Source organism: Sphingobium lactosutens DS20 (genome assembly GCF_000445105.1).
Taxonomy (GTDB): domain Bacteria; phylum Pseudomonadota; class Alphaproteobacteria; order Sphingomonadales; family Sphingomonadaceae; genus Sphingobium; species Sphingobium lactosutens.
This window is the reverse complement of the sequence record NZ_ATDP01000082.1, coordinates 56,363-171,705: the sequence shown is the minus strand read 5'-3', so window position 1 is coordinate 171,705 and position 115,343 is coordinate 56,363. Positions and strand designations below refer to the sequence as shown.

The following is a 115,343-nucleotide window of genomic DNA, read 5'->3' as shown; positions in this document are numbered from 1 at the left end:
ATCTAACGTATCCCTGCGGAACACCTGCTCGCTGCTGTACAAGGATAACATGGCGCTTCGCGAGACGCGTAAGTGACCGCAACCGCCGCCCTCTGCGCCTGCGCCGAATGCCGCGCGCTCGATGCGCAATTTCCCAATGACGGTCGCCAGCTGCTGCTGGTCGCCTCCCCCGACGCTGCGTCTGCCACTTCCCCAGGCTCGCCCCGGCAGGCGCTGCGGGTGCGGACCGGGCCTACGCCCTCCCGGTCCGCACCATCCAATCCCGAAACCAACCGCACGCCAGAAAACCGCACAGAGGAGTGCATATCCAGGAGAACACCCATGTCCGTTACCACGATGACCATCGACGCGCTATGCGTCTCGCCCTTCAATGTTCGCACCAACCAGGCCGACGCCAACGCCGTCGACGGCCTTGCCCAATCCCTGCTGAAGCGCGGGCAGCTTCACCCGCTGACCGTCCACCCGATGAAGAACGGGCGCGGCAAGAAGCGCACATGGGGTGCGATCGCCGGCGGCCGCCGCCTGCGCGCCTTCCGCAAGCTGATCGACGCCGGCAGCCTGCCCGCCGACCACCCGATCGACGTCGTCATCACCGACATCAGCGACGAAGGCGAATTGCGCGAGCTCAGCCTCGCCGAAAATCTTCCGCGCCGCGACCTGCGCTCCTACGAAGTATATGCTGCCGTCGCCAATGCCCACGCCGCCGGTCGATCGTTGCAGGAAATCGCCGAGACCAACGGCCAGACCGTCGACGTTGTGCGCGGTTGGGCGCGGCTCGGCAATCTGCACCCGACGATTTTCGCGGCGCTGGAGGCCGGCGAGATCAGCCAGGATCAGGCCAAGGCCCTGGGCGCGACCGAGGATGTCGCCCTGCAACTGCACGTCTTCGAACAGATCAGCCGCCACGCGATCGGCGATTGGCGGCGCGGCGCGGCCGAAATCCGCAAGCTGATGAAGGTCGGCGATCGCGAACTGGAAAAGATGCTGCGCTTCGTCGGCGCCGATGCCTATGCCGCCGCCGGCGGCCGCTATGAGCTCGATCTCTTCGCCGACCAGGCCGACCAGCGCGGCCGCGTCGCCGACGAAGGGCTGCTGCTCCAGATGGCCGACGCAAAGCTGGAGGCGATCCGCGCCCGCGTGCGTGGGCAGGTCGCCAACGCCGGCGGCCCCGCCGTCCTGAAATTCGAAAGCGTCGCCCCGCGCCTGATGCTGGGCAGCTATGACCAGGGCGTCGATCATGCGCTGGAGATCCTCGCCGAAGCCGTCCCCGGCGACGCGGCCGACGCGCAGCTGCAGGCCTGGCTTGGCTATTGGATGGGGCGGATGGAGGATCAGGCGATCGCCGCCCTCGATGACGCGGATCTCGATGAGGCGACCGTCGCCCACATCATCGCCGCGATCGACGAGCAATATGAACCGCTCGAAGCAATGGCCGATCAGCTGCAGGACCGTCTGCATATCGCCCTGCCGACAAGCAGCGCTTATGCGACGCTGATCGTCACCGACGATGGCGATGCCGAATTGCGCTTCTGGTGGGCGGACCGCAAGGCGAAGCAGAAGGCCGAAGCCGCCGCCCGCAAACTGCCTGACGCCCCGGACGCCAGGCCGGTGTCGGCCGGCCCGATCGCCAGTGCGATCGCTGTCACTAAGGTCGCGCCCGCGCCGCTGGCCGGGTCGGGCGAAGCGATCGAAAATGGCGGCGGCTGGGACAAGCGCCGCATCGCTGACGAAGCGATCCGCGACGAACATGGCCTGACGGCCGATGGCGTGCAGATCATGCGAACGCTGCGCCGGGAAATGCTCCGCGCGATGCTGGTCGAACAGGCCGAAGGCGTGCCGGCGGGCGATACGCCGCTGGCGCTCGACTATCTTGTCTGGTCGCTGGCGCGCGATCGCCTGACCGCCGCCGGCATCATGCAGCCGGGGCGACAGGCGCATGAGCGCGGCATGGCCGGCCTGTCCGTGCGCCATGAACTGGTCGCCGGCGCGGCGGCCTTTGTCGACGCGACCCAGGCGCACTCGACATGGAAATATGCGGTCGAGCGGATCAAGGCGCATCCCAGTATGGCGGGGCCGGATCTGATCGAAGCCTTCGACGCCTACCGCGCCGAGGGTCAGGACTTCCGTGCCATGGTGGCGGCGATCGTCGTCGGCTGCGCGCTCGAACGCTCGGCCAACGCACCCGGTTATCAGGTCGCGCTGCATGATCGCCTCGCCACCCTGGCCGGCTTCACCGATGGCGATCAGCACGAACTGGTGGAACCGACCGAGGAACTGCTCGACCTGCTGCCCCGCGCCAAGCGGCTGGAACTGGTCCACCCCCATGTCACCCATGGCGAATATCTCGCCATCGAAAAGCTCAAGGCCTCCGAACTGTCCGCCCCCGTTGTCCGCGCGCTGCGCCGGGTCAAGACATGGGTCCACCCCATGCTCCGCTTCTCACGTGAAGCCCCCGGCACCTTGGCCCGGGCCTATGAGGAGCAGGCGGCATGACACAGAAAATCCGCTACGCCGCCGCCAAGGGCAGCCTGCCCGTCCTGCAATATCTGACCCCCGGTCAGCTGCAGGTCGATGCCAGCTACCAGCGCTCGATCGAAAATGGCCAGAGCCGCAACCTGATCGCCCGGATCGCCAAAGACTGGAATTGGGATCTCTACCAGGTGCTGGTCGTCTCCCGTCGCGGCGACCAGGGCCTGTTCGTCGTCGATGGGCAGCACCGCCTGCAGGCGGCGAAGCTGCGCGGCGACATTGGGCAGCTGCCCTTCGTCGTCGCCACCTATGCCTCCGCGCAGGAGGAAGCGGCGATCTTCGCTCAGCTGAACCGCCAGCGCACGCCGCTCAAGGCCCTGGACATCTTCAAGGCCGCGCTCGCCGGCCGCGATCCCGAAGCCTGCGCGGTCATGAGCCTGATCGCCAATGCCGGCCTGTCGCTGGCGACCAGCACCAACAATGTCGACCAGGCGCCCGGAGCGATCAGCAATATCGGCGGCATCCGGGAAGCGCGGCGCAGCTGGGGCGACAAGTCGACGCTGAAGGCGCTCCGCGTCATGGCCCGGGGCTTCGACGGTCAGGTCATGCGCTATGCCGGCACCATCTTCGGCGGCATCGCCGGAACGGTCGGCGCAGCCGACAAGGCGGGCCGCCCGATCAGCGAGGCGCTGCTGGTCGCCGTGCTGGGCGGTCAGGAACAGACCGATTGGTACCGGGATATCATGAGCCACAAGGCCAAGTTCCCGGAGATGCGCACACCCGACGCCGCCGCGCACATCATCACCACATCCTACGAAGAGGCCGCGGCCGACGACGAGGAGATCGCGGCATGAGCGACGATTGGAAAGTCGGCGATCTCGCTGTCTGCATCGACGACCGCTGGTGCGGCTGCGGCCGCGCCGACTGTGGAATGAAGGCGGTCGCCCCGCGAAAGGAGCAGCTGCTCCGCGTCAGCGCGGTCCACAGCGTCATCAACCGGCAGTTCCTGCGCTTCGACGAAGGCCCCGCCGATCATTTTTGGCACGCCGTCGCCTTCCGCAAGGTGAAGCCCGACACAGGCGCCGCCGACGACGCGCTATGGGTGGAGCAGCTCCAGCATCTTCGTCGCCGGGTGCCGGCATGAGCACACCATGGATAGCCGGCGTCACCACCGGCCCGGACCTGGTCGCCAGGATCCGCGCCGCCGCCGCGCGCCGATCGCTGCCGGTCGAGGAGTTCCTCCGCCCGCTCGTCGGCAACAAGGGCGGGGTCAGCTGGCTGAAGGAACTAGGCCGCGCCCACTACCCGCTAGCCCGCACCATCACACGGGTCAGCGATCTGGTGGAGGGGCGACCGATCACGCCGGCGCGTACCTACCAAAGACAGCCCTCGGCTGGATCGACCGACCGGGCCGTCCCGGTCGACGACCCCGTGTCCGCGCCCATCGACCGCGAGCCCTGCTTCAAATGCGGCGTGCGCGGCGACATCGGCTGCCGCCATCGTCCAGCAGCACCGGCCAACATCCATGGTTTGTGAGACGATCCATCTTGAGGGCGGAGGCCGCGCGATCGTCTGTTCCTCGCGTCGTCGCCCGCGCTGCGCCTGTGGCCGCCCCGCCCCATTGCTCTGTGACTGGAAGGTGCCGGATCGCAAGAGCGGCACATGCGACGCCCCGATCTGCCACGACTGCGCGACCGAAGTCGCGGCCGACAAGCATCTTTGCCCCGCGCATGACAGCGCATGGCGGGTCATTCAGGCACGCCGCGCGGCGAGGGCCAACGATCTAACAGGAGAGGAAGAATGAACGTCGCGACGCAGATCGCGCCGGACGACCGGCTGCTGACCCTCAAGCAGGTCCGCGAGATCGTGCCGAAGGACAAGGCCACGATCTACCGCTGGATCGGGAAGGGCATTTTCCCTGACCGCTACCGAATCGGCCCTGGCAGCGTGGGCTGGCTACGCTCCGAAATACTCGCCTGGGTCGCCGAAAACACCCGCCGCCCGCCTTCCTGACGGGATCATCCTCGGGGGCATCGATCAAAATCAAGGAAGGCAAAACCAATGTTTAACGTCACCAATGGGGGCAACACCGAATCCCACCCTGTCCGCCAGATTCCGCCGATTATCGTGTTTTCAGATATAATGCCCGGGCCTCACTTCCTGCAAAGTAAGGACGGTGCTCGCCTCGGGCGCATGGTTGTCGGCCTGACTTATGATCGCACGCGGATCGATCGCATGGCTCAACAACAGACCGCATCGATCCGGGCCATTCCAGATCACCGTGCCGCACACTTCCAGATGATCGGCGATCAGCGTCACCCGCTCGCCCACTACCGGCAGCCAGGCGCCACTTACCAACGCGCCATAGATCGAAATATTGCAAATGCGGACAGGCTGGCTCGTGCCTTCCCAATTGAGCGTCGCAGGCACATGCGCGGCGAACCGCTGTTCACGCCTGCGTTCTGCTCGGGCCCGACAAACACTCTGTTCCATGTTTCACTCCCGGTTCGCCCCCCGGAATGAGCACAGAGTCGCTGTCGTTTCTTGCCAGCTGCTTACTATCCATGGTTAACGGCGCGGATGACCGCGCCGTTATGGCAGGGTCAGGCTAACGCCCCGTGACAATGCTTGTATTTCTGCCCTGACCCACAGGGGCAAGGCGCGTTGCGGCTGATATCCAGATTGGAGAAGTCTCCCCCTTCGACAGTCGGGGCAGGCGCGCGCGGAATGGTCGTGGTGATGCTGCCCAGTTGCCCGGCGTCGATGTCGGCGCTGTTATCCTCACCCGAAAACGGGTCGATATGCGTCGTGATAAAGTCGGGCAGCACGGGAAGCGCATAGTCTTCCATCGCTGGCTGCTCCATCCGGAACTGCACGCGCGCAATCGACCCGGTCACATCCTCGCGGATATTTTCGAGCATCCGCTCGAACAGGGCAAAGGCTTCCTGCTTATATTCATTGATCGGCGTCTTCTGCGCATAGGCGCGCAGGTGCACGACCTGGCGCAGCGCGTCGAGCGTCGAAAGATGCTCTTTCCAGTGATGGTCGAGGCTCTGGAGCAGGATCGACTTCTCGATCATGTGCCAATCGGCGGCGTCAATCTCCTTGACCTTCTCGGCAATGGCGGCGTCGGCCATCGCCACCAGCCGCTCCTCGATCATCTCGGGGTCGACAGCGTCCTCGGCAAGCCATGCGTCGAAGTCCGGCTCCAGCCCCAATATCTCGGCCGTGCGCGCCTTCAATCCGTCCATATCCCACTGTTCGGGATAGGTGCCCGGCGGGCAGGATGCGCCGACCAGATCATTGACCGTCTCGTGCCGCATGTCTGTCACGACATCGTCCACCGTGTCGGCATCCATGATGTCGCTGCGCTGCTCATAGATAACCTTGCGCTGGTCGTTCATCACATCGTCATATTCGACGACCTGCTTGCGAATGTCGTAATTGCGCGCCTCGACCTTTTTCTGCGCCGTCTCGATCGCCTTGCTGAGCCATTTCGAGGGCGGCAGGGCCTCCCCATCCTCCAGATTGGAGCGGATCATCTTGGCGAACATGGTGTCCGGACCAAAGATGCGCATCAAGTCATCGTCGAGGCTGAGGTAAAAGCGCGACAGGCCGGGGTCTCCCTGACGGCCTGAGCGTCCCCGCAGCTGGTTGTCGATGCGGCGGCTTTCGTGCCGCTCGGTCGCCAGCACGAACAGCCCGCCGGCCGCCAGCACTTCCTGCTTCTCGACCTCAATCTCCGCTTCGATCCGGGCAATGGCTGCATCGCGGCCCGGGCCTTCGGGCATGTCGCGCAGTTCGTCCTCGACACGCATCTCCAGATTGCCGCCCAGTTTGATGTCGGTGCCACGACCGGCCATGTTGGTCGCGATTGTGACCGCGCCCTTGCGGCCCGCCTGCGCCACGATATGCGCTTCGCTTTCGTGAAAACGGGCGTTCAGCACCGCATGCTTGACGCCCTCCTGGTTGAGGAATTCCGAAAGCATTTCCGATTTTTCGATCGACACCGTGCCGACCAGAACAGGCTGCCCCTTTTCGGCATGGACCTTGATGGTCTTGGCGATCCCACGAAATTTATCTTCCAGATTCTTGTAGAATGTATCTTCCTCGTCAACGCGCTGGATCGGCCGATTGGTCGGGATCGTCACCACGTTCATCTTGTAGATTTCGTAAAATTCCGTCGCTTCGGTCGCGGCGGTGCCGGTCATGCCCGAAAGTTTGGGATACATGCGGAAATAATTCTGGAAGGTGATGGACGCGAGCGTCTGGTTTTCCGGCTCGATATTGACGCCTTCCTTGGCCTCCACCGCTTGGTGCAGGCCATCGGACCAGCGGCGTCCGTCCATCATGCGGCCGGTAAACTCGTCGATGATGACGACCTTGCCGTCCTTGACGATATAGTCGATGTCGCGGCGGAACATGACGTTCGCGCGCAGCGCCTGGTTCACATGATGGACGACCGCGGTATTTTCAAAATCGTAGAGATTTGCGCCCTGCAACAGGCCCGCCTGTTCCAGCAGCCGCTCGATCTTCTCCGTGCCATCCTCGGTCAGCGTGACGCTGCGCTGCTTTTCATCCTTTTCGTAATCGGCTTCCGTCACCTGCTTCACGATCGCGTCGACCGCGACATAGAGTTCGGACTTGTCGTCCGTCGGCCCGGAGATGATCAGCGGGGTGCGGGCTTCGTCGATCAGGATCGAATCCACCTCGTCGACGATTGCGTAGTTGAACGGGCGCTGGACCATCGACCCGCGGTCGAACTTCATATTGTCGCGCAGATAATCGAAGCCGAGTTCATTATTTGTCGCGTAGGTGATGTCGGCATTATAGGCGGCGCGCCGCTGGTCCTCCGACAGATTGGGCACGATGACGCCCGTGGTCAGCCCGAGGAAGCGGTAGACCTGCCCCATCCAGTCGCAGTCGCGGCTGGCGAGATAGTCGTTCACCGTGACAACATGGACGCCCTTGCCTTCGAGCGCGTTGAGATAGGTGGCGAGCGTCGCCACCAGGGTCTTGCCCTCTCCCGTACGCATTTCAGCGATTTCGCCGCGATGCAGGACGATGCCGCCCACCATCTGCACGTCGAAATGCCGCATGCCCAGAACGCGCTTGGACGCTTCGCGCACCGTCGCGAAGGCTTCCGGCAGCAGATCGTCCAGCGTCTCTCCCGCCGACAGCCGTTCGCGGAACCGAACCGTTTGCGCTGCCAGTTCCTCGTCACTCAGCGCCTGGATCGAAGGTTCAAAGGAAGCGATCCGATCGACGATCTTGCCCAGCGACTTGACATAGCGTTCGTTGGACGATCCGAAAATGGATTTGGCGAGTGCGCCGAACATGAGCTCTCCCTGAGCGAAAAGACAAAAAGGGCGCAACAAGCCACGCCGCAAACAATTGAGCGGCAAATAGGCATCGGCCGGGCGCGCGTCAATTCAAGCTGGGGCAGCGGAATGCTAAAAGGCTGTCAGCCCTTCACGTTTCTGCGGGCATCCGCCTCGCGCAGCACTTCGGCCCAGCGTTCGGCGATCCGCGCGCGCCCATAATGCGCATGGAGATGCGCTCTGCCTGCCGCCAATCGGTCCTGTTCCCTCTCCCAGCCGAACGCGTAGCGCTCAAGGCCCGCCTGCCAGTCATCCAGCACGATGTAAGGATGCAATTCCTCATAGGAGTCTATCGAGTCCGCGATAACGCCAAGCCCAGCCATGATGGCCGTGGCAGGGCGATTGATGGACTTGCCCACCGTATATTCATTTTGTGGCACCGGGATGATGGCGACGCGATGCCGGCGCAGGGCATTCGGAAAACTGGCGAGCGTCCAGGGGATATAATGATGTGGAATGCCCCACTCGGCTGACGCCTTGCGGTACAGCCCGGGCTTGTTGCTGATGATGGTCAGCGTAACCGGATGGCGCGCCGCGAAGCGCTCAAGCTCGACAATCCGGTCGCGCAGCTGGCACAGGCCGGCGATGCCGGGCATCGTGTTGCCAAACCAGACACAGTGCAGCGCATCCGGATGCCGGGCGAGGAACGTGTCCAATTGACCCAAGCGCCACCGGTCGATCAACGGCAACCGCGTCGCCCGGTCCGACAGATCATCGAGCATGTCGGGAACAACCCGCACACGATCGCGGATTTCCGGCGCCGATTGGACTAACAACTGCCCCATCCGCTCCGTCGGAACCGTCACTATGTCCGCGCGACAGAGCAGGTCATTGGTGCGAGCGCTGTGGCGCGCAGAGCCTTTGCAGCGATTATTGGCAAACCGGTTGTCGCAAATATCAAAGATCAGGCTGGATCGTGCGGCGGCGGCCGCTTTGGCGACCCGCATCGCACCCCGGCCAAAGGCTTTGGAAATGACCACCACATCATAGCCGATCGCTCGACGAATCCGCGGGTAGCGCACAACGCCCAGCCCTGCCTCGCTCAACGCCGCCAGTGGTTCCAGCACGCGCAGCCTGATACTCGCCTTGCGAGGCGAAAAGCGCTTGGCATAAAAGGCGAACCGACCCCCGCCGACATGCGTCATACCCAGTGCGACCCTAACATCTATCAAATCTGACAAGCATGACGCCGCCGTTGATGCAAGTCCGCAGTCGCATCGCCATTTAGCGACGGCGCGGGCTGGCTTTCGGCCAGCACGCATTCTATGGCGGCGCCATGGACAGATCGCCCCTCGCCCCCGCCGCCTTCCCGTCCCTTCCCGCCATTGCCGGGGTCACGCTGCGCACCGCGCGCGCCGGCTACAAGGCATGGGAGCGGGCTGATTTGACCTATATCGAATTGGACGCGGGAACGGCGGTCGCCGGTGTCACGACCCAGAGCAAATGCCCATCCCCCGAAGTCGAATGGTGCCGCGACGCCATTCCCCTGGGCGCCGCCCGCGCGCTGGTTGTGAACGCCGGCAACGCCAATGCCTTCACCGGCAGCCGCGGCCGCGCAGCCGTGGAGGCGATCGCCGCCAAGGTCGCCAACCATCTGGCGTGTCTGCCGTCGGACATATTCATTTCCTCGACCGGCGTCATCGGCGTGCCGCTGCCGGTCGAAAAGGCGGAGGCCGGGCTTGACGCCGCCTTTGCCGCCGCCCCGTGCGATTGGGAACAGGCCGCGATCACGATCGGCACAACCGACACCTACCCCAAGGGCGCGAAGGCCAGCGCGCTGATCGGTGAAACGCGAGTGGATCTGGTCGGCATCATCAAGGGCTCGGGCATGATCGCGCCGGATATGGCAACCATGCTGGGCTACATCTTCACCGATGCCGCTGTCGACCCGGGGCTGCTGCAACAGATGCTCGCGGCGGCGAACAAGCGCAGCTTTTCCTGCATCACCGTGGACAGCGATACCTCTACCAGCGACACGGTGCTGGCCTTTGCCACCGGAAAGGCGAACAACGCGCGGCTCCGGTTGATGGATGATCCGGGCGCGGATGCCTTCGCCGCGGCGCTGGCCGACCTCTGCCGCCAATTGGCGCATCTGGTGGTGCGCGATGGTGAAGGCGCGACCAAATTCATCGAAATCCGGGTGGAAGGCGCGACCAGCGACGACAGTGCGCATCGCATCGGCCTGTCGATCGCCAATTCGCCGCTGGTGAAAACGGCCATCGCCGGCGAGGATGCCAATTGGGGCCGCGTGGTCGCAGCCATCGGCAAGGCAGGCGAGCCAGCCGATCGCGACCGACTATCCATCCGGTTCGGCGCAACCCAGGTCGCCACCCATGGTCTGGCGGTGGAGGGCTATGACGAAGCTCCGGTCGCCGCCCACCTCAAGGGGCAGGAGATCGAAATCGGCGTCGATCTGGGGCTGGGCGAAGGCCGGGCGACTATCTGGACCTGCGACCTGACGCATGGCTATATCTCGATCAACGCGGACTATCGCAGCTGATGCCGTTTGACCTGCACGAACCCGTCGCGGCGCTGATGCGCCAGGTCGCGCGCGAGATCGTCATGCCGCGCTTTCGCAATCTGACGGCCGATGAGATCGCCGAAAAGGCGGCGAATGATTTCGTCACCATCGCCGACAAGGAAAGCGAGTTGCGCCTGTCCGAGGGATTGAGCGCAATCCTGCCGGAGGCTGGCATCATCGGCGAGGAAGCCTGCGCCGCCGATCCCGCCATACTGGAGCGCGCGGGCGATGGCCTGAACTGGATCATCGACCCGATCGACGGCACCGGCAATTTCGCCGCCGGCAACCCGCCCTTCGGGATCATGGTTGCGCTGGCCGATGCGGGCACGACGCTGGCGGGATGGATTCTCGACCCCCTGACCGGCCGGCTGTGCCACGCGCTGCGCGGTGGTGGCAGCCATATTGACGGGCAAACCGTTCGCGCCAAGGAGAGTGGCGGCGACCTGCCGATCGCGGCACTCGCGGTCTATTTCATGACGGACGAGGAGCGCGCGGACATCCAGCGCCGCGCCGATGGCGCCTTTGTCCTCGTCGACATTCCCCGCTGTGCCGCCGAACAATATCCCCGTCTGGTGCTCGGTCAGAATGACGTCTCCGTCTTCGCCCGCACCCTGCCCTGGGATCACGCCGCCGGCACCCTGTTCGTCAACGAAGCGGGTGGATGCTGCCAGCGGCTGGATGGCACGCCCTATGTCGTGGGCGATGTGCGCCGCGGCCTGCTGGGCGCGTCGTCGCCTCGTCTCTGGGATCAGGCGGCGCGGCAGCTGTTCGGTTGAACCCCGACAGCGATCGCGACAGCTGCCACGATAGGCCCGTCGAACAGACAAACCGCGTGCAGCTGTCGCAGTCGCTGTCCTGAGCTGTAAAAAAAAGCCGCGCCGTCAAAAGCTTGACGGCGCGGCTTCCCATTCACCCGGCGAGCGTCAGCACATTACAGGACGCTTTCGATCCAGCCCTTGAGCGCGCTCTTGGGCGCAGCGCCAACCTTGGTCGCGCTGACTTCGCCATTCTTGAACAAGATCATCGTCGGGATACCACGCACGCCATATTTGCCCGGCGCGTCGGGGTTTTCGTCGATGTTGATCTTGGCGATCGTGACCTTGTCGCCCAGTTCCTCGGAGATTTCCTCCAGCGCCGGACCGATCATCTTGCACGGACCGCACCATTCCGCCCAGAAATCGACGAGCACCGGCTTGTCGGCGGCGATCACGTCCTGTTGGAAGCTGACATCGGTAACTGCCTTGGTGGCCATGAGTAAATCTCCTTTGCTTGGCGCAATATCTAGGATGATCGAGCCGCCGGCTCAACGGGCGGGAGCGGCAAATTTCCCTGCGCCTCGACAAAGCCGGGCTTGTGCGCCGCCAGTAGCTCTGCTGGCAGCGCAATAAGGCGCGGGACGCTGGTATAGAGCAAGCCGGCCTCGATCCGGCGGCCGGGAAAGATGACGCCCAGCGCCGACGCATAGGCCGCCATCTGGCGCAGGTGGGAGGTCGGCACGTCGTCCAGCGTCGCCGGTGCGATCCGACCCGTCTTGAAATCGACGAACTGGACACGATCCGGTCCGATGCACAGGCGATCCACCGTGCCGGCGATCACCGCTTCGCCCACCACCGCCGCTATCGGCGCTTCTGCGAGAGCGTCCGGTCCAAACAGGTCCTTGAAATCCGGCGCGCCGATCACGCGCAACGCCTGTTCGATCAGCATCTGTCTCGCCGCTGGGTCGGCAAGCCCCTGATGCGTCAGCCAGCGGTCGGCAGCCTGGGCGCGCTGATCCGGCGCAAGGGCTGGCAGCCGTTCGAACAGGGCATGCAACCAGCGACCGCGCTCCGCCGCCGCTCGCATTGCAGGCGTGGGCGGCGGATAAGGAACATCATCCTCTACCTGAGCCGACGGCGCCAGCGGTCGCGGCGGCCGCGCTTCGGCGGGCGCGGCCTGTCGCAGCCAGGACGGCATGTCGATTGCCAGTTCGGCAGACGCATCCTCGACCATTGCCTCCTTGGGAGGCAATGGCTCCGCGCCGCGCCAGCGCCGCGAAGCGCCCCATAGCAGGTCTGCCTCCCACTCCGCGCCGAGCGATGCCATCGCACCTTCGACTGCGGCGAACCAGCTTTCCGGCTTCACTTCCCCCTTTGCCCGTGGCCCCAATGATCCGGCAACCACCAGCTTTTCTTCGGCCCGGGTCAGCGCCACATAAAGCAGGCGCCAATGCTCCTCCCGCTCGATCGCGGCCGCCTCTTCCGCCACCTCGCCGATCGGTCCCTGCCGTTCCGCCTTGCGCGGTGGGAGGATGGGCAAACCCTGCCATTCCAGCATGTCGGCGCGATTACCCGCATCCGGGTCCAGGCAGGCGTCGGCTAGGATGACGATCGGCGCTTGCAATCCCTTCGCGCCATGCACCGTCAGCAACCGCAGCATATCCCCCTGCCCTGCCGCATCGCGCACGATTTCCACCTCGCCCCGGTCGAACCAGTCGATGAAGCGTTGGAGCGAGGGATGGTCGTCCTGTTCGAAGGCGAGCGCCGCGTTCAGCAGTTCCTCGATCGGATCGGCGGCTTCCGCCCCCAGACGCGCGATCAGCTTGCGACGGCCGTCCATCGGCCCGGACAATATCGCCTCCAGATAGCGGTAGGGCGTCGAAAAATCTGCGACCCCCAGCAGATCGCGCAAGGGCTGTAGTGTCCCGTCATCCAGCGTCTGGGTCAGATGCCGCCACAGACCCGTCCGACGCCCGACCAGCCGCTGCATCAGCTCTTCCTGCGTCCAACCGATCAGCGGCGAGACGAGCAAGGACGCCAGGTTGAGTTCGTCCTCGGGCTGAACCGCGAACCGCAACGCCGCAAGCAGGTCACGCACGGCCAAGGGGGCATTGAGGCGCAGCCGGTCGATACCCGCGACCGCGACCTGTTCTTCATACAGGCGCGCAACGATAAGCCGCGCCAGTTCGCTGCGTCGGCGCACCAGGATCATGATGTCGCTCGCGCGCACTGGCCGCCCGCGGCTTTCCAGCATCACGCCATCGTCGATCCATTGCCGGATTTGGATTGCGATCTGTTTGGCCAGCTTTCGCTCCTGCTTATCTGCCCAATCCTCCTCGCCTTCCAAGTGTTCCGATATGTCCGGTGTAATTGGCTTCCATAATTTTACTTCGCCAGGAAAACGGTTTGCACTTTCATGATGAACGTCAGCATTGTCTAACCCAAGACGCTCGCTACGCAGGAACGAGATAGTCCTGTCCACCACTTCGAGCACTGCTGGCGTAGATCTAAAACTTCGATCAAGCGACAAATTGAAAAAGTCATGTCCAGCCTCTACGGCATGCTTATTAAATACCCTTTCGGCTAATCTAAATGACTGAGGGCTAGTTCCTTGGAAGCCGAAGATGGCCTGTTTATAGTCGCCGACCGTGAAGATAGTTCGAATTCGGCCTTCCTTCGCGCCATCTCCAGCAAAAAATTCTCCGGCCAAAGCGGCGACAATCGTCCATTGCCGAACGTTCGTGTCCTGTGCTTCGTCGACCAATATATGGTCGATGCGCTGGTCGAGCTTGTAGCGTATCCATTCGGCGATGCCGGGTTGCTCCAGCAGCGCGGCCGCGCGCGCGATCAGATCATCGAAATCGACCGCGCCGGCCATATGTTTGGCCCTCGCATAATCGCGCGCATAGGCCCGCCCGGCGTAGAGGGCCTGGGCGAGCAGGGCGGCATAGTCTGCGCGCAGCTTAAGGGCGATCAGTTCGCCGCAGCGACTGTGCAAACGCGACGCCATGTCGCCATAGCCGTCGATCGGTGGCACCCACCCCTTGGCATCGATGATGTCGCCATCCGCCTTGGCCCAGGCGCGATGCAAATCGGCCAGCCCCGCGGCACGGTCCGCCGGGTCGAGCGCGCGCCAGGCGGCGATGCGGTCGCATCTTTCCAGCCCACGTCCCTTGCCCCAGTCGACATTGGCGCGCACGATCCAGTCAAGCGCCGGCATGTCGAATATCTCGTCACGGCACTGATCGGCCAGCCATTGGTCCACGTCACCGTCCGGCAGGCCGAGTTCAGCGGCGATCCATGGGCCGATGTCTGCCGGCAAGGCGTCCAGCGCCTCTGCGCGCGCAGCGCAGCGCAGCAGGAAGCCTTCCGCACCCCCTTCGCCCAATCGCAGGCTGAGCGCTTGCAGCGCGGTCATCAACGCGTCGTCGCCCTCTTCCTGGGCGCGCACGACCAGGTCCGCCAGCGTTTGACGCGCCAAGGCGGATTGCTCGCGCTGGTCCAACGGGCGGAACCCCGGCACCAATTCGGCCTCCAAGGGAAAGGCCGTCAGCAATTGCTGGCAAAAACCGTGGATGGTCTGAATGCGCAGCCCGCCGGTGGACTCCAGCACCTCGGCGAACAGACGGCGGGCGTGATTCTGCATGTCCGGGCCATGATCCTCGCCCAGCGCCATCAGGTCCGTGGCGAGCGATGGCCCATCCATCTGGACCCAGGCCGCCAGCCGGTCATGGATGCGGTCGGCCATTTCGGCCGCGCCCGCTTTGGTGAAGGTCAGGCAAAGGATATTTTCCGGCCGCACCCCCTGCAGCAGCAGACGGAATACGCGCGCGGTAAGGACGTGAGTCTTGCCCGTGCCTGCCGATGCCGAAAGCCACACATGGGCGTCGGGCGCGGCAGCCCGCGCCTGATCGCCTAGCAGTTTCTGAAGCGCGCCCGCCTTAGCCATCGTCGCGGCCATACCATTCTTCCAGCCGCATCAGCTGGTCATAATCGCCATAGTTGGCGACCTCCGGATTGAGCTGCGCGACGAATGGGGCGCTACCGAGCAGATAGTCGTTCGCCAGCGTTTCAAAATGCGCATGGGCATGGGCCCTGAACTCGTCTGTGACGATCTTGTCGCGCTTGCCCATCGGATCGACCGGCCGTTCACGGTAGCCGAACTGATCCCCCTTCTTCGCGAGCGACCAATATTCGAAATCGCCGGCCTTTGGCATCGGCTCTAGCCCCTCAAAGCCGCCCATTTCCGCGATCACGCCAAGAAGGCCCAGTTGCAGGGAAAAGCCCGCCTTCACCTGCCGCGCGCTGGGCGGTTTGCCGGTCTTGTAATCGATGATGCCGATCCGACCGTCCGCCAGCCGATCTAGCCTGTCGGCTTTCCCCATCAGCGTGACTCCCGCGACCTCCGCCCGGCCTTCTTGTTCGACCGAAAGAATCACGCGGCCTTCAGCCTTGTCACGCGCAACTTCTTCCGCGATCCACCGGATGGATTCGATGAGGCGCGGTTGCCACAGGGCCTTGAGCAGCGGGTGGACTTCGGGCTGGTCGAACATGGCGCGGGCCCGTGCTTCGAGGTCGGTGGGGTCAAGCGTGCCTGCTTCCGCCCAGCGTTGTAGCACGTTATGAACCGCCGTCCCGCGCCAGGCCGGGCCGGCGTCGGCATCGACAGGATCGAGCCGCGAAAGGCGCAGGATGCGGCGTGCGTAAAAGGCGAAAGGGTCGGCCTTCAACCGGTCGACATCCGTTACGGGAATGACGCGCGGCCGGGCAGTCAAAGGGGGCGACGGCGCAGGACGTCTGGCTGGGGCATAAGCCGATGGCGCATCCATGCCTCGAGCCATTGCTGCATAGCGATCGGCGGTCTTCCATTGTGGTCCAGCCATGGCCTTGAGCCGCAGCCAGAGGCGCGACGCCACCGCTGGACCGCCACTGCCCCGTCGCGCGCGCGTGATCAGCACCCGTGGCGCCCCCAATGCGCCGGCAAAATCATGCGCGGCAAGACCGATGCGCGTCTCCAATCCTGGCAGGCCCAGGTCGCGACGGATGCGTGGTGCGAGCCAAGGGTCCGGCGCTGGCAGGCCCGGCCAGACCCCTTCATTGAGGCCGCCAAGGATCATCAGATCAGCTTGAGTGAGGCGCGCTTCGATCAGACCCAGGACGGCCAGCCGCGGATGGCCGCCCTGCGGCGGGCGAACCGACAGGCCGCTCATCATGTCATCCAGCAGCGCGGACAAGGCGCGGACATCAGCCTGCCGTGGCCCTTCCGGCGCGGCGGCCTCCATCTCCGCGAACAGATCGGCGGCGGCGTGACCATGATGCCCCGCCCAGATCGCATCCGCTGACAAGGCGCTCGCGCTCTCCCGCAGCGCGGCGAGCTGACCGGCGAGGCCAGATGGCGCGGCGAACGCGTTTTCAAGCGGCTCCAGCAAGACGCGGGCCGCTGGCCACCAGGCGCGCACCTGTTCGCGTAGCGCGCGATGCCGATCGTCATTGCGGGGCCGCAGCAGAAGGTCTATGCCCAAAAGCCCGGCCTGCGGACGCGGCCCACGGAGCAACAGGTCGAGCCCGCGCACCCCTTCCAGCCAGGCGATCCGCCCGTCACCACGCATTACCAGCGGATGCTTGAGCAATGTCAGCAGCGGCACCGGCGCAAACCGTTCGGCCACTGCCTCGGCGATCGCGATCAGCAAGGTTCCGGGAGGGAGGCGCGAGAGCGGCTGCCCGGCGCTATCGTCCGCTTCGATGCCCCAGCGGCGCAGATGCGCCGATACGCGGGTCGCCAGCGACCGGTCCGGCGTCACGAGCGCTGCGGTGCGACCCGGCGTTTCCAGAGCTTCCCGAAGGGCGATGGCGATCGCCTGCGCCTCCTCACCCGGCGTTGCCACTTCCAATGCCTCGACCCCCGCGAGAGATCGATCCGCCGTCTTGAGGTCGCGCCAGCGGCTTGTGAAGCGGGGTGGCAGCATCGCGTTGGAGATATTGCGCCCCCGCACCGCGCGCGCGTCATGCTCGCTGCCCCAGCGCCACTGCGCTACGTCGTCGCGCGTCGCGCTCATGCGGTCGAGTAACCGCTTCAGCGCATATTGCGGATGGCTTTCATGGCCGGGCGCCCGCTGTCCGGTGATCGGATCGGCCTCGAACGGGCCAATGGCGTCCCAGGCATCGGCATCCATATGCTGGTCCAGGCCGGCGAACACCACCATGCCGCGGGGCATCTGGGCGATACAGCGCAGCAGGCGCGCGACCGCGGGCGCAGTGGTGGAAATGCCGGCGGCGGTGACAAGACTGGCTGGCGGATGGAGCGTCCATCGAGCCGCGAGCCGATCAAACAGCCGGTTGCGCCGGTCAGCCAGATCGATGCACCCGATCCGTTCCAGCTCGGCGGGCCAGCGCGTGATCAGTATTTCGAACAGCGCCAGCGATGCCTGCCAGTGCCGTGACAGGTCGGCTGAAAGATCCAGATCGCGCAGCGCGTGGGGTTTCACCCGTTCAACCTGCATTTGGTCGAGTACCGAGCCGAGGGCTTGGCCAAGTTGGAGAGCCTGACCGGCATCGACGTCGGGCCGAACATCCTGCACCATGCGCGCCAGCATCATGTGCCGCCGCATCGGCGAGATAGCAGGTGGGATCGGCTCCTCTTCGCCCAGCGGGTCGAGCGCGCCCCCAACTTGTTCACCCAGATCGGGATCGCCAATCGCTATCAGGCGGGGAAGCAGCAGTCCGCCGCCCGATTGCCGCACGAAAGCGTCGCGAACGGCACGAATGGCGCGATTGTTGGGCAACAGGACCATGGCCTGTGCCAGAGCCATCACGTCGCCGCGATGCTGTGCCAGCAGCCCCGTCACCAGCGCGTCGGCAAAGGCGCGGTGCGCCGGAATGGTGAACAGGGCAGGCCGGCCGCGTTCACCCATAAGCGAGCGTGGATTCCACCACCGGGATCGCCGCCGGCGTCCCGACATCAAACCATAATCCCTGGTGAGATACGCCGTATAACCGGCCCGCCTCGATCGCCCGATTCCAGAAGATATTGGTGGAAAAAACGTCCCCCGGCGGGTCGGCCAGCAGCGTGGGCGACAATATCTGAATGCCGATATAGACGAAAGGCGCCACATGCCCTTCCCGGCGCCGGGTCAACCGGCCATCCGCGTCCATCCGAAAGTCGCCCATTCCGCTATGGCAATAGGCGCGCGCCTGCGGCACGAGCAGCAGCAGCGCATCCATGCGGACAGGGTCCCAGACCCGGCGCATCATGGCAAAGGTTTCCGCTGGCCCATCCACCCAGAAATTGTCGCTGTTGACGCAGAAGAAGGGCTGATCGCCGAGCAAGGGCTTGGCCTGCATGAGACCGCCGCCTGTTTCCAGCAGCTTGGCGCGCTCATCAGAAACGATGAATTCCATCCCGCACCGCCGCGCCTTGAGATGGGCTTCGACCGTGTCAGCGAGATAATGGACGTTGACGACCACCTTGCGCACGCCCCCGGCCTCCAGCCGATCGAGGGCATGGTCCATCAGGGGCTTGCCCGCCACTTTGACCAGGGGTTTTGGGCGTGTGGCGGTAAGCGGGCGCATCCGTTTCCCCAGCCCCGCCGCCATCAGCATCGCCGTATCGATCATAGTCGCCGCCTTATGCCAGCGCGTGGGCTTCAAGCGCGCGATGCCGCTTTTCCGCCGGGATATTCTGGGCAAACCACGACGCGACCGGCGCCAACGCGGGATGGGCCAGATCGCGCTCTAGCAGACCCCACATGCGCGGCAGATAGGACAGATAGCGCGGCTTGCCATCGCGCTTCCAAAGGCGCGTGAAGATGCCGATGATCTTGGCGTTGCGCTGAGCGCCCAATACGGCATAGGCCGCGTCGAAGTCCGCGGGCGGCGACGCGATGGCGCGATAATGATCGAGCATCGCAGCTTCCACCGCCAACGGCACGTCGCGCCGCGCATCCTGCAACAGGGATACAAGATCATAGGCCGGATGGCCGACCAGCGCGTCCTGGAAATCGAGCAGCCCCAGGCCGTGCGACGTCGGATCGTCGATCAGCATGATATTTTCGGCATGATAATCGCGCAGCACTGTGACCGGCGCGCTGACCGATTGCTCGACCAGAGGTAGCACCTGATCCCACGCGCCGACATAGGCATCGACATCGACCGAGAGGCCGACAGAGGGGCAGAAATATTCCGTCAGCAAACCGGTTTCGCGCTGGTAGACAGCGCGATCATAGGGGGGCAAATCGGCGGGCGGCAACCGATGCAGTTCCGCAAGCAGGTCGACAGCGCGCGTATAGACGGACAATTCGTCGCCTGGATGCACGTCCAGATGTTCCTTGACGCGCAGGTCGCCGAAATCCTCGATCAGCACCAATCCCCGTTCCAGATCGCGCGCCAAGATGCGCGGCGCGGCAAAGCCGTCCTGTCGCAAGCGTTCGGCGATCGCGATGAAGGGACGCGGATCTTCCTGCGGCGGCGGCGCATCCATCAACACGGCCTGCCCGTCTGACCGGACCACACGGAAATAGCGGCGGAAGGATGCGTCGCACGCCAGCGGCAGGATTGCTGCATCACCCCAGCCCGCCTGAGCGAGAAAAGCAGGGGCGGCAACGGGCGGGATCAAATCTGGGACCATCGGTCCGTCCAAGCGTCCGGCACGTCCGCTGTCAAGCGTCGCGCGCCGTCCTCCAATATCTCTATGGTAAGGCGCAGGCTGTGCGGCCAAAGCGAAGCTCCCAGCCGGTCGGGCCATTCGATCAACAGCAGCGCGTCCATCAGATAGTCGCCCAGCGCCAGTTCTTCCGTTTCCGCGACATCGTCCAGCCGATACAGATCGACATGCGCGACCGGCAGCCTGACTTCCGGCACATCATAGGGCTGGACGATGGCGAAGCTGGGGCTGGGCGCTTCGCCTTGCAGACCGAGCGCTTCCAGCAACCCGCGCGCCAGCGTGGTCTTACCCGCGCCAAGCCCGCCCTCCAGCGCGATCACGTCGCCGATCCGGACGTGCCGGGCGAGCCGCCGACCAAGATCCAGCATCTCCGACTCATGCGGCAGGTCGATGGTCCGGTCAGCCACGGGGCAGTTCGATCAGGATCATCGTCCCCTGCCCCTTTTTCGACACCAACTCCAGCGTCCCGCCATGGGCTTGCACCAGTTGGCGGGCCAGTGGCAGACCCATGCCTGCTTTCGCGCCGTTTCGCGCTTGTTCTGCCCGCACCAGCGGCTCGAAAATGGCCTGCTGCCGCTCGGTCGGAATGCCAGGCCCATTGTCCGAAATGACGATGCGCGCCCGGTCGGCCGTGCCATCGCCATGCAGCAGGATGCGCGCGCCCCGGCTGCAATAGGTCAATGCGTTTTCCAGCAGATGGTCGATACATTGGCCGATCCGCCGCTCGTCCCCGCGCACCACGCCCATAGCGGGCGTGAGGTCGAGCGCCAGGTCCATGCCCTTGGACGCAGCTTCCCCCCGCAATCGTTCGACGCGCGCACTGGCCAGCGCGCCAAGATCGACGGGAAGTCGCTCAATCGGCAAGGTGCCTGCCTCGCTCTGGGTCAGGTCCAGCACATTGTCGATCAGCATCGACAGACGGCCCGTGCTTTGAAGGATACCGGCGACATAGTCCCTGGCCGGTTCTGGCAGCTCGCCTGCATAGCCCGCGCTCATCATTTCGGCGAACCCCGCTATGGTCGTCAGCGGCGTGCGCAATTCATAGCTCATATTGGTGACGAAGGCGGTCTTGATCTTGTCCGCCTGCTCCAGCGCTTCATTGCGATCGCGCAGCACCTGCTCGACCCGGCGGCTGTCCGTCACATCCAACATGGTGAACAGCGCATTGCCGTCGGGCAGCGGAATGGCGGCAAATTCGAAAATGCGGCCATCGGCAAAGCCGACATGCCCCATGCGCTGCTTGCGCTCCACCGTGGCGGCGCGCACCAGTTCGCGGACCAGATTGCCTTGCTCGGGCTTGGCGAGGCAGGATTGCACATCGCGCATGAGGTCGTCGATGCGCGGATGGGTGGCTAGCAGTTCCTCGCTCGCGCCCCAGATCATACGGAACCGGCTGTTCCACATTTGCAGGCGACCATCCGCGGCAAAGACGCCGATCGATTCGAACAGATTATCAAATGTCGCTGTCCGAACGCGCAGCAGCGTGTCCCGCGCGCTCGACAGTTGCACCTGTTCCGTCCGGTCCTCGAAAATCAGCAGCAACCCGCCATCGGGAAGCGGCTGGGCATAGACGCGCAAATGGGTGCCGTCCTGAAGCAGCCAATTCTCTTCCAGAGGTTCAGGCGACAGGAACCAGTCGCGCCGCTCGGACCGCCAGGCCGGGAAATCACGATGCTCGGGCAGGCGGCGGGCGTCGCGCATCTGGTCCAGCACCCGCTCGAAAACCGGCGCGTCCGCAAGCGCCTCCTGCCGCAGGCCGAATAGGCTCATGAACGGCTGATTCCAGAAGCGCAGCGTGCGGTCGGGGCCGAAGCGGGCGACGCCTGCGGACAAGCGGTCGAGCAGGTCGCGTTGCGCCGCTTCGATGCGCCGGCCCTCTACCCGCGCTTGTTCCAGTTCGTGCTGATCGACCGCGTAACCAGCGATGCCAGCCTCCCCCAGCGGCACGTCGACGACGCGCATCATCCGGCGTTCGCCGTCAATCGTGGCGGGCACCATGCGTTCGACCAATTGATCGCGCGCCATCGCATCGGCTGCGGCGGCTTCCGGTGGGACGCCGCCCACCGATTCGACCAGTTCGATGCCCTGAGTGATGACATCGGCAGCATCCTCGGCATCGACGGCGCGGACATAGGCGCTGTTGACAAGGCTGAGCCGCAGGTCGGAGGTGCGATGCCACATCGGGAAGGGCGCCGCTTCCACCAAGCCCGCAAGCGCCTCCAGTGCCTCCCGCAATTGCGCGACCTGACTTCGCAACGACTGGATTTCGGCCTGACTGTCAGTAGCGTCAAAAACCCATAGCAGTGCCCCGCCGCTCTCCGCCAGTTCGGGCCCAGCAGGCGCACCGCGAACGAGCAGAAGCCGGGTGGAATTGACGCCACGAACAGCACGGGCAAAGCTTTTGCCGGCGCGCTGGGCCGCGGCAATATCCTGCGAAAGCGCCGCGGCGTCTTCGGGCTCAATCCCGCCATCTTCGGCGGTCAATTCTGAAAGAAAATTGGGCGCGCGGGTGCGGCCGAGCCATTTGGCGAGCCTGTCCGCCGCCTCCAGTCGTCCATCGGGATGGACAATTACCGGCGCCGCCGGCGCTGACGCCAGCAACATGGTCAGACGGTCGATCTTGCCCTGCGACTGCGTGCCGTCCCGACGCATGCGCTGACCGCTCATCACCGCCCAGATGGCCGCGCCCAGCCAGAGGGCGAGCACAATGCCCAAAATCATCGCGGCTACAGGCGACAGCGCCGTCATCGGCGATTGGCCCCCATCTGCGCTACCTGCCCGTTGCTCGTCATATCTGCGACCGACCTAACGCAGAACGCGCGGAGCGGGAAGCGGTGGACTCAAAGATTCATAGGTAGAATGGGGTCAATGGGCGTAAAAAAACGTATGGCCCGCCCCGTTTGCAAGTAGGATTTTACGGTGTTCTGATCAGTCTGCGTCAACGTATGCGGTCTCACGGGAGCATCCCGTGGCCAAGATGGACATCCGCACGTCTGGAGCCACAATAAGGGAACCGGCAACAGGTGCCATTTTTTTGCCCGGGCTTTCCAGACGCCGATCGACTGTCAGGCCATCTTCACGATCCTTCCTGCAAACATCGTTGGGCTACGCGCGCAGAAGCACGCAGCCGATCCGTTATGCCGCTGCTGGATAGCCGCGTTCGAAGCTCACTTCTTTGCGAAGGGCTGCCCAAGCGATCCGCGCCAGTTTATTAGCCAATGCGACGACGATTGCGTTGCGATGAACTCCTCGCTCGATCATTCCTGTCAACCAACGTCCCAGCGGGGTTTCGCTGCGCGCCAGTGACGGTAATGCTGCCCGGGCGCCATGGATGAGCAAAGTGCGCAAATAGGTGTTGCCACGCTTGGAGATGCCGAGCAGCCGGGGCTTGCCGCCGGTAGTATGTTGCCTGGGTACCAAGCCGAGCCAAGCACCCAAGTCTCGCGCTTTGGCAAAGCTGCTGGCATCGCCCACGGCTGCAATCAAAGCGGTTGCGTTCAACGTGCCGATGCCGGGGATGGACGTGAGCCGCCGGGCAGCTGCATCATTGCGAGCCAGTTCGACAAACTCGCCGTTCAGTGCCTCGACCTTGGTATCAAGTTCGTGCCATTCGGCGCGCAGTTCACCCACCAGTTGCTTCAAGCGTGGTGATAGGGCCGTATCTTCGGCGGCCAGCATGGCATCAATGCCCAACTCCAGCTTGCGCCGGCCGGCCGGAAAAATGGTCCCCCGCTCCAGGAGGATCGCCCGCAGTTGGTTGATAAGGTTTGTGCGCTCGGCTACCAGGCGGGACCTGACGCGGTGGAGGGTCTGGATGTCCAACTGCTCCTGAGTCTTGAGTTCGACGAAGCGCATAGTCGGGCGCGAGGCGGCCTCGGCAATCCCCTCCGCATCACGATCATCATTCTTCTGCGCTTTGACATACGGGCGTACGTACTCCGGCGACATCAATCTGATTTCGTGCCCCTGCGCGGCGAAAAGGCGACCAAGGTTGTGGGCACCACAGCACGCCTCCATTGCAATCACGCAAGCCGGAAGCTTGGTCACGTAATCGATAAGTGTCTGTCGGCGCATCGACTTACGCACGATGACAGCGCCTGCTGCATCAACGCCTACGACACTGCAGGCATTCTTGCCCAAATCAACGCCAAGGATAACAATAGACATCGGTCCGCTCCTTTCCTTTTCAAGCACCGGCATCATACCTGATGCCGGGGAAAAGGGGCGGGCCATCCCATAAGGGGAGGCATTTCGCCTCCCCTTTTCAGGTGTCGCGCTTAGTAGCGATAATGGTCGGGCTTGAAGGGGCCTTCGACCGGCACGCCGATATAGTCGGCCTGCTTTTGGCTCAGCGTGGACAATTTGACGCCCAGCTTCTCCAGATGAAGCGCGGCGACCTTCTCATCGAGATGCTTGGGAAGGACATAGACCTCGTTCTTATAGTCGTCCGCCTTGGTCCACAGTTCGATCTGGGCCAGCACCTGGTTGGTGAAGCTGGACGACATCACGAAGCTGGGGTGGCCGGTCGCGCAGCCTAGATTCACCAGGCGGCCCTTGGCCAGCACGATGATCTTCTTGCCATCGGCAAATTCGACCTCGTCGACCTGCGGCTTGATCTCGGTCCACTTCATATTGTTGAGGCCCGCAATCTGGATCTCGCTGTCGAAGTGACCGATATTGCAGACGATCGCCATATTCTTCATCGCGCGCATATGATCGACGGTGATGACGTCGGCATTGCCGGTCGCGGTGACGAAGATATCGGCGCGGGGGGCGGCCTCTTCCATCGTCACGACCTCATAGCCTTCCATCGCCGCCTGAAGGGCGCAGATGGGATCGACCTCCGTCACGAGAACGCGTGCGCCGCCATTACGGAGCGAGGCGGCGCTGCCCTTGCCCACATCGCCAAAGCCGGCGACGACCGCGACCTTGCCCGCCAGCATGACGTCGGTGGCGCGACGGATCGCGTCGACCAGGCTTTCCTTGCAGCCATAGAGATTGTCGAACTTCGACTTGGTGACGCTGTCGTTCACGTTGATCGCCGGGAACGGCAGCTTGCCCTTCTTGGCCAGTTCATACAGGCGGTGGACGCCGGTCGTGGTTTCCTCCGACACACCCTTGATCGCCTGAACGGTCTTGGTGAGGTAGCCGGGCCGTTCAGCCAGAAAACGCTTCAGCGTCGCGACGAAGATTTCCTCTTCCTCATTGGTCGGGGTGAACAGCTCCTCGCCCGCCTCGACCCGTGCGCCCCACAGGGCGAACATGGTGGCGTCGCCGCCATCGTCCAGGATCATGTTGCAGGTCGTATCCTGACCCCAGTCGAAAATCTTGACGACATAGTCCCAATATTCCTCCAGCGTTTCGCCCTTGATGGCGAACACGGGGATGCCGCGCGTGGCGATGGCGGCAGCGGCGTGGTCCTGGGTCGAAAAGATGTTGCACGAGGCCCAGCGCAGTTCCGCGCCCAAATCCGCCAACGTCTCGATCAGCACGGCGGTCTGGATCGTCATGTGCAGCGAACCGGTGATCCGCGCACCCTTCAGCGGCTTGGTCGAACCGAATTCCTGGCGCAGGGCCATGAGGCCGGGCATTTCGGTTTCTGCAATCTCGATTTCCTTGCGGCCAAAGCCGGCAAGGCCGATGTCGGCAATCACATAATCCTGGGTCTGGGCAGCGGGGGCGGTGGCCACGGGCGTCTCCATTCTTGAAATATCAGATGCGCGCCGGCGGACGATCCGGCGGCGGGATGAGCAGCGCTTTACCAATCGGCGCCAACCAAGGCAACTCAATATAAAGTTTTCTTTATGTAGCGTAATGCCGGCGCATCATGCCAATCCCGCCCCACCGACCAAATGCGTGGAATCCACGCCCGACGCCGCAAAGATCGCCGCCCATTTGCGGCGTGCCGGCGTGTCGAACAAAAGGTCAGCGTTGCCGGGCGCCAGAAACCAGCTTTCGCCGGTCATTTCTTCCTCAAGCTGACCCGCGCCCCAGCCAGCATAGCCCAGCGCGACGAGATAGCGGCTGGGCCCGCGCTGTTCGGCGATCGCCTTCAATATGTCGAGAGAACCCGACAGACCCCAAAGATTATTGACCTGCATCATGTCCTGCCCGGCCCAATCGAGCGAATGAAGCACGAAGCCCCGTCGCGGCTCCACCGGGCCGCCGCGCAGCACGGGTGTGTCCGGAACCTTGCTGGCGTCGATATCGAAGCTCTCCAGCAACTCGCGCAGCCCAAGACCCTCCATCTCCTCACTCACAGCGATGCCCAGCGCACCATCGGCATCGTGCACGCACAGGGCCAGCACCGAATGATCGAACCGCTGATCCTGCATGCCGGGAAGCGCGAGCAAGAAATTGCCGCCGTAAAATTGGGCTTGATCCATATGAGGAATATAGAGGGCTTCCCCGGCTTGCCAAGCACGGCCGGGCTGCCGAGCGGGGCGACCCGCCATATTCATGCGGTCACGCCTTGACATCCCGCCGGTCGCAACCGACCTCCCGCCGCGTAGATAGGCAGGAGACACAGCATGACGATTTCCAAGGGCGAGCGCATCCCAAGCACCACCTTCACCAAGATGACGGAAAACGGCCCGGAGCCGGTATCGTCGGATGATTATTTCAGCGGCAAGACGGTCGCCATCTTCTCCGTGCCGGGCGCCTTCACACCCACTTGCTCGGCCAAGCATCTGCCCGGCTTCATCGACAAGGCCGATGCGCTCAAAGCCAAGGGCGTCGATGAAATCGCCTGCACCGCCGTCAATGACGCGTTCGTCATGGGCGCCTGGGGCAAGTCGGCCGGCGCAGACGGCAAGGTGACGATGCTGGCCGATGGCAATGGTGAGTTCGCCAAGGCAGTGGGCCTGACCATGGACGGCAGCAAATTTGGTCTGGGAACGCGGGGCCAGCGCTTTTCGATGATTGTCACGGACGGCGTCGTCGAAGATCTCAATGTCGAAGAACCGGGTGATTTCAAGGTTTCCTCGGCGGAATATATGCTCGAAAAGCTTTGATTCTCCTCCCCGCGCGCCACGTTTCATCGAACTGGCGCGCGGTCTTCCTTCCGTCATCGAAAGGCGGTAACGGGAGGTGATGACAAAGAGCATCGGCAAAGCCACGGTCGGGCAACTCGACCAGATTTATCAGACCGCGATTGAAACGCTGCGCGAGGCGATGCGCGCTTATGCACGCGATGGCAGCGTGCCGCCCCCGGAAGCCCGCAGCGACCGCCGCTTCTGCTATCCCGAGCTGCGCATCACTTACCGGCGCGACAGCGACGTGCCTCCGCTGGGCCGCTCTTTCGCGCGCCTGTCCAAACCGGGGCGCTATGTGACCACGATCACGCGGCCCGCCATGTTCGCGGAATATCTCGCCGAACAGATCGACCTGCTGGTGCGCGACTATGGCGTGGAGGTCGAAGTCGGCCCCAGCGACCAGCAAATCCCCTTCCCCTATGTTCTTGATGGACTGGACATCAATGCGCTGGACGGGACGCCGCCGACGGAACTGGCGCGCTATTTCCCGGCGACCGAATTGGCGGAAATTGGCGATGAAATTGCCGACGGCCTGTTCATGCCGGATGCCGATGGCGACAGGCCCCTCGCCCTGTTCGATGGCTTGAGAACCGACTTCTCCCTGGCGCGGCTGAAACATTATACCGGCACACCGGCCGAGCATGTTCAGCGCTACATCCTTTTCACCAACTATCATCGCTATGTCGATGAATTCGTCGCTTGGGCGTGCGGTGAACTGCAACGCGAAGGCAGCCGGTTCACGGGCCTGTCGGGCGCGGGCGGCGTCTATGTCTCGAAAGACACCGCTGATCCCCATGCCGCCATTGCCGAAGGCGCCTGGCGCAAGCATCAGATGCCGGCCTATCACCTGATGGCACCCGATCGCAGTGGCATCACACTGGTCAACATCGGCGTCGGACCGGCCAATGCCAAGACGATCTGCGATCATCTGGCCGTGGTGCGTCCCGAAGCCTGGCTGATGATCGGCCATTGCGGCGGACTGCGCCCCAGCCAGCGCATCGGCGATTATGTGCTGGCCCACGCCTATCTGCGCGATGACAAGGTGTTGGACGCGATGCTGCCGCCGGAAATTCCCGTGCCGGCGATCGCGGAAGTGCAGGTTGCGATGGCAAGCGCCGCGGAAACCGTGCTGGGCGGCAACGATGCCGAAGATTTCAAGCGCCGCCTGCGCACCGGCACCGTGGTGACGACCGATGATCGCAACTGGGAATTGCGCTATTCGCATTCCGCGCTGCGGTTCAGCCTGTCGCGCGCCGTCGGGATCGACATGGAATCAGCCACGATTGCGGCGCAGGGCTATCGCTTTCGCGTGCCGTACGGAACGCTATTGTGCGTGTCGGACAAGCCCATTCATGGCGAACTCAAGCTGCCGGGCCAGGCCAACCGTTTCTATGAGGAGGCGATAGCCGGGCATTTGCGCGTCGGCATCATGACGTGCGAATTGCTGCGGCAGCAGGGCGCGAAACTGCACAGTCGCAAGCTGCGCGCCTTTAACGAACCGCCATTCCGCTGACAGGACAGGTCAGGCGGCGCTGGCAATGCTGACGCGGTTCTTGCCCAGCTTCTTGGCGGTGTAGAGCGCCGCGTCGGCGCGATGGACCATGTCTTCCAAGGTCCGATCGTCGGCAAGCAAGGCGGCAACGCCAAAGCTGGCGCGCAACGTGCCATCGGGGACACGCGGCAAGGACAGATGGGCGACCTCGAGCCGCACCCGCTCCATCACGTCGGCGGCCGCCTGCGCGTCGCTATCCTGCAGCAACAGGCCGAACTCGTCGCCGCCCATCCGCCCGACGATGTCACCGCGACGCACCGCCAGCGTCAGTAATCGCGCGAAGCCCTTGAGCGCATGATCCCCGGCAATATGCCCGTACGTATCATTGAGCGCCTTGAACCCATCAAGGTCGCAAATGACGAGGGACAGGGGGCGGTCATGGCGGCGCGCCTGGGCGATGGCCTGAGCCGCGGCTTCTTCCAGCCCGCGACGATTGAGCACTTCCGTCAGCGAATCATGGCGCATCTGGCTGCGCAATTGCTGGGCAAGGTCGCCCGCGACCACCAGCACAGCGGAAATGGCCGTGCCGACATAGATTGTCGGCATACCCAGGCTCAGGATATTGCGGTACAAATCCTTCCCTTCAGTCGCACTGCGAATGAAGGTCGCCGAAACAGCCAGCGCCAACTGACACAGCGCAAAGAGGATGAGGCAGGCGAAAAGCGCCTTTTCCGGGGGCGTCATCGCCCGGTCGAGCGGCCAGAGCGACGCTGCGCTGACGAGCAGCAACAGCCCGACATAGGTCGGAATGATCATGCCTTGCATGATCTGATTGCCAAAAACGCCAATCGCGACCGCAATCGCGACACATACGACGGTCGCCGGGACGGCAAAGGCCATGATGTTCACGGGCCGACCGGACCGTTGCCGGATGCCGATCGCCAGCAGCGACGCACTGACGATCAGCGTGATTCCGGTGACGATGAACATTGCGGCGCTTTGCAGGAAAAAGCCGGCGGCATTGGCCAGCCACTGCAGGATGCCGGCACCATAGGATGCGGTCCATGTCAGGACATGCCTTTGCCTCCCGAAATGTGCGAAGGCGATCGCCAGGGCGATCGTCGTCACAACGGCAGTTCCAAAAAGCAGCGAAAGAAGGATAGCCGGCCCACTCATTAAGCGGCCGTTTACCGACTTTTACTCCGGCTTACCAGCCACAAGACTTGCCTTTATTCTGTTCGATCAACCACTTCTGCAATGGCGCGAAATAATTGACCAACGCCTTGCCCGACATTTCCCGCTTGCCCGTGAAAGCCTGCAACGCGTCGGGCCATGGTTTCGACGCGCCCATTTCCAGCATGGCGTTGAGCTTTTCGCCCACCTGCTTGTTGCCATAGAAGGAGCAGCGGTGCAGCGGGCCCTTCCAGCCAGCCTGGCGGCAGGCCGCTTCGTAAAACTGGAATTGCAGCACACGGGCCAGGAAATAGCGGGTGTAGGGCGTGTTCCCGGGAATATGATATTTGCCGCCCGGATCGAACTTCGTTTCATCACGCGGAACTGGCGGCACGATGCCCTGATATTGCAGACGCAGGTCGTTCCAGCCCTTTTCATATTGGTCCTGCGGGATGGACCCGTCGAACGCGCCCCAGCGCCATTTGTCGATCAGCAGGCCAAAGGGCAGGAATGCGACCTTGTCCATGGCTTGGCGCAAGAGCAGCCCTAGATCCTTGTCCGCGCCGGGCACCTTGGCAGGATCGAGCAGGCCGATCTTCACCAGATAATCGGGGGTGATGGACAAGGCGATGAAATCGCCGATCGCTTCGTGGAAGCCGTCATTGGCCCCGTCCAGATAGAGCGGTTTCTGAATCTGGTAGGCGCGCTGATAGTAATTATGTCCCAATTCATGATGGATGGTGACGAAGTCGTCGCCATTCACCTTGGTGCACATCTTGATGCGGATATCGTCCTTGTTGTCGAGGTCCCAGGCCGATGCATGGCAGACGACTTCACGGTCCCGGGGCTTGACGATCTGAGAGCGTTCCCAGAATGTCTGCGGCAACGGATCGAAGCCGAGCGAGCTGTAGAAACCCTCGCCGGCCTTGACCATCTTGACCGGGTCATAGCCCTTGGCGGCTAGCAATTCGGTAACGTCATAGCCAAGGTCGCCGGCGCCTGCGGGCGCGACGATATCATAGATATTGCCCCATTCCTGCGCCCACATATTGCCCAGCAGGTCGGCGCGGATCGGCCCGGTCGCTGGCTGCACCGCATCGCCATATTTTTCGTTCAGTTTGGTGCGCGTGTAGCAATGCAACTCGTCATAGAGCGGTTTGACCTCGGCCCAGATCTTGTCGGTCAGCTTGGCGAAGTCGTCGGCGGGCATGTCATATTTCGAACGCCACATGGCACCTGTATCGGTAAAGCCCAGTTCCTTGGACCCGGCGTTCGCAATGCCGACCAGTTTGACATAATCGTCGCGCATGGGCGCGCCGACATTGTCGTGCCAGCTGACCCACATTTCCTTGAGCTCATCGGGATTGCGGTTGATCCCCATCTGCTCCTCAATATCGCTGCCGTTGATCGGCTGGCCCTTGAGCGTTCCCTTGCCCTTGCCATAAGCCGACTGAAGCTTCGTCGCGAGTTCGTTCAGTTCCTCAGCGGCGCCGGGCGTTGTCGGCGCGGGCAGCGTCAACGCGGTCTGCAACAGGTTGAGCCGTCGCTTTGTTTCAGCGGACAGGCCCGGCGCGGCGGCATATTTCGCCGCCTCCAGCGCGAAATCGACCCGCTGCCTGGTATCGATCGCCCCGAAATAGGATGCGATCGCGTCCGTGTCGTCGGTGATATAGGTTGCGTTGATCCATGCCGCCCGGCCGCTGATGATCGACTGGTCGAACAGCGCCTTTTCCGCCTTGGTCAGGAAGGCTTCCGCTTCCGTCGCTGTAGGCGCAGCGGGGGGTACGGCCTGCGCCAGCGCAGGCGTTGCAACAAGGGCGGCCGCAAGCGCGGCCAGCGAAATCGCGATTTTCATGGATAGTCCCCTGAACGTTATGCCGGGAGACTGACTTGCTCCACCGACACAGTCAAGCGGTGAGGAAATCCACCATCGCCTGCCCCAGCTCCTTGCGCGTCACGGCGTTCATATGATTGCCGGGCACTTCGAGATAGCGGCCGTCGCGCAAAATGTCCGCCAACTCATGCGCGCTGCCGTTGCTGTCGTCGTCCGCACCGCAGATGACAGCCGCGCGCTGCGGGAAATTGGCGATGACGTCAGCGGGCGTGTCGACAAAGGTCTTGAGAATATGCAGTAGCGCGACCGGATCGCCCTTGGTCGTTTTCAAAAAGGCTTCGGTCATCCATTCCGACGTGCCGCGCGTGAAAGTGCCGAGATTGGTGAGGACATTGGTGTAATAGCCGCCATTGTCGAGCGTCTGGGTAAGGCCGCGCAACCCCATGCCGCTCAAGATCACGCGGCGGGGTGTCGCGCCGCGCGCCAGCATCCGCACAGTGGTACGCGCGCCGAGGGAATAACCGCCAAGGTCATAATCGGTCAGGCCCAGCTGTTCGATAAGTCCGAGATTGTCATCGGTCAGTGCGTCTGGCGGATAGGCGGCGGCGTCATGCGGCTTTGCACTTTCCCCGTGACCGCGCAGGTCCGGCAGGATCAGCCGAAATCCCGCCTCTACCAGCTTTGCAGCATGGCCATAACGGATCCAGTTGGTCCATGCATTGGAGAAATAGCCATGGATCAGCACCAGGTCCCGCCCCTGCCCGACCATATGCACGGCGATTGGCAGGCCGTCGACCCCCTTGATGTCATGACGTTCGATCGGCAGGTCGGTCATCAATGCTGTTCCTTTTCCGGCAAATGCAGCTTGCCGATATGGGGTCGCCCGCCTTGGCGCAACAGGCGTATGACTGTCAGCGCAGCGCCGGCCTGCGCGATCGCCATATCCTTTTGCGCATCCCAGAGATCGCCCTGCTGACCATTATGGTAATCGGCCGTCCCGCCCGCCGCGACGATGGTCAACAGCCATTCGAAGACTTCATAGAGCGCGCTGCCAAGCCCGACGGCGGCAAAGGCGAAGGCGAGGCTCCAGCGGTGTGCCATCCTGCCATACCTCTGCACGACTTCCGCCAAGGGCGCCATCAGCAACGCGCCGAATGCAAAATGCGCAAGGCGGTCAAAGCCATTGCGGCGCAGGCCCAGAAGCCCGGAGATATCATGACCGGTCAGCAGTCGCGCCCAATCGTCATAAGGCACATAGCTGTAAATCCACCTGGCGGCGAAACTATGGAGCAACAGAAACAGCCAGACGCAGCCCACCGCCCGATCGGACAAGGGCCAGCGCTGCAGCAACCAGGGGGCGACTAGCGCGAGAACAAGGGTCGGGCCATGTTGAAGCGGTGCGAGATCGGGAAAGGGTTGCGCGACATTGGCGATCGCGATGGCCGCCAGCAGCAGCAGGATCATCCGGCGTTGCGGGCGCGGCAAAGAACGCCACGCTCCGCCAACGCCGGCTACCATCGGGCGATCAGCCCTTTTTGAGGTGACGGCGTCCCAGCAGTTCGGCGATCTGCACGGCGTTCAGAGCCGCGCCCTTGCGCAGATTATCGCTGACGCACCAGATGTTGAGGCCGTTTTCGACCGTCGAATCTTCCCGCACCCGGCTGATGAAGGTCGCATAATCACCGACGCATTCGACAGGCGTGACGTAACCGCCATCCTCCCGCTTGTCGACGAGCATGATGCCCGGCGCCTCGCGCAGGATATCCTGCGCTTCCTTCGCCGAAATCTCCTTTTCAAACTCGATATTGAGCGCCTCGCTGTGGCCGACAAAGACCGGCACGCGCACGCATGTCGCCGTGACCTTGACCTTCGAGTCGAGGATCTTCTTCGTCTCCGCCACCATCTTCCATTCTTCCTTGGTCGATCCATCGTCCAGGAAAACGTCGATATGCGGGATCACGTTGAAGGCGATCTGCTTGGTGAACTTCTTGGGTTCGGCCTGATCACCGACGAAGATGTTGCGGCTCTGCTCGAACAACTCGTCCATGCCAGCCTTCCCCGCGCCGGAAACCGACTGGTAGGTAGCAACGACGACACGCTTGATCGTCGCTGCGTCATGCAAAGGCTTCAAGGCCACCACCATCTGCGCGGTCGAGCAGTTGGGATTGGCGATGATATTCTTCTTCGTATAGCCATCGACCGCTTCCGGGTTCACCTCCGGCACGACCAGCGGAACGTCCGGGTCCATGCGATAGAGCGAGCTATTGTCGATCACGACGCAGCCGGCCGCCGCAGCCTTGGGCGCATATTCAGCCGTTGGGCCGGACCCGGCGGCGAACAGGGCGATATCCCAGCCGGTAAAGTCGAAATGTTCGATATTCTTGCATTTGAGCATCTTGCCGGTTTCACCGAATTCGATTTCGGTGCCCTGCGACCGCGGCGATGCGACCGCCGCGATCTCGTCAATCGGGAACTCGCGCTCGGCGAGAATGGTCAGCATTTCGCGGCCCACATTCCCGGTGGCTCCGACGACGACGACCTTGTAACCCATGACTGAAAACTCCACTCCGATGCACATATTGCGGAGGGGGCGGCATAGCGATACTGGGGCGTTTGTCCAGAAAGAAGGGCTTTTCGATCCCATAGCGCGCCACTGCCACGTCCTTAGTCGACCGCCCTTCCCCTTCCTCCTGTCATCGGAAAATCCATTGATGTCGTCCCGTTCGTTGCCCCCCCTGCCCCAGCAATGGTTTCACAGTTTCGAATTTCCCGATGGCGAACAGGTGGAAGGCATCAAACCGCTCGCATCGCTGCGCGAGGAGGCCGACCAGATTTTCAATCAGCCGCTGGCCGGTCGGCGCGTGCTCGACATCGGTGCGTGGGACGGATTTTTTTCCTTTGAAGCCGAAAAACGCGGCGCGGCCGAAGTCCTGGCGACGGATCATTTCTGCTGGTCGGGTCAGGGATGGGGCGACAAGAGCGGGTTCGATCACGCGCACGCCCGCTTTGGATCAAAGGTCCGATCGCTTGACCTGGACGTTGCCCAGCATCGGGTAGAGGAACTGGGCCAGTTCGACACCGTCCTGCTGCTCGGCGTTCTTTATCATGTCACGGACCCCTATCGCATTTTGGAAGCCGCCGCCGCGATGAGCCGGGATCATTTGGTGCTGGAGACGGTGACGGCGCTGCGCCACGAACCGGTGCCTGCGATGCGTCTGTTCACGGAACTGGAACTCGACCGCGACCCGACCAATTTCTGGGCGCCCAATATCCTGGCCCTGCGCGAGATGTGCCGGCGTTTTGGCTATACGCGCTTTGCCGTTATGCCCGAGGCGCTCGACAACAAAGGGTGGCGCAAATGGGCCATGCCCTTCCGCCGCAAGGACCGCTATCGCCGGGCGGTGTTCCACGCCTGGCGATAGCATGATCGCTTATCGGGTTGTCGGGCCGCCGGCATGGTCGGCCAGGAAATTCTCAATCGTGCGCCACAGATGCACGCCGATGCCCGGCCCGCCGACGCGGTGTGTTTGCCCCGGATAGGCCATCATCTCGAACGGCACCGCCCCGCTCTGCATCTTCGCCATCAGTGCCGTGGCATTGTCGAACACGACATTATCGTCCGACATGCCGTGGATCAGCAGCATCGGATCGCTGATCTTGACCGAGTCTTCGACCGCCCCGGCAGCCGGATAGGCACTCGGCTTGTCCTGCGGCTGGCCCAGATAGCGTTCGGTATAATGGGTGTCGTACAGTTCCCACTTCGTCACCGGGGCGCCCGCAACCGCGGCTGCAAATGTCCCTGGCGCCTTCTCCAGCAATTTGAGCGACATATAGCCGCCATAGGACCAGCCATAGGTGGCGATCCGATCGGCATCGACAAAGGGCTGATTTTTGAGCCATTCGACGCCGGTCAGTTGGTCCTCCACCTCGACCGTGCCCATCGCCCGATACAGATGGTCCTCGAACGCCTTGCCGCGATCGGGCGTGCCGCGATTGTCGATCGCAAAGACGATCCAGCCGCGATCGACCAGATATTGATTGAGCGCGCCCGACCAGCTGTTCGTCACCTGCCGGCCGCCGCCGGGGCCGCCATAATGGATCATGAAGACCGGGTAGCGCTTGCCCGGCTCCAGGGGCGGCGTCAGCATCTTGGTATAGAGCGTCGTGCCATCCTTCGCTTTCACCGTGCCAAAGCGCGTCTTGACGTGACTTGCGACATAGGGCGCGTAGGGATGATCGCCCGTCAGCGCGTTCTGCGACAACCATTGCAATTGCCTGCCGTCGCTATCGGCCAGATAAACCTGCTTGGGCTGGTCCGTATTCTGGCGCGACACGACGACCCGGCTTGCCGCATCGTCCATGACGGCATCATTCCACCACCCCGCACTGGTCAACAGTCGCGCTCGGCCCGGCGTGGCGAAGGATGTGACGTAGAGCTGTTGCTCAAGCGGGGTTTCGCGATTGCCCGTGAAGTAGACAAGGCCTTTGTCCTCGTCCACGCCGACAACGTCCCGCACTTCCCAATCGCCGTTGGTGAGCGCGGTCCATTTTTTTCCGTCAACGCGATACAGATGGCCATGGCCCGAACGCTCCGACCACCACAAAAAGCTGCCGTCACGCAAGGGATGGAAATTATTGGACAGGTTGATCCAGCTTTTCGCCGTTTCAGTGAGCACGATCCGCGCCTTGCCGGTCATCGGGTCGACGGCAAGCAGATCGAGGCGCTTCTGGTCGCGGCTTTCCCTCTGGACAAAGAGCGTGCGACCATCCTTCGACCAGTCCACGCGCGCCAGGTAAATATCCTTGTCCGGGCCAAGATCGACCTGGACCTGCCCTGACCCGTCAGGCTTCATCACGAACAGGTCGACCATGGCGTTGGGCGTGCCAGCGGCGGGATAGCGCTGTTGATAGACCTTCGTGCCCTCGCCGCCGATCGCCGTGCGGGTAACGATGCCGACGGGGCTTTCGTCCACGCGCGCGACGGCGATCATCCGGTCATCGGGCGACCACCAATAGCCGGTGCGGCGATCCATTTCCTCCTGCGCGACAAATTCGGCCACACCCCAGCTCAGGGTGTCGCTTGCACCCTGCGTGATTTGACGTTCCGCCCCGCCGATGGGCTGGACGAACAGATTGCCGTCGCGCACGAAAGACACGAAACCGCCCTTCGGGCTGACCACGCCGTTGAGTTCTCCCCCCGGCGTATCGGTCAGCCGCGTGACCTTGCCATCAAGCGCCGCCAGATACAGGTCGCCGTCAACAGGCACCAATATGGTTTTGCCATCGGGCGACCAGTCATAGTTGGTGATGCCCGTGCTGCCGGCAACCGATCGGTCACGCTCACGCTGCATTTTTTCCGCTTCGCTCAACGCAGCGCCGCTGCCCGTCTTCTTGGAGTCCACCAGCATCCGCTCCGCCCCGGAGCGCGTATCGATGGCCCACAGGTCCAGCCGCTCCTTTTCGTCCGCGCGCGGCTTCAGCAAGGTGACGAGCGTGCCGTCGGGAGAGAGTTTGAGCGCACGTGGTTGCGGGCCGGCAAGATCGGGACTGGCGAAAACCCGTTCCAATGTCAGCTGGCCATTCTCGGCCGCATGGCTCGGCACGCTGTTGATAACCAGCAATGCGCCAAGAGCCGCGCCGAATTTCAGATAAGGGGGCATGATCGTCCTTTCCACTGGGCGCGCTGCCGCACCGCATGATGGCGCTGGCTTAGCGTCATGGACAAGAAAAGATCAATGCTGGGAAATATACTGTCCAACCATCACCGCGAAGGATGATGGTGGGCGCGACAGGGATTGAACCTGTGACCCCACCCGTGTGAAGGGTGTGCTCTACCGCTGAGCTACGCGCCCCCTGTAAGGAGGAGGCGGCCTTTGGCATTGGCGACGTAGCCTGTCAACCGCTTCGCGCGGATCGGACGCAAAATGCTTTACCCGATCCTGGATTATCCTCATTCTCGGACAACACAACGATGTACAGGCCTATTGCAGGTTGCGATTGATGGCGGCCAAGTGGCGGGTCAATTTGACGCCGTCGCAATCCGCCTCACCACAGTCACACACATCAATCGTGTAGCGCACGCCACACATGACAAGCACGTCTTCGTCAAAGCTGTAATTGGATATCCCCGCCCGCTCGACCTTTTCCATGGCCCTGGCCTTGAGAGTCATCCCAGTCGCTCCTGTCGAAACCAATAACTAATCATTCGTTGTGCGCTGCACAATGTCAATTGACCCACATTGGTTCCGGCACAGCTTTGAAATATATCTGTCGTATTAATGACACAGGTGACGGTGGGAATGCCGTCTCTTGCGCGCCTCCGCCCGGCGTCCCATATCGCGCGGCATGACCGATCAACCTCGCGCATCCTCCATGCCCGTTTGGCATGGCACCACCATCATGTCCGTCCGAAAAAATGGCAAGGTCATCGTAGCCGGTGACGGCCAGGTGTCCATGGGCCAGACTGTGATGAAGCCCAACGCCCGAAAGGTCCGCCGCCTCCATGATGGCAGCGTGATTGGCGGCTTTGCCGGCGCGACCGCCGATGCTTTCACGCTGTTCGAACGGCTGGAAGCAAAGCTGGAACGCCATAATGGTCAGCTCATGCGCGCCGCCGTGGAACTGGCCAAGGATTGGCGCACCGACAAATATCTGCGCAACCTGGAGGCGATGATGATCGTCGCCGACAAGGACGTGACGCTGATCCTGACCGGTAACGGCGACGTTCTTGAGCCGCTGAACGGCGTCGCAGCGATCGGGTCGGGCGGCAACTTCGCGCTCGCCGCGGCCCGGGCGCTTATGGACTATGAGCAGGACGCTGAAACCCTGGCGCGCAAGGCGATGGCCGTGGCCGCCGACATTTGCGTCTACACCAATGACCAATTGACGATCGAAACGCTCGACAGCGTTGCCTGACCCACAGTTACCCAAGAAGAGATCATGAACGACAATCTTACGCCCAAAGCCATCGTCGCTGCGTTGGACGCGCATATCATCGGACAGCAGGATGCAAAGCGCGCCGTCGCGGTCGCGCTACGCAACCGCTGGCGCCGGCAGCATCTGTCCGCCGATCTGCGCGACGAGGTGACGCCCAAGAACATCCTGATGATCGGCCCGACGGGGTGCGGCAAGACGGAGATCAGCCGCCGCCTCGCCAAGCTGGCCGACGCGCCATTCGTGAAGGTGGAAGCGACCAAATTCACCGAAGTGGGCTATGTCGGTCGGGACGTCGAGCAGATCGTCCGCGATCTGGTCGAGGAAGCGGTACGGCTGGAAAAGGATCGTCGCCGCGAAGCTGTGCGCGAAGCCGCGTCAGAGGCCGCCATGGCGCGTCTGCTCGATGCGCTCACCGGCAAGGAAGCGAGTGAGGCCACGCGCCTGTCATTCCGTCAGAAGATCGAGAATGACCAGATGAACGATGTCGAGGTGGAGGTCGACGTCGCCGACAGCCCCTCCCTGCCGATGGAGATACCCGGGATGGGCGGTCAGGTCGGCATGATCAACCTGTCCGACATGATGTCCAAGGCATTTGGCCAGACCCAGAAAAAACGGCGCAAGATGCGCGTCGCCGATGCCTGGGACAAGCTCGTCGAGGAAGAGCAGGACAAGCGGCTGGACCAGGATGACGTCGCGCGCGTCGCCATCACCAGCGCGGAACAAAATGGCATCGTGTTCCTCGATGAAATCGACAAGATCGCGGTCAGCGATGTGCGTGGCGGTTCGGTAAGCCGCGAAGGCGTACAGCGCGACCTGCTGCCACTGATCGAGGGGACGACCGTGGCTACCAAATATGGCCCGCTCAAGACCGATCATATCCTCTTCATCGCGTCCGGCGCGTTCCATGTCGCCAAACCCAGTGATCTGTTGCCCGAATTGCAGGGCCGCCTGCCGATCCGTGTCGAGTTAAAGGCGCTCACCGAAGAGGATTTCGTGGCGATCCTGTCTGACACCAAGGCAAGCCTGGTCGCGCAATATCGCGCGCTCCTGGCAACCGAGGAGGTGACGATCGACCTGACACCCGAGGGCATTCGCGCCGTTGCCAAGATCGCCGCCGAGGTCAATAGCGAGGTCGAGAATATCGGCGCCCGCCGCCTTCAGACGGTGATGGAAAAGCTGCTGGAAGATGTCAGCTTCGATGCGGAGGACAGGCGCGGCGAAACCCTCGTGATCGACGGCGCCTATGTTGAAAAGCAACTGAGCGCCGTGGCGCGGGACACGGACCTCAGCAAATACGTACTCTGAACCGCTCGCCGCGAGCAAAGTGGAGATGATTTCCCTTTTTGCTCGCGGCAAGCGACCTATGAGTAAAAGTCAGTAGCTACGGCCAACCAGCACCCGCTCGACCGCTGCGCCACCGGTGAAGATGCAGCCACCGTCCGCCGGCGCCGCATCGCTTGGCACGTTGCGCAAAGTCAGCTTTTCGCCCTTGAGCCATTGCACGACTTTTTCCAGGTCCGCCCCCGTGGGCTTGGCCCATTGCACCAGCGCCCACCCTGGCTTTTTGCTCGCCCCGAAATAGGCTTTCAGCGCATCCAGATCGGTGATTGAATCATCGATCGCGCCATTCAGCCTTGCCTTTGCATCGGCGAACAGGGCGGCTTGAACCTCTTCCAGCATCGCAACCGCGTTTTCGACCAGATCATCCTTCGCGACAATCTGGCTGTCGAGCTTGCCATCCGCCCGATACAGCCGGTCGCGGCGAATGACCGATACATTGCCGCCCGCCACATCGCGGCTCCCCACTTCAATGACAATCGGGGCGCCCTTCTTGACCCAGCCCCAGCGTTTCGTCGCGGCCTTGGCCGGACGTTTGTCAAGCAATGCGCGCACCGGCTCGCGGAATGCGTCCAGCTGGTTCAGTCGATGAACCAGATCCGCACAATATTCGACGATCGCCGCATCCTCGTCCGTATCGCGCAGCATCGGCACGAGGACGATCTGATAGGGCGCGACGCGCGGCGGCACGCGCAGACCATCGTCATCGCCATGCGTCATGATGAGGCCGCCGATCATCCGCGTCGACACGCCCCAGCTGGTCGTTTGCGCTAGTTCTTGCTGCCCTTCGGCATTCTGGAATTTGATATTCTGCGCCTGGCTGAAGGTCGTGCCCAGAAAATGCGAGGTGCCGGCCTGCAGCGCCTTGCCATCCTGCATCATCGCCTCGATCGAATAGGTGGCGACGGCACCGGGAAAGCGCTCATTTTCCGGCTTCTCACCCGCGACCACGGGCATTGCCACGCAATCCTCGGCAAAGACGCGATAGACTTCCAGCATCTTGAGCGTTTCGTCCATCGCCTCGTCAACCGTGGCGTGCGCGGTATGCCCTTCCTGCCACAGAAATTCGGCAGTGCGCAGGAACATGCGGGTGCGCATCTCCCACCGCACGACATTGGCCCATTGGTTGATGAGCACGGGAAGATCGCGCCAGCTTTGTACCCAGCGGCTGAACGCCGCGCCGATCACCGTCTCCGATGTCGGACGCACGACCAGCGGCTCCTCCAGCTTCGCTTCGGGATCGGGGACCAGCTTGCCGTCCTGCTGAATCAGCCGGTGATGAGTGACGACCGCCATTTCCTTGGCGAAGCCGTCGACATGCTCGGCTTCCTTTTCAAAATAGGACAGCGGGATGAATAGCGGGAAATAGCAATTTTCGTGGCCGGTCGCCTTGATCTGCTCATCCAGCAGCTTTTGCATCCTCTCCCAGATGCCATAGCCCCAGGGACGGATCACCATGCAGCCGCGCACGCCGCTTTCCTCCGCCATGTCGGCTTCGGCGATGACGGTCTGATACCAGGCGGCGAAATCCTGTTCGCGGGTGACGGAAAGAGCGTGCTTCACAGAGGGCTGACCTTGGCTGATCGATTGAGGAAGATGGCGCGCCATAGGCCAGACGCGCCATCCCTGTCGACCCTTTGCCGAAGCGGTCAGCTCAGCTTGTCGATCTTGGCGTTAAGCGCGGCCAATTGCGCCTTGAGTTCGGCGATCTCGTCATCCTTGGCGCCTTCCGATGCGCTGGCCGCTGCCGGTTGTGCGCCGGGCATGCCTGGCATTCCCGGCACGCCGTTACCAAAGGCGCTGGCGGCCGCTTCGAACATCTGCATGTTGCGCTTGGCGATCTCGGCGAGCGGGCCGCCGCCGAACGCACCCTTCATCGCTTCCTGAAACTGCTGCTGATTCTTGCGGAATGCGTCCATCGACGCTTCGAGATATTGCGGCACCATGGATTGCATCGAATCGCCGTACATGGCGATTAGCTGGCGCAGGAAGTTGACAGGCAGCATATTCTTGCCACGCTGTTCCTCTTCCATGATGATCTGCGTCAGCACATTATGCGTGATGTCCTCGCCGGTCTTGGCATCGACGACGACAAATTCCCGCCCCTCCCGCGTCATTTGCGACAGCAGGTCCAGGGTGATGTAACTGGATGTTTCGGTGTTATAGAGCCGCCTATTGGCGTACTTCTTGATGACGACCGGTTCCGAACTGTTGGCGGCCTTTGATTTGGACATGGATACCTCTCCCACACCTGCAGATGCCGCAATAGCACAGGGCGTTGCCGCACCGCAACATGGCCCCCGGCCTTTGCCCCTTTTTCTCAATATTTTATGGCGCGAAACGGAGGGCGATCCAAACCTGCGCAAGCGCGCGCTTGCGGGACTGCGCAAATATCAGGTCGCTCATCGTGCGCCACCACATGAGGCGGGGCGCTGTATCGCCAAGGCCGGTCCGGCCCGGTTGCTGCAATATGGCGCGGGAAAGCACGGCGTTCCGGTCGTTTTCATTCCCTCGCTCATCAATCCGCCCCGCGTGCTCGATCTGTCGGAGCGTCGGTCCTTGCTGCGCCACATGGCCGCAGCAGGGCATGACGCCTATCTGGTTGACTGGGGCGCGCCGGGCGCTGCGGATGCGACGCTTGGCCTGGACCGGCATGTGACGGAAAGACTGCTGCCGCTGCTCGCCGCCCTTCCCTGCCCGCCCATCCTTGTCGGCTATTGCCTGGGCGGCAGTCTGGCGCTGGGGGCGGCGGCGCTCATCCCCGCGACGGCCGTTGCGACCATAGCCGCCCCTTGGCGCTTCAGTCGTTTTCCTGCCGCCGATCTGGATTTGATCGCCGGGCTGTGGCGTGGCGCGAAGCCGATGTGCCAGCGGATCGGCTATGTTCCCATGGAAGTGCTGCAATCCGGTTTCTGGGCGATGGACCCTGCGCGCACCATCCGCAAATTCGCCGCCTTCGCCGACGCCGAACCGGGATCGGACGCCGAACAGGCATTTCTGGCGGTCGAGGATTGGGCGAATGAAGGTGCGCCGCTGACTTATGCGGCGGGCCGCGACCTTTTTGAATCCTTTTACGCCGCGGACACGCCTGGCCGGGGGCAGTGGCGCATCGAAAACAGGGTGGTTGCCCCCGAAGACCTCGCCTGCCCTACCTTGTCGATCCGCTCGACCACCGACCGCATCGTTCCCGCGGCCGCCAGCCCGAACCTGCGTGACGTGCGCAACTTGTCCCTTGGCCATGTCGGCATGGTCGTGGGTGGGCGCGCGCGCGACCTGTTATGGGTACCTTTGTCCCATTGGCTTTCCAGTCATAGCGGCTGATGCTATTGCGCCTGCGAAAACCCATCCACCATCGAAGAGGATAGAGGCCTTGTCAGACATCGTCATCACCGCCGCGAAACGCACCCCTGTGGGCAGTTTCCTTGGCGCCTTCAGCACCACGCCGGCGCATGTCCTGGGCCAGACCGCGATCCAGGCCGCGCTGGAGCAGGCGGGGGTTTCTGCCGACGAAGTGGATGAGGTGATCCTGGGCCATGTGCTGACCGCGGGCCTGGGCCAGAACCCCGCCCGGCAGGCAGCGGTCGCCGCCGGCATCCCGGTGGATCGCACCGCCTTTGCGATCAATCAGGTGTGCGGGTCGGGCCTTCGCGCAGTAGCGCTCGCAGCACAGGCGATCGCGCTCGGCGACGCGCGCATCATGGTTGCAGGTGGGCAGGAAAATATGTCGCTCGCGCCGCATGCCCAGTTCTTGCGCGCCGGCCAGAAAATGGGCAATGTCAGCCTGGTCGATACGATGATCGTCGACGGCCTGACCGACGCCTTCAACGCCTATCATATGGGCATCACCGCCGAAAATCTGGCTGAAAAATATCAGATCAGCCGGGAAGCGCAGGACGCATTCGCCGTTGCCAGCCAGAACAAGGCTTCGGCGGCGCGATCTTCCGGTCGCTTCAAGGATGAAATTGCGCCGGTAACGGTGAAGGGGCGCAAGGGCGACACCATCGTCGACACAGACGAATATATCCGCGACGGCGCGACGGTGGAGGCGATGAGTGGGCTTAAGCCCGCTTTCAAGAAGGACGGTACCGTCACGGCTGGCAATGCCAGCGGGCTGAACGATGGCGCCGCCGCGCTGGTGCTGATGACGGCCGATGAAGCCGCAAAGCGCGGCGCGACGATCCTGGGTCGTATCGCGGGCTTTGGCACGTGCGGCGTTGACCCGTCGATCATGGGCATCGGCCCGGCTCCCGCGAGCCGCAAGGCCTTGGCCAAGGCGGGCTGGTCGGTTGCCGATCTTGACCTGATCGAAGCCAATGAGGCCTTCGCCGCGCAGGCCCTGTCGGTCAGCCAGGAACTGGGATTCGACCCTGAAAAGGTCAATGTGAATGGCGGGGCGATCGCGATCGGCCATCCCATTGGCGCATCGGGCGCGCGCGTGCTGACGACCCTGCTCTACGAAATGGGCAAGCGCGATGCCAAGAAGGGATTGGCTACGCTGTGCATCGGCGGCGGCATGGGCGTTGCCATGTGCATCGAACGCTGATCCCCCGTTGCATGATCGGAAAAAGGCTGCCGGTCGATAGCCGGCGGCCTTCTTCATGTCGGTTTCGACCGTCGGCAGCGTTCCGAACAATAGATGACCTGATCCCAATCGCGCGCCCATTTCTTGCGCCAGGCGAAGGGCCGCTGACACACCGGGCATGTCTTGGTCGGCAGATCGGCCTTGGCTATGCCCCGCGTCATCAGGCCCACGACCGATCATAACGCGCGCCAAGCCCTGTCAGCAGTTCATATTGCGACAGGCCCGATGCGGCCGACGCCCGGCGCAGGTCATAGTCTATGTCGACCCAGTCCCCTTCGGCCAGATCCGCCCTGGCGCTGACATCGATCGCCACCAGGTCCATCGATACCCGGCCAAGAACTGGCAGGCGCGCACCCCCTGCGCTCGCCTCGCCCGTCCCCGAAAAGCCCCGCAGATACCCATCCGCATAGCCAAGGTTCAAGATGGCGATCTCATGATCGCGCGTCGCCGTGAATGTCGCATTATATCCGATGCTGTCGCCCGCGATCAGGCGACGCCGCTGCAATATCTGCGCCTGTGGCTGGACGACCTGGCGAATATGCCCGACCGCTTTGACATGAGGCACGCCGCCATACAACGCTATGCCCGGCCGTGTCAGGTCGAAGTGATAGTCTGCGCCACGGCAAATGCCCGCACTGTTCGCCAGGCTGTGGCGCTCCCCGGGCACGCGACGGGCAATGTCGGCGAAGCGGTCCAGCTGCACCCTATTGAGCGCCACCTCTTCATCGGCTGAGGCGAGATGGCTCATGACCGTTTCAACAGTCAGCCCATTGAGAACAGCCAGAGTCTCGCTCCGCCAGTCTAGTCCCAGCCGGTTCATGCCGGTATCGATCATGACATCGCACGGCTTACCGCCCGCATCGCGCCATCGCGCAATCTGGGCGGGCGTCGACAAAACCGGCTTGGCGCGCGACTCGGTAGCGATCGCCATATCCTCGCCCCGCACGCCATGCAGAACGGACAGGCGAACGCCATCCGTCAACAATGGCTCAAGCGCCTGCGCCTCCCCCCAATTGGACACGAAAAAATCGCGGCACCCTGCGCGGATCAGGCGCTGCATGACGGCCTCCGCGCCAAGACCATAGCCATTGGCCTTGATCGCAGCGCCGCAGGCCGCAGAGCCGCTCATTTGTGCAAGCCACCGCCAGTTGGACACCAGCGCCTCGCCATCCAGGCGCAGCCGAAGCGGAGCGATATAGCCGTGCATCGGGACGCGGATAGCGAGCCGCGCCTCCGTCGTCGAGGGGGAAGGCAAAGCGTTCTTTGTCATCGCAGAGGGCTTGTTCGGCAAGCCCTCTGCGGAACCCCTCCTATTCCAGTTCCAGGATCACGGCGTCTACGGGAAGGCTCTCTCCCTGTGCAGCCGACACGCTCTTGACCGTCCCGGCCTTGCCCGCGCGTAGAATATTCTCCATTTTCATGGCTTCGATCACGGCAAGCGGCTGGCCAACCTCGACCTTGTCGCCTTCCTTGACATTGAGCGCGACCAGCAGGCCAGGCATCGGGCAGATGAGATATTTGGACAGGTCTGGTGCGACCTTTTCCAGCATGTGCGCAGCATAGGGCGCAGCATGGGCGGGCAGTATGCGCAGGCGGTGGCTCGCGCCATGGGCGGTCAGGACAAAGCCCGACCGTGCCGCCGCGATCCGCACAGTCAGTATGTCATCGCCAAATTCCGCCTCGATCAGCCGATCGCCGGGCGTATATTCTAGCGCCATATCGACGCTCTCGCCGTCCACGGTGACGTCATCGCCATCAATCACGACATCATGCAGCGCGTCGCCGATCTTCACCTGCCAGCCAGTGGGCGGAGACAGCCGCTTGCCCAACTGTCCTTCGATCCGACGTGCGCGATCGGCCTGCGCCATCGCGGCAAATGCGCCGATGGCTGACAGCCGCTTCAGCAGTTCCGGTGACGCGGGCGCGCCCTTGAACCCTTCGGGATATTCCTCGGCGATGAAGCCGGTGGTGATGTTGCCGGAACGGAACCGATCATGCTGCATCAGCGCGGACAGGAAATCGATATTATGCCCCGGTCCTTCGATCTCGAACCGATCAAGCGCCTCGATCTGCTTGTCGATAGCTTCGAGGCGCGTGGGCGCCCATGTCACCAGCTTAGCGATCATCGGGTCGTAGAACATGGAAACTTCGCCACCCTCGGCCACGCCATCGTCCACGCGGACCTTCGCGCCGGTTTCGTCCGTGCCTTCCTCAGGGGGATTGTAGCGGACAAGGCGGCCGGTTGAGGGCAGGAAGCCGCGATAGGGGTCCTCGGCATAAACGCGGTTCTCGACCGCCCAGCCGTTGAGCTTCACCTCATCCTGGGTGAAGGCCAGCTTTTCGCCATTGGCGACGCGGATCATCTGCTCGACCAGATCGACGCCGGTGATTTCTTCGGTGACGCAATGCTCCACTTGAAGCCGGGTGTTCATTTCCAGGAAGTAGAAGCTATCGCCGGTCTTGTCCGCGCCCGACACGATCAGTTCGACCGTGCCCGCGCTGAAATAGCCGACCGCGCGGGCGAGCGCGACGCACTGCTCGCCCATCTTGCGGCGCATTTCGGGGCTGACGAAGGGCGACGGCGCTTCCTCGACCACCTTCTGGTGGCGGCGCTGGATCGAACATTCGCGCTCGTTCAGATAGACGATGTTGCCATGCTGGTCGCCCAGCACCTGGATTTCGATATGGCGCGGGCTTTCGATGAACTTCTCGATGAACACGCGGTCGTCGCCGAAGGAGGCCAGCCCCTCGCGCTTGGTCGCCTCGAAGCCCTCGCGGACATCCTGCTCGCTATAGGCGAGACGCATCCCCTTGCCGCCGCCGCCGGCCGACGCCTTCATCATCACCGGATAGCCGAATCACCGGATAGCCGATCTCGTTGGAGATACGGACGGCGTGGTCGGTGTCCTCGATCTCCCCCACGAAGCCGGGGACGACATTGACGCCCGCTTGCTTGGCGAGCTTCTTGGACTCGATCTTGTCGCCCATCGCGGCGATGGCATTGGCGGGGGGGCCGATGAAGATAATGCCCTCTGCGTCGAGCGCTTTGCGGAAGGATTCGCGCTCGGACAGGAAGCCGTAGCCCGGATGGACCGCGTCCGCGCCGGTCTGCTTGCACGCCGCGATGATCTTGTCCGCGATCAAATAGGATTGGGCGGCGGGCGACGGGCCGATATGCACGGCTTCATCGGCCATCAGCACATGCGGCGCGCGGGCATCGGCATCGGAATAGACCGCGACGGTCTTGATGCCCATCTTCTTGGCCGTGCGCATGACACGACACGCAATTTCGCCACGGTTCGCGATCAGGATCTTGGTGATTGGCATATCGTTCTAATCCTTGCCCTTATTCTTTAACCGGCGAATTACGAAGACGTACCCCACCGCTCCTAAACATAACCCACCCCAGAGGATGGGCCTTGAGGCCTCCCAACAGGCGTCATCCCCATAACTTCTGCAATGGAACATGACGGAGATCAGCCCCAAAATTGTCAGTGCACACCACCAGTAGGCTAACGTCACGATCGCGTAGCCGAGCGGTGTGACACCCTTCATTTCAAAACTTCGACATCTTGATGCTTGTCATGCCGGACTTGATCCGGCATCCCGCTTCTTGCCTGGCAGCGCCGAAGAAGAAGCGGGACCCCGGATTAAATCCGGGGTGACGAAGCTGGGCGCGAATGTCACTCCGCCGCCTCCAGCTCTACCTTCACCTCCGCCTGCATCGGCACGACGCCAAGCTTCGCGAACAGTGCCGCGTCCTTGTCGTCGCCCGCGTTGGCGGTGGTCAGCAGCTTGTCGCCGGTGAAGATGCTGTTCGCACCCGCCATGAAGCAGAGCGCCTGGCACGCCTCGCTCATGCTCTCGCGCCCGGCTGACAGACGCACCATGCTCTGCGGCATCACGATCCGCGCGACCGCGACCGTGCGCACGAACTCGATCTCGTCGATCTTGGCGAGCGGCGTGTCGGCCAGCATATTGCCCAGCACCGTGCCCTTGACCGGGACCAGCGCGTTGATCGGCACGCTTTCGGGATGGCGCGGCAGCACGGCCAGCGCGTGCAGAAAGCCGACGCGATCCTCGCGCGTCTCACCCATGCCCACGATGCCGCCGCTGCACACATTGATGCCGGAATTGCGGACATTTTCCAGCGTCACCAGCCGGTCGTCGAAGGTCCGCGTCGTGATGACCTTCTCATAATGTTCGGGCGAGGTGTCGATATTGTGGTTGTAATAGTCGAGGCCCGCATCGGCCAGCATCTCCGCTTGGCTTTCGCTGAGCATCCCCAGCGTCATGCAGGTTTCCATGCCCATCTGGCGCACGCCCTTGACCATCTCGACGATGGCGGGCATGTCGCGGTCCTTGGGGTTGCGCCAGGCCGCACCCATGCAGAAGCGGGAGGAGCCCGCGTCCTTCGCCTGCGCCGCCGCCTGCATCACGGCCTGCACGCTCATCAGCTTTTGCGCCTTCAGGCCGCTTTCGGCATGGGCGGACTGGTTGCAATAGCCGCAATCCTCCGGGCAGCCGCCGGTCTTGATCGACAGCAAGGTGGACAGTTGCACTTCGTTGCGCGGGAAGTTGGCGCGATGGATCGACTGCGCCTCGAACATCAGGTCATTGAACGGCAAGTCGAACAGGGCGGCGATTTCCTCGCGCATCCAGTCGGTGCGAGCGCTGGCAGCGGTCATGCGAAAGCTCCGTTCGTTTCGAGCGAAGTCGAGAAACCATAACCCTGCACTCTACGCTTCTCGACTGCGCTCGAAGCGAACGGATAATAAGTTAGCATTACGCAGCTTCCTCCAGCCCCGCCGGGGGCATATTGTGGCCAAGGAGGCGCAGCACGTCGGCGGCGCACTCCACGACATTGGACCCCGGCCCATAAATGCCCTGGACGCCCGCGTCACGGAGGAAGTCATAATCCTGCGGCGGGATCACCCCGCCCGCGATCACCTTGATGTCGCTGCGGCCCTGCTCGCGCAGCTTCTGGATCAGTTCGGGGATCAGCGTCTTGTGCCCAGCCGCCAGGCTCGACGCGCCGACCACATCGACATTTCTGTCGAGCGCCAGCACGACCGTTTCCTCCGGCGTCTGGAACAGCGGCCCTGACACCACGTCAAAACCCATATCGCCAAAGGCCGATGCGATGATGTTGGCGCCCCGGTCGTGTCCATCCTGGCCCATCTTCGCAACGAGAAGCTTGGGCTTTCGACCGAGGCGCCGTTCGACGGCCTGCACGCCGTCGAGAACCTGTTTCCAGCGACTGTCATCCTTGTAAGGCGCGGCATAGATGCCCTTCACCGGGGTGGGCTGCGTGCCATAACGCTGGAAGCTGTCCTCCATGGCGGAGGAGATTTCACCCAAGGTTGCACGGGCGCGCGCCGCTTCCACTGCATGGGCGAGCAAATTATTCTCGATGCATTGCGGCCCTGCCGCCGCCAGGCGCAACGCCTCAAGCGCCGCCGCACAGGCCGGCTCGTCCCGCTCCGCCTTGACCCGATTGATTCGGGCGATCTGCGCCTCGCGCACCTTCGTATTGTCGACCTCCAGCGTTTCGAGCAGGTCTTCGTTGGCGAGGCGATATTTGTTGACGCCGACGATCACGTCCTCGCCCCGGTCGACCCGCGCCTGACGGGCCGCCGCAGCGGTTTCGATCATCGCCTTGGGCCAGCCGGCCGCGACCGCCTTGGCCATGCCGCCTTCCGATTCCACCCGGTCGATGATCTCCTGCGCGGCGTCGACCAGCTGCTGGGTCAGCGCCTCGACATAATAGCTGCCGCCCAGCGGATCGACGACGTTGCACATCCCGGTTTCTTCCTGGATCACCAACTGGGTATTGCGGGCGATGCGTGCGGAAAAGTCGGTGGGGAGCGCAATCGCCTCGTCCAGCGCGTTGGTGTGCAAGGACTGGGTGCCGCCCAGCATCGCGGCCATCGCCTCGATCGTGGTGCGCATGACATTGTTATAGGGGTCTTGCTCGGTCAGAGAGACGCCCGATGTCTGGCAATGGGTGCGCAGCATCTTGGATCGTTCCTGCTGCGCGCCCAACTGCGTCATCGCCCGATGCCATAGCACGCGCGCGGCGCGCAGCTTGGCGATCTCCATGAAGAAATTCATGCCGATCGCGAAGAAGAAGGACAGCCGCCCGGCAAACTTGTCGATGTCTAGGCCCGACGCCACGCCATATTTCACATATTCGATGCCGTCCGCGATCGTGAAGGCCAGTTCCTGCACCTGCGTCGCGCCCGCTTCCTGCATATGATAGCCGGAAATGGAGATGCTGTTGAACTTGGGCATCTCGCGCGAGGTATAGCCGAAAATGTCGGAGATGATCCGCATCGAAGGTTCGGGCGGATAGATATAGGTGTTGCGGACCATGAACTCCTTGAGGATATCGTTCTGGATGGTCCCATCGAGCAGCGCGCGATCGACGCCCTGCTCCTCGCCCGCGACGATGAAGAAAGCGAGGATGGGGATCACCGCGCCGTTCATGGTCATGCTGACCGACATCTTGTCGAGCGGGATGCCGTCGAACAGGATCTTCATGTCCTCGACGCTGTCAATCGCCACGCCAGCCTTGCCGACGTCGCCGGTCACACGGGGGTGATCGCTGTCATAGCCGCGATGCGTCGCCAGATCGAAAGCGACCGACAACCCTTTTTGCCCGGCCGCCAGATTGCGGCGGTAGAAGGCGTTGGATTCCTCGGCGGTGGAGAAGCCCGCATATTGACGGATGGTCCAGGGACGCCCCGCATACATGGACGCGCGCACGCCGCGCGTGAACGGCGCGAAGCCCGGCAGCCCCGGATCGACCGTCACATCCTCCGCCGTGTAGAGCGGCTTGACCGTGATCCCTTCCGGGGTTTCCCAGGTCAGATCCTTGCCCTTCACCTCCTTGGCGGCAGCGGCGGCCCATTGATCCAGTGTCGGCTTTTCGGTCATTAGCTTCAGCCCAATCCAAACTTGATCCGTTCGCCCTGAGTAGAGGCTGAGCCTGTCGAAGCCTCGTATCGAAGGGTCTTGCCGTCGCTGTCCTTCGATACGCCACTTCGACACGCTAAGTGGCTACTCAGGATGCACGGTGATGTTAATGCCCGGCACCAGCCTTGGGCGTTTCCATGATCTCGGTCAGCACCCCGTTCATATCCTTTGGGTGCACGAAGAAGATCGGCGTGCCATGTGCGCCGATGCGCGGCTCGCCCAGTATCTTCTTCCCCAACCCTTCGAACCAGGCCTTGGCTTCCATGATATCGGCCACTTCATAGCACATATGATGCTGCCCGCCGGCCGGGTTCTTGGCCAGAAACCCATGGATCGGACTGGCCTCGCCCAGGGGTTCGATCAATTCGATCTGCGTTCCCGCCGTGCCATTCTCGCCGGGCGTATCGACGAAGCACACCTTTACCCCCTGCGCCGGCAGATCGAACGGCTCATGCTCAAGCGTCGCGCCCATGACGTCGCGATAATAGGCAAGGCTCGCCTCCAGCGATGGCGTCGCAACCCCGATATGATTGAGCCGCCCCAGCTTCATGCCACCGCCTCGATCACCATCGCGATACCCTGGCCGCCGCCGATGCACATGGTGATCAGCGCGTAGCGCCCGCCGGTGCGTTTTAGTTCATAGGCCGCCTTGATCGTCAGGATCGCGCCCGTCGCGCCAATGGGATGGCCAAGCGAAATGCCCGACCCGTTGGGATTGGTCTTGGCCGGATCAAACCCCAGTTCCTTGGCGACGCCGCAGGCCTGCGCGGCAAAGGCTTCGTTGCTTTCGATCACGTCCATCTGGTCGAGCATCAAACCCGCGCGGGCAAGCGCGACCGGAACCGCTTTCACCGGGCCCAGCCCCATCACGTTGGGCTCGACGCCGGCATGGCCCCAGGCGATGATCCGGGCGAGCGGCTTCAATCCCTTTTCCGCGACGGCCTTGCCGCTGGCCAGCACGACAGCGCCCGCGCCGTCATTGATGCCAGATGCATTGCCCGCCGTCACCGTGCCATCTTTCTTGAACACGGGACGAAGGCCGCTCATTCCCTCAAGCGATGCGTCCGCGCGGACATGCTCGTCGGTGTCAAAGATGGTGACGCCCTTGCGCGTCTTTATTTCGACAGGAATGATCTGCTCTTTGAAATAGCCTGCCGCGATGGCGGCTGCCGCGCGCCTGTGGCTTTCGACCGCCACGCCATCCTGTTCCTCCCGGCTAATCCCGCAGCGTTCGGCGACATTTTCCGCCGTCACGCCCATATGGATATTCTCAAAGGGATCGTGCAGCGCGCCGAGCATGGCGTCGACCATCTCGATATTGCCCATCTTCTGCCCATTGCGAGCAGACAGGACCATATGGGGGGCGTTGGACATGGACTCCGCTCCGCCCGCCACCGCGATGTCATGCTCGCCCAGCACAATCGCCTGCGCAGCCGACACGATCGCCTGAAGCCCCGAACCGCAGAGCCTGTTGACGTTCATCGCCGGTGCGTCGATCGGCACGCCAGCATTGACCGCCGCCACCCGGCTGACATAGGCGTCTTGGGGCTGCGTCGGGACCACGGTGCCGATGACGACATTTTGCACGTCCGCGCCGCTGATACCCGCTCGCTCGATCGCTTCCCTGATAACGATGGTGCCAAGTTCGGCTGGCCGAAATGACGACAGCGACCCGCCGAACGATCCGATAGCCGTGCGGGCGCCCGCGACGATGAAGATATCCTGCCCATCACTCATGAAATTTTCTCCGCTGATGACCATGCCGCTTACAGCGGAATATTGTCATGCTTCTTCCAGGGGTTTTCCAATTGCTTGTTCCGCAGCTTGCGCAGGCCAAGGGCGATGCGCTTGCGGGTCGAATGCGGCTGGATCACCTCGTCGATGAAGCCCTTGCTTGCCGCCACGAACGGGTTGGCGAAGCGCGCCTCATATTCGGCGGTCTTTTCGGCAATCTCTTCCGGCGTCTTCCCGCGAAAGATAATCTCCACCGCGCCCTTTGCCCCCATCACCGCAATCTCCGCTGTGGGCCAAGCATAGTTGAGGTCGCCGCGCAAATGCTTGGAACTCATAACGTCATAAGCGCCACCATAGGCCTTGCGCGTGATGACGGTAATCTTGGGCACTGTCGCTTCGGCATAAGCGAACAGCAGCTTTGCGCCATGCTTGATGATGCCGTTCAGTTCCTGCGCGGTGCCCGGCAGGAAGCCCGGCACGTCCACGAACGTCACGATCGGGATTCCGAAGGCATCGCAGAAACGCACGAAGCGTCCCGCCTTCTTCGACGAATTAATATCCAGCACGCCGGCTAGCACCATCGGCTGGTTGGCGATGATGCCCACGGTCTTCCCTTCGATGCGGCCAAAGCCGCACAGAATGTTGCCCGCATGAGCCGGCTGAATTTCGAAAAACTCCCCTTCGTCCACCACTTTGCGGATCAGTTCATGCATGTCGTAGGGCTGATTGGCGTTGGCCGGGATCAGCGTATCAAGGCTGGGCTCGATCCGGTCCCACGGATCCGCGCTGGGCCGCTCAGGCACCGGGTCGCGGTTGGACGCAGGCAGGAAGTCCACGAAATCGCGCACCGCCAGCAACGCTTCGATATCGTTTTCAAACGCCACGTCAGCAACGCCTGACTTGGTCGTGTGCGTCACCGCCCCACCCAGTTCTTCCTGCGTCACCACTTCGTTCGTGACCGTCTTGACGACGTCGGGGCCGGTCACGAACATGAAGCTGCTGTCCTTCACCATGAAGATGAAGTCGGTCATGGCCGGGGAATAAACCGCGCCGCCCGCGCAAGGCCCCATGATGACGCTGATCTGCGGCACGACGCCCGATGCCAGCACGTTGCGCTGGAAAATCTCTGCATAGCCGCCCAGCGACGCCACGCCTTCCTGGATGCGCGCGCCGCCGCTGTCGTTAAGGCCGATGACGGGCGCGCCGACCTTCATCGCCATGTCCATGATCTTGCAGATTTTCATCGCATGTCGTTCGGACACCGCGCCGCCATAGACGGTGAAATCCTGGCTGAAGACGAAGACGAGGCGGCCGTTGATCGTGCCCGACCCCGTGACGACGCCATCGCCGGGCACATGGGCTTCGTCCATACCGAAATCGACGCAATTATGTTCGACATACATGTCGATCTCTTCGAAGCTGCCCTCATCCATCAGCACTTCGATCCGCTCGCGCGCGGTCAGCTTGCCCTTGGCGTGCTGGGCGTCGATGCGGCGTTGGCCGCCGCCCAGACGCGCGGCGTCGCGCTTGGCTTCCAACTGTTCGATGATGGCGAGCTTCGACATAAAGGGCATCTCTCCAAAAGCGGCTCAGACCGGTTGGCGTCTCTCCTAGCCAGCGCATGCGCCTCTTCGCAAATGCGAATTTGCCAATTTGCAAATCACGACTTTGCAAATTATGGCCGTCAGATGGCACGCGGCAACCGTATCTTCGCAGGTCCTCGCCTGCGCCAGCTCCGCCTGGACCACCGCATGGACCAGGCGACGATGGCGCAGGCGCTGGGCATATCCGTATCCTATCTCAGCCAGCTTGAGAATGACGATAGGCCATTGACGGCAAAGGTGAAGGCCGCGGTGGCCAGCGCCTTCCCCACCGACTGGGCGAGTTTCGACAGCCGGGAGGAGGAGCAATTGCTGGGCGCCTTCACCTACGCGCTGGCCCATCCGGAACTCCCCGGCACGCCGATGGAGCCGGAACGCATCGAAAAGCTGCACCTGCAATTTCCTGAATTCGCCGCGCGCTATGTCGACCTCTACAACGCCCATATGCGCGCCAATGAACGGATCAACATGATCGAGGAAGCAATCGCCAACGATCATGAGGTTCAGGCGCGCCTGCCTTGGGAAGCGGCGCGGGACTGGTTTCATGAGGCGGGAAACTATGTCCATGGGCTCGATTGCCTGGCGGAGGACATGGCGGACAGCTTCACCGCCGGCCAGGTGCTGGACGAGGGGATGCTGGTCGAGGCGCTGGCGCGGCGCCATGGCATCGAAACATTGATCGCCGAAACGCCCGACAGCGCGCTGCGCGCCTATCGCGCCGCCGATCGTCGGCTGTTCATCAATGCCGCGCTGCCGACCGAAAGCCGCAAGTTCATGCTGGCCCACCAATTGATGATGCTGGAGGGCCAGGCGGTGATTGCCGATGTCGTCGAAAAGGCGGCCTTGCCCGTACCGGGTGCTGACCGGTTATTGGCGATCGGCCTTGGCAATTACGCCGCCGGTGCGCTCCTGATGCCATACGCCGCTTTTCGCGAAGCTGCACGGGCGATGCGGCATGATATTGATCGGCTCGCCCGCACCTTCGGCGTCAGTTTCGAACAGGCCTGCCACCGCTTGTCGACGCTGCAACGGCCGGGCCTGCGCGGCATCCCTTTCTTCTTCTGCCGGGTCGACATGGCGGGCAACATCACCAAGCGGCACAGCGCCACGCGCCTGCAATTCGCCCGCTTTGGCGGCGCCTGTCCGCTCTGGAACGTCCATGAGGCTGTGGCCGTCCCCGACCGCATCAACGTGCAGCTGGGCGAGACACCCGATGGCGTTCGCTATGTGTCGATGGCCAAGGGGCTGGTCAAACCATCGGGCAGCTACAAGCGGACGCCGCGACGCTACGCCGTGGTGCTGGGCTGCGAAGTCGCCCATGCCGCCAATTTCGTCTATGCCGATGGCCTCCATTTGCAGGAGGAAGGTGCGGCGACCCCGATCGGCATCACCTGCCGCCTGTGCCCGCGACAAAGCTGCGACCAGCGCGCCTTTCCACCGGCCGACCGGCCGATCCATGTCGATCCCGACAATCGCCAGATCGTGCCCTACTGGATCGGCTGAGGCGCGCGATCAGCCCTGACGTCCATCCTTGTGCAGTTTCGCCCACAGGTCGGCCGTGCCCGCCTCCTGCGCCCGCGTCGTGAACTGAGCGGCGACCAGCCAGCCCTTGATCGGACGCAAAGGCAGGACGGTCGTCAGGATCACCACGGGCAGGCCCACGGCCAGATGCACCCACCATGGCGGCCGGGCCATGATCTCCAGCATCAGGATGAAGATGACGCCGGGCACGCAGGCGAACAGCTGGACGAAAACGGCCGGCCCATCCGCCGGGTCGGCGAAACTATAATCCAGCCCGCACACCTCGCAATGATCGCGGATCGTCAGGAAACCCCGGAAAATATGCCCCTCGCCGCAGCGCGGACAACGGCCGAGGCCGCCAGTTTCCAGCGCCGGCCGTTTCTTCCAGCGTCCGCCATGCGCGTCAGTCCAGAACGCGTCGTCCTGTTCGATGTCCTGCTCTGCCATGTTCCTCTTATCGCGCGCGCCGGCGGCCCTGTCGATGGCGCCATTTGTCCAAGGCTGGCCTTTGCGCGCGCAAGGCGCTATCGGCGCGTCCATCACACCGATCTAATAAGGCAGTCAAATGGGTTTTCGTTGCGGTATCGTCGGTCTTCCCAATGTGGGCAAGTCCACCCTGTTCAATGCGCTGACTGAAACACAGGCGGCGCAGGCGGCGAATTATCCCTTCTGCACCATCGAACCCAATGAAGGCCGCGTCGCGGTGCCCGACGATCGGCTTCAGACCATCGCCAAGATCGGCGGCAGCGCCAAGATCATCGAAACGCAGCTCAGCTTCGTCGATATCGCGGGTCTGGTGCGCGGCGCGTCCAAGGGCGAAGGCCTCGGCAACCAGTTCCTCGCCAATATCCGCGAAGTCGATGCCATCGTGCATGTCCTGCGCTGTTTCGAGGATGACGACATCACCCATGTCGAGGGCAAGGTCGACCCGATCGCCGACGCCGACACGGTCGAAACCGAACTGATGCTCGCCGACCTTGAAAGCCTGGAAAAGCGCGTGCCCAATCTCGCCAAGAAGGCGGCGCAGGGCGATAAGGAGGCGAAAGCCGCAGCTTCGGTGCTGGGCCAGGCGCTCGACCTGCTGCGCGACGGCAAGCCCGCGCGGCTGACGGTGCCGCGCGACCCGGAGGAAGACCGTCTGTTCGCGCAGGCGCAATTGCTGACGTCCAAGCCCGTCCTCTATGTCTGCAATGTCGAGGAAGAAAGCGCGGCCACCGGCAACGCCCACAGCGCCCGCGTGTTCGAAAAGGCAGCGGCCGAAAATGCCAAGGCGGTGATCGTGTCGGCTGCGATCGAAGCAGAACTCGTGACCATGCCGGTCGAAGAACGCGCTGAATATCTCGAAGCGCTCGGCCTCACCGAAGCCGGCCTCGCCCGCATCATTCGCGCAGGATACGAGTTGCTCGGCCTCATCACCTTCTTCACCGTGGGGCCAAAGGAAGCCCGAGCCTGGACTGTGGCCAAGGGGAGCAAGGCGCCCCAGGCCGCCGGCGCGATCCACACCGATTTCGAAAAGGGCTTCATTCGCGCCGAAACCATGGCCTATGCCGATTATGTCCAGTATAATGGCGAAGCCGGGACCAAGGAAGCGGGCAAGTGGCGCTCCGAAGGCAAGGATTATGTCACCCAGGACGGCGACATCATGCTGTTCCGCTTCAATGTTTGAACATTTCCCGTCATGCCAGCGCAGGCTGGCATCTCAGGCGGCTACGCGTCACCGCCTGAGACCCCAGCTTCCGCTGGGGTGACGAGCTAGAAGATGCCGCTGAAATTCGCCTTCCCGCCCAGCGTCGATGCCGCAACCCGCGTGCTGGTCCTGGGCAGCCTGCCGGGCGATGCGTCGATCCGGCAGGGCGAATATTATGCCCATCGCGGTAATGCCTTCTGGCAGCTGATCGGCGACGTTGTCGGCGAAAATTTGCGGGCACAGCCCTATGCCATGCGCCTCAAACGGCTCCGCGCGCATGGCGTCGGCCTGTGGGATGTGATGGAAAGCGCCCAGCGGGACGGCAGTCTCGACAGCAGCATCCGCCAGGCTGATCTGCGCAATCTGGTCGATTTCGTGGACCGCCTTCCCGATCTTCGCGCCATCGCTTTCAATGGGAAGACAGCCGCCCTGCATGGCCGCAGGCAATTGGCGGATCGCCCCGGCGTCGCGCTGCTTGACCTTCCCTCGACCTCGGGCGCCTATGCCAGCCTCTCGCGGGAAGCGAAGCGGAACCAATGGCTCGCCCTTCGCGATCATCTGATCTGACAGGCTGGGACAATCGGTCACTTTACCATCACATCCTTGCTGCTAAGCGCGGCGCATATCTCTTGATAAAAATAGAGTCGCCATGTTTCGTCTGTCCTTCCTTGCTCCTGCCCTCCTTTGCCTCGGCGCCTGCGCCACGGTCCCCTCGCAGCCTGGCGCTACTGTGGCGACAGCGGAACAGCGCGCACCCGTCACCATATTGGTGTCGATCGACGGCTTCCGGTCCGACTATCTTGCGCGGGGGGTCACGCCGCATCTTGCCGCGCTCGCCGCTGACGGCGTCCAGGCGTCCATGCGCCCCTCTTTCCCGACAAAGACCTTCCCCAATCATTGGGCGATCGTGACGGGGGACCGGCCCGATCGCAACGGCATCGTCGCCAACAGCATGGAGGATGCCAGCCGCCCTGACGACAAGTTCACCATGGCGAGCGATGACCCCTATTGGTGGAACGAGGCCGAACCGATCTGGGTGACGGCGGAAAAAGCTGGCGTGCGCACGGCCACGATGTTCTGGCCTGGTTCCAACGTGCCCTGGGGCGGCACAAAGGAACAGGCCTGGCCCTATGCCATCACCGGGGGCACGCGCCCCAGCGACTGGGCGCAGTTCAATCAGGCGATCGACGGGACGCAACGGGTCAACATGGTGCTCGACGTGCTCCGCCGTCCCGCCGATATCCGTCCCAAATTCGTGACGCTCTATTTCGACACCGTCGATACGGCCGGGCATATCTACGGCCCCGATGCGCCTGAAACGACCAGCGCGCTGGCGGAGGTAGACGCGCGCATCGGCGATCTGCTCGACGGCCTGAAGGCGATGGGCCAGCCGGCGAACCTCGTCATCGTGGCGGATCACGGCATGGCGGCCAACTCCAGCGACCGCGTGGTGGCGCTCGACAGGGTCGCCAACCCTGCGGATTATCGGGTTGTCGAAAGCGGGCCGTACGCGACCCTGGCTGCCCTGCCCGGCCATGAAAAGGCCCTTGAGGCCGCGCTATTAAAGCCCCACCCCCATATGCAATGCTGGCGCAAGAGCGAGATTCCGCCTCGCTTCCATTACGGCACCCATCGGCGTATCCCCCCCTATTTCTGTCTTGGGCAAACCGGCTGGGAAGTGCAGGCGACGATGCCCACAAAGCCCAGATCGGGTGGCAGCCATGGCTGGGACAATCAGGCGCCCGAAATGCAGGCGCTGTTCATCGCCAACGGCCCGGCCTTTGTGAAGGGGGCGACTCCCGCTCCTGCCTTCACCAATGTGGATGTCTATCCGCTGCTCGCGCGGCTGATCGGGATTGCGCCCCGTCCGTCCGATGGCGACCCCGCCGCCCTTTCCAGCATCGTCGCGCCATAAAGGACCGATCATGTTCACGCGCCGCCAGCTTCTCACCATCGCTTCTTCGACGCCGCTGATCGGCGCGCCGGCCATCGTCCGTGCGCAAAGCTGGTTTGCCGGCTATCCCTTCGCGCTGGGCGTCACGTCCGGCGATCCAGCGCCCGACGGCTTCGTCATCTGGACAAAGCTCGCGCCCGAGCCATTCGAAGCGCATGGCGGCATGCCGATGGTGGCGTTGCCGGTATCATGGGAAGTCGCGGGCGATGACCGGTTCAAAACCATCATCGCCAAGGGTGAGGCGATCGCGCGACCGGAACTTGGCCACAGCGTCCATGTCGAAGTCACAGGGCTCCAGCCCGATCGGCCCTATTGGTATCGCTTCACGCTGGGGGGCGACCGGTCGATGCGCGGCCGCGCGCGGACATTGCCGCTAACGTCCGCCAGCCCCGCCCGCCTCAAATTCGGCGTCGCTGGATGCCAGAATTACGAGGACGGCTATTTCACCGCCTTCCGCCATCTGGCCAAGGAGGATGACCTCGCCTTCGTCTATCATTATGGCGACTTCATCTACGAATATAAGCAGCGCGGACCGGATTATGACAAGGATGGCCTGCCCGTCGATCAGGTCCGCCATCATATCGGCCAGGATTGTTTCGACCTGGCTGACTATCGGTTGCGCTATGCCCAATATCTGAGCGACTATGACCTCCAGTCCGCGCGCGCCATGCACAGCTGGTTTCCGACCTTCGACGATCATGAAGTCCAGAATAACTGGGTCGGTGACATTGACGGGCGTGATCAGTCGCCCGCCGAGATATTCCGTTTGCGCCGGCAGGCCGGGCTGCAAGCCTGGTATGAATATATGCCCGTCCGCGCCGCGATGCTGCCCCACAACGGCATCATCACCGACATATATCGGGAAGCGCGCGCAGGCGACCTGCTCTCCATCGACTTTCTGGATACCCGCTCTTTCCGCAGCGACCAGCCCTGCGGCGATGGCTTCAAGCCCTTTTGCGCGGCCATGGACGACGGCAAGGCGCAAGTGCTGTCGCCTGAGGAAGAAGGCTGGCTGACTCGCAACCTGACCCGCGGCAAGACGCGATGGAACTGCCTGGCGCAGCAGGTGATGATGATGTCGCTCGATCGCCGGCGCTATGCCGACGAAAAGGAAGCCATCTACAATATGGACACATGGGCGGCCTATCGCGTGCCACGCGACCGGCTGCTGGCGAAGATGCGCGGTCTCGACAATGTCGTGGTGCTGACCGGGGACGAGCATCAAAATTATGCCGGTCTGCTGGAAAGCGGCGACAAGCCGGTGGCGGTGGAGTTTGTGTCGACATCCATTTCGTCGGGCGGCGACGGGTCGGACCTGCGCGCTGGCAGCGACATGTTGCTGCGCGATAATGCGCAGCTCAAATTCATCAATGACCAGCGCGGCTATCTGATTTGCGACGTGACGCCCGACGCCTGGACCACGCAGTTTCGCGTTATGGATCGCGTGTCCACGCCGGATGGCGATATTGCCACGCGCGCCAGCATCACGGTGCCGCACGGACAGGCATCGCTGACGATAGCCTGACATTGACGTAAACGGAAACTCCTCCTACGCCATTGCCGACAAGGAGACGGACGATGGCGCAGGACCCGCATTATTTCGAAGACCTGGAAATTGGCGACAGTTTCGAATTTGGCCCGCTCACCATTTCCCGTGAGGAGGTGATCGCGTTCGCGTCGGAATACGACCCGCAGCCTTTTCACCTGTCCGACGAGGCGGCGGCGCAGACCCATTTCGGCACCCTGTCCGCCAGCGGCTGGCACACGACCGCCCTGTTCATGAAGATGTTCGTCGCCCACATGCAGGCAAACCCTGAACGGCAGGCGGCCAGCCTTGGCGCCATGGGCGTTGATGAATTGCGCTGGCTGCGTCCCGTGCGCCCCGGCGACACGCTGCGCGGCCACACGGAAGTAATCGACAAGAAGGCATCGCTCACACGTCCGGAAATGGGCATCGTCCGCAACAAGGTGACGATCTTCAACCAACATGACGAACCGGTGATGACAATGATCCCCATCGCCATGTGGCGCACCCGCCCGGCCTGAACCCGCTGCTATTTTCGCCCGAACAGTTTTTCGATGTCGCCATGGCCCAGCTTCACCCAGGTCGGGCGGCCATGATTGCACTGACCGGATCGGGGCGTCACTTCCATCTCGCGCAGCAGAGCGTTCATTTCCGCGACGCTCAGCATCCTGCCGGCGCGCACAGACCCGTGGCAGGCCATCGTCGCGGCGACCAGATCCAGCCGTTCTTTCAGCGACAAGGCGCTGTCATAGGCCACCAGATCGTCGGCGAGATCCGTCACCAGCCCATGCACGTCCGATTGTCCGAGCATCGCGGGCGCTGCGCGCACCAGCATCGCTGACGGGCCAAAGCGCTCCAGTTCCAGCCCGAACTCGCGCAACTCGCCGGCGCGCGCCTCCAGCCGGTCGCAGGCAGGTTCGTCCAGTTCCACGACTTCGGGCAGCAACAACGCCTGGGCGGCGACGCCCTGCCCCTCCATGGCGCGCCGCATCCGCTCCAGCGTCAGCCGTTCATGCGCAGCATGCTGATCGACGATGACAAGCCCATCCTCCGCCTCGGCCACGATATAGGTCCGCGCCACCTGACCCCGCGCCACGCCCAAGGGAAAACTCGCGCCTTCCGGCGCAGGCGCGGCGGCCGGTTCCGCGCGGGCCTGAGGCAACGGCGCCTGAAAAGCCGCGCGGCGATCGGCGACCGTCTGGAACAACGGATTGTAGCTGACGGGCTGCCCGGCTGCCTCGAAGATCGGCATTGCGCCGATCGGTGTCGGCGATACCGGCTCAGGCCGCCAGGCCGAAAGTCCTGCCGGATCGGCATGCTGCACCGCGCGAAACCCCTCGGCATCCAGCGCGCGCCGCAAGCCGGACACGATCATACCGCGGATCAACGCCGGATCGCGAAAACGCACTTCGGTCTTGGCCGGATGGACATTGACGTCCACCTCCTGCGCCGGGACATCCAGGAACAGGGCGACCACCGGATGCCGGTCGCGCGCCAGCATGTCGGCATAGGCGCCCCGCAGCGCCCCGATCAACAGCCTGTCCTTCACCGGTCGGCCGTTGACGAACAGATATTGATGATCGCCCACCCCACGATTGTAGGTGGGCAGGGACGCCACGCCGGACAGGCGAACGCCCTCCCGCTCCAGGCTGACGATGACATGATTGTCAGCCAGTTGACGATCGGTCAGCGCGGCGACCCTGTCTTCGCGCGCCTCGCCCTCCTGAACACCCAGTACCCGGCGGCCGTCATGCTCGACGGAAAAGGCGACGGCCGGATGCGCCATGGCCAACCGCCGGATGCAATCGAGGCACGCGGCATATTCGGCCTTGGGTGAACGCAGGAATTTCCGGCGCGCCGGCACCTTGGCGAAAAGCTGCTCGACGGCGATGCGCGTGCCGGGCGGCAGTGCGGTCGGGCCTTCCGCCACCAGTTGCCCGTTATCGACCGTCCGATTCCATCCATCCGCGCCGCGTCGGCGGCTGTCGATCGACAGCCGCGCCACGCTGGCGATGGATGGCAGCGCTTCGCCCCGAAAACCAAGCGTCGCCACATTCTCGATCGCATCGTCGGGCAGCTTCGATGTCGCGTGGCGCTCGAGCGCCAGCGCCATTTCGGCCGAATCCATGCCGCAGCCATCGTCGGTCACTTCGATCCGGTCCAATCCGCCATTGGCCAGCCGCACCGCAATGCGGCGCGCGCCTGCATCCAGCGCATTTTCGACGATTTCCTTCAGCGCGCTGGCGGGTCTTTCGACCACTTCACCGGCAGCGATACGATTGACCAGATGTTCGGGCAGACGGCGTATTGACATTGATTAGTGACTAGCCCAAGCGAGCGCTCTCCGCGAGCCGCGAACTCAAAGTTTTTTTGCACCGCAAGGCGCAAGGACGCCGGGCAAGTGGCCAAGCGAACCGTAATCCGACCGGCCCCTTTTGCCTCACGGGGACGGCGGGCGAAACAGGATAAGGCATGTCGATCTTTTCGCGTCTCTTGAAATTCTCCTCTCAGGATATGGCCATCGACCTCGGCACCGCGAACACGGTCGTCTATGTGCGCGGCCGTGGTATCGTGCTCAATGAACCGTCGGTCGTCGCGGTGGAAACGCTTAACGGCGTCAAGCGGGTGAAGGCCGTGGGCGAAGATGCCAAGCTGATGATGGGCAAGACCCCGGATTCGATCGAGGCCATCCGCCCCCTGCGCGATGGCGTCATCGCCGACATCGACGTCGCCGAACAGATGATCAAGCATTTCATCACCAAGGTGCATGGTGGCAAGCACAGCCCCTGGCGCGCGCCCGAAATCGTGATCTGCGTGCCATCGGGATCGACCAGCGTCGAACGCCGCGCCATCCGTGATGCGGCCAGCAACGCGGGCGCCAGCCAGGTTTTCCTGATCGAGGAACCGATGGCCGCCGCGATCGGCGCCGACATGCCCGTCACCGAACCGATCGGCTCCATGGTGGTCGACATTGGCGGCGGCACGACGGAGGTTGCCGTGCTTTCCCTTCGTGGCCTGGCCTACACCACATCGGCTCGCGTCGGCGGCGACAAGATGGACGAAGCGATCGTCTCCTTCGTGCGCCGCCACCACAATCTGCTGATTGGTGAGGCGACGGCGGAACGGATCAAGAAGCAGTTTGGTGTCGCCCAGCCGCCCGAAGATGGCGTGGGCGAAACCATCCACATCAAGGGCCGCGACCTCGTCAACGGCGTTCCCAAGGAAATCTCGATCAACCAGGGCCAGATTGCCGACGCGCTGGCCGAACCCATCAGCACCATCGTCGAAGGCGTGCGCATCGCTCTGGAAAACACAGCGCCGGAACTGGCAGCCGACATTGTCGACCAGGGCATCGTTCTGACCGGCGGCGGCGCGCTGCTCCAGGGTCTGGACGATGAACTGCGCGATGAAACCGGCCTGCCCGTCACCATCGCGGAAGATCCACTGACCTGCGTTGCGATCGGCACCGGCCGCGCGATGGAGGATCCGATCTTCCGGGGCGTGCTTCAGACCGCCTGATTGAGGGGGACCGCACATGGCGCGGCCACCCAGCCGCCGCCCCGGCATCAACCGGAAGGCGCAATATAGCCTGTTTGCAAGCTATGTCGTCGCGGTCGTCGGCGCTGTAGCGGGCCTGCTGCTGGTCGTGATCGCGATATTCGATCCGACCGGCTTTGCTGGCCTGCGCACGGTGACGGCCGAAGCGACGCGGCCGATATCGGTCGGGCTGAAGAATATGGTGAGCGGCATCAGCTCCGTTGATGAGGTGCTGGCCGCCTATTGGCGTGCGGGTTCGCAAAATGTCGCGTTGCGCCGCCAAGTAGAGACAAATCGCAACCGCATCATCGAAGCGCGCGCCATCGCGCAGGAAAATGCGCGGTTGAAACGGCTGCTGAAGCTGGTGGACGAGGATCAGAGCGACCTGCTGACGGCGCGGCTCATCAGCTCCAGTTCCGGCAGCACCCGTCGTTTCGCCCGCCTCAACGCCGGACGCTGGCAGGGCGTCCGCCCCGGCATGCCCGTGCGCGCGGCCGAAGGGCTGGTGGGGCGGATCGACAGCACGACACCCAACACGTCCGAAGTATTGCTGCTGACGGACACAGGGAACATCGTCCCCGTTCGCCGCGCCAATGACAGCGTGCCGGCCATTTCCACCGGTGCGGGCGACGGGTCGCTGGAAATCCGCGCCTTGTCGGCTGGTCGCAACCCGTTCAGGCCCGGTGACCTGCTGGTGACGTCCGGCATCGGCGGCATCTACCAGCCCAATATTCCTGTCGCTGTCGTTGTCCGGGTCCAGGGCGAAATCGCCTGGGGCTTCCCGCTGGCCAACCCTTCGCGCATCGACGCGGTCGTGGTCGAACGCGCCTTTGAAGAGGTGGTCACGCGGCAGGACCCGGCCGTCGCGCCAGCGGGAGATACGCCGTCTGGCAATGCGAGCGCGCCGTGATCGACCCGCACCTCCACCATGTGCCGCGGCTTGGGCGTCACCCGGGCCGCTTTCGCCTTGCCGGAACGCCGGTGATCGTGGTCATGCTGGGGTCATCCCTGACGGCGCTGCCCCTTATCGCTCAGTCCCCCGTCCTGCCGCCTTTTGGCCTGCTGTTGCTGCTGGCCTGGCGTCTGTTGCGTCCGGAACTGTGGCGGGCATGGATCGGCCTGCCGCTCGGCCTATTCGATGACCTGATGAGCGGGCAGCCTATCGGATCGGCCATGTTCCTGTGGACCGTAACCCTGATCGGCGTCGATGCGTTCGAGCATCGGCTGGTATGGCGCAGTTATCGGCAGGACTGGTTAATTGCCTGTCTTGCCATTATCTTCTGCCTCATTGGTGGATGGTTCTTCGCCCGGATCACGGGCGGGGGCCGCGTAGAATTGCTTTTGGTCGCGCCGCAAATGCTCTGGTCGATGCTGCTTTTTCCCTTCATAGTCCGGCAGTGCGCGCGGATCGATCGCTGGCGCGTCATGGCATGAAGTTTCCGTCCAAGCGAAAGCCCGTCACCGAAGCCAGCCAGACCTTCACCTTCACCCGCCGCGCGATGGTGGTGGGTGGATTGCAGGGCGCTATCGGCGCCATGCTGATCGGGCGGATGGCGTGGATCAGCGTAGCGGAAAACGAACATTATACCGCCCTGTCCGAAAGCAACCGCGTCAACCTCACTTTGATACCTCCCAGGCGCGGCTGGATTCTCGACCGGCATGGCAAGCCGCTGGCGAACAATCGCACCGATTTTCGCGTCGACCTCATCCCCCAGCGGATGGTCGATGCAGACGGCACGATCCGCCACCTCGCGCAACTGCTCAGCCTGGAGGCGGATGAAGTCGACCGCATCCGCGATGAACTGGAAAAATCCGCTGGCTTCCGCCCGGTGCAGGTCGCCGACAAGCTGACCTATGATCAGTTCGCTGCGGTGAGCGTGCGCCTGCCCGACCTGCCCGGCGTCGCGCCCAGCCAGGGATTCTCCCGCTATTACCCGGCCGGAGCGACGGTCGGCCATCTGCTGGGCTATGTCGGCGCCGCCACGGCCGAGGAATATAAGGAGCGCAAGGACCCGCTGCTCATCACGCCAGGCTTCAAGGTCGGCAAGGACGGACTGGAAAAGGCATTCGACCGGCATCTCACCGGCAAGCCTGGCGCAAAGCGTGTCGAAGTCACGGCGCGCGGCAAGATCGTGCGCGAACTGACCACCCGGCCGGACACTCCTGGCCGTTCGATCAAGCTTACCATCGACGCTGGTTTGCAGGAATATGCCGGCCGGCGCCTGGCGACGCAAAGCGGCGCCGTCGTCGTGCTGGATTGTCAGAATGGCGACGTGTTGGCCATGGCGTCCATGCCCAGTTTCGATCCCAACAGTTTTTCCGACGGGATCAGCCATCTGGAATGGAACATGCTGTCCCAGGACGATCATGTTCCATTGCGCAACAAGACGTTGCAGGGGCTGTATCCGCCCGGCTCCACCGTCAAGCCGATGGTCGCGCTGGCGCTGCTGGAGGCGGGCGTCGGGCCGCAGGAAACGATCAGCTGCGGCGGCGCAATCCGGGTCGGCAACACGCTGTTCCACTGCCACAAAAGGCGCGGCCATGGCCCGCTCAACATGCGCGGGGCAATCGCCCAGAGCTGCGACATTTACTTCTATCAGATGGCGCAGCGGATCGGGATGGACCGCATCGCCAACATGGCCCATCGTGTCGGCATGGGTCAGCGCTTCGATCTGCCCTTCCCCAGCCAAAGTTACGGCACGGTGCCAGACCCTGCCTGGAAAGAACGGAAATATAATCAGAAATGGCAGGTCTATGACACGGTGAACGCCACCATCGGTCAGGGATATATGCTGATCAACCCGCTGCAAATGGCGGTAATGGCGGCCCGCCTTGCTACCGGGCGGCAATTGATGCCCAATTTCCTCTACGGTGCGCCCCGCCCGAACCCTGCGCTGGTCGGCGCGAGCGAGGACCATCTGGTCATCATACGTGACGCGATGAGCGCCGTCGTCAATGGCGGCGGCACCGGTGGCGCGGCGCGCATGAACATCCCGAACGTCCTGATCGCGGGCAAGACCGGCACGGCGCAGGTGCGTCGCATCACCATGGCGGAACGCGCCGGCGGGGTGCGCGGCAACAGCTCGCTCGCCTTCAAGCTGCGCGATCATGCCCTGTTTCAGGGCTTCGCGCCCTTCGACAAGCCGCGTTATGCAGTGGGGTGCATCATCGAACATGGCGGCCACCTGATCCGCAATGAGGACGCGCCCATGATCGCCAGCGATACCCTATCCTATCTGTTTGATCCTGAGCGGGCGATGGAAAAGCTGGTCACGCTGGAAAAAGGGTGGGGCGGAACGCCGGCCGAGCGGCAAAATAGGCAGATGGCGGCCTTTCGCATGGCGGAAGCGATCCGAAAGGGCGAGGTTCCGCCGCCCGAGGCAGCCGACGCCTCCAATGCCGCCAACGCGACCGAAGCCGCCAACGCCTCTGTTCCCCTGCCAGAAGATGGCAACGACGCGGCCGACGCCCCATGAGTATCGTTCCGCAACCCCTCACTCAATTCCCCTGGCGCGTGCTGGCATTGTTGTTGGCCATCGCCGGCTTCGGCACCATCGTATTGTACAGCTCTGCTGGCGGCAGCATTTTCCCCTGGGCCGCCAATCAGGCAGTTCGCTTCTGCATCTTCACCGTCATGGCGCTGGTGCTCAGCCGCATCCCCGTTGAAGTCTTCGCCCGCTATACCTTTCCGGCCTATGGCGCGGTGCTCGTCGCACTGGTGCTGGTTGAGTTGATCGGTGGGGTAAGGGGCGGCAGCCAGCGATGGATCAATCTGGGCTTCATGCAGCTTCAGCCGTCCGAATTCATGAAGCCGATCATCGTGCTGACGGTGGCGCGCTTCTATGCGCTGCTACCAGTCGGCGAAATCCGGCGATGGAATGCGATATGGCCGGCATTGGTGCTGATCGGCTTGCCCTGGGCGCTGGTGTTGGTGCAGCCCGACCTTGGCACCGCAACGATGATTGCAGCGGGCGGCGTCACGGTCATGTTCCTGGCAGGCCTGCCGTTACGCCTGTTCATCGGTTCGGGCCTGACGGTTGCGGCCGCCATCCCTATCGCCTTCAGCTTTCTGCATGATTATCAACAAAAGCGCGTGCTGATTTTCCTCGATCCCGAAAGCGATCCTCTGGGCGCTGGTTATCACATCAGCCAGTCGAAAATTGCAATTGGGTCAGGTGGCATCTGGGGCAAAGGGTTCCTGCAAGGCACGCAGAGTCACCTCGACTACCTGCCTGAAGGCCATACAGACTTCGTGTTCGCCACCATGGCGGAAGAATGGGGCCTGCTGGGCGGCGTGCTGATGATCGGGGCTTTCCTGCTCCTGTTCCGCTGGGGCCTGCGCGTATCCATGCGCACGCAGGACAAGTTCGCACGGATGGCCGCCGCGGGCCTCACCACCACCATTTTCTTTTACGTCGCGATCAATCTCATGATGGTAATGGGCCTGGCGCCCGTCGTCGGCATTCCCCTTCCCTTCATGTCCTATGGCGGATCGTCCATGCTGACCGTTATGCTGTGCATCGGCATCATCATGGCCATCGACCGGTCGGGCAGACGACAGCGGCGGCCCGGTGACTGGGCCTGATCGCAATTTCGGTAAAAAACACGACAAGCTGTAAATAGGGGTTTGCAAAACATGCCGTCGCTGTTAGCAGTCCGCCCACTTCGGAACGCTGGCATGATCGGCGCCGCCCGGATGGACGCATAGCTCAGTTGGTAGAGCAGCTGACTCTTAATCAGCGGGTCCTAGGTTCGAGCCCTAGTGCGTCCACCATTTTTCTTCGCATTTTTTTATCACATGTATCAGTCGTGACTGGCTCAGAATGAGTCTGACATGACGCTGACACATCCCTTTACCTGATATTTCTCGCCTTTTGAGCAGTCGGCTTTTCGCGCAACCAGCGGCATAATGCGCACTTAGGATGCACAACTTCACCAAATGGTCGACAGGCAATGCGTCAGCGCGAGATACACAGCGGCGGTGCTTCTCCAAGATCAAAACATCGTCCCCCCCCGGGGGGACCAAGCAGTCTATTAGCAGAGTGGCGGATTGCCAAAAAGCCCCGGGAGACTTCCGCTTTTCACAAGACGCTAAAGCGGCGGTTAACTAGTGAAAATTTGGACGAGTATTGACTGCTCCTACTTCCTGGAATAGCTTGAACATTGAGATTAAAGGAGAATGCTATGCGCTTGAGGCTCCTTCTGCCGCTCTTTGTCGCCATTTCGGGCCCCGCGGTCGCTCAGGGAGGGCATGCCGTTACTGGGATAACCGGCATAAACTTCAATGCCGGTTATGACTTTGGCACTCTTTCCTCCAGTAGCACCGCATATTCCGGTGACGGGGCTTTTAGTGGTCCACCTGACCGGAAGCCGGTTGGCGCCTTGCAGCTTGCTCGTGAATTGGTTGCGCAGGGAAAATATGCCGAGGCTGATCCTATTCTGGACCGCTTGATGGGTCGCACACCGAGCAAGGATGTGCGCTTTTTACGAGGCGTGACCAAGCTTGGACTTGGCGACGCCGATGCCGCGCGCCGATATTTCGAACGCAGCGTGCATCGCGGTTTCCACTATCATCCAGGGTCCTTGAGCGGATTGGCGCTTGCGGAAATAAAATTGGGGAATGTCGATGCTGCCAACGACATTCTCGCGCGATTGCGGAAGCAACAGGCGGCGTGTGACAATCGCTGCGAGCGCGCTCCGGCGCTTGACGCAGCTATCACCGTCGTCGAGAAAAATTTGACCTAAGATCGTGGCGGGCAGAAATTAGCTGCCCTACCCTCTCAAATATGCGCTTTTGCAAAACGCGCGAATGTCGCGTCCGAAAGCCGCACCTCGACATTCATGACGTCGGCGCTTATGGTCGAGTGTAGCACTTCGCCATGTTCATGCAGCCAAGCCAGCGCTGCGCCGTCGGATACGGGAATGCGGAGGTCATACACTTTCGCCCCGCACGTCATGTGATCGCTGATCATGCGCTGTAGTCTATCGACCCCCTCGCCGGTCAGCGCGGAAAGGATGACGACGTTCTCGCGCCGCGCCGCCTGCTCCTGGATCAATTCTGCGGCTTCTTCGTCCAGGAGATCCAGCTTGTTCCATGCCTCGATCATTGGGGGCGGTGCCGGGTCCCCCTCCCCGCGATCGAGCGCGCCTTCGCCGGCGACGCCCAATTCGCCAAGAACTTCCAGTACGTCGTCGCGCTGGGCTTCGCTGTCGGGATGCGCGATGTCGCGCACATGGACGATGAGGTCTGCGGACAGGACTTCTTCGAGCGTCGCGCGAAAAGCGGCAATCAACTGGGTGGGAAGGTCCGACACGAAACCCACGGTGTCGGACAGGATCGCCTTGTCCAAGCCGGGCAACGCTATCTGCCGCATCGTCGGATCAAGCGTCGCGAAAAGCAAATCTTCCGCCATGACGTCAGCGCCAGTCAGCCGATTGAAAAGCGTCGATTTTCCAGCATTGGTATAGCCGACCAGCGCAATGACCGGCCAAGGCGCGCGCTGCCGACGCGCGCGATGAAGCCCCCGCGTGCGTGTCACCTGGTCTAGTTCGCGCCGAATCTTGGCCATGCGATCGCGGATCATCCGCCGGTCGGCCTCGATCTGCGTTTCGCCCGGACCGCCCAGAAACCCAAAGCCGCCGCGCTGCCGCTCAAGGTGCGTCCAGCTGCGCACCAACCGGCCAGCCTGATAGTCAAGATGGGCCAATTCTACCTGCAACCGCCCCTCATTGGTCGCGGCACGTTCGCCGAAAATTTCAAGAATGAGGCCGGTACGGTCTATGACCTTGGCTTCGCATGCCTTTTCCAGATTGCTTTGCTGAACCGGTGACAGGCTGTTGTCGACGATGATCAGCTCGGCGTCTTCCTGCCGCGCAAGCGTCGCAATCTGGTCCACCTGGCCGCTGCCGAACAGGGTTGCGGGCTTGAGGTCGCGCACGCGAAATGCCTGTGCGGCGCGCACGTCGATGCCGATAGCAAGCGCCAGACCCCGCGCTTCTTCCAACCGGGCATCGCTGTCCCGGCGATCCAGTCCGCGGGTTTCTGCGTGGACGACGATCGCACGTGCGCCACGCGATACTTCGTCCTGCGAATCGCGATTAAAGACTGCCATGCTGGATCTAACGCTCTAGAATGCGAGATGCTCCCGTCCGTGCAGCGACCAGCATGAGGGACTGGAGCGCCGGTCGAACGGGAGCATCGTCAATGAAAGGCAGATAGCGTGACGATCAGTCGTCCTGCTCATTTTCGCCGGTAAGGTCGAGCGCATGGAGTGGCTGGACCGTCGAAATAGCGTGCTTGTAGACCAATTGAACCATGCCGTCGCGCTCCAGCAGCATGCAAAACAGGTCGAAAGCGGCAATCTCACCCTGCAGCATCACGCCGTTGACGAGGAACATCGTCACCGGGCTGCCCGATTTACGAACGGCCGACAGGAAGATTTCCTGCAACAGCTTCGGCTTGCCGTTGCCATCGCTGGACTTGCGCAGGTCGGTCAGGTCCATCGGCTGGGCAGGCATGACCGTCGAAATGGCATGCTTGTACACCAGTTGCGACTGCCCATCACGACGCAGCAGCACGGAAAAATTGTCGAACCAGGTGATGATGCCTTGCAGCTTTACGCCCTTTACCAGGAACATGGTCACCGGGGTCTTGCTCTTGCGCAGGCTGTTCAGGAAAATATCCTGCAAATTGTTCACTTTATCGGCCATGGTCGTCGCCAGTCCTATATTCTTGGCGGGACGTTACCCGCTCGTCGCGCCCTTAAGCAGGGCGTCTTGCCTGCCTCCGCGGACCGGAGACGCACGAGTTTTACCGCAATTGCGAAGAGCCGTCCACCGGCAATCCCGCTCGCTAGTCCTTGTCTTCGGTAATGCCCAGCAACTTGAGCTTGCGATGCAGCGCAGATCTTTCCATGCCGATGAAGGTCGCCGTACGCGAGATGTTGCCGGAAAAGCGGCGGATCTGAATGCGCAGATATTCGCGCTCGAAACTCTCGCGCGCTTCTCGAAGGGGGGCGCCCATGATCGCCGATTGACCGATCCCCTCCCCGCCGCTGTCGCTGGTCAATTCCGATGGCAGCATATCAAGCTCGATACGCCCGATCCGGTCACCCGGCGCCAGGATCATCGTGCGTTCTATGACATTGCGTAGTTGACGGACATTGCCGGGCCATTCGTTGGCTTGCAGGGCCGCCATAGCGTCACTTGCGATTTCAGGCGGGGGAACGCGGCGATCGGCGGCAAATCTAGCGAGATAATGTTCGACCAGCGGCGGAATATCGTCGCGACGCTCGGACAAGGGCGGAATAGCCAGAGGCACGACATTGAGGCGGTAGAAGAGATCCTCCCGGAATCGTCTCTCCTCGATTTCCGTCGCCAGATTGAGCGCCGTGGACGATATGACGCGCACGTCGACCTTGACCTGACGCTGGCCACCCACACGGGTGAAGCTCTGGTCCGTCAACACGCGCAATATCTTGCCCTGCGTGGTGAGCGGCATATCAGCGATTTCGTCGAGATAGAGCGTGCCGCCATGCGCCTGTTCCAGGAAACCGGGGCGCACCAACCCGCTCGGATCCTCAATGCCGAACAACTCCTCCTCGACCCGGTCCGGGTCCATGCGCGCGGCGGCAACGATGATGAAAGGCGAGTCGGCGCGTCCGCTCCAGCTGTGCAGCATGCGCGCGGCCACTTCCTTCCCGACGCCGGCCGGGCCGGAAATCAGCACGCGGCTGCCCGTCCCGGCAACCTTCTTGATGGTGGCGCGAACGCCGTTGATGGCGGCCGACGTCCCGGTCAGTTCATCATCCTGCCCAAAGCGCGCGCGCAAGACCTGATTCTCGCGGCGCAGCCGCTCCGTCTCCGTAGCGCGCGCGACGAGGTGGAGCAGGCGATCCGCCTCGAACGGCTTTTCGATGAAGTCGGCCGCGCCCTTGCGGATGGCGGCGACGGCGGTGTCGATATTGCCATGGCCCGAAATCATCAACACCGGGACCGTCGGGTCGCGTCGCTTGATCTCATCGAGCAACTCCAGACCATCCATGCGCGATCCCTGGAGCCAGACGTCGAGCAGCACCAGCGAAGGACGGCGGGAATCCAGCGCGTCGATCGCGCTGTCGCTGTTCGCGGCTGTGCGTGTGGTAAAGCCCTCATCTTCAAGCACACCCGCGACGAGATCGCGAATATCCTCTTCATCGTCGACAATCAGAATATCAAGCGCCATGGGCCGTCACTTTTCCTTTTGGCAGCGCTGACGGCTGCCCCTCTTCCAATTTTTCCAGTGCCCCTGCGGCAAATCGCAGGGTCACGCATGCGCCGCCGCCTTCGGCATCGTCAAAGCGGATTTCACCAAGATGTTCTTCGACAATCTTCTTGACGATGGCGAGGCCCAGACCCGTGCCTTTGGTTCGCGTCGTCATATAGGGCTCCAGGATGCGATCCCGTTCGGGCGGCAGGCCAATGCCATCATCGCGAACCGTGATGACAATGTCCTCCCCGTCTTGGGAAAGCGCCATGCAGACATGCCCTCGCGGACCGCCCGTTTCAGATGCGGATTTAGGTTCAATGGCTTCAACGGCATTCTTTACTATATTCGTGAGCGCCTGCCCTAGCTGGCGGCGATCACAGACCAGTTCCAAGTCGCTATCGTCCGCCACATATTCAAATCGAATGTCGGGATGGGCTACTTCGTGGAGGAACAGGGCGTGGCGGGCAATGTCGCCAATCGCCTCGCGGCGGAAGACAGGCTTTGGCATCCGCGCGAAAGAGGAAAATTCGTCGACAATCCGCCGAAGATCGCCAACCTGGCGCACGATGGTGCCGGTCAGACGGCTGAACGTCGCCTTGTCGCTGGTCACCTCATCGGCATAGCGCCGCTGGAGTCGTTCGGCGGCCAGCTGAATGGGGGTCAGGGGGTTCTTGATTTCGTGGGCGATCCGGCGTGCGACGTCGGACCAGGCGGCACGGCGTTGGTCCGACAGCTGCTGAGTAATATCATCAAAGGTGAGGATGTGGCGCGACGCATCGGCGGCCAGCTTCACGGCCAGGGTTCGGACATCCCCATGGGCGCGCACCTGTACAATGCCGGCGTCCTCACCCGACGCCACAAAATCCGCCAGTTCGGGAGAAATATCTGCCAGCCTCCTGCCGACCGGATCATCCTCCTCTCCCACCAAAATGGCCGCTGCCGAGCTGTTGAGGAGCAGGATCACGCCCTCCAGGTCCACTGACAGGACGCCTGCACTGACGCCCGACAGGATGGCTTCGATGAAGGCGCGGCGTTCGTCCAACTGACTATTGGCTGCCACCAAGGCGCCGGTTTGCGCTTCCAGGCGCTGCGTCATCCGGTTGAAGGCCGACGCAAGCGTGCCGATTTCGTCGCGGCTCAGCGGACTGGTGACGCGGGCCGACAAATCACCGGCAGTAATGCGCCGCGCGGCCGTCACCAACTCATTGACCGGGCGCACCATCCAGTCGGCCACTGCCAGGGCGATATAGACGGCGATCCCGACCAGCAGCAATGAGCCGACGAACAAGGCCACGTTGAAGCGCAACTGAAGCGCGCGCGATTGCGCCGCGAACAGATCATAGTCGGCAATCACCTTTTGCGCCCGCTCCACGTTGGAGAAGGATGACGTGCCGGCGTTGCGCGTGGCGTAGAGATAGACCTTGCTATTGGGATAGAGCAGGGTCACGGCCTCGACCTGATTGGGGCGCGCCTGCACCACAATATCCTCCCCGGCCGCCAGTCGCCGCACAACGCTGGCTGGCAGCATTTCCGACACCGGGCGATTTTCCGGATCGACGGTCGCGGCGGTGCGGGCGATCCCGTCCTTTCCCACCTCGATAATGGCCGACCGGTTCAGCTTTCGCGTGACGACTTGGTAGATATAGCCTTCCGCAAACCGCGGGCTGGAGACGTCGGTCTGGCTCAGATAATCGCGAAGATCACCAGCCATGGTCAGCGTCTCGTCGCGTACCTCGCGCAGATTCTGTTCATAATAGCCGCGCGCCAGGTCGCTCGCATTTTGCAGCATCCCCCGCGCGCTGTCGGAAAACCAGAATTGCACGCCATATTGGAACAATAGCGACGCGAATATGACGACCAGCAGCATCGGCACGCTCGCGACAATCGAGAAGATCGCGACGAGCCGCACATGCAATTGCCCGTCGCTGCCGATCGCCGACGCGCTGGCCCGGCGTTTGGCGACGCGGCGCCCGAGCAGAACCAGCAAGGCGATAGCAGGCACCAGGTTCGCGACGAGCAACAGCGCGACGATCGGGGGCGTCAGCAAGGTGTAGGATTGACCGCTGCCGGACAGCAAATGGTAGGTCAGCCCCGCCATGCCCAGGAATAGCGCGAGTGTGACCCCTTCCACCAACGCTGCCAGACGCCCGCCGCGCAGGAAGGCCGGCATCAGCCTCCGCCACGCTGCGGCCCGCCTGGGGAGGATATTCGCGCCGTTCATAGTGGCTTTGTTACAACAAGCCCGTGCCCGTTCAAACACAGTATTTCATCGGAGCGCCGTCGCTGGTCGATGCCACCCGTCACTTCGTCCTGCCAAGGGATCTGATCAGAGTCAGTCGCCCATGCGAAGCTGCAGGGGATCAAGGCCGTAATCGGTCAGCTTCTTGCGCAACGTGTTGCGATTGATACCGAGCAAGCCGGCAGCCCGGATCTGGTTGCCATCCACACTGGACAGCACCTCCTCCAGCAGGACTGGCTCTACCACTGCGAGCAGATCATCATGCAGCGCCCGTTGCGGCCGGGTGATGCCGATACCCAATTGCCGCTTTGCCCAGTCCCGGACCGCATGCACCAGTTGGTCGGTCGGCGCGATAGTGTCGGCGGGCCCATGTTCGATCGGCAGCATATGCCGCAATATGTCGGCCGTGATGACATTTTCCCGGCTCAGCACGGACAGTCGCTGCATCATATTCTGCAGTTCGCGGACATTGCCTGGCCAATGCCATGCCATCAGCAATTGCGCGGCGTCATCGGCCAGCGCCTTGCGGGGCAGCCCATCCTGCGCGGCGCGTTCCAGAAAATGGCGCGCTAAAAGGATCACATCCTCTCGCCGTTCACGCAGAGGCGGCAGCGCGATCGGGACGACATTCAGCCGGTAATAAAGGTCCTGCCGAAAACGCCCATCTTCAATCAGTTGTGGCAGATGCTTGTTGGTCGCCGCGATGATCCGGACGTTCACTCTGACTGGCTTTGAGCCACCCACGGTCGTGACTTCACCCGATTGCAGCACGCGCAGCAGGCGCGTTTGTGCTTCCATCGGCATGTCCCCAATCTCGTCGAGAAACAGTGTGCCACCCTGCGCCTTTTCAAATTTACCGGCAGTCCTGGCATGCGCCCCGGTAAAGGCGCCCTTTTCATAACCGAACAGCTCCGCCTCGATCAGTTCGCGCGGGATTGCGGCCATGTTGATCGCAATGAAGGGCTTGGTCCGGCGTTTTCCCAGGCTGTGAATCGCTTCAGCGACCAGTTCCTTTCCGGTTCCCGATTCCCCCAGTACCAGGATCGACAGATCGTTGGACAAAACGCGCGCGATAGTGCGATAGACTTCCTGCATCGCAGGCGAACGGCCTACGAGGGGCAATCCATCATGAGGCAGATCACCCTGATCATCCGCTCCTTCTGCGGCAGCGCGCGTGCCGAGCGCGTCGGAAACGGCGCGCGTCAGTTCATTCAAGTCGAACGGCTTGGGCAGATATTCGAATGCGCCCTTTTCCGTGGCCCGGATCGCCGTGTTGAGCGTGTTCTGCGCCGAGAGAATGATGACATTGAGGTCAGGGTTGCGCTCAAGAATGTCGGCCACGCCGTCCAGTCCGTCGCCATCAGGCAGCATAACGTCAGTGATGAGGACGTCGGGCGAAAAACTGTCCATCAGGGCGGCGCGTTCGCGAATGGACGCGGCGGTCTTCACCTTATGCCCCTGCCGCCGCAGCGCTTCGCCGACGACGACGCAGATCGCGGGATCGTCATCGACGACCAGGATGGCGCCCGACGCCCTCATGACGCCATGCCCATCGGAAGCAATATTCTGAAGCTGGATTCCCCTGCTTCGGTATCGCGCGCATATTGGACGAAGCCGTTCATGTCGCGCACCAGCTTGTCGACCAGTGCCAGGCCGAGCCCCTGCCCGTCCCGCTTCCCAGTGATGAACGGGTTGAAGAGATGGTCGAGGATATGCTCCGGCACGCCCGGACCATTGTCGATGACCAGAATTTCGATGGGCAGCACGGCGCTGCCCCTGCCACTACCAGTCACGACCGAAACGCCATGGCGAAAGGCTGTTTCAACCCGGATGACTGGCTTTGCCACATGATCCAGGGCTTCGGCCGCATTTTTCAGCAGGTTGATCATGACCTGCACCAGCGCATCGTCATTGATCGTGGCAAATGGCAAGGATGGGTCATAATGTTTTATGATCTTTATATTTTTAGCAAATCCTGCGGCCGCAATTCCAGCGGCGCGGTCAATCAACGGATAGATGTTGCCGGGGCGGCATTCCAGGGTGCGATCGGTGGTGAAATCCTGCATCCGGTCGATCAGTGCCGCGATCCGATCCACTTCGTTGCAGATTAGCTGCGTCAGCGCCGCATCGCGCCCGTCCTGCCCGGATTCCAGCAGTTGCGCCGCGCCGCGAATACCTGACAGGGGATTTTTGATCTCATGCGCGAGGATGGCGGCCGCCCCCATGGCGGAACGGGCCCCCCCGGCCGAGCCGCGATGGCCGATCTTGCGCGCCTGGCTTTGCGCGTGGATCGACACCACACGCCAGCCGTCATGATCCACGATCGGCGAGATCAGCAGGTCGACTTCCATTTCCGCCGTACGGCCGGCATGAACCTTGATGTCATAGGCCGCGACTGCCTTGCTGCTATGCCAGATATCGAAACGCGCCCCGGCTTCGGCGATCCGAATGGTGCGCGCCACGTCACTGCCGATAATCGCGGAGCGCGCCATATTAAGCAGAGTTTCGGCGCGGACATTGGCGTCGGCGATGCTGTTGTCCGGTTTGACGATCAGGGTCGCGACCGGCAATGCGGTCATCTGTTCGGCCAGCGATGGTCCGTCCTGCGCAACGCGAAGCGGCGGGACCGACGTCAGGGCGCTGGTCATGCCGCCTTGCGCTGCTCCGCCGGATCCAGGCCGCTGGCGATCAGCGGCTCATAGAAGCGGGCAAGCATATCGAGCACGATGTCAGCATCGGGCTCTTTGTTGACGGCGTTGCGGAATTCCGCCGATCCGGTCAGGCCCTTGGTATACCAGCCGATATGCTTGCGCGCCATGTTGACACCCGTGTGCCTGTCATAATGATCGAGCATCGCACGGTAATGCTCGACGATCACACGATATTGCTCTTCCAAGGACGGGTCGGGTACGCGCGTTCCGTCGGTCAGCCAGGCCATGACCTGACCGATCAGCCATGGACGGCCATAGGCGCCGCGCCCGATCATCACGCCATCCGCACCGCTCTGCTCTAGCGCTGTGTCGGCATCCTCGATCGAACAGATATCGCCGTTGACGATGACGGGCAGCTTCACCGCGTCCTTGACCTTGCGGACAAAGGCCCAGTCCGCCGACCCCTTGTACATCTGGTTGCGGGTGCGGCCGTGCACCGTGATCAGCTTTGCGCCCAGATCCTCGGCGATATGTGCCAATTCGGGCGCATTGAGGCTGGAATGATCCCAGCCCATGCGCATTTTGACCGTCACCGGCACATCCACCGCCTCGACCGTCGCCTTGATCAGCGACGCCGCGAGCGGAAGGTCGCGCATCAAGGCGCTGCCGGCGTCACCATTGACGACCTTCTTGACCGGGCAGCCCATGTTGATGTCGATGATGGCCGCGCCACGATCGGCATTGAGCTTGGCGGCTTCGGCCATTTCCTTTGGCGAACAGCCGGCCAATTGCATCGACACCGGTTCCTCCAGCGGGTGCCAGGCCGCCTTTTGCAGCGACTGGCGGGTTTCACGGATCATCGCTGCCGATGCGATCATTTCCGTGACGTTAAGGCCCGATCCATAGCGGCGCACCAATGTCCGGAACGGCATGTCGGTGACGCCGGTCATCGGCGCCAGAACGACGGGCATGTCGATGGTCACCGGACCGATGGAGATGGGGGAGAGCCTGCGCATGATCTTTACTTCATAATGTGCCTAAAAAACAGGCAGCCTGTAGCGGAATTGGCAGGGCCCGACAAGCGCTGTGGCCTGTCCCCCTTTCGAACGCTTGCCGGACCGGCTATGCGCCGCGCATGAGCTTATCCCCCAAAGTCGTGGCCCTGATCGTCGCTGCTGGCCAAGGCAGCCGCGTCGGCGGTCATGTGCCGAAGCAATATCGCACCATTGCGGGCAAGCCCGTTCTGGTGCACGCCCATGATGCGCTTGCCAGTCACAATTCGGTCAACGCGATTTTTGTTGTCGTCGCGAAGGGGCAAAAGGATGCTGCGCAGGCGATGCTCGGCGCGGATGTCCAATTGGTCACGGGCGCGGACAGCCGCCAAGGGTCAGTATATGCCGGGCTGGAGGCAATAGCCGCGGCGGGCGGCGCGGACATCGTCCTGGTCCATGATGCGGCACGCCCCTTTCTTCCCCTGTCGGTGATCGATCGGCTTTTGGATGCGCTGACGGAAAAGCACGGTGCGATCCCGGTCCTGCCTGTCTCCGACACGCTGGTGCGCGGAGCAAGCGATATCATGGCCGATACGGTGGATCGCGCTCAATTACATCGGGTCCAGACGCCGCAAGCCTTTCGTTTTGGGGCAATTTTAGACGCGCATCGCGCCTGGAACGGAGCGCGCGAAGCGACAGACGATGCCCAGATCCTGCGCGCCCATGGTCATGACGTCATGTTGGTGCAAGGCGATGAAAGGCTAGGGAAATTGACCTATGAACAGGATTTTGCTCGTGCCGAAGCCATGCTCGCGCCTGCATGGATCACGCGCGTTGGTATGGGATATGACGTGCATCGGCTTGCCGAGGGCGAACCGCTGTGGCTGGGTGGTGTTCTTGTTCCCCATGATCGCGGCCTGGCCGGCCACAGCGATGCGGACGTCGCCCTCCATGCGATCGTCGACGCGCTACTGGGCGCGCTGGGGGATGGCGATATTGGCAGCCATTTTCCGCCATCCGATCCGCAATGGCGCGGCGTATCCTCCGATCGCTTCCTTGCCCACGCGCGCGACCGGGTGGCGGCGCGTCGCGGCCGGATTGACCATGTCGACCTGACCATCATCTGCGAAGCGCCCAAGATCGGTCCGCACCGTGACGCCATGCGTCGGCGGATTGCGGACATCTTGGCCGTGCCGCTCGACCGGGTCAGCGTGAAGGCGACGACAACCGAGCGACTAGGTTTTGCGGGCCGGCGCGAAGGCATTGCCGCTCAGGCAGTTGCCACCCTCTCCCTCCCCGCGCTATCCTGAGATTATGCCCGATACCGTTCTCCCGACCCAATTGGTCGAACTCGCCGAAAAGGTCATCATTGCCAACCGCCGCGCTGGGCGCACGGTGGCGGTTGCCGAAAGCTGCACTGGCGGCCTTGTGTCAGCCGCGCTCACTGAGATCGCGGGCTCTTCCGACGTCTTTGAGGCAGGATTTGTCACCTATTCCAATGACATGAAGGCAGAACTTCTCAAGGTCTCTCATGATGTGCTGGATACGTTCGGCGCTGTGTCGATCGCCACCGCCTGGGCCATGGCGCAGGGCGCTCTGAAACAAAGTCATGCTGATGTCGCCGTCGCGATCACCGGAATCGCGGGACCAGGAGGCGGCACCGAGCAGAAGCCCGTCGGCACGGTCGTCTTCGCGCGTGCCGAACGCGGCGCCAGCCCGGACAAGGTCGTCGCCGACATGCGGCATTTCGATAATGACGGCCGGGGCGGCGTCCGCCTTCAGGCGGCGCTGTGCGCGCTGGAACTGCTGCTGCCCGGAGACGCATAGAGCTGCGCCGCACGCTCTTCAAACGCCCCGATCATCTTGCGCAGCGCCTTGTCGAAAAACTGCCCGGCCAGCATTTCGAAGATGCGGTTCTTGAATTCGAACTCCACCTCGAAATCGACTAGCACGCCGCCCTGCCCGTCATCGCGAAACTGCCATTCATTGTGCAGATGCTTGAGCGGACCGTCGAGATAATCCACCCGCACATGATCCGGCCGCTCCTTGAGCACCCGTGAGGTGAAGCTTTCCTTGATCCCCTTGAAGCCGACAATCATGTCGGCGACCATTTCCGTCTCCCCGTCCTTGCGCACGCGGATCGCGCTTACCCAAGGCAGGAATTCGGGATAGGCCGCGACATTCGACACCAAGTCGAACATCTGGGCAGGCGTGTAGGGAAGGTGACGCGTTTCGTTGTGGCGGGGCATGGCGCAGTCAGGCTTTCGCCGCAGCCTTGGCCAGCTGCGCCTCACGCGCCGCCTTCATCTCGGCAAAATCCTTGCCGGCATGATAGCTGGAACGAGTGAGCGGGCTGGACGCGACTTGCAGGAAACCCTTGGCGCGCGCGATGCCGGCATAGGCGTTGAATGCGGCGGGCGTCACAAACTCCATCACCTTGGCATGTTTTGGCGTAGGCTGGAGATACTGGCCCATGGTCAGGAAATCGATATCGGCCGAACGCATGTCGTCCATCACCTGATGGACCTCCAGCCGCTCCTCACCCAGTCCCAGCATGATGCCAGACTTGGTGAAGATCGACGGATCGAGTTTCTTGACCGTCTCCAGCAGGCGCAGCGACGCATAATAGCGCGCGCCCGGCCGGATGGTCGGATAGAGGCGCGGCACGGTTTCCAGATTATGGTTATAGACGTCCGGCCGGGCAGCGACGATCATTTCTACCGCCCGCTCATGCTTGTTGCGAAAATCGGGCGTCAATATCTCGATGGTCGTGTTCGGCGTCGTGCGGCGCAGGGCCTCGATCACCTTCACGAACTGGCTCGCACCACCATCGGGCAAATCGTCGCGATCGACCGATGTGATGACGATGTGCTCCAGCCCCATTTCGGCGCAGGCATCCGCCAGATTTTGCGGTTCGTTGGGATCGACCTTGCGCGGCATGCCGGTCTTGACGTTGCAGAAGGCGCAGGCGCGGGTGCACACGTCTCCCAATATCATGACCGTCGCATGCTTCTTGGTCCAGCATTCCCCTATATTGGGACAGGCCGCTTCCTCGCACACTGTTGCCAGCTTCTTGTCCCGCATCAACTGGCGCGTCTCATTATAGCCCTTGCTGGTCGGGGCCTTGACGCGAATCCAGTCGGGCTTGCGGGCGCGCTCGGGCTGGGCCGGCGCCGTCATGGGGGAAAGCTCGTTCATGGGCACCAGATAGCGACGCGGGCCCGCTCTTGCCAGTGCAGAGTTTGTCAGGCACATCGTCGCCATGATCGACTTTGCCGAAATGCTGGCGGGCTACCGCCGTTTCCGCGAGACCGGCTGGGCGCAGCAGCGCGAACGCTGGGATGAACTCAATGAAGGGCAAAGCCCCCGGGTGATGGTGATCGCCTGCTCCGACAGCCGGGTCGACCCCGCACAGATATTCGACACAAGTCCGGGCGAAATCTTTGTGGTCCGCAATGTCGCCGCGCTCGTCCCGCCCTTCGAAACGACGCCCGGACGCCATGGCGTATCGGCCGCGCTGGAATTTGCGGTACAGGTGCTCAAGGTTGGCGAGATCGTGGTCATGGGCCATGGCAAATGCGGCGGTTGCAAGGCGGCGCTCAGCGGTGATCTGAAAGGCGCGCCCCCGGGCGAAGGCGGCTTCATCCACAACTGGATCGAATTGCTGGACGATGCGCGCGAGACGGTGGTGGATCGCTACGGCGAGCGCCGCGACCGCGAGGTCGAACGGGCGATGGAGCAGGAAGGCGTCAAGGTGAGCCTTGCCAATCTGCGCAGCTTCCCCTGCGTGCGCGAAAAGGAAAAGGCGGGAGAGCTGCGGCTCATTGGCAGTTTCTTTGCAATTGCAGACGGGCAGCTTCACATATTGGACGAGGCAAGCGGCGCCTTCTCCCCGGCTGCCTGACGCAAGGATATGGCCATGGCAACGCGGCAGGAAGGGCGCGGCAACATCGCGCTGCTGATCGATTCCGATAATGCGTCGGCGGCCCATTTCGATTCGGTGATGACCGTGCTCGCCGAATTGGGAACCGTGAATATCCGCCGCGCCTATGGCAATTGGAGCAAGACCACACTGAAGGCCTGGGCCGCGCTGTCGATCACGCAGGCGATCGAACCACAACAGCAGTTCGACCTGGCCAAAGGCAAGAATGCCACCGACATGAAAATGACCATCGACGCGATGGACCTGCTGGCGAGCGGGCGGGTCGATGGCTTCGGGTTGATGTCCAGCGATAGCGATTTCACGCCGCTGGTGACGCGCATCCGGCAGGATGGCATTCCCGTCTATGGGTTTGGCAATGCCAATACGCCCGAAGGATTTCGCCGCGCCTGCACCCGTTTCATCGACGTCGCTGCGCTGGAACCCGCAGAGGTCCCGGCGGCCAAGTCGCCACGCAAGAAAGAAACAAAGCCAGCTGCGGCCAAGACAAAGGCTGCGACCGCTTCCGAAACCAAGGCCAAGCCGATTGACGAAGAGGTCGTCAAGCTGCTGATCGATGCCTATGACGCGGTTAAGCGCGACGAACATGGGTTTGCGGCGTTGGGAAGTGTGGGGCAGCTGGCCGGCAACCGTTCGAGCTTCGATACACGCAACTATGGCTATAAGCGCCTGTCTGATCTCATCCGCGACGTGCCCAATTTCACGGTTGAGGTGCGCGAAGGCGGTCAGACCTGGATCAAGCGAGTTCATTGATGACCCGGGTCGCCCGCCGCCTGACGATTACGGGACAGGTGCAGGGTGTCTGGTATCGTGCATGGGCCGTCGAAACGGCACAAGGCCTTGGCTTGACCGGATGGGTACGCAACCGCTCCGACGGCAACGTCGAAGCCGTGGTCGAAGGGGACGAGGCCGTGATTGAGCGCTTCATCAGCCTGGCACATATTGGATCGCCCGCCGCACAGGTGGACAGGATTGCGATCGACGATGTTGCCGATGGCGGTCATCAGGACTTCACCAAACGCCCGACCGTTTAAGGCCGTCCCGCCTCAGCCTGTGGGCTCCAGCAAGCGCGTTAACCTCACGCGCATATCGTGACGTTGCATTTGGTCCGGCCGATCGTTTAGCCCTTGATCGATCACATGACGGATGGCTGCCTCAAGCTCCGCAATGCGCGCGTCACGCAGGGCCAGCCCGGTTTCACCGTCTGATTGATTGGCGATCGCGCGCTCCTCTACGAACCGTTCCATCGTGTCCCATGTCTCGAAAAGCGAGCCTTCCGACGAGGGGGCAGGTCTTTCAGCGGGGAGCGAGGCGGGTGAATATGTCATGGCCACTGCTATAGCTACATAATACGGTCGCCATATGACAGCACATAAATCAACAGTTTAGCCGATTAGTGACACGCATTTAGCGCTCAAACAATTGATGCCGCGCCCGTCTACTCGGCGGTCAGCCTAGCGACCAAAAAAAAGGGCCGGTCATGTGACCGGCCCGAAAGTTTTTAGGAGAGGATGCCTGAAAGGCAGCCAAGATATGCGATGGTAGCGCCACCATCGCAAGTGCGAAAAAGCGCGGAGCGATTGCAAAATATGCAATCGCTCCGCGATCCCGACAAATCAGCGCGTCAGTTTCTTGTAGGCCAGGCGCGTAGGACGATCGGCCGCGTCGCCCAGGCGGCGGCGCTTATCCTCTTCATATGCCTCGAAATTGCCCTCGAACCATTCGACATGGCTGTCGCCTTCAAATGCAAGGATGTGCGTGGCGAGGCGATCGAGAAAGAAGCGATCGTGGCTGATTACCACGGCGCAACCGGCAAAATTCTCGATTGCTTCTTCCAGCGCGGCCAGCGTTTCAACGTCCAGGTCATTGGTCGGTTCGTCGAGCAGCAACACGTTGCCGCCTTTCTTCAGCATCTTGGCGATATGAACGCGGTTACGTTCACCGCCCGACAGCTTGCCGACATTCTTCTGCTGGTCCTGCCCCTTGAAGTTGAAGGCGCCGACATAGGCACGGGTCGACATGTCGTGGCCGTTGACCTTCACATAATCGAGTCCGTCCGACACTTCCTCCCAGACATTCTTGCTGGCATCCAGATGGTCGCGGCTCTGGTCGACATAGCCCAAGCGCACGGTCGATCCGATATCGATCTCCCCCGAATCAGGCTGTTCCTGACCAGTGATAAGCTTGAACAATGTCGATTTGCCCGCGCCGTTGGGACCGATAACGCCGACGATCCCGCCGGGGGGCAGCATGAAGGACAGGTCTTCGAACAGCAGCTTGTCGCCATAGGCCTTGGAAATCCCCTTGGCCTCGATCACCTTGCCGCCCAGACGCTCGGGCACCTGGATAACGATCTGCGCCTTGCCGGGCGCGCGATTTTCCTGCGACGCGACGAGTTGCTCGAACTTGGCGATACGCGCCTTGGACTTGGTCTGGCGGCCCTTTGGCCCCTGCCGGATCCATTCCAGTTCGTCATTGATCGCCTTCTGCCGGCCGGTCGCTTCGCGATCTTCCTGCTCCAGACGCTTGGCCTTCTTTTCCAGATAGGTGGAGTAATTGCCTTCGTAGGGGAAATATTTTCCACGATCGAGTTCCAGGATCCAGCCCACGACATTGTCCAGGAAATAGCGGTCGTGGGTGATCATCAGCACCGCGCCGGCATATTCCTTGAGGTGGTTTTCCAGCCAGGTGACGCTTTCGGCGTCCAGATGGTTGGTCGGCTCGTCGAGCAGCAGGATGTCAGGTTTCTGGATCAGCAGGCGGGTCAGCGCGATCCGGCGCTTTTCACCGCCCGACAGGCTTTCCACGCCCCAATCCGACGGGGGGCACCGCAATGCCTCCATCGCGATTTCCAGCTGATTGTCGAGCGTCCAGCCATCGGCCGCGTCGATCTGCTCCTGCAATGTGCCCATTTCTTCCATGAGCGCATCGAAATCCGCGTCCTCCGGCGGATCGGCCATGATCATGCTGATCTCGTTGAAGCGATCCAGCTTGTCCGCCATCTCGCGCGCGCCGTCCTTGACGTTCTCCAGGACCGTCTTGTTGGGGTCGAGTTGCGGCTCCTGCGGCAGATAGCCGACGGTGATATTCTCGCCCGGCCAGGCTTCACCCGAAAAATCGGTGTCGATGCCGGCCATGATCTTCATCAGGGTCGATTTGCCCGCGCCATTGGGCCCGACGATGCCGATCTTGGCGCCGCGATAAAATTGCAGATTGATCTGATTGAGAACGGGCTTCGCCGCGCCGGGGAAGCTTTTGGTCATGCTCTTCATGACATAGGCATATTGCGATGAGGCGGACATGGGTGCGCGCTGCTCCGAAAGTCTAAGGTAGAAAAAAGCGGATCGGAAAATTTGCGCCGGGTTAGCGGACGCGGAACATATTGGCAAATAGGGGAAGGCCGGTTACGCCCTCACTTATGCAGAAAATCCGATCGGGCACGCTGGCCGCCCTGCTCCTAGGCAGCATCTTCACCCCTTCCCTGTCTCTCGCCGCGCCTGCGGACAGCGACGCGATTCGGGAAGCGGCGTTAAAGGACGATGTGGCGTGGAACTTTACCGAAGGGCTGACGACGGAAGTCGGCCCCCGTCCCGCCGGCACGCCGCAGGAAGCGCGGGCGCGCGACTGGGCGGTCGCCAAGCTCAAGGCATTGGGTTTTTCCAATGTCCGCGCCGAGCCCTACACCATGCCGGTCTGGCTGCGCGGGCGGGACGAAGCCCGTATCCTGTCGCCCTTCCCGCAAAATCTGGTGCTGGCTGCTCTGGGCAATAGCGGATCGACCTCGGACAAGGGCATCGAGGGCGAGATCGTGTATTTCCCCAGCATCGACGCCCTGGAAGCTGCCCCCGCCGCCAGTCTGAAAGGCAAAATCGCCTTTGTCGACCATGGCATGGGCGCGACGCAGGATGGCTCTTCCTATGGCTATTATGGCGCCGCGCGGCGGCAGGGTCCGAGCATTGCGTCGAAAAAAGGGGCGATCGCCATCCTGATCCGGTCGATCGGCACGGATCATCATCGCGTGCCGCATACCGGCGTCCAGATGTGGGCGGATGGAGCTACGCCGATCCCGGCCGCCGCCCTGTCCGTCCCGGACGCAGAGCAGCTGGTGCGCATCGTGAAGCGGGGCGAGCCGGTGAAGGTGCACCTGACGCTGACGTCCAGGATGTTGAAGGATCAGCCATCGGGCAACGTCATCGCCGAGATTCCGGGCAGCGATCCGGCCGCCGGCGTGGTGGTGGCCGCCTGCCATCTCGACAGTTGGGATCAGGGCACTGGCGCGATCGACGACGCGACCGGCTGTGGCATCGCCGCCGCGTCCGCGCTTCAGGTCGCAAAGGCCGGCCAGCCACGCCGCACGATCCGCGTGCTGATGGCGGGCGCGGAGGAAGTCGGGGGCGACGGCGCCCGCGCCTATTTCAAGGCGCATGGCGCGGAGCGTCATGCCCTTGCCATGGAATCCGACTTTGGCGCTGACCGCGTCTGGCGCGTGGATTTCAAACTGCCGCAGGGGCATGACGATCTGGCCAAGCGGATTGCCGTGGCGCTCGCGCCTCTAGGCGTTGGTGCCGGCCGACAGGAAGCGGGTGGCGGCGCAGACATCGCGCCGCTGGTGAAGGCGGGCGTGCCCGTCATTGATTTGCAGCAGGACGGCACCCGCTATTTTGATCTGCACCACACCCCGGACGATACGCTGGACAAGGTCGACCCGGAACAGTTGCGGCAGAATGTCGCCGCCTGGGCAGTAACGCTGAACCTGGTCGCCAATGCATCAGAAAGCATGAGCGCTAACTGAACTTTTATAGTAGACAACACTCCGTCGCGTGATTCTGCCACTTCACCGACTTAGAAAAGCATTGATTTGTGCAGCGCACACGTTAATGCGGGTCGCTCGCGTAGGGTCACTCTGTAACGTGCCAGACGCGGCATAATGCTATGGGAGCCGTACACAATGAAGAAGATCGCTGTTGTTTTCGCTTCGGCCAGCCTGATGGCCCTCGCCGCTTGCGGTGAGAAGCCGGCCAACGAGACCGCGAACGCTTCGAACGCTGTCGTCGAAAACGTCGTCGAAAACGCCATGAACGCTTCGGACAACGCTATGGACGCCGCGAATGTCGCCGACAACGCCGCGATGAACGCGATGAACGCTTCGAACGCGATGTAATCTTCGCATTAGCGAGATTTCAGAAAGGGCGGGTCCTTCGGGGCCCGCCCTTTTTCGTGGCGCGGTCCGGCAGATATCAAAAGGGCTTCGGGTGTTTACCGACGCTGCTCCAGGCTATCCGTCGAATTTGCCTCAATCCAAGATCTTTCAACGAAGACTGATTGACGGCTCGCCTGTTTCCCAGCTAGGGGCCACGCAGTCGGGGAGTGGCGCAGTCCGGTAGCGCGCCTGCTTTGGGAGCAGGATGTCGCAGGTTCGAATCCTGTCTCCCCGACCACCTAATGCAGCAGACTATCCGCCAGCAGCCAGCCTGGCACAGCGGCCAGCGACAGGAACGTGCCGAGCGGAACACGCGCCGCAGCGGACTTAGCGCGCCCACTCGCCAGCAGTACCACCAGAGCCAGGCTTGACGCACATAGCAGAATGAATGGCAGGGCCTGCCAACCGAACCAGGCCCCTAGCGCGCCGAGCAGTTTGGCGTCGCCCAAGCCCAGTCCGTCCCTATGGCGCAGGGCTCGATAGCCAAGTGCAATGATCAGCAATGCGCCATATCCCACCACCGCTCCCGCGACACGGTCGGTCAGGCTGACATCAGTGACGTAAATGCCAAGCGTCAAGCCCAGGAAAAAGAGCGGCAGCGTCAGGGCATCGGGTAGCCAGAAGTGACGCCAGTCGAGCACCGCCAGCGTCAACAACAACCAGCCCAGCAGTGCCCAGCCAAGCCCACTCAAGTCAGGGGCCAGGCTGATCGCCATCCCCCCGATGATCGCGCAGCCAGCTTCCACCCGGCCATGCAGCGGATCGATGCGATTGCCGCAGGACCGGCAGCGCCCACGGCTCAGCAGGGCACTGACCAGAGGGATGAGGTCGCGAGGGCCGAGCGTGCGGCCACAGCTGTCGCACTTGGACCGGCAGCGCATCACCCCCTTGCCCTGCGGCCAGCGCACTATCACCGTTGCAAGGAAACTGCCGAGGATCGCACCGGCCAGCGCGCCGATCAACGCCGCCAGCGGATCAATCACAATGTGCCTTCGACCTTCAACATTCTGGCGTTCCCCTCTGCGGCAAAGCCAGCTTGCCCCAACGTCGTCGCCAAGGTGGCGTCGGTCGTTTCGACCCGCATTTCGGCGACATAGCGGCCCGATCGCCACAGGCGCAGCGTGATCTTTTCCAGCCCCGACTGGCTGACCAGGGGCAACAGCAGCGCGTCGCCGTCACAGGCAGCGACACCCGACAGCCCTTGCGACAAATTGAGGCCCGGAAACTGCCCGGCCAGCCGCGCGCGCACGCGACCTTCGGCATGGCCACATCGTTCGCCCGAGAAATAGCCGCTGACATCCTCCATGATCAGGCTGCTGACCGGCAGTGGCGCGAACGTGCGTCCCAGCGGCACGGCGCCGGTCACATCATCGACGCCGATCCGTCCGAACCCCACCGTGATCGCCCCGGCGATATCGTCGGGCAGTCCCTTCTGCCGGGCGATGTCAAAACGTGCGCGGCCCAGGAACGGGCTAATCGGCGACAATCCGGCGCGGACGGACCCCAGCGGCATGTTGCCGAGCATCAATTGGTCGATCCGCCCGCTCCACACCGTCCCGCTTATCGCACGGGCGGACACGCCCAGTCGCTCCAGCCCAGCCAGTCCCAGAGCGATCCGCATCGGCAGGAACAGCAAAAGCCCAAGCAGCAGCGCAAGAATGAGGATGACGCGCATGCGGCGCGAGAGGGTAAGGCCCATCATTGCCCTTCTCCCCGCTCCAGCACGACCTGCACCGAAATGCTCCCGGCGGTGGGCGACGGCCGCGCATTCATGGTAACGACCCGCACGCCCTGCGCTTCCAGACCCGACAGCCAGGAAAATAGCGCGATCGGGCGCACCGATGCGATGGCGATGTCCATCCGGTCATTGCCCTGCGCCTGAGCACGCTCCAGCGTCAGGCCGGCCTCCCCGGCGCTTTGCCCGACAAACTGGTCGAGCGGCACGGTGGATCCGGCATTGGCGGATGCGCGCGGCAACGTCTTGAGCTGGGCGACGGTGGCGCGGACCGCGGCATTGCGCTCGGTCGCCTCCACCAGCCGGTCGCGCGCGTCGCGCTGGGCCCGGTCTAGCGGCAGGGCAACGCCAAACCAGAGGATGACGATCGCCAGCAGCGCGAACATCACCCCCAGCAGCCAGCGTTCCCGGGTCGAACGCTCCGCCCAGTAGCTTTCCAACCTGTCCATCATGCGTGCACCGTGATTTCCGCCAGCGTCCGACCGCCCGGATCCTGGGAGGGCGTGGCCGTGATCGTGAAGCCCGCCGCCTGAAGCGCGAGCAGCACGATGTTGATGTCTTCGGCCTTGGCGGATGCCAGTGTGGCGCGCACCATGCCGTCGGCGTCCCGCGACAGGGTTGTCAGAGCGACGCCAGGCGCGTCCTGCATGGCCGACAGCAAGGCAGCGACTGGCGCGGTGAAAGCGCGGCCGCCCGCGCCTCGTGCGGCCAGGCGACCTTCCAGTTCGATTTGCGCTTGCGCCGCCTCCGACGCGTCGGGCAGAATCTGTTGCGCCAGCGCCAGGCTGTCGCGATCCAGCCGGCTCGCCTCGCTATGCTGGCGCGCGAGCCCGATCAGCGATGTCGCCAGCAGCAGCAACAGGATCATCCCGCTCCACAGCGCAATCCGTTGCAGCGCGCGACGATCCAGGGCCGGACGCACGCGTTTGGCGAAATCGCCCTGCCGCATGTCGAGGGGCGGCCTGTCCAACGCCGCGATGGCGCGTCCCTCGACCATCCCCGGCGCGACATCGACGATTGGTGCGTCGGCGATCAGTTCGGGCAGCGCCATGTCTTCGGGCATGGCCATGTCCTGCGCCCGCAAGACCGACGCGCCGCCAATGATCGCGCGACCGAACCCCTTTTCGGGCGCTTCGATCAACAAGGGCGCGGGCACGATGATGTCCGGATCAAGACCATGATGCTGCGCCCAGAGAAGCCAATGCTGCATATCGCTTCGGCTGGCCAAGGCGATCAGATGCGGCGTCGACGGGTCGTCATTTTCATCGGCTGCCGCGAACAGCTGGTCGGCCGGGACCAGACCGCTTGCCAGTACTGCCAGGCGCGCGGCCGCCCGGCCTTGGCGCGCAGGAAGATCGGGATAGGCCATCCAGTGCAATGTCACCAGCGCGGCCGGTGGAACCAGCAGCACGCGTGCCTGATCTGGCAAGGCGGCTATCCCGCAAGCGGCAAGCCAGTTGGCACCCTCACCCGACTGGACCAGCGCGCTATCGATCACCCGCATCCAGCGCACCGGCCGTTCCGCGGTTTCTGGCAGAAACAGGATCAGGGCATCGCGACTGCTCACGCGCCCGCGCCCCAATCGCGCCGGACCAGTTTTGCCGGGCTTTCCCGCGCATCGATCAGCGCGCGCTCCACCACCTGCGTTCCCCCGACATCCACCGAAACCGTCACTCCAAAAAAACCCGTCTTCAACTTCACCTGCTCGGCAACCTCGGTCGCCGGCGACAGGCCGGCAAGGGAGGGCAGCATCCAGAAGCGCACCGTGCTGCCGTAGCCGTCCGCCGGTCGCTGCGCCAACAATTGCCGCGCCTGCGCGACGCTCAATTGCCCAGGAAGCAACATCGCGAAAAGGGGCGCCTGCGCAAGCAGTAGCGTATTGATGTTGATCGGCGACAGGTCCGTGACAGGCAAGGCGCAAATCCACGGTTTCACCAGATCATAGATGGCGGGCGTCACCCCCGCCACGGCGCGCAGCTCGCTGGGGTCGATCATCATGCGGTTGGCGGCGCGATAGGGCCGGGCCATGCCGGCATAGGTTTCGTCCTCCGCGCCACCCGGCTGCGGCACGGTGTCGCTGTCTATCCAGTCGGCAACGCCGGCCGCCGCCGTCGCTGCCTGCCGCGCATCCACGCCCAGTGCCTCCAGCAGCGCCTGAAACTGCGAGACGCCGACTGGACGAACCTTGAGCGCGGCCTCGTTTTGCCCGCTCACAACGCTGTTGAGGTTGAAGCAATTGCCGCCATCGGTCACTTGCGCGGTCGCGATACCGCCGGGCACAGGAATTGTCTGCGGCGTGCCCATCCATCCGCCCGCCAGCGTGATTTTCGCGGGGTTGGACTGGACCAGATCGTTGATCCGCAACCGCGCCATGTCCGTGCCCGCATCGGCGAAGGCGCGCGCCTGGTCGACCGCGCCGCCATTGCCGGTCATGCGGGTGGCGAGCGCAACGCGCTCCAGCGCGGTGGAGGCGACCACCGCCATGACCGCAACCAGCAACAGCACCGTCAGCAGCGCCGCGCCGCGTTCGCTCGGCTTGCCGGGATCAGGCATCGGCTGCCGCCTCCACGCCTTCCAGCTTTTCGACCGGCCCGGGCGCGACCAGGAAGCGCATCGTGACAGGCGGCTCGCCGGTGCGCGTCACCGTCATCTCGACGGCCTTTGGGAGCAGGTCGGGCTGGCTTGGTGTCCAATCCTCCTGCCACTGCCCCTGCGCATCGCGAAAGCGCAGTACCACGGCCTCGACATTGTCGAGCAAGGTGGCGGGATCATCGCCGGCCGCACCATCGAGCTGCGCATAGGTGCGCCGCTCCAGCCGCCCCTGCCGGACCCAATATTCGACCTTCTGCAAGGATGGCCGTGGCAGGTCGCCCAGATTGTCCCAGCCGCCGCGCACAAATTGCAGCACCGGCTTCGCGTCCCCATCGTCATGCGCCCAAAAGGCCGGGGCCAGCGTGCCTGCCTCCGTCCGAGTGATGCGCGGCACCGCTTGGCCCAGGTCACTCGCCAGCGCGCCGCCAGCCCGTTGCACCGCGGCCATATCGTCCAGCCGCGCCTTGACCTGCGCTTGTGCCGATACGCTGTTCCCCAGCAGCAGCACGCCCGCGCTCGCCAGCATTGCAAAGATCATCAATGCGACCAGCAGTTCGATCAGCGTGAAGCCGTGTTCGGCGGAACGCTCAGAAAACGTAAAGCCGTTTACGGCGGAACGCTCAGAAACATCGAACCCGTGTTCGGCGGAACGCTCGGAAAACGTGAAGCCGTGTTCGGCGGAACGCATAGAGAGGCTGAAGCCGTGTTCGGCGGAATGCCGAGCAGACCTGTTGCTCCGCTTCATTCCACCACCCGCACGAAGCTGAGCGCGACCGGCGATGCGCCCGGCTGGCCATCGACGGTCAGGTCGACCTGAAGCAGGCGGCGATCGTCTGTCGGTTTCACCACGCGGGTCCAGTGCCAGCGACGCCCGCCGTTGATTGCCTCGCCATCCTGTTCCCCGATCGAGGGCGGCACGGGATCGGTCTGCACCTCCACCATCAGGTTGCGCGCAACGATCTGGCCCATCGCCTTGCTGTCGAGGTCCGCCGCCGTGCGTAGCGTCACGCCCTGCAACCGCACGAGCGCCAAGGCGGCTAAGCTGAATACGGCCAGCGCCACCAGCATTTCCAGCAGGGTGAAGCCCCCTTCGCCTTGCCGCGCGCGCTCAGCCATCGACCATCACCTTGCCCGCCATGTCGATGCGGACGGATACGCGCTCGCCTTCGCGCGCCAGGGTCACAGTCATGGCGTCGGTGGGCAGGCCGGTGCCGTCGAAGCCGATCTGCAAGCGACCGTCCCGTCCGACCTGTGCGCGCGTGCCCGGCTTCCAGTCGGTCGTGACGAAGGGCTTTTGCTCCAGCGGCGTCCATTGGCCGTCATCGCGACGCTGGAAGCCATAGCCGGATGCGGACACCCACAGGCCCATGGGACGCGCGGTCACGACCGCTTCGTCGCGCGCGGCGGCGACGCGCGCGGCAAAGCGATCGGCATCCTCGACCACGCGGCCGCGCGGATCGGGGATGGCCAGTACGACGGCCGCTGAAATGAAGCCGATGATCGTCAGCACGACCATCAGTTCCAACAGCGTGAAGCCCTGTTGGGCGGAACGCTCACATGACGTGAAGCCCTGTTGGGCGGAACGCGCCTTTGGAGCGCGTTCCGCCCGGCATGTCCCGTCACAGTTCGCTGGAATAGATGTCCGCATTTTCCTGTTCCCCGCCCGGCTGGCCGTCGGCGCCCAGCGAACTGATGTCGAACGCGCCCCGGCGACCCGGAACGGTGTAGACATAGGCGCGACCCCACGGATCATCGGGCAGCTTCTTGATATAGCCGCCGCGACGATAGCGCTGCGGCTGCGCCAGAGAAGCCGGCGGATTGATGAGCGCCTGAAGTCCATCCGATGCCGACGGATAGGTCAGATTGTCGAGCCGATACTGCTCCAGCGCCTGTTCGATCGTCGCAATGTCGGCCTTGGCCTTCTCGATGCGCGCCGTATCGGTGGCGGGAATGACGTTGATCGCCACGATGGTTGCCAGCAGTCCGATGATGACGATGACGACCATCAATTCGACCAGCGTGAAACCGTTTTCCACCGGACGGCGGGCGGCAATCTGCGATCGCCTCTCGGCCAGCGCGACCCGGATTTTGTTCAAATTCAGCATATTCACTCCTTCAAGCCCCGGTCAGGCTTTGCAGCTGCAGGATCGGCAGCAGGATGGACAAAATGATGACGGCGACGATGCCGCCCATCGCTATGATGATCACCGGCTCCAGCATGGCCAGGGCAGCAGAGGTGAAGCTATCAAATTCGCGCTCCAGATAGTCGGCGGCGCGTTCTAGCATCGTGTCGAGCCGCCCCGCGCTCTCGCCGCTGGCCGCCAGATAGACGAGCAGCGGCGGAAATACGCCGGCGCGGCGCAGTGCCGCCGACAGGCTGCCACCACCCCGGATCGCTTCGACAATATCGTCGGATGCGCGGCGCAGCACGCGATTGTGGACGGTATTCGCGGTCAGCGACAATCCCTCCATCAGCGGCAGGCGGCTCGCCACCATGGTCGACAGCGTCCGCGCCATTCGCGCCGCATGCAAGTCGCGGATCAGCCGGCCGAGCAGCGGGAGGCCCAGCAATGTAGCGTCAAACCGGTAGCGAAAACCGTCGACCTTCAACGCGCGCCAGAACGCAAAAGCCGAGATGCCCAGCAACAGCAGCAACAACCACCAATATGCCGCCAGGAACGCGGACAGGCCCATGACCATGCGGGTCAGCAGCGGCAATTCCTGTCCCACCGTGTCGAATTGCTCCACAACCTTGGGCACGACGAAGATCATGAGCGCGGCGACGACGCAGACGGCGAATGTCGCTAGGACCGAGGGGTAAGCGATGGCGGTCAGCACTTTCGAGCGCATCAGCGCCTGCCGCTCCATCAGGTCCGACAGTCGCTCCATGATGGTCGGCAGACTGCCCGAGCTTTCGCCTGCGGAGATCATGGCGCGATAAAGCGGCGGAAAACTGCGCGGCTCCGCGCCCAGCGCATCGGCCAGCCGCCGCCCTTCCAGCACCCCGCCATGCACCGTGCCCACGATGGCGCGGACATGGTCCTGCTCGCTCTGGCGACCGATGGTCCGCAGCGATTCCTCCAGTGGACTGACCTGAATCAGCGTTGAAAGCTGGCGGGTGAACAGCGTCAATTCCTTGGCGCTGAGCCGTGGCGCGCGCAGCGACAGCCCCGCCCGTTCCCGCGCTTTCGTCGCCGTTCCGGGTTCCAGCCGCACGATGAACAGCTTGCGCGCGTCCAGCCGGGCACGGGCGTCATCGACCGTATCGGCCTTGACCTTGCCCGACCGCTCGCGCCCCGCCGGGTCGATCGCCACATAGTCGAAATCAGCCATCGGCGATCGTTTCCACCTCGGTCGCGTCGCGGCGCGACACGCGGATCGCTTCTTCGGCCGTCGTCTGTCCGTCGCGCACCAGGGCGCGCGCCGCCGACCCCAGATTGGGCGCATTGAGGAAAGCATGGCGCGCAATCAGCGACTCGTCCCCGCCATCGTTGATCAGGCGACGGATCGTGTCGTCCACGCGAATCGCCTCGAACACGCCGATGCGGCCCTTATAGCCCGAACCCCCGCACTCCTCGCACCCGCGCGCCTTGTAGATGATGGTGCCGGGGTCGAAACCCAGCAGCGCGCTCGCTGACTTGTCCGCCTGCACCGGCTCGCGGCAATGCTGGCAAAGACGGCGCACGAGCCTTTGGGCGATGACGGCGCGCAGGGTAGAAGCGAGCAGGAAAGGTTCGACCCGCATGTCACGCATCCGGGTGATCGCGCCCACGGCATCATTGGTGTGGACGGTCGACAGCACCAGATGCCCGGTCAGCGACGCCTGCACCGCGATCTCGGCTGTCTCGCGGTCGCGGATTTCGCCGACCATGACGACATCGGGGTCCTGGCGCAGGATCGCGCGCAAACCCGCCGCAAAGGTAAGGCCAACCTTGGCATTGACCTGCGTCTGGCCGACGCCCTCGATCGCATATTCGACCGGGTCTTCGACGGTCAGGATATTGCGGCTGCCATCGTTGAGCTGCCGCAAACCGGCATAAAGCGTGGTCGTCTTGCCTGACCCGGTCGGCCCGGTGACGAGGATGATGCCATTGGGTTCGGAAAGCCCTTCACGGAAGATACGATCGGGCGCGCCCGTCATGCCCAGCAGGTCCAGATTCATGCCCGCATTCTCCTTGTCGAGAATACGCAGCACCACCCGCTCGCCCGCACGGCTTGGCAATGTGGACACGCGCACGTCCAGCAGCTTGCCGCCCAGCGTCAGGCCGATGCGCCCGTCCTGCGGCACGCGCCGCTCGGCGATATCCAGCCGCGCCATCACCTTGATGCGGCTGACCACGACCGGCGCGACGTGCGGCGGCATGCGCAGCGTTTCGCGCAGCACGCCATCGACGCGCATACGCACGATCAGGCCCGTTTCATAGGGTTCGATATGGATGTCCGACACGCCCTGCCGCGCGGCTTCGGCGATGATGCCGTTGATCAGCCGGATCGCCGGCGCGTCATCGGCGCTGTCGAGCAAATCGTCGGCGGTGGGAATGTCGGCCGCCAATATGTCCAGCTCATCCGCGCCTACCTCGAGCGATCCGGCCATCGCCGCGGCGCTGCCCTCCATTGCATAATGGTTGGACAGATGCCGGTCGAACTCGGCCGGTTCGACGAAGCGCACGTCGAAACTGCGCGCCAGATGACGGCGCACCTCCAGCAGCACGCGCGGGTCGCTGCCCGCCCTCACGGCAATCATGATCCGGTCGCCATCCTGCGGCAAAAGAACAACGCCATGCTTCCGGGCAAAGACGTAGGGAATGTCGATCGGTCGCGATGGCGGCGGGGGCGCGGCTTCCTCCCTTGCTAAGTCGCTCATCGCTGCTCTCCGCTCGCGGGGATTTCAACCGGGCGCACCACGCCGCTGGACTGGCGGACGGTCGGCTCGATGACGTCGGGCTGCGCGCCCGCCTGCGGTCGCACCACCATGTCGCCTGGCTGCGGCGGCGCAATCGGCGGCGCCGCACCCATATAGTCGCGCACCAACTCGTCGATTGTCGGCTCGGAGTCCGGATCGCGCTGCAACTGCATGCCGCGAATATAGCCGTAGCGCTGCTGCGTCAGCTTTTGCGCGTCTTCCTTGGATCGCAGGATGGTCGGGCGGATGAAGACCATCAGGTTGGTCTTGGTGCGGCTACGGCTGCGGGACTTGAAGAGTTCGCCGATGCCCGGAATGTCGGACAGCAGCGGAATGCGCTCGATCGTCTTGCGCTCATTGTCGTCGAGCAGCCCGCCCAGCGCCAATATCTCGCCATCGTCGACGGTGACGGTCGTTTCGATCTCGCGCTTGTTGATGATGAGGTCGCTATTGTCATTGCTGACCGGCCCCGCGACGCTCGACACTTCCTGCCGCAGGAACAGCTTGATCGCGCCGCCGGTATTGATCTGCGGCTTTACCTCCAGCTTGATGCCGACATCCTGGCGCTGCACCGTGCGGAACTGATTGTCGAAATTCTGGCTGAGCGCCTCGCCGGTCGTTACCGGCACCTGCTGCCCGACCAGGATCGACGCCTTCTGGTTGTCCAGCGTCATGACCGAAGGAGTCGAAAGCAGATTGCTTTCGGTGTCGGATTTCACCGCGTTGATGATCGCACCGAAAATGCCGTTGCTGCCGATGCTGCCGCCCAGGCCGGCGATCGCCCCGGTCGCGCTTTGCAGGCTACTGACTGCCGCCTGTTGCAGGGTGCTGGCCAAATCGCTGTTGGTCTGGGTTTCCGTCGTCGTGGTCGAACCATCCGCCGCGACCACGGTCGTCGTTGTGGTGCCCAGCCGGTCTGCCGCATAGGCTCCGGCCAGCGTCAACAAATTGGGTGACGCATTGCTATAGTTGGTCGCGGCAAAGCCGGTCTTTGTGCTGCCGATCAGAAACTGAACGCCCAGCTTCTTGGCGGCGGCATCGCTGATTTCGACGATGATCGCCTCCACCAGCACCTGTTCGCGGCGGGTGTCGATCTGACGGATGGTTTCGCCGAGCATGCGCTGCACATCGCTGTTGGCGGCAACGATGATGGCATTCGCGCCCTCATAGCGAGTGACGATCGCCGGACCCCGCGTGTTGATCCCGCCGCCAGATGAGGATGAAGACGAAGCCGACGCGACTGGAGCGGCCGCCTGCGACGCAGGTGCTGTGCCTTGCCCGCCACCCGATGCGGGCGTCGAAGACGTAATCGGCTCGCTGGTCGATTGGCCGACCAATTGCTGCAAGACCGGCAATAATTTCTCGGCGTCCGCATGTTCCAGCCAGTAGACCCGGATTTCCGTGCCGCTGGCCGCCTGCCGATCGAGTTCGCGCGCCATATTGGCAAGTCGCGCAACCGTTCCGGCATCCCCTCGGATGGCCACGGAATTGCTGCTGTCGATCGGCACCACGGTCGCGGCCGACGGCGCGGCATTCTCGCCCCCGCCGCCATTGGTCACCAGCGCCTGAAGCGACGTCGCGATCTCGCGCGCGCCGGCATTTTTCAGCGCCACCATCTGCGTTGCCGCCGTATCCCGATCGATGCGGGCGATCACCTGCCGGATGCGCGCGACATTGTCGGCATAGTCGGCGACGACCACGCTGTTGCCCGCGCGATTGGCGGTCACGGACCCTTCCTTGCTGACGAGCGGGCGCAATGTTTCCAGCGCGCTCGCCGCGTCGATCGAGCGCAGGCGGAATACCTCCGTCACGAAACTGTTGCGGTTGGCCGCGCGGCCGACGCGGCTGGGCTGGCCCGCCGCGCCATCGACCGGCTGGATGCGATACGCGCCGCCCGGCGCCGGCACCGCCACCAGCCCGTTGGCGCGCAGGGTCGACAGAAAAATCTCGAAATATTCCGATCGGCTGAGCGGCCGGTCGGTGACGACCGACACTTTCCCTTGCACCTTATTGTCGATGATGAAGGTGCGGCCCGTGACCCGTGCCGCGTCCTGAATGAAGGCGCGAATGTCGGCGTCACGCACATTGAGCGTCTGCTGCGCCTGAACCGAAGAGATCGGCGTCACCAGCGCGAGGGCCATGGCGGCGGAAAGAAGGAATTTGCGGGTCATTGGCCTTGCACTATGAGGTTGACCGACGCGACGGCTGCGCCGCGCTCGACAGTCAGGGACAGGCGCGCTCCGGGCGCGATCTGGTTCTGAAGGCTTTGCAGGTCGCCGACCGTCTGGCCGTTCACCTGTGTCACGATGTCGCCGGGGCGGAAGCCTGCGGCGGCGAAGCCCGGCCCCTTAGCCGCGACCACCAGTCCCGTCACCCGGCCATTGTCCATCCGGGGGGCGAAACCAATGTCGCGCCTCAGCATATCGGCGGTCACGCCGCCCCCGCCACCGGGCGCAGCAGGCGGCGGCGGCGCGGCGCTGGTCCACCCTTCGCCCGCCGGTGGAGTTTCGGCGTCGGCTGCCGGCGTCGACTGATCCAGAAACGCCTGTTCCTCGGCCCCGCCGCGATCAATGGTGACATGATCGAAGGCGACGGCCTTCAGGACCACGCCGGGCATGATCTCGTCCCCCACGGCATAGCTGTTCTGCACGCCATCGGGGGTTGCGATGATGGCCGACCCCAGGCCCGACCCTTCATTCAGGCGGATGCCATAGACTGTCAGCGCCAGGGAGGTAACGACGCCGCCCGACTGCTGCGGCGCTTCAGCCCGGAAAAACGGGTCGAAGCTGCCGAACAACAGCGCGCGCGCCTGGGGGGACAAGAGCTGCGCCTGGCGTCCTTCCCATGGGCCGAAGCTGCCGACGGGCGTCACCACGGCCCAGATCAGCCGGACGAGCAGCAGCGCCAGGACGACCAGCAACGCCTTTTCCAAAAGGCCCAGCCAGTCGACGCCCCGCACGGCGGGCCGGGCGCGACGCCACCGGTCAATCCTGTCCCCAATCGGCACGCGCATGATGTTCGACAAGCCCCCGAATTCTGCGAGCCTGCTAGGCGCGGCGCTTTACAGCAAAATGACGCTAATGTTGCGGTGATATGACAGGCTTGCGCGCGCAGCCTGTCTTGCGCTGAAAGGCAGCATTTGCGCGATTCCCAAATTATCGCTCTATCGAGGACCTATGACGTCGAAGCCCCTCCACCAGCCTGCGCCCGCCGGTCCCGACGCCGATCCGGCATGGATCGCGGCGCACCCTCGCGCTCAGCGCGTCCCCAGCAAGGACCTGGCGCTCTTCATCTCGAAGGGCTTTTTGAGCGCTGAGGAATGCGCACAATTGATCGACCGAATCGACGCGCAACGCCGTCCATCGACCATCGCCGATCATAATGGCGACGGCTATTTCCGCACGAGCGAAACATGCGACCTGGATCATGACGATGCCTTTGTGGCGGGTATCAACGCGCGCCTCGACGCCTTCACCGGCATATCGACCGAATATGGAGAACCGATCCAGGGACAGCGCTATTCGGTGGGGCAGGAATTCAAGGCTCACACCGACTATTTCGATCCCAAAGGCGCTGACTTTGATCGCTACTGTGCCGTCGCGGGCAATCGCACATGGACGGTGATGATCTATCTGGACCAGCCCACTGCCGGCGGCGCCACGCGCTTCACCCGCATCGGCAAGACGGTCCAGCCTGAAACCGGCAAGCTGCTGGCATGGAATAATCGCTTGTCATCAGGCGCCCCCAACCCCGCCAGCATCCACCACGGCATGAAGGTGCGCAGCGGCGTCAAGCATGTCATCACCAAATGGTATCGCGAGCGTCCCTGGGGCTGATCGCTATCGCCAGAAACGCGAAGCCGATGCGAAGCGATCATGCGCTTTCCCGGCCTTGCGCAGCAATGTCTCCTCCGATCTAATGTCCAAGCCGGTATCGTCAGCCAGATGGTAGCGCGCGAACAGGGCGGGCGCAGTCGCCAGATCGTTGAGATCGCCCAGCCGATCCTGCAATTTGGCCAAGGCCTTGACGTAGGTGCCATGGACCTTGCGCGCCCCCTTGTCCGCATAGACGCCGGCAAAGAATTCAGCGCCATAGCGCAGTTTTTTGGCATCCTTTCGCACCTTGTGGCGCTTGTCCGGTGGCAGTTTCTTCAGGCCATCGCCGCCCCTGGCGACGCGCTTGTGCAGCTTTTTCAGGCGACTGCCCGCAAAGTCCCAAACCTGCGCATCCGCAGCGCCGCTGCATCCTGCCCCCAGCGCCAGCCATTCCGCGATATCGAGCAGCAGGCCGCGCACCCGCGCCGAGTCGAGCCATGCGCGCACCCGCGCCTGACTATCGGCACGAACCTCGGCAATTTCGGCCTGCGCGCCCGGCACCAACCGCCCGTGCAATACGTCCAGATCGCGTGCCTCGCCCAGCATCCCGGCCAGCCACCGCAACTCCCGTTGAAAGCGCGCCACATCGGCTTCCAGCAGTACTGGTTTGAACAGGGTGAGCGCACTGCGCATCCGGCGCACGGCCACCCGCGCCTGATGCAGGGCGCGCTCACGATATTCGATCAGCAACAGCGCTTCGTTCCGGCGATAATGACGCAGGCACGCGCCCGCGATCGTCAGAAAGGCCTCGCGGATCGTCATGCTGGCGTTCACCGACACCGGCTCGGCCTTGACGGCTTCCGCCACCGGGCCGCGCAGCGCATAGCCGCGCTCGGCCTTGCTCAGCACCCCCGGGCGCACCGGCACTTCGCCATCAATGCGGCGCGCGATCGCAAAGAGTGCGGCCGGTGCGCCATCGACCAGTTCCAGTTCCACCTCGCACAGCGGCGCTTCACGTGCGCCTGCCCGCACCACCCCCCGGTCGATCACCATCTCCACCCGCACGTCCCCTTCTTGGATCAGCCAGCGCGTGCGCTCGACATCGGTTTCAAACAAAGGCTCAATCTGGCTGATCGCGTCACCCAGCGCGTCTTGCACCGGGGTATCCCCATCCAGCACGGGCGATTGTGAGCGGACGGGCCGTTCCCATTCCTGACGCGCGAAAAGCCCGGCCGCAGAGGAGCCATCGCCCTTGATAGTCTGAACCCTACGCCGCCCGGACTGGCGGATGCGCAGGCTGAGGCCCTTGCTGGCCAGCCGGGCATCGGGCGTGTCGAAATAGGTGGCGCGCAGGCGCGTCACATCCTCGCGCTCTGGCAAGCCGTCCCACCGGCACAGGCGGCTGGCGGCATCCTCCGTCAGATCCAGCTTGAGTTCGATTTCGCGTCCCATGCATCCTCCGTCATGCGCCGCAAGGGGCGGATGCACAGCAGGACGCACGGATGCCCTCCCTCGTTCCAGAATCGCAACGGCCGGCCCGTCGAAGGACGAGCCGGCCGCGACTTTAGGGGACGATCAGGGTTTCTTGGATCAGGTTTAGAAGGCTACCGTCAGCGACGCAGCGATCGTCGTGCCGATCTTGTAGCGGTTGTAGAATATCTTGGTGCCGCCAGCTTCCTGGAATTCCTGATATTTCCGACCGGTAATGTTGCGGGCCTCAAACTTGAACTCGCTGTTGATGCCGCCCGGAAGGGTCACACCCTGACGCGCGACGAAATCGAGCGTCAGGCCGGGCTTTTCCTTGATGTCGGGTTGCAGGTTCGGACCACGGCTGGTGACGCGGGGGCTGGCATAGGTCAGCAACAGCGTCTGCTGCGATAGCTTGTCCGTGTCCTCCAGGCCGATCTGGACATTGACCAGATGGTCCGACTGCCCCGTCAGCGGGGCGCCATCGACGAAATAGTCCGACGCGGCCGGCAGATCGCCCGTGGTGTAGGTGTAGGGGATAGTCGTGTCGCCATCGCTCACCTTCAGTTCCGACTGGGTATAGGTATAGTTGCCGATCAGCACCACGCGGCGGGTCTGGAAGAAATTGGAGTCCATCCCATCGAGCGGAATATATTTCTGCGCTTCCACTTCAAAGCCGTACAGCGTCGCTTCGGGCGCATTGGCAAAGCTGGTCGTCACCGCATAGGTATCGGTGATGGTCGTGAAGGTTTCGATCGGATTGTCGATCTTCTTGTAGAAGGCCGAGGCCGTCAGCCGCTCGTCGCGGCCCATATACCATTCCGCGCGAATATCGGCATTCCACAGCTCGCTATCCTGAAGGAACGGGTTGCCGCGATAGAAGCGGTTGGACTCGGTGTCGATGAAGGGCTGTGCGATCAGTTCGCGGAACTGCGGACGGGCGATCGTCTTGGACCCCGATGCGCGGAACTGCAAACCGCCTCCCGCATCATAAGTCAGCGTAACGGCCGGCAGCCAATAGTCGTTCTTCACCTGATTGAACGGGGTTTCGCCGGTCGAATAGACATCGACGCCTGTCACTGACTGACGACCATTTTCGTAACGCACGCCAGCGTCGATGCTGAGGCCCGGGAACAGCTCTGCCTTCACCTGCCCGTACCCGGCATGAACGCGCAGCGCCGCGTCATAGACCGGGTAAGGACCGGAAAAGTCGAGCAGACCAAGATCGTAAAGCTGGATGGTCGCATCCGACAACAAATAGTCGGGCCGCAACTGCTGCACCGGCACCGGCAGGTTCACCGCATCGAAATGCAGCTCATAGCGTGACGAGGTGCGCTTCGTATCCGTATAGGCATAGCCTGCCGTCACGGTGAAGCTTGGCGCGATCTTGTAGCTCAGGTCCGCGCCGCCCGACCACAGATCTTCGTTCAGATCACTGAACGTGACGGAGGCATCGCCGCGCTGACGGTTGAGCGCATTGATGAAGCGGTCACCAACCGGGTCGATATCGAGATCGCGGTTCGACCGGACATAGACGAACTCCCGTTCATACGGGGCTTCGCGCTGCGAATTGGCATAGCCACCCCGCACGTCGAGGCTCAGCGCATCGTCAAACTTGAACTCGCCCACGAACTGCGTGTCGATCAGCTGCCGCTCATACCAGGCGGTCTGCTGCGTCAGATAGTCCGCACCTTGGATAAGCCCGTCATTCTGGCCGATCGCCAGCGAAGCGCGCTTCAGCGTGTCGCGGATATAGAGGTTTGTCCAGCGCAGCTTCTGCTCGCCCCACTCGACCCCGACGCCCAGCAGGCCGTTGACGGTGATCTGATTGTCGGTGACGACCTGATTATAACTTTTGCCAGCGCCTTCCTCGACCGTCAGCGACGCCTGCTGCAAATTGTCGCGCGTGCGCCATTTGTTGCTGTAGCCGGCCGTCGCGATGATGCCGACGCGCGCGTCGCTGCCGACGTCGAACGCCGTGCCGCCATTGATCGACCCGGAGAAGTTGAACGGCAGGCTGTTGGTGCGCTGAAGCACCGACGTCTTGCTGTTCAAAAACTGCATCGCGATCGCCTGCTGGTCGGCACGATCGATATTGGCGAACGGCACGCCCGCGCCAAAGGCGTCCTTGAGCAGCGGCGGCACGTCGCGCGAACTATCGTCAAAGCCGGTCCAGTCGGACTTGCTGCCATAATAGGTATAGCCAAGCTGTCCCGAGGTTTCGGTATTGGCCGAGCTGCCCACGCCGATTTCCAGATAGGATTCAGTGGGAATCGCCTTGGTCGTCAGGTTGATGACACCGCCGCCAAATTCACCCGGGAAATTGGCCGAAAAGCTTTTCTGCACCAGGGTCGATGCGATCACGCTGGTCGGGAAGATGTCGAGGGGGACGACGCGCTTGAGCGGTTCAGGGCTGGGCAGCGGCGATCCGTTGAGCAGCGCCAGCGAATAGCGATCGCCAAGGCCGCGGACATAGACATAACCGCCCGACACGACCGACAGGCCGGTGACGCGCTGGAGCGATCCGGCAATGTCGCCTTCGCCCGTGCGCTTGATGTCGGCAGCCGAAAGGACATTCACCACCTGCGGCGCGGCCTGCGAGATGTTGCTCGTCCGGCGGCCCGTGACGACAATGTCGGATCCGGGAATGGAAACGTCGACATCGCCCGACTGGGCGGCTGCTTCGTCGGCGGTGCTGGGCGTCGTCGACAGGCCCGCGTCACCGGCGGACGAGGAACTGGTGTCGGTCTGCGCCATCGCCACGGGAGCGACCAGCGCGGTGGAAATCAGGAGCAGGCGCGCCAAGGTCAGCGGCTTCGACATGCTAGGGGTCCCCCTTTGGGAATATGCAGTGCAAGAAAGGCGGGGAAGCGTCGGTTCACGCTCCCCCGCCCCTATTGAGGTCAGGTGCCGATCAGGCGGTCGGGATGGCCGTGCAGTTGCCGCTGCCGCTGCCGAAGCTGGCGGTCACGGAATTGCAGGTCCAGCCGGCATACCAGGTGTCACTGCTGTCCTTGACTGCACCGACATAGTTGGTGGTGGTGAAGGCGCTGTCGATCGTCTTGGGATCGGTCGCGGTCAGGGCGGTTTCGGTCGCGCCGTTGATGAACAGGCTGGTCAACGACGGCGTGTAGTTGATGCTGCTGTTCGGGCCGGCTTCGAAGATCGACTTCACGACAGCGACGTCGACACCACCGGTGCCCTTATAGGGCGTGCTGTTGCACTGCATGACCACCGAAATATAGCGCGGCTTGCCGGCGTCCTGCAGCGTCGTGTCGGCGTCGCGAACGGTCGCGGTGCTGTTGATGCGCAGGCAGCTCTGCTCGGGGCTGACGATGATGCCGTTGACCAGCGCCAGGTCCGCGCCGCCACGCAGCAGCATCGACGCGCCGTCATCGCCGGTGTTCGACCGCTGGATATGCGTGAAGTTGGCGACCTTCAGATACTGGCGGGGCAGCGCATCTTCGCTGGCGTTGCTGTTGCTGGTCGAACCGTTCGAGTCGGTTTCCAGGAAGGTGTCGCCGATATTGTTGTTTGCGCGCTGGACCGAAATCAGGAACTGCGCGGTGCCGCGGAAACCGACGTCGGTGTCCAGGTTGTCGTCTTCGTTACCGGTCAGCACCAGATATTTCATGTTGGCCGAACCGCCAAAGGCTTCGATGCCGTCGTCCGAGCTGTTGTGGACCTGAACATGGTCGATGACGGTGCCGGTGCCCACGCCCGAGGGGGTCAGCCCCTGCAACTCCTTGCCATCGGCCAGAACGAAGCCCGAATAGCGGATCTGCACATAGGACAGGCGGCCCGAGCTGTCGGCATCGTTCGCGCCGCCATACAAGGCGTTGCTGGTGCCTTCGGTGTCGCGTTCACACGCCGTCGTGCCGGGCGCGGCGGCGGGTGCTTGGCAATCGGTGATCTTGCCGCGACCCAGCAGTACGATGCCACCCCACTGGCCCGACGACTGGTCGGTTGAAGCGCCGGTGACGTTTTCGCGGCTGGTGAAGATGATCGGCGCGCTGGCGCTGCCCACGGCATTGATCTTGTTGCCGCGATTGACCGCCAGATAGGCGTTACCCGTGCTGGCGAACACGACAACGCCCGGATCGATGTTCAGCGTGACGTCGGTGTTGGTCGTGGCAGCGCCCTGATCGGTGCCAACATCGACGCGGCCGGGCAGCGAGTAGATGACGCCCGCCACCTTGGCGATCGCCGTCGTCGCGGTAAAGCGCGACGGGAAGCCGCAATTGCGCCAGGTATTGGTGCCGTCGGTGATGGTGCCAAGGTCGCTCAGCTGGTTGGAGCCAGCGATCGTAGGGCAGCTGTCCGCCGGCGTCACAGCCGTCGGAGTGGGGGTCGGCGTCGGAGTAGGCGTCGGCGTGGGCGTCGGGGTCGGCGTGGGGATGACGATGGTGCCCTCACCCGGCGAAGCGATGTCGTCCGCGCCGCAAGCGCTCAGACCTACGCAGGCGCAGCTCGCCATCAGGATCGTGTGAATACGGTTAATCTTGGCCATGTCATCTCCGCTCCGGCTTTGCCGGCGTTGTGGAACCGCGGAGCGCAGGGGAATTTACGAATCGGACAACGCCCCCTGTCGCCCTCCCGACGGGCCACTAAGGGGCGCAGGTGACAGGCTCATTCCGCTTCTGTGACGGTCTGGCGTCTTTAAAATGACGGTTGCGTGACACTCATGTCAGGCAAATGACAATGGCTGTGGGGGCATGATAAAAGGGCGCCATCCCCCAGGATGACACCCTCCCCCTCATGAACGCAATGAAGCGGTCAGCGCGCGGCAAAACTGGGGTTGAGGCGGCTCATCGCACGGCGGGCGATCACGCGCGACGATTCTTCCTCGCCATTGGCCAGCACCAGCATCATCTCTGGCGCAAAGCGCGCGGACCGATAGGCCTCCCTCGCCTGCTTCATGCGGCCGGCACCGGCATAGGCATTGCCCAGGTTGATAAGGCGCGCCGGATCATTGGCGCTGAAGGGCTGCATCGGCTCCAGCCGCTCGATCGCGGCGTCAAACTGGCCCGATGCAATTGCATTCGCGGCCAGATTGCCATCCTGTACGCCAAGGACGACAAGGCTGTCGGGAGCAGATTGCGCCATGGCAGGAGCGGCCACCGCTAGCGAAATCCCGATCATCATAGCGGCTTTGAACATCTTTCATCTCCCGAAAAAAACTTTCCAATATAGCCAGGAGTATTTCATTTAGATGACAAGCACGCAAGCTGCCGACGAGGACGCGACAAGAACTTTCTTTCACATAAAGTCAATGCGTTAGATGTTTTACGCCATAATGTCATAAAAGCGTAATCGAAATAGCAGTGCAAATCTGAGGCACCACGAATCGCTTTTCCGCGGCGCGGACAATGCCGCACTTGGCCAGAAAGCCTGCGCTCTCGATACGTCGACGTTCGGGGAAAGTCCGGAGGCTTCTGTTGCCCGGCGCCTCCGGGTGCCGCTGAATTCCCTTCTGTTGCCCGGTGGGTTCAACCGCGCTATTTTAGAGTAATGTCAGGCCGTGAGGCCCTCAATTACGCTGCAATGGCGAGTGCTTCGTTATCGTTGGCACTTGTGAGTTTTGCACAGTTTAACGGCTTACACGGGCCGGGTGAAAATATCGCCTTTCAACACACGTCGATCCTAGTTCGGCCCCGTCATCTTCCCCGCTGTGCGAGAGAGGTGGTGGAGCCGCCGGGTACTGCCCCCGGGTCCGCTGCGTCTATTATACGACACACTTTATCACCATAGCCGGGCGAACCCGGCACATGAGCATATGGGCGCAAGCAAATGATTCTTCAAGCGCCGCGCGATGCGGTGTTCGCTTCCGGCATCTTTCCACCACGGCCCTTAGCCGCTAGAAGCTGCCCATGATCCTCGTCATCGACAATTATGACAGCTTCACCTGGAACCTGGTCCATTATCTCATGGAGCTGGGCGCCAAGGTGGAGGTCGTCCGCAACGACGCTATTTCGGCCGGCCAGGCGCTCTCGAGCGGCGCCAAGGCGTTTCTCCTGTCGCCCGGTCCCTGCACCCCCAATGAGGCCGGTGTCAGCCTGGATCTGGTCGCGGCCTGCGCGGACGCGGGCGCGCCGTTGCTGGGCGTGTGCCTGGGCCATCAGGCCATCGGCCAGCATTTCGGGGGCAAGGTCGTGCGCGGCGGGCTGATGCACGGCAAGACCTCGCCGGTCAGCCATGACGGCACCGGCCTGTTTCAGGACCTGCCCTCCCCCTTCACTGCCACGCGCTATCACTCGCTGATCGTGGAGGACATTCCCGACAGCCTGGTCGTCAACGCGACGAGCGAGGATGGGTCGGTCATGGGCTTCCGCCACGCCAGCCTGCCGATCCATTCGGTGCAATTTCATCCCGAAAGCATCGCCACCGAACATGGCCATGCAATGCTGGCTAATTTCCTGACGCTGGCGGGCCTGCCCGTACGCCGACGCGAAGCCGCCTGATCGAAGCGACGGGCACCGCAAAAAAGATCGCCCGCCCGCCTTGCCCCTCGACTCTCCGTGCCCGCGCTGATTAAGGCGAGCCGTCATGACCCGTCTGCCCGATCCTTCCACGCCCCTGTCCGGCGAAGCCGCAACGGTCGCCTTCGACCTGCTGTTCGATGCCGACCTGCCTGACGAGGATATCAAGGCGTTTCTGGTGACGATGGCGCGGCGCGGTGAAACGGCGACCGAAATCGCCGCTGCCGCCCGCGCCATGCGGGCGCGCATGATCGCCGTCAGCGCGCCGTCTGGCGCCATCGACGTGTGCGGAACCGGCGGCGATGGCCACCATACGCTGAACGTCTCGACCGCCGTCAGCCTGGTCGTGGCAGCCGCCGGCGTGCCCGTCGCCAAACATGGCAATCGCGCGGCTTCGTCAAAGGCGGGTGCGGCCGATACGCTCGAAGCGCTGGGCCTCGACCTTGATCGCGCCGCCACCACCGCCGAAGCGACGCTGGCGGACCTGGGCATCGGCTTCCTTTTCGCGCAAAATTATCATCCTGCGCTCAAACGGCTCGGCCCCATCCGCCGCGCCATTGGCGAGCGCACCATCTTCAATTTGATGGGGCCGCTTGCCAACCCGGCCAATGTCCGTCGCCAGTTGGTCGGCATCGCCCGGCCAGATTACGTGCCCGTCTATGCGCAGGCGCTGGCGGAACTGGGCGTCGACCGGGCGATGGTCGTATCGGGCGACGAAGGGCTGGACGAATTGTCGCTGGCGGGCGGCAATGCCATGGCGGAAGTCAAGGATCATGCGCTGGTCGCCGCGCACCGTTTGAATGCGGCTGACCTCGGCCTGCCCAACCGCCCCGTCTCGGCAATCCGGGGCGGTGATGCGGCCTATAATGCGGCGGCTCTGCGCGCCTTGCTTCAGGGCGAGCCGGGGGCCTATCGCGATGCCGTGCTGCTCAACGCCGCCGTCGCGCTGGTGGTGGCGGATGCCGCCGCCGACCTGCGCGAAGGGCTGGAGGAAGCGGCCGAAACGCTCGATCGCGGCCTTGCCAATGCGCTCTTGAATTGCTGGATTGCCTATACATGACCAACAAGCTGATCGAAATCTGCGACGTCAAGCGCGAGGAGGTTGCGCGGCGAAAGGCGACAACCAGCATCGCAAGCCTGCAAGCGCGCGCTGCCGAACAGACACCGCCGCGCGGGTTTCGTCGCGCGCTGGACGCGGCATCCGCGTCTGGCTTCGGCCTGATCGCAGAGGTCAAGAAGGCCAGCCCGTCCAAGGGGCTGATCCGCGCCGATTTCGATCCGCCGGCGCATGCCGCTGCTTATGCCGCGGGCGGCGCCGCCTGCCTCTCGGTCCTGACCGACGAACCCTATTTTCATGGGTCGGATGACTATCTGGTCGCCGCCCGCGCCGCTTGCCCCCTGCCTGTGCTGCGCAAGGATTTCATGGTCGATCCCTGGCAGGTGCTGGAAAGCCGGGCGTTGGGTGCAGACGCGATCCTCATCATCGTCGCCGCATTGGATGATGGCCAGATGCGCGAAATAGAGGATGCCGCGCTTGGCCTTGGCATGGACGCGCTGATCGAGGTGCATGACGAAGGCGAACTGGACCGCGCCCTTGCGCTGCGCTCGCGCCTCATCGGCGTCAACAATCGCGACCTGCGCGATTTCAGCGTTGATTTCGCGCGCACCTATGAACTGGTGGGCAAGGCGCCGGCAGGCTGCACCTTCGTTGCCGAAAGCGGGCTTGGCAGTCATGACGATCTTATCGCCATGTCCGCTCATGGCGTCCGCTGTTTCCTGGTCGGCGAAACGCTGATGCGGCAGGCCGACGTCGAAGCCGCCACGCGCACATTGCTGACCGGCGCATGAGCGGCCTCACCCATCTCGACGCCGAAGGCTCGGCCCGCATGGTCGATGTGTCGGCCAAGGCCGTCACCGCCCGCGAAGCCGTTGCCGCAGGCCGGATCGACATGAGCAGTGAAGCCGCCCGCGCGATAGCCGAGGGCCTGGTGAAAAAGGGCGATGTGCTGGCGGTTGCGCGCGTCGCCGGCATCATGGCGGCCAAACGCACCGCAGACCTCATCCCGCTCTGCCATCCAATCGCGCTTAGCGCGGTGACGGTGGACTTCGCCCTCGACGATCATGGCGTCGCGGTCGAAGCAACCGCGCGAACAGCGGGCCAGACCGGCGTGGAGATGGAGGCGCTGACGGCCGCGTCGGTCGCCCTCCTCACCATCTATGACATGGCCAAGGCGCTGGACAAGACCATGGTCATTCGCGATGTCCGGTTGATCGCAAAGACAGGCGGCAAGTCGGGCGACTGGCGGCGGCCGGAATGAGTCTCCTGCCGGTCGCGGAGGCGCAGGCGCGCCTATTTGGACTTGCAGAGCCCTTGCCGACACAGACGCTGCCTGTTGGCGAGGCGGTGGGTCGCTGGCTGGCAGAGGACCTGGTCGCGCTGCGTGACCAGCCCTGGGCCGACCTCTCGGCAATGGATGGCTATGCGGTTCGCGCGGGCGAATATCCTGGGCCTTGGCGCGTGACGGGCGAAAGCGCCGCCGGCGCTGCCACGCCTTCACCGCTCGCGGCGGGCGAAGCGCTGCGCATTTTCACCGGCGCGCCTGTTCCGCCGGGCGCCGACGCCATCCTCATTCAGGAAAATGCGACGCGGGATGCTGGCATGCTGACGGCCAGCGCCGATCCCTTGCCCGCCGGCCGCCACATCCGCGCGCGGGCATCCGATTTCGCGCGCGGGGCCATATTGCTGGAACGGGGTTCGCGCTTGGGTGCGGCGCAGGTCGCCCTTGCAGTACTTGGCGGCCATGGCCGCGTCCCGGTGCGCCGACGTCCGCGCGTGGCCCTGCTTTCGACCGGCAACGAACTGGTCCCGCCCGGCGCGGATACCCCGCCCGGCATGCTGCCCTCGTCCAACGCCCCGATGCTGGCCGCCTTGCTGGCCGATGTGCCGTGCGAGCTGATGGATCTTGGCATCGTCGCGGACGATCTTGACGCCATGACCGCAGCTTTCCACCGAGCCGCACAGGCGGACATCATCGTGTCGACGGGTGGCGCGTCGGTGGGTGATCATGATCTGGTTCGCCCCGCCTTCGCGGCGGCGGGCGGCAGGCTTGACTTCTGGAAGATCCGCATGCGCCCCGGCAAACCATTGATGGCCGGAACGCTGGGGCAGGCGCAATTCCTCGGCCTGCCCGGCAATCCTGTTTCGGCCTTCGTCACGGGCATCCTGTTCCTGCTGCCGCTCGTGCGCCATTTGTCCGGTGCCGCGCATCCCCTGCCTTTTCTGATTGACGCGGCGCTCGCCTCCCCGCTACCCGCCACTGGCGATCGCGACGACTATCTGCGCGCGTGGCGATCGGCCGAGGGAATCGTGTCGGTCACGTCACAGGATAGCGCCGCCACCGCCGCCATGGCAAAGGCGGATTGCCTGATCGCGCGCCCGGCGCACGCCCCGCCCGCACGACCGGGTGATCGCGTCACCATCCTGCCGCTTTGAGGAAACCACGCTCATCGCCGCCTGGCACAGTCCGCGGCGCTTGACTAATCTCCTTGTGTTTCCTATGCGTTCCTTATTCGTTCCACAGAAGGATCGCAGCGATGTTGACGCCCAAGCAGCAGGAATTGCTGAGCTTCATTCATAACCGGCTGGAGGAAGGCGGCGTTTCGCCTTCTTTCGAGGAAATGAAGGACGCGCTCGACCTGCGATCCAAGTCCGGCATCCATCGGCTGATCAACGCGCTGGAGGAGCGCGGCTTCATTCGCCGCCTGCCCAATCGGGCCCGCGCGCTTGAGGTTTTGAAGTTGCCCGATGCGATGCACCGCGCGCCGGCCGCACCCATCGCCCTGCCGCCAAAGGCTGCGGCCCCCATCCCGATTGCCGCCAATGACGTGCTGGAAATTCCCTTGCATGGCCGAATCGCGGCCGGCGTTCCCATTGAGGCGATGGAGGGGCAGACCATGTTGTCCGTGCCAGCGGCTCTGCTGGGTTCGGGCGATCATTATGCACTGGAGGTGTCGGGCGATTCCATGGTCGACGCCGGGATACTGGACGGCGATTTTGCGCTGATCCAGCGCACCGATGTCGCCCGTGAGGGACAGATTGTTGTCGCATTGATCGACGACAATGAAGCCACGCTCAAATATTTCCGGCGCGATGGTGGCCGGGTCCGGCTCGACCCTGCAAACCCGGCCTATGAACCGCAAGTCTATGATCCCCGCCAGGTGCGTATCCAGGGCAAGCTCGCAGGACTGTTGCGTCGCTATAACTGACGGGAAAGGCGTCGTTTTCGGGGCTGCGGCGTCGCAATCCAGGGATGGTCGTCGCCCGGGCGATGAACGGTGTGAACTTTGCCTTGTGCCAGGCTGATCGACAGGCCGCCCGTCCGCGCCAGCAGCCAGCGATCAATGCGTAACCAGCGGGGTCGGCACCAGCGCGGCAGGCGACGATCGCTGATGACGATGTCCGCCTGCGCACAGGCTTGTTCGAAGACCGGCCGGTCGATCAGCATATCGCTGCGCGTCATCAGCAAACGCCATGTCCGCCCGGCTGCGTCGGTCGCGTTCAATGCGCAGAGATCGGTTGAGCAGCGGGCCGTCGGCAGATCCGCGATGGCGCTGAGGTCCCCTTCATATCCGGCGCTCTCCGACAGCGTATCTCTTACATAGTCCCCGGCCCGATCGCGCAATATCGCCATGCCGCCCCCCGAACGGATCGCCACATGCCGCCCATCGCCCGTCACCAGCAGGTCGGGCGAAGGCGCTGTAAGAACCAGCGTCACGCCGACGACAACCGGCGGCAGGCCAAGCCAGCGCCACCGGGTGCGCCAGAGGAGGCACCAGAGCAGGCCAGCGATCACCATGGCAAACAAGCCCGGTCGCATGGCCGGCGCCAGTAGCGTTGCCAGCGGACTTGCAGCCACGCCATGGGCTAGCGCCAAAAGCAGATCGAGCGCATGCCGTGTCATCCACCATAAGGGCGCGCCAAGACCGACCAGATCGAACAGCAGCGCCAACACCTCTAGAGGCATGACGACAAAAGTGGTGAGCGGAATGGCGATCAGGTTCGCAAAGGCCCCCAGCAGGCCGGCCTTGTGAAAGTGGAACAGCGCTATCGGCATCAAGGCCAGTTCGACGACCAGCCCGGTCGCCAGCGTCACTGCGAGGGCGCGCGCACATTTGCGCGGCCAATGCTCTTCCCGTGCCGCGGCAAAGGCCCGAAAGCGCCGATGTTCCGCCAAGGCGACGATCGCGGTCACGGCCGCGAAGCTCATCTGGAAACTCGGCCCGACCAGAGATTCCGGCCAGAGCAACAGGACTATCAGCGCTCCCGTGGCGACCAGCCGCAAGGTGATAGCGTCGCGCCCCAGCGCCAGCCC

General features: G+C 63.1%; 100 protein-coding genes, 3 tRNA genes, 1 other RNA gene and 2 pseudogenes (2 of these 106 running past the window's edge). 43 read left to right on the top strand and 63 right to left on the bottom strand.

The features are described 5' to 3' along the window. From RLDS_RS39080 to RLDS_RS39050, 6 genes are all read left to right on the top strand, one after another. Positions 1–76: the end of a hypothetical protein gene (locus RLDS_RS39080; RefSeq protein ID WP_021225862.1), read on the top strand. 107 nt of this gene lie to the left of the window's left edge; the window shows 76 of its 183 coding nt (coding positions 108–183); its start codon lies off the left edge, out of view; it ends in the stop codon at positions 74–76. Between the two features lie 245 nt (positions 77–321). Next, a complete protein-coding gene (locus RLDS_RS39075; RefSeq protein ID WP_021225861.1) occupies positions 322–2,493 on the top strand; it encodes a ParB/RepB/Spo0J family partition protein in 2,172 nt (723 codons plus the stop codon). Further along, on the top strand, positions 2,490–3,323 hold the full coding sequence (locus RLDS_RS54505) for a DUF6551 family protein (protein ID WP_021225860.1): 834 nt from the start codon (positions 2,490–2,492) through the stop codon (positions 3,321–3,323). The genes RLDS_RS39075 and RLDS_RS54505 overlap by 4 nt, the downstream gene beginning before the upstream one ends. Continuing rightward, entirely contained in the window at positions 3,320–3,613 is a 294-nt protein-coding gene (locus RLDS_RS39065) for a hypothetical protein (protein ID WP_021225859.1), read from the top strand. The genes RLDS_RS54505 and RLDS_RS39065 overlap by 4 nt, the downstream gene beginning before the upstream one ends. Then, positions 3,610–4,005, top strand: a complete 396-nt coding sequence (locus tag RLDS_RS39060) for a hypothetical protein (protein WP_021225858.1) — start codon at positions 3,610–3,612, stop codon at positions 4,003–4,005. The genes RLDS_RS39065 and RLDS_RS39060 overlap by 4 nt, the downstream gene beginning before the upstream one ends. 264 nt (positions 4,006–4,269) lie before the next feature. Continuing rightward, on the top strand, positions 4,270–4,482 hold the full coding sequence (locus RLDS_RS39050; RefSeq protein WP_021225857.1) for a helix-turn-helix transcriptional regulator: 213 nt from the start codon (positions 4,270–4,272) through the stop codon (positions 4,480–4,482). A gap of 120 nt (positions 4,483–4,602) precedes the next feature. Here RLDS_RS39050 and RLDS_RS39045 read toward each other — a convergent pair whose 3' ends face one another. From RLDS_RS39045 to RLDS_RS39035, 3 genes are all read right to left on the bottom strand, one after another. Next, positions 4,603–4,962 (bottom strand): PilZ domain-containing protein, encoded by a 360-nt coding sequence (locus RLDS_RS39045; RefSeq protein ID WP_031298005.1) that lies wholly within the window; start codon positions 4,960–4,962, stop codon positions 4,603–4,605. Positions 4,963–5,072: 110 nt separating this feature from the next. Then, positions 5,073–7,808, bottom strand: coding sequence for a preprotein translocase subunit SecA (secA, locus tag RLDS_RS39040; RefSeq protein ID WP_021225855.1), 2,736 nt, complete (start codon positions 7,806–7,808; stop codon positions 5,073–5,075). 125 nt (positions 7,809–7,933) lie between these two features. Then, positions 7,934–8,995, bottom strand: coding sequence for a hypothetical protein (locus RLDS_RS39035; RefSeq protein ID WP_021225854.1), 1,062 nt, complete (start codon positions 8,993–8,995; stop codon positions 7,934–7,936). 131 nt (positions 8,996–9,126) lie between these two features. Between RLDS_RS39035 and argJ the strand changes: the two genes are divergently transcribed. Together argJ and RLDS_RS39025 are read left to right on the top strand one after the other, a co-directional pair. After that, the gene (gene argJ, locus RLDS_RS39030) at positions 9,127–10,350 is read left to right on the top strand and encodes a bifunctional glutamate N-acetyltransferase/amino-acid acetyltransferase ArgJ (RefSeq protein WP_021225853.1); all 1,224 of its coding nucleotides are present in this window, start codon (positions 9,127–9,129) and stop codon (positions 10,348–10,350) included. After that, the gene (locus RLDS_RS39025) at positions 10,350–11,147 is read left to right on the top strand and encodes an inositol monophosphatase family protein (protein WP_021225852.1); all 798 of its coding nucleotides are present in this window, start codon (positions 10,350–10,352) and stop codon (positions 11,145–11,147) included. Before argJ ends, RLDS_RS39025 begins: the two co-directional genes overlap by 1 nt. 155 nt (positions 11,148–11,302) lie before the next feature. On the opposite strand, the gene trxA is transcribed toward RLDS_RS39025, so the two are convergent. The 10 genes from trxA to RLDS_RS38975 all read right to left on the bottom strand — a co-directional run bounded on the left by trxA (position 11,303) and on the right by RLDS_RS38975 (position 26,171). Next, complete coding sequence (gene trxA, locus RLDS_RS39020; RefSeq protein WP_009821630.1) at positions 11,303–11,623, bottom strand: thioredoxin TrxA; 321 nt, start codon at positions 11,621–11,623, stop codon at positions 11,303–11,305. A 29-nt stretch (positions 11,624–11,652) separates the two neighbouring features. Further along, positions 11,653–15,087, bottom strand: a complete 3,435-nt coding sequence (gene addA, locus RLDS_RS39015) for a double-strand break repair helicase AddA (protein ID WP_021225851.1) — start codon at positions 15,085–15,087, stop codon at positions 11,653–11,655. Beyond that, on the bottom strand, positions 15,068–18,037 hold the full coding sequence (gene addB, locus RLDS_RS39010; RefSeq protein ID WP_021225850.1) for a double-strand break repair protein AddB: 2,970 nt from the start codon (positions 18,035–18,037) through the stop codon (positions 15,068–15,070). The genes addA and addB overlap by 20 nt, the downstream gene beginning before the upstream one ends. Beyond that, positions 18,030–18,740, bottom strand: coding sequence for a nucleotidyltransferase family protein (locus tag RLDS_RS39005; protein ID WP_021225849.1), 711 nt, complete (start codon positions 18,738–18,740; stop codon positions 18,030–18,032). Before RLDS_RS39005 ends, addB begins: the two co-directional genes overlap by 8 nt. A gap of 10 nt (positions 18,741–18,750) precedes the next feature. Continuing rightward, positions 18,751–19,737, bottom strand: a complete 987-nt coding sequence (locus RLDS_RS39000; protein ID WP_031298004.1) for an aminoglycoside phosphotransferase family protein — start codon at positions 19,735–19,737, stop codon at positions 18,751–18,753. Continuing rightward, the gene (tsaE, locus tag RLDS_RS38995) at positions 19,734–20,192 is read right to left on the bottom strand and encodes a tRNA (adenosine(37)-N6)-threonylcarbamoyltransferase complex ATPase subunit type 1 TsaE (protein WP_021225847.1); all 459 of its coding nucleotides are present in this window, start codon (positions 20,190–20,192) and stop codon (positions 19,734–19,736) included. Before tsaE ends, RLDS_RS39000 begins: the two co-directional genes overlap by 4 nt. Next, positions 20,185–22,533: a sensor histidine kinase gene (locus RLDS_RS38990; protein ID WP_021225846.1), complete on the bottom strand. Its 2,349-nt coding sequence runs from the start codon at positions 22,531–22,533 to the stop codon at positions 20,185–20,187. Before RLDS_RS38990 ends, tsaE begins: the two co-directional genes overlap by 8 nt. Positions 22,534–22,920: 387 nt before the next feature. Further along, positions 22,921–23,952, bottom strand: a complete 1,032-nt coding sequence (locus RLDS_RS38985) for an IS110 family RNA-guided transposase (RefSeq protein WP_020818605.1) — start codon at positions 23,950–23,952, stop codon at positions 22,921–22,923. 110 nt (positions 23,953–24,062) lie between these two features. Continuing rightward, entirely contained in the window at positions 24,063–25,475 is a 1,413-nt protein-coding gene (gene ahcY / locus RLDS_RS38980; RefSeq protein ID WP_021225845.1) for an adenosylhomocysteinase, read from the bottom strand. Positions 25,476–25,610: 135 nt separating this feature from the next. Further along, complete coding sequence (locus RLDS_RS38975) at positions 25,611–26,171, bottom strand: YqgE/AlgH family protein (RefSeq protein WP_031298002.1); 561 nt, start codon at positions 26,169–26,171, stop codon at positions 25,611–25,613. A gap of 144 nt (positions 26,172–26,315) precedes the next feature. Between RLDS_RS38975 and RLDS_RS38970 the strand changes: the two genes are divergently transcribed. Beyond that, the gene (locus tag RLDS_RS38970; RefSeq protein WP_021225843.1) at positions 26,316–26,798 is read left to right on the top strand and encodes a peroxiredoxin; all 483 of its coding nucleotides are present in this window, start codon (positions 26,316–26,318) and stop codon (positions 26,796–26,798) included. Positions 26,799–26,877: 79 nt separating this feature from the next. Continuing rightward, positions 26,878–28,332 (top strand): AMP nucleosidase, encoded by a 1,455-nt coding sequence (locus tag RLDS_RS38965; protein WP_021225842.1) that lies wholly within the window; start codon positions 26,878–26,880, stop codon positions 28,330–28,332. Between the two features lie 9 nt (positions 28,333–28,341). Here the strand turns inward: RLDS_RS38965 and RLDS_RS38960 are convergent, their stop codons facing one another. From RLDS_RS38960 to RLDS_RS38940, 5 genes are all read right to left on the bottom strand, one after another. After that, the gene (locus tag RLDS_RS38960) at positions 28,342–29,439 is read right to left on the bottom strand and encodes a GGDEF domain-containing protein (protein WP_236616843.1); all 1,098 of its coding nucleotides are present in this window, start codon (positions 29,437–29,439) and stop codon (positions 28,342–28,344) included. A 79-nt stretch (positions 29,440–29,518) separates the two neighbouring features. Next, positions 29,519–31,339 carry a M2 family metallopeptidase gene (locus RLDS_RS38955; protein ID WP_021225840.1) on the bottom strand — a complete coding sequence of 607 codons (1,821 nt, stop codon included), beginning with the start codon at positions 31,337–31,339 and terminating at the stop codon, positions 29,519–29,521. 52 nt (positions 31,340–31,391) lie between these two features. Then, positions 31,392–32,153 carry an alpha/beta fold hydrolase gene (locus tag RLDS_RS38950; protein ID WP_021225839.1) on the bottom strand — a complete coding sequence of 254 codons (762 nt, stop codon included), beginning with the start codon at positions 32,151–32,153 and terminating at the stop codon, positions 31,392–31,394. Continuing rightward, the gene (locus tag RLDS_RS38945; RefSeq protein ID WP_031298000.1) at positions 32,153–32,836 is read right to left on the bottom strand and encodes a DUF2238 domain-containing protein; all 684 of its coding nucleotides are present in this window, start codon (positions 32,834–32,836) and stop codon (positions 32,153–32,155) included. Before RLDS_RS38945 ends, RLDS_RS38950 begins: the two co-directional genes overlap by 1 nt. 7 nt (positions 32,837–32,843) lie before the next feature. Then, positions 32,844–33,869 (bottom strand): aspartate-semialdehyde dehydrogenase, encoded by a 1,026-nt coding sequence (locus tag RLDS_RS38940; RefSeq protein WP_021225837.1) that lies wholly within the window; start codon positions 33,867–33,869, stop codon positions 32,844–32,846. Positions 33,870–34,029: 160 nt separating this feature from the next. On the opposite strand from RLDS_RS38940, the gene RLDS_RS38935 reads away from it, so the two are divergent. Further along, positions 34,030–34,740 carry a class I SAM-dependent methyltransferase gene (locus RLDS_RS38935; protein WP_031297999.1) on the top strand — a complete coding sequence of 237 codons (711 nt, stop codon included), beginning with the start codon at positions 34,030–34,032 and terminating at the stop codon, positions 34,738–34,740. A 9-nt stretch (positions 34,741–34,749) separates the two neighbouring features. Here the strand turns inward: RLDS_RS38935 and RLDS_RS38930 are convergent, their stop codons facing one another. The 3 genes from RLDS_RS38930 to RLDS_RS38920 form a co-directional block, all read right to left on the bottom strand. Beyond that, positions 34,750–36,978, bottom strand: a complete 2,229-nt coding sequence (locus RLDS_RS38930) for a S9 family peptidase (RefSeq protein WP_021225835.1) — start codon at positions 36,976–36,978, stop codon at positions 34,750–34,752. A gap of 117 nt (positions 36,979–37,095) precedes the next feature. Continuing rightward, positions 37,096–37,170, bottom strand: a tRNA-Val gene (locus RLDS_RS38925). A gap of 129 nt (positions 37,171–37,299) precedes the next feature. Next, positions 37,300–37,488, bottom strand: a complete 189-nt coding sequence (locus RLDS_RS38920; RefSeq protein WP_021225834.1) for a hypothetical protein — start codon at positions 37,486–37,488, stop codon at positions 37,300–37,302. A gap of 175 nt (positions 37,489–37,663) precedes the next feature. Between RLDS_RS38920 and hslV the strand changes: the two genes are divergently transcribed. Further along, positions 37,664–38,233, top strand: coding sequence for an ATP-dependent protease subunit HslV (gene hslV / locus RLDS_RS38915; RefSeq protein ID WP_040603765.1), 570 nt, complete (start codon positions 37,664–37,666; stop codon positions 38,231–38,233). 24 nt (positions 38,234–38,257) lie between these two features. Then, a complete protein-coding gene (gene hslU / locus RLDS_RS38910) occupies positions 38,258–39,559 on the top strand; it encodes an ATP-dependent protease ATPase subunit HslU (protein ID WP_021225832.1) in 1,302 nt (433 codons plus the stop codon). Positions 39,560–39,628: 69 nt separating this feature from the next. Here hslU and proS read toward each other — a convergent pair whose 3' ends face one another. Next, positions 39,629–41,155: a proline--tRNA ligase gene (proS, locus tag RLDS_RS38905; protein WP_031297997.1), complete on the bottom strand. Its 1,527-nt coding sequence runs from the start codon at positions 41,153–41,155 to the stop codon at positions 39,629–39,631. Between the two features lie 86 nt (positions 41,156–41,241). Continuing rightward, the gene (phaR, locus tag RLDS_RS38900; RefSeq protein WP_021225830.1) at positions 41,242–41,826 is read right to left on the bottom strand and encodes a polyhydroxyalkanoate synthesis repressor PhaR; all 585 of its coding nucleotides are present in this window, start codon (positions 41,824–41,826) and stop codon (positions 41,242–41,244) included. Between phaR and RLDS_RS38895 the strand changes: the two genes are divergently transcribed. Both RLDS_RS38895 and RLDS_RS38890 read left to right on the top strand, forming a co-directional pair. Further along, on the top strand, positions 41,825–42,913 hold the full coding sequence (locus RLDS_RS38895) for an alpha/beta hydrolase (RefSeq protein WP_236616842.1): 1,089 nt from the start codon (positions 41,825–41,827) through the stop codon (positions 42,911–42,913). The two genes, phaR and RLDS_RS38895, sit on opposite strands and share 2 nt — an antisense overlap. Positions 42,914–42,962: 49 nt before the next feature. Continuing rightward, positions 42,963–44,135, top strand: a complete 1,173-nt coding sequence (locus tag RLDS_RS38890; protein ID WP_021225828.1) for an acetyl-CoA C-acetyltransferase — start codon at positions 42,963–42,965, stop codon at positions 44,133–44,135. A 53-nt stretch (positions 44,136–44,188) separates the two neighbouring features. Here the strand turns inward: RLDS_RS38890 and RLDS_RS55245 are convergent, their stop codons facing one another. The 8 genes and pseudogenes from RLDS_RS55245 to RLDS_RS38855 all read right to left on the bottom strand — a co-directional run bounded on the left by RLDS_RS55245 (position 44,189) and on the right by RLDS_RS38855 (position 54,451). Beyond that, positions 44,189–44,335: a DUF2256 domain-containing protein gene (locus RLDS_RS55245; protein ID WP_084514756.1), complete on the bottom strand. Its 147-nt coding sequence runs from the start codon at positions 44,333–44,335 to the stop codon at positions 44,189–44,191. After that, positions 44,335–45,381: an alanine racemase gene (alr, locus tag RLDS_RS38885; RefSeq protein WP_021225826.1), complete on the bottom strand. Its 1,047-nt coding sequence runs from the start codon at positions 45,379–45,381 to the stop codon at positions 44,335–44,337. Before alr ends, RLDS_RS55245 begins: the two co-directional genes overlap by 1 nt. A gap of 103 nt (positions 45,382–45,484) precedes the next feature. Continuing rightward, positions 45,485–47,501, bottom strand: a pseudogene (locus RLDS_RS38880) (ATP-binding protein). A 356-nt stretch (positions 47,502–47,857) separates the two neighbouring features. Next, positions 47,858–48,862, bottom strand: coding sequence for a biotin synthase BioB (gene bioB / locus RLDS_RS38875; protein WP_021225825.1), 1,005 nt, complete (start codon positions 48,860–48,862; stop codon positions 47,858–47,860). A gap of 97 nt (positions 48,863–48,959) precedes the next feature. After that, positions 48,960–51,113: a methylmalonyl-CoA mutase gene (scpA, locus tag RLDS_RS38870; protein ID WP_021225824.1), complete on the bottom strand. Its 2,154-nt coding sequence runs from the start codon at positions 51,111–51,113 to the stop codon at positions 48,960–48,962. 145 nt (positions 51,114–51,258) lie between these two features. Next, positions 51,259–51,702, bottom strand: a complete 444-nt coding sequence (gene mce, locus RLDS_RS38865) for a methylmalonyl-CoA epimerase (protein WP_021225823.1) — start codon at positions 51,700–51,702, stop codon at positions 51,259–51,261. After that, positions 51,699–52,889 (bottom strand): acetyl-CoA C-acyltransferase family protein, encoded by a 1,191-nt coding sequence (locus tag RLDS_RS38860; RefSeq protein ID WP_031297991.1) that lies wholly within the window; start codon positions 52,887–52,889, stop codon positions 51,699–51,701. Before RLDS_RS38860 ends, mce begins: the two co-directional genes overlap by 4 nt. A gap of 29 nt (positions 52,890–52,918) precedes the next feature. Beyond that, positions 52,919–54,451, bottom strand: coding sequence for an acyl-CoA carboxylase subunit beta (locus RLDS_RS38855; protein WP_031297989.1), 1,533 nt, complete (start codon positions 54,449–54,451; stop codon positions 52,919–52,921). Between the two features lie 123 nt (positions 54,452–54,574). On the opposite strand from RLDS_RS38855, the gene RLDS_RS38850 reads away from it, so the two are divergent. Further along, the gene (locus tag RLDS_RS38850) at positions 54,575–55,990 is read left to right on the top strand and encodes a helix-turn-helix domain-containing protein (protein WP_031297986.1); all 1,416 of its coding nucleotides are present in this window, start codon (positions 54,575–54,577) and stop codon (positions 55,988–55,990) included. 9 nt (positions 55,991–55,999) lie between these two features. On the opposite strand, the gene RLDS_RS0128035 is transcribed toward RLDS_RS38850, so the two are convergent. After that, entirely contained in the window at positions 56,000–56,455 is a 456-nt protein-coding gene (locus RLDS_RS0128035; protein WP_084514755.1) for a DUF983 domain-containing protein, read from the bottom strand. A 118-nt stretch (positions 56,456–56,573) separates the two neighbouring features. Between RLDS_RS0128035 and ychF the strand changes: the two genes are divergently transcribed. From ychF to RLDS_RS38820, 5 genes are all read left to right on the top strand, one after another. Next, a complete protein-coding gene (gene ychF, locus RLDS_RS38840) occupies positions 56,574–57,674 on the top strand; it encodes a redox-regulated ATPase YchF (protein WP_021225818.1) in 1,101 nt (366 codons plus the stop codon). 93 nt (positions 57,675–57,767) lie between these two features. Next, positions 57,768–58,262, top strand: coding sequence for a DNA-deoxyinosine glycosylase (locus RLDS_RS38835; RefSeq protein ID WP_021225817.1), 495 nt, complete (start codon positions 57,768–57,770; stop codon positions 58,260–58,262). Between the two features lie 82 nt (positions 58,263–58,344). Beyond that, positions 58,345–59,610, top strand: coding sequence for an alkaline phosphatase family protein (locus RLDS_RS38830; protein ID WP_021225816.1), 1,266 nt, complete (start codon positions 58,345–58,347; stop codon positions 59,608–59,610). A gap of 10 nt (positions 59,611–59,620) precedes the next feature. Next, positions 59,621–61,174, top strand: a complete 1,554-nt coding sequence (locus tag RLDS_RS38825; RefSeq protein WP_021225815.1) for an alkaline phosphatase D family protein — start codon at positions 59,621–59,623, stop codon at positions 61,172–61,174. 53 nt (positions 61,175–61,227) lie between these two features. After that, on the top strand, positions 61,228–61,695 hold the full coding sequence (locus tag RLDS_RS38820) for a MaoC family dehydratase (protein WP_021225814.1): 468 nt from the start codon (positions 61,228–61,230) through the stop codon (positions 61,693–61,695). 8 nt (positions 61,696–61,703) lie between these two features. On the opposite strand, the gene mutL is transcribed toward RLDS_RS38820, so the two are convergent. Next, on the bottom strand, positions 61,704–63,488 hold the full coding sequence (gene mutL, locus RLDS_RS38815; protein ID WP_021225813.1) for a DNA mismatch repair endonuclease MutL: 1,785 nt from the start codon (positions 63,486–63,488) through the stop codon (positions 61,704–61,706). Between the two features lie 158 nt (positions 63,489–63,646). Between mutL and RLDS_RS38810 the strand changes: the two genes are divergently transcribed. From RLDS_RS38810 to RLDS_RS38780, 7 genes are all read left to right on the top strand, one after another. Continuing rightward, a complete protein-coding gene (locus tag RLDS_RS38810; protein WP_021225812.1) occupies positions 63,647–64,693 on the top strand; it encodes a rod shape-determining protein in 1,047 nt (348 codons plus the stop codon). Positions 64,694–64,709: 16 nt separating this feature from the next. Continuing rightward, positions 64,710–65,621 (top strand): rod shape-determining protein MreC, encoded by a 912-nt coding sequence (gene mreC / locus RLDS_RS38805; RefSeq protein WP_021225811.1) that lies wholly within the window; start codon positions 64,710–64,712, stop codon positions 65,619–65,621. After that, complete coding sequence (mreD, locus tag RLDS_RS38800; protein WP_021225810.1) at positions 65,618–66,145, top strand: rod shape-determining protein MreD; 528 nt, start codon at positions 65,618–65,620, stop codon at positions 66,143–66,145. The genes mreC and mreD overlap by 4 nt, the downstream gene beginning before the upstream one ends. After that, positions 66,142–68,187 (top strand): penicillin-binding protein 2, encoded by a 2,046-nt coding sequence (mrdA, locus tag RLDS_RS38795; protein WP_021225809.1) that lies wholly within the window; start codon positions 66,142–66,144, stop codon positions 68,185–68,187. Before mreD ends, mrdA begins: the two co-directional genes overlap by 4 nt. Continuing rightward, positions 68,184–69,296, top strand: a complete 1,113-nt coding sequence (gene rodA, locus RLDS_RS38790; RefSeq protein ID WP_021225808.1) for a rod shape-determining protein RodA — start codon at positions 68,184–68,186, stop codon at positions 69,294–69,296. The genes mrdA and rodA overlap by 4 nt, the downstream gene beginning before the upstream one ends. A gap of 113 nt (positions 69,297–69,409) precedes the next feature. Next, a tRNA-Lys gene (locus tag RLDS_RS38785) sits at positions 69,410–69,485 on the top strand. Between the two features lie 410 nt (positions 69,486–69,895). Further along, positions 69,896–70,456, top strand: coding sequence for a tetratricopeptide repeat protein (locus RLDS_RS38780; protein WP_021225807.1), 561 nt, complete (start codon positions 69,896–69,898; stop codon positions 70,454–70,456). Between the two features lie 35 nt (positions 70,457–70,491). On the opposite strand, the gene hflX is transcribed toward RLDS_RS38780, so the two are convergent. The 7 genes from hflX to dusB form a co-directional block, all read right to left on the bottom strand. Then, complete coding sequence (hflX, locus tag RLDS_RS38775; protein WP_021225806.1) at positions 70,492–71,823, bottom strand: GTPase HflX; 1,332 nt, start codon at positions 71,821–71,823, stop codon at positions 70,492–70,494. A gap of 115 nt (positions 71,824–71,938) precedes the next feature. Then, positions 71,939–72,421, bottom strand: a complete 483-nt coding sequence (gene hfq / locus RLDS_RS38770) for an RNA chaperone Hfq (protein WP_021225805.1) — start codon at positions 72,419–72,421, stop codon at positions 71,939–71,941. A 142-nt stretch (positions 72,422–72,563) separates the two neighbouring features. Beyond that, positions 72,564–73,934 (bottom strand): nitrogen assimilation response regulator NtrX, encoded by a 1,371-nt coding sequence (gene ntrX / locus RLDS_RS38765; RefSeq protein ID WP_021225804.1) that lies wholly within the window; start codon positions 73,932–73,934, stop codon positions 72,564–72,566. Further along, positions 73,924–76,179 (bottom strand): HAMP domain-containing histidine kinase, encoded by a 2,256-nt coding sequence (locus RLDS_RS38760; RefSeq protein ID WP_031297975.1) that lies wholly within the window; start codon positions 76,177–76,179, stop codon positions 73,924–73,926. Before RLDS_RS38760 ends, ntrX begins: the two co-directional genes overlap by 11 nt. A gap of 111 nt (positions 76,180–76,290) precedes the next feature. After that, positions 76,291–77,736, bottom strand: coding sequence for a nitrogen regulation protein NR(I) (gene ntrC, locus RLDS_RS38755; RefSeq protein ID WP_021225802.1), 1,446 nt, complete (start codon positions 77,734–77,736; stop codon positions 76,291–76,293). Then, complete coding sequence (locus RLDS_RS38750) at positions 77,733–78,845, bottom strand: two-component system sensor histidine kinase NtrB (protein WP_021225801.1); 1,113 nt, start codon at positions 78,843–78,845, stop codon at positions 77,733–77,735. Before RLDS_RS38750 ends, ntrC begins: the two co-directional genes overlap by 4 nt. Then, positions 78,842–79,864 (bottom strand): tRNA dihydrouridine synthase DusB, encoded by a 1,023-nt coding sequence (gene dusB, locus RLDS_RS38745; RefSeq protein WP_021225800.1) that lies wholly within the window; start codon positions 79,862–79,864, stop codon positions 78,842–78,844. The genes RLDS_RS38750 and dusB overlap by 4 nt, the downstream gene beginning before the upstream one ends. Positions 79,865–79,983: 119 nt before the next feature. On the opposite strand from dusB, the gene RLDS_RS38740 reads away from it, so the two are divergent. Further along, positions 79,984–81,150, top strand: coding sequence for a bifunctional 2-C-methyl-D-erythritol 4-phosphate cytidylyltransferase/2-C-methyl-D-erythritol 2,4-cyclodiphosphate synthase (locus RLDS_RS38740; RefSeq protein WP_031297974.1), 1,167 nt, complete (start codon positions 79,984–79,986; stop codon positions 81,148–81,150). A 4-nt stretch (positions 81,151–81,154) separates the two neighbouring features. Beyond that, entirely contained in the window at positions 81,155–81,667 is a 513-nt protein-coding gene (locus RLDS_RS38735) for a CinA family protein (RefSeq protein WP_021225798.1), read from the top strand. On the opposite strand, the gene RLDS_RS38730 is transcribed toward RLDS_RS38735, so the two are convergent. Both RLDS_RS38730 and lipA read right to left on the bottom strand, forming a co-directional pair. After that, complete coding sequence (locus RLDS_RS38730; RefSeq protein ID WP_021225797.1) at positions 81,619–82,089, bottom strand: type II toxin-antitoxin system RatA family toxin; 471 nt, start codon at positions 82,087–82,089, stop codon at positions 81,619–81,621. The genes RLDS_RS38735 and RLDS_RS38730 overlap by 49 nt on opposite strands. Positions 82,090–82,096: 7 nt before the next feature. After that, a complete protein-coding gene (gene lipA / locus RLDS_RS38725; RefSeq protein WP_052034111.1) occupies positions 82,097–83,095 on the bottom strand; it encodes a lipoyl synthase in 999 nt (332 codons plus the stop codon). Positions 83,096–83,102: 7 nt separating this feature from the next. On the opposite strand from lipA, the gene RLDS_RS38720 reads away from it, so the two are divergent. The 3 genes from RLDS_RS38720 to RLDS_RS38710 are packed head-to-tail and all read left to right on the top strand — an operon-like array spanning position 83,103 to position 84,814. After that, positions 83,103–83,744, top strand: a complete 642-nt coding sequence (locus tag RLDS_RS38720; protein WP_021225795.1) for a carbonic anhydrase — start codon at positions 83,103–83,105, stop codon at positions 83,742–83,744. 15 nt (positions 83,745–83,759) lie between these two features. After that, a complete protein-coding gene (locus RLDS_RS38715; RefSeq protein WP_021225794.1) occupies positions 83,760–84,533 on the top strand; it encodes an NYN domain-containing protein in 774 nt (257 codons plus the stop codon). After that, positions 84,533–84,814, top strand: coding sequence for an acylphosphatase (locus tag RLDS_RS38710; protein WP_021225793.1), 282 nt, complete (start codon positions 84,533–84,535; stop codon positions 84,812–84,814). Before RLDS_RS38715 ends, RLDS_RS38710 begins: the two co-directional genes overlap by 1 nt. A 12-nt stretch (positions 84,815–84,826) precedes the next feature. Here RLDS_RS38710 and RLDS_RS38705 read toward each other — a convergent pair whose 3' ends face one another. Together RLDS_RS38705 and ettA are read right to left on the bottom strand one after the other, a co-directional pair. Continuing rightward, positions 84,827–85,108 (bottom strand): hypothetical protein, encoded by a 282-nt coding sequence (locus RLDS_RS38705; protein ID WP_152528035.1) that lies wholly within the window; start codon positions 85,106–85,108, stop codon positions 84,827–84,829. 288 nt (positions 85,109–85,396) lie between these two features. Next, on the bottom strand, positions 85,397–87,082 hold the full coding sequence (gene ettA / locus RLDS_RS38700) for an energy-dependent translational throttle protein EttA (protein ID WP_021225791.1): 1,686 nt from the start codon (positions 87,080–87,082) through the stop codon (positions 85,397–85,399). Positions 87,083–87,198: 116 nt separating this feature from the next. On the opposite strand from ettA, the gene RLDS_RS38695 reads away from it, so the two are divergent. From RLDS_RS38695 to RLDS_RS38685, 3 genes are all read left to right on the top strand, one after another. Further along, positions 87,199–88,572, top strand: coding sequence for a M20/M25/M40 family metallo-hydrolase (locus tag RLDS_RS38695; protein ID WP_021225790.1), 1,374 nt, complete (start codon positions 87,199–87,201; stop codon positions 88,570–88,572). Between the two features lie 156 nt (positions 88,573–88,728). Further along, positions 88,729–88,941 carry a hypothetical protein gene (locus RLDS_RS38690; protein WP_009821667.1) on the top strand — a complete coding sequence of 71 codons (213 nt, stop codon included), beginning with the start codon at positions 88,729–88,731 and terminating at the stop codon, positions 88,939–88,941. A gap of 200 nt (positions 88,942–89,141) precedes the next feature. Then, a tRNA-Pro gene (locus RLDS_RS38685) sits at positions 89,142–89,218 on the top strand. Position 89,219: 1 nt separating this feature from the next. Here RLDS_RS38685 and RLDS_RS38680 read toward each other — a convergent pair. From RLDS_RS38680 to RLDS_RS38620, 13 genes and pseudogenes are all read right to left on the bottom strand, one after another. Continuing rightward, complete coding sequence (locus RLDS_RS38680) at positions 89,220–89,963, bottom strand: prepilin peptidase (protein ID WP_021225789.1); 744 nt, start codon at positions 89,961–89,963, stop codon at positions 89,220–89,222. Then, on the bottom strand, positions 89,960–90,682 hold the full coding sequence (gspN, locus tag RLDS_RS38675; protein WP_021225788.1) for a type II secretion system protein N: 723 nt from the start codon (positions 90,680–90,682) through the stop codon (positions 89,960–89,962). The genes RLDS_RS38680 and gspN overlap by 4 nt, the downstream gene beginning before the upstream one ends. Then, complete coding sequence (gene gspM, locus RLDS_RS38670) at positions 90,679–91,167, bottom strand: type II secretion system protein GspM (protein ID WP_021225787.1); 489 nt, start codon at positions 91,165–91,167, stop codon at positions 90,679–90,681. The genes gspN and gspM overlap by 4 nt, the downstream gene beginning before the upstream one ends. Further along, positions 91,164–92,282: a type II secretion system protein GspL gene (gspL, locus tag RLDS_RS38665; RefSeq protein WP_031297971.1), complete on the bottom strand. Its 1,119-nt coding sequence runs from the start codon at positions 92,280–92,282 to the stop codon at positions 91,164–91,166. The genes gspM and gspL overlap by 4 nt, the downstream gene beginning before the upstream one ends. Then, positions 92,279–93,268, bottom strand: coding sequence for a type II secretion system minor pseudopilin GspK (gspK, locus tag RLDS_RS38660; RefSeq protein ID WP_021225785.1), 990 nt, complete (start codon positions 93,266–93,268; stop codon positions 92,279–92,281). The genes gspL and gspK overlap by 4 nt, the downstream gene beginning before the upstream one ends. Further along, positions 93,261–93,995 carry a type II secretion system minor pseudopilin GspJ gene (gene gspJ, locus RLDS_RS38655; RefSeq protein ID WP_021225784.1) on the bottom strand — a complete coding sequence of 245 codons (735 nt, stop codon included), beginning with the start codon at positions 93,993–93,995 and terminating at the stop codon, positions 93,261–93,263. The genes gspK and gspJ overlap by 8 nt, the downstream gene beginning before the upstream one ends. Positions 93,996–94,048: 53 nt before the next feature. After that, positions 94,049–94,423 (bottom strand): type II secretion system minor pseudopilin GspI, encoded by a 375-nt coding sequence (gene gspI, locus RLDS_RS38650; RefSeq protein WP_021225783.1) that lies wholly within the window; start codon positions 94,421–94,423, stop codon positions 94,049–94,051. Then, positions 94,416–94,850 (bottom strand): annotated as a pseudogene (gene gspH / locus RLDS_RS38645) (type II secretion system minor pseudopilin GspH); the annotation flags it as partial. The gene gspI and the pseudogene gspH, both read right to left, overlap by 8 nt. Before the next feature lie 76 nt (positions 94,851–94,926). Then, a complete protein-coding gene (gspG, locus tag RLDS_RS38640) occupies positions 94,927–95,412 on the bottom strand; it encodes a type II secretion system major pseudopilin GspG (RefSeq protein WP_021225781.1) in 486 nt (161 codons plus the stop codon). Between the two features lie 10 nt (positions 95,413–95,422). Then, complete coding sequence (gspF, locus tag RLDS_RS38635; RefSeq protein ID WP_021225780.1) at positions 95,423–96,640, bottom strand: type II secretion system inner membrane protein GspF; 1,218 nt, start codon at positions 96,638–96,640, stop codon at positions 95,423–95,425. Beyond that, the gene (gene gspE / locus RLDS_RS38630; protein ID WP_021225779.1) at positions 96,633–98,171 is read right to left on the bottom strand and encodes a type II secretion system ATPase GspE; all 1,539 of its coding nucleotides are present in this window, start codon (positions 98,169–98,171) and stop codon (positions 96,633–96,635) included. The genes gspF and gspE overlap by 8 nt, the downstream gene beginning before the upstream one ends. Continuing rightward, entirely contained in the window at positions 98,168–100,381 is a 2,214-nt protein-coding gene (gene gspD / locus RLDS_RS38625; RefSeq protein ID WP_021225778.1) for a type II secretion system secretin GspD, read from the bottom strand. The genes gspE and gspD overlap by 4 nt, the downstream gene beginning before the upstream one ends. After that, positions 100,378–101,223, bottom strand: coding sequence for a type II secretion system protein N (locus tag RLDS_RS38620; protein ID WP_031297967.1), 846 nt, complete (start codon positions 101,221–101,223; stop codon positions 100,378–100,380). The genes gspD and RLDS_RS38620 overlap by 4 nt, the downstream gene beginning before the upstream one ends. A 163-nt stretch (positions 101,224–101,386) precedes the next feature. Here RLDS_RS38620 and RLDS_RS38615 point away from each other — a divergent pair, with 163 nt between their 5' ends. Continuing rightward, positions 101,387–102,046 carry a prolyl hydroxylase family protein gene (locus tag RLDS_RS38615; protein ID WP_021225776.1) on the top strand — a complete coding sequence of 220 codons (660 nt, stop codon included), beginning with the start codon at positions 101,387–101,389 and terminating at the stop codon, positions 102,044–102,046. A 3-nt stretch (positions 102,047–102,049) separates the two neighbouring features. On the opposite strand, the gene RLDS_RS38610 is transcribed toward RLDS_RS38615, so the two are convergent. The 5 genes from RLDS_RS38610 to ssrA all read right to left on the bottom strand — a co-directional run bounded on the left by RLDS_RS38610 (position 102,050) and on the right by ssrA (position 109,298). Further along, positions 102,050–103,477, bottom strand: coding sequence for a CYTH and CHAD domain-containing protein (locus tag RLDS_RS38610; protein WP_021225775.1), 1,428 nt, complete (start codon positions 103,475–103,477; stop codon positions 102,050–102,052). Positions 103,478–103,621: 144 nt separating this feature from the next. After that, positions 103,622–106,315, bottom strand: coding sequence for a TonB-dependent receptor domain-containing protein (locus RLDS_RS38605; protein ID WP_021225774.1), 2,694 nt, complete (start codon positions 106,313–106,315; stop codon positions 103,622–103,624). 91 nt (positions 106,316–106,406) lie between these two features. Then, on the bottom strand, positions 106,407–108,002 hold the full coding sequence (locus RLDS_RS38600) for a hypothetical protein (protein ID WP_021225773.1): 1,596 nt from the start codon (positions 108,000–108,002) through the stop codon (positions 106,407–106,409). Positions 108,003–108,268: 266 nt separating this feature from the next. Further along, positions 108,269–108,652, bottom strand: coding sequence for a tetratricopeptide repeat protein (locus RLDS_RS38595; RefSeq protein ID WP_031297966.1), 384 nt, complete (start codon positions 108,650–108,652; stop codon positions 108,269–108,271). Between the two features lie 302 nt (positions 108,653–108,954). Next, positions 108,955–109,298: a transfer-messenger RNA gene (gene ssrA, locus RLDS_RS55240) on the bottom strand. A 64-nt stretch (positions 109,299–109,362) separates the two neighbouring features. Between ssrA and RLDS_RS38590 the strand changes: the two genes are divergently transcribed. From RLDS_RS38590 to lexA, 6 genes are all read left to right on the top strand, one after another. Continuing rightward, complete coding sequence (locus tag RLDS_RS38590; protein ID WP_021225771.1) at positions 109,363–109,953, top strand: anthranilate synthase component II; 591 nt, start codon at positions 109,363–109,365, stop codon at positions 109,951–109,953. 85 nt (positions 109,954–110,038) lie between these two features. Then, positions 110,039–111,031, top strand: coding sequence for an anthranilate phosphoribosyltransferase (gene trpD / locus RLDS_RS38585; protein ID WP_021225770.1), 993 nt, complete (start codon positions 110,039–110,041; stop codon positions 111,029–111,031). Next, positions 111,028–111,819, top strand: a complete 792-nt coding sequence (trpC, locus tag RLDS_RS38580; RefSeq protein WP_021225769.1) for an indole-3-glycerol phosphate synthase TrpC — start codon at positions 111,028–111,030, stop codon at positions 111,817–111,819. Before trpD ends, trpC begins: the two co-directional genes overlap by 4 nt. Beyond that, the gene (gene moaC, locus RLDS_RS38575) at positions 111,816–112,289 is read left to right on the top strand and encodes a cyclic pyranopterin monophosphate synthase MoaC (RefSeq protein ID WP_021225768.1); all 474 of its coding nucleotides are present in this window, start codon (positions 111,816–111,818) and stop codon (positions 112,287–112,289) included. The genes trpC and moaC overlap by 4 nt, the downstream gene beginning before the upstream one ends. After that, positions 112,286–113,464 (top strand): molybdopterin molybdotransferase MoeA, encoded by a 1,179-nt coding sequence (locus RLDS_RS38570; protein ID WP_021225767.1) that lies wholly within the window; start codon positions 112,286–112,288, stop codon positions 113,462–113,464. The genes moaC and RLDS_RS38570 overlap by 4 nt, the downstream gene beginning before the upstream one ends. 101 nt (positions 113,465–113,565) lie before the next feature. Beyond that, complete coding sequence (gene lexA / locus RLDS_RS38565) at positions 113,566–114,237, top strand: transcriptional repressor LexA (protein ID WP_021225766.1); 672 nt, start codon at positions 113,566–113,568, stop codon at positions 114,235–114,237. Here the strand turns inward: lexA and RLDS_RS38560 are convergent. Continuing rightward, a protein-coding gene (locus RLDS_RS38560; RefSeq protein ID WP_021225765.1) for a ComEC/Rec2 family competence protein crosses the window boundary here: on the bottom strand, positions 114,228–115,343 show its 3' portion. Its footprint extends 1,026 nt past the window's final position; the window shows 1,116 of its 2,142 coding nt (coding positions 1,027–2,142); its start codon lies off the right edge, out of view — the gene reads right to left on this strand; it ends in the stop codon at positions 114,228–114,230. The genes lexA and RLDS_RS38560 overlap by 10 nt on opposite strands.

Bases quoted from the DNA above. Each gene is read 5' to 3' on its own strand.
- mutL (WP_021225813.1), bottom strand. From the start codon at position 63,488: ATGTCAATACGCCGTCTGCCCGAACATCTGGTCAATCGTATCGCTGCC.
- RLDS_RS38955 (WP_021225840.1), bottom strand. From the start codon at position 31,339: ATGAAAATCGCGATTTCGCTGGCCGCGCTTGCGGCCGCCCTTGTTGCA.
- RLDS_RS38940 (WP_021225837.1), bottom strand. From the start codon at position 33,869: ATGGGTTACAAGGTCGTCGTCGTCGGAGCCACCGGGAATGTGGGCCGC.
- gspM (WP_021225787.1), bottom strand. From the start codon at position 91,167: ATGATGGACAGGTTGGAAAGCTACTGGGCGGAGCGTTCGACCCGGGAA.
- RLDS_RS38985 (WP_020818605.1), bottom strand. From the start codon at position 23,952: ATGTCTATTGTTATCCTTGGCGTTGATTTGGGCAAGAATGCCTGCAGT.
- RLDS_RS39005 (WP_021225849.1), bottom strand. From the start codon at position 18,740: ATGATCGATACGGCGATGCTGATGGCGGCGGGGCTGGGGAAACGGATG.
- trxA (WP_009821630.1), bottom strand. From the start codon at position 11,623: ATGGCCACCAAGGCAGTTACCGATGTCAGCTTCCAACAGGACGTGATC.
- mreC (WP_021225811.1), top strand. From the start codon at position 64,710: ATGGCGCGGCCACCCAGCCGCCGCCCCGGCATCAACCGGAAGGCGCAA.
- gspE (WP_021225779.1), bottom strand. From the start codon at position 98,171: ATGAGCGACTTAGCAAGGGAGGAAGCCGCGCCCCCGCCGCCATCGCGA.
- RLDS_RS38740 (WP_031297974.1), top strand. From the start codon at position 79,984: ATGAGCTTATCCCCCAAAGTCGTGGCCCTGATCGTCGCTGCTGGCCAA.
- RLDS_RS38895 (WP_236616842.1), top strand. From the start codon at position 41,825: ATGGATACCTCTCCCACACCTGCAGATGCCGCAATAGCACAGGGCGTT.
- RLDS_RS39050 (WP_021225857.1), top strand. From the start codon at position 4,270: ATGAACGTCGCGACGCAGATCGCGCCGGACGACCGGCTGCTGACCCTC.
- RLDS_RS39025 (WP_021225852.1), top strand. From the start codon at position 10,350: ATGCCGTTTGACCTGCACGAACCCGTCGCGGCGCTGATGCGCCAGGTC.
- RLDS_RS38590 (WP_021225771.1), top strand. From the start codon at position 109,363: ATGATCCTCGTCATCGACAATTATGACAGCTTCACCTGGAACCTGGTC.
- ntrC (WP_021225802.1), bottom strand. From the start codon at position 77,736: ATGAGGGCGTCGGGCGCCATCCTGGTCGTCGATGACGATCCCGCGATC.
- RLDS_RS38605 (WP_021225774.1), bottom strand. From the start codon at position 106,315: ATGTCGAAGCCGCTGACCTTGGCGCGCCTGCTCCTGATTTCCACCGCG.
- RLDS_RS38780 (WP_021225807.1), top strand. From the start codon at position 69,896: ATGCGCTTGAGGCTCCTTCTGCCGCTCTTTGTCGCCATTTCGGGCCCC.
- RLDS_RS38620 (WP_031297967.1), bottom strand. From the start codon at position 101,223: ATGCGCGTGCCGATTGGGGACAGGATTGACCGGTGGCGTCGCGCCCGG.
- addA (WP_021225851.1), bottom strand. From the start codon at position 15,087: ATGGCCGCGACGATGGCTAAGGCGGGCGCGCTTCAGAAACTGCTAGGC.
- lipA (WP_052034111.1), bottom strand. From the start codon at position 83,095: ATGTGCCTGACAAACTCTGCACTGGCAAGAGCGGGCCCGCGTCGCTAT.
- RLDS_RS38695 (WP_021225790.1), top strand. From the start codon at position 87,199: ATGCAGAAAATCCGATCGGGCACGCTGGCCGCCCTGCTCCTAGGCAGC.
- gspG (WP_021225781.1), bottom strand. From the start codon at position 95,412: ATGCTGAATTTGAACAAAATCCGGGTCGCGCTGGCCGAGAGGCGATCG.
- gspN (WP_021225788.1), bottom strand. From the start codon at position 90,682: ATGATGGGCCTTACCCTCTCGCGCCGCATGCGCGTCATCCTCATTCTT.
- lexA (WP_021225766.1), top strand. From the start codon at position 113,566: ATGTTGACGCCCAAGCAGCAGGAATTGCTGAGCTTCATTCATAACCGG.
- hslV (WP_040603765.1), top strand. From the start codon at position 37,664: ATGACCGATCAACCTCGCGCATCCTCCATGCCCGTTTGGCATGGCACC.
- RLDS_RS38825 (WP_021225815.1), top strand. From the start codon at position 59,621: ATGTTCACGCGCCGCCAGCTTCTCACCATCGCTTCTTCGACGCCGCTG.
- RLDS_RS38990 (WP_021225846.1), bottom strand. From the start codon at position 22,533: ATGACGGCGCTGTCGCCTGTAGCCGCGATGATTTTGGGCATTGTGCTC.
- RLDS_RS54505 (WP_021225860.1), top strand. From the start codon at position 2,490: ATGACACAGAAAATCCGCTACGCCGCCGCCAAGGGCAGCCTGCCCGTC.
- RLDS_RS38820 (WP_021225814.1), top strand. From the start codon at position 61,228: ATGGCGCAGGACCCGCATTATTTCGAAGACCTGGAAATTGGCGACAGT.
- rodA (WP_021225808.1), top strand. From the start codon at position 68,184: ATGAGTATCGTTCCGCAACCCCTCACTCAATTCCCCTGGCGCGTGCTG.
- RLDS_RS38735 (WP_021225798.1), top strand. From the start codon at position 81,155: ATGCCCGATACCGTTCTCCCGACCCAATTGGTCGAACTCGCCGAAAAG.
- RLDS_RS38860 (WP_031297991.1), bottom strand. From the start codon at position 52,889: ATGAGTGATGGGCAGGATATCTTCATCGTCGCGGGCGCCCGCACGGCT.
- RLDS_RS38930 (WP_021225835.1), bottom strand. From the start codon at position 36,978: ATGCCCCCTTATCTGAAATTCGGCGCGGCTCTTGGCGCATTGCTGGTT.
- RLDS_RS38920 (WP_021225834.1), bottom strand. From the start codon at position 37,488: ATGACTCTCAAGGCCAGGGCCATGGAAAAGGTCGAGCGGGCGGGGATA.
- RLDS_RS38835 (WP_021225817.1), top strand. From the start codon at position 57,768: ATGCCGCTGAAATTCGCCTTCCCGCCCAGCGTCGATGCCGCAACCCGC.
- RLDS_RS38750 (WP_021225801.1), bottom strand. From the start codon at position 78,845: ATGACCAGCGCCCTGACGTCGGTCCCGCCGCTTCGCGTTGCGCAGGAC.
- RLDS_RS38760 (WP_031297975.1), bottom strand. From the start codon at position 76,179: ATGAACGGCGCGAATATCCTCCCCAGGCGGGCCGCAGCGTGGCGGAGG.
- RLDS_RS39060 (WP_021225858.1), top strand. From the start codon at position 3,610: ATGAGCACACCATGGATAGCCGGCGTCACCACCGGCCCGGACCTGGTC.
- gspI (WP_021225783.1), bottom strand. From the start codon at position 94,423: ATGGCTGAGCGCGCGCGGCAAGGCGAAGGGGGCTTCACCCTGCTGGAA.
- RLDS_RS38615 (WP_021225776.1), top strand. From the start codon at position 101,387: ATGACGTCGAAGCCCCTCCACCAGCCTGCGCCCGCCGGTCCCGACGCC.
- RLDS_RS38950 (WP_021225839.1), bottom strand. From the start codon at position 32,153: ATGACCGACCTGCCGATCGAACGTCATGACATCAAGGGGGTCGACGGC.
- RLDS_RS0128035 (WP_084514755.1), bottom strand. From the start codon at position 56,455: ATGGCAGAGCAGGACATCGAACAGGACGACGCGTTCTGGACTGACGCG.
- dusB (WP_021225800.1), bottom strand. From the start codon at position 79,864: ATGCGCAGGCTCTCCCCCATCTCCATCGGTCCGGTGACCATCGACATG.
- hflX (WP_021225806.1), bottom strand. From the start codon at position 71,823: ATGGCAGTCTTTAATCGCGATTCGCAGGACGAAGTATCGCGTGGCGCA.
- RLDS_RS38855 (WP_031297989.1), bottom strand. From the start codon at position 54,451: ATGTCGAAGCTCGCCATCATCGAACAGTTGGAAGCCAAGCGCGACGCC.
- moaC (WP_021225768.1), top strand. From the start codon at position 111,816: ATGAGCGGCCTCACCCATCTCGACGCCGAAGGCTCGGCCCGCATGGTC.
- mrdA (WP_021225809.1), top strand. From the start codon at position 66,142: ATGAAGTTTCCGTCCAAGCGAAAGCCCGTCACCGAAGCCAGCCAGACC.
- RLDS_RS38730 (WP_021225797.1), bottom strand. From the start codon at position 82,089: ATGCCCCGCCACAACGAAACGCGTCACCTTCCCTACACGCCTGCCCAG.
- RLDS_RS38975 (WP_031298002.1), bottom strand. From the start codon at position 26,171: ATGGATCAAGCCCAATTTTACGGCGGCAATTTCTTGCTCGCGCTTCCC.
- RLDS_RS38810 (WP_021225812.1), top strand. From the start codon at position 63,647: ATGTCGATCTTTTCGCGTCTCTTGAAATTCTCCTCTCAGGATATGGCC.
- RLDS_RS38710 (WP_021225793.1), top strand. From the start codon at position 84,533: ATGACCCGGGTCGCCCGCCGCCTGACGATTACGGGACAGGTGCAGGGT.
- phaR (WP_021225830.1), bottom strand. From the start codon at position 41,826: ATGTCCAAATCAAAGGCCGCCAACAGTTCGGAACCGGTCGTCATCAAG.
- RLDS_RS38945 (WP_031298000.1), bottom strand. From the start codon at position 32,836: ATGGTAGCCGGCGTTGGCGGAGCGTGGCGTTCTTTGCCGCGCCCGCAA.
- bioB (WP_021225825.1), bottom strand. From the start codon at position 48,862: ATGACCGCTGCCAGCGCTCGCACCGACTGGATGCGCGAGGAAATCGCC.
- RLDS_RS39075 (WP_021225861.1), top strand. From the start codon at position 322: ATGTCCGTTACCACGATGACCATCGACGCGCTATGCGTCTCGCCCTTC.
- gspD (WP_021225778.1), bottom strand. From the start codon at position 100,381: ATGACCCGCAAATTCCTTCTTTCCGCCGCCATGGCCCTCGCGCTGGTG.
- trpC (WP_021225769.1), top strand. From the start codon at position 111,028: ATGACCAACAAGCTGATCGAAATCTGCGACGTCAAGCGCGAGGAGGTT.
- RLDS_RS55245 (WP_084514756.1), bottom strand. From the start codon at position 44,335: ATGACGCGGGGCATAGCCAAGGCCGATCTGCCGACCAAGACATGCCCG.
- hslU (WP_021225832.1), top strand. From the start codon at position 38,258: ATGAACGACAATCTTACGCCCAAAGCCATCGTCGCTGCGTTGGACGCG.
- mce (WP_021225823.1), bottom strand. From the start codon at position 51,702: ATGAAGCTGGGGCGGCTCAATCATATCGGGGTTGCGACGCCATCGCTG.
- RLDS_RS38965 (WP_021225842.1), top strand. From the start codon at position 26,878: ATGACAAAGAGCATCGGCAAAGCCACGGTCGGGCAACTCGACCAGATT.
- ychF (WP_021225818.1), top strand. From the start codon at position 56,574: ATGGGTTTTCGTTGCGGTATCGTCGGTCTTCCCAATGTGGGCAAGTCC.
- RLDS_RS38690 (WP_009821667.1), top strand. From the start codon at position 88,729: ATGAAGAAGATCGCTGTTGTTTTCGCTTCGGCCAGCCTGATGGCCCTC.
- gspK (WP_021225785.1), bottom strand. From the start codon at position 93,268: ATGCCTGATCCCGGCAAGCCGAGCGAACGCGGCGCGGCGCTGCTGACG.
- RLDS_RS38715 (WP_021225794.1), top strand. From the start codon at position 83,760: ATGGCAACGCGGCAGGAAGGGCGCGGCAACATCGCGCTGCTGATCGAT.
- gspF (WP_021225780.1), bottom strand. From the start codon at position 96,640: ATGGCTGATTTCGACTATGTGGCGATCGACCCGGCGGGGCGCGAGCGG.
- alr (WP_021225826.1), bottom strand. From the start codon at position 45,381: ATGCACGGCTATATCGCTCCGCTTCGGCTGCGCCTGGATGGCGAGGCG.
- RLDS_RS38570 (WP_021225767.1), top strand. From the start codon at position 112,286: ATGAGTCTCCTGCCGGTCGCGGAGGCGCAGGCGCGCCTATTTGGACTT.
- argJ (WP_021225853.1), top strand. From the start codon at position 9,127: ATGGACAGATCGCCCCTCGCCCCCGCCGCCTTCCCGTCCCTTCCCGCC.
- RLDS_RS38610 (WP_021225775.1), bottom strand. From the start codon at position 103,477: ATGGGACGCGAAATCGAACTCAAGCTGGATCTGACGGAGGATGCCGCC.
- secA (WP_021225855.1), bottom strand. From the start codon at position 7,808: ATGTTCGGCGCACTCGCCAAATCCATTTTCGGATCGTCCAACGAACGC.
- RLDS_RS39035 (WP_021225854.1), bottom strand. From the start codon at position 8,995: ATGACGCATGTCGGCGGGGGTCGGTTCGCCTTTTATGCCAAGCGCTTT.
- RLDS_RS38705 (WP_152528035.1), bottom strand. From the start codon at position 85,108: ATGACATATTCACCCGCCTCGCTCCCCGCTGAAAGACCTGCCCCCTCG.
- RLDS_RS39045 (WP_031298005.1), bottom strand. From the start codon at position 4,962: ATGGAACAGAGTGTTTGTCGGGCCCGAGCAGAACGCAGGCGTGAACAG.
- addB (WP_021225850.1), bottom strand. From the start codon at position 18,037: ATGGGTGAACGCGGCCGGCCTGCCCTGTTCACCATTCCGGCGCACCGC.
- scpA (WP_021225824.1), bottom strand. From the start codon at position 51,113: ATGACCGAAAAGCCGACACTGGATCAATGGGCCGCCGCTGCCGCCAAG.
- RLDS_RS39065 (WP_021225859.1), top strand. From the start codon at position 3,320: ATGAGCGACGATTGGAAAGTCGGCGATCTCGCTGTCTGCATCGACGAC.
- trpD (WP_021225770.1), top strand. From the start codon at position 110,039: ATGACCCGTCTGCCCGATCCTTCCACGCCCCTGTCCGGCGAAGCCGCA.
- hfq (WP_021225805.1), bottom strand. From the start codon at position 72,421: ATGGCCGATAAAGTGAACAATTTGCAGGATATTTTCCTGAACAGCCTG.
- RLDS_RS38600 (WP_021225773.1), bottom strand. From the start codon at position 108,002: ATGGCCAAGATTAACCGTATTCACACGATCCTGATGGCGAGCTGCGCC.
- ettA (WP_021225791.1), bottom strand. From the start codon at position 87,082: ATGTCCGCCTCATCGCAATATGCCTATGTCATGAAGAGCATGACCAAA.
- RLDS_RS38830 (WP_021225816.1), top strand. From the start codon at position 58,345: ATGTTTCGTCTGTCCTTCCTTGCTCCTGCCCTCCTTTGCCTCGGCGCC.
- RLDS_RS38935 (WP_031297999.1), top strand. From the start codon at position 34,030: ATGTCGTCCCGTTCGTTGCCCCCCCTGCCCCAGCAATGGTTTCACAGT.
- RLDS_RS38970 (WP_021225843.1), top strand. From the start codon at position 26,316: ATGACGATTTCCAAGGGCGAGCGCATCCCAAGCACCACCTTCACCAAG.
- ntrX (WP_021225804.1), bottom strand. From the start codon at position 73,934: ATGGCGCTTGATATTCTGATTGTCGACGATGAAGAGGATATTCGCGAT.
- RLDS_RS38595 (WP_031297966.1), bottom strand. From the start codon at position 108,652: ATGTTCAAAGCCGCTATGATGATCGGGATTTCGCTAGCGGTGGCCGCT.
- RLDS_RS38720 (WP_021225795.1), top strand. From the start codon at position 83,103: ATGATCGACTTTGCCGAAATGCTGGCGGGCTACCGCCGTTTCCGCGAG.
- gspJ (WP_021225784.1), bottom strand. From the start codon at position 93,995: ATGCGTTCCGCCGAACACGGCTTCACGTTTTCCGAGCGTTCCGCCGAA.
- RLDS_RS38850 (WP_031297986.1), top strand. From the start codon at position 54,575: ATGGCACGCGGCAACCGTATCTTCGCAGGTCCTCGCCTGCGCCAGCTC.